The sequence below is a fragment of the Shewanella sp. VK101 genome (assembly GCF_056497865.1).
In genome coordinates this window covers 3041154-3156496 of record NZ_CM151402.1, presented here as the reverse complement: position 1 = coordinate 3156496, position 115343 = coordinate 3041154, and the positions used below count along the sequence as shown (strand labels likewise).

The 115343-nt window shown below is 52.0% G+C and carries 84 protein-coding genes and 1 other RNA gene (2 of these 85 cut by a window edge); 61 read left to right on the top strand and 24 right to left on the bottom strand.

The genetic code is table 11. The features are described from left to right. The 13 genes from ACSHSR_RS14045 to ACSHSR_RS13985 form a co-directional block, all read left to right on the top strand. Nucleotides 1–3899 carry the 3' portion of a DNA methyltransferase family protein gene (locus ACSHSR_RS14045; protein ID WP_317058442.1) on the top strand. 1057 nt of this gene lie to the left of the window's left edge, so only the last 3899 of its 4956 coding nucleotides appear in the window; its start codon lies beyond the left edge, outside the window; the stop codon is at nt 3897–3899. 90 nt (nt 3900–3989) lie between these two features. Further along, nucleotides 3990–7052: a helicase domain-containing protein gene (locus ACSHSR_RS14040; RefSeq protein ID WP_317058441.1), complete on the top strand. Its 3063-nt coding sequence runs from the start codon at nt 3990–3992 to the stop codon at nt 7050–7052. Beyond that, nucleotides 7052–13411, top strand: a complete 6360-nt coding sequence (locus tag ACSHSR_RS14035) for a DEAD/DEAH box helicase (RefSeq protein ID WP_317058440.1) — start codon at nt 7052–7054, stop codon at nt 13409–13411. Before ACSHSR_RS14040 ends, ACSHSR_RS14035 begins: the two co-directional genes overlap by 1 nt. Beyond that, the gene (locus tag ACSHSR_RS14030) at nt 13408–15540 is read left to right on the top strand and encodes a 3'-5' exonuclease (RefSeq protein ID WP_317058439.1); all 2133 of its coding nucleotides are present in this window, start codon (nt 13408–13410) and stop codon (nt 15538–15540) included. The genes ACSHSR_RS14035 and ACSHSR_RS14030 overlap by 4 nt, the downstream gene beginning before the upstream one ends. An 803-nt stretch (nt 15541–16343) precedes the next feature. Next, nucleotides 16344–16862: an Hcp family type VI secretion system effector gene (locus ACSHSR_RS14025; RefSeq protein ID WP_039035438.1), complete on the top strand. Its 519-nt coding sequence runs from the start codon at nt 16344–16346 to the stop codon at nt 16860–16862. A gap of 156 nt (nt 16863–17018) precedes the next feature. Next, a complete protein-coding gene (tssI, locus tag ACSHSR_RS14020; RefSeq protein WP_317058438.1) occupies nt 17019–19079 on the top strand; it encodes a type VI secretion system tip protein TssI/VgrG in 2061 nt (686 codons plus the stop codon). Nucleotides 19080–19091: 12 nt separating this feature from the next. Beyond that, entirely contained in the window at nt 19092–20462 is a 1371-nt protein-coding gene (locus tag ACSHSR_RS14015; protein WP_044734146.1) for a Tle-like phospholipase domain-containing protein, read from the top strand. Between the two features lie 88 nt (nt 20463–20550). Further along, entirely contained in the window at nt 20551–21258 is a 708-nt protein-coding gene (locus ACSHSR_RS14010; protein ID WP_317058436.1) for an ankyrin repeat domain-containing protein, read from the top strand. A gap of 265 nt (nt 21259–21523) precedes the next feature. Then, entirely contained in the window at nt 21524–22201 is a 678-nt protein-coding gene (locus ACSHSR_RS14005; RefSeq protein ID WP_479630851.1) for a hypothetical protein, read from the top strand. Between the two features lie 15 nt (nt 22202–22216). Then, nucleotides 22217–23137, top strand: a complete 921-nt coding sequence (locus ACSHSR_RS14000; protein ID WP_317058434.1) for a DUF4123 domain-containing protein — start codon at nt 22217–22219, stop codon at nt 23135–23137. Continuing rightward, nucleotides 23134–28092: an RHS repeat-associated core domain-containing protein gene (locus tag ACSHSR_RS13995; protein WP_317058433.1), complete on the top strand. Its 4959-nt coding sequence runs from the start codon at nt 23134–23136 to the stop codon at nt 28090–28092. Before ACSHSR_RS14000 ends, ACSHSR_RS13995 begins: the two co-directional genes overlap by 4 nt. An 8-nt stretch (nt 28093–28100) precedes the next feature. Then, nucleotides 28101–28793, top strand: coding sequence for a leucine-rich repeat domain-containing protein (locus ACSHSR_RS13990; RefSeq protein WP_096141383.1), 693 nt, complete (start codon nt 28101–28103; stop codon nt 28791–28793). A gap of 269 nt (nt 28794–29062) precedes the next feature. After that, nucleotides 29063–29560 (top strand): Imm26 family immunity protein, encoded by a 498-nt coding sequence (locus ACSHSR_RS13985; protein ID WP_317058432.1) that lies wholly within the window; start codon nt 29063–29065, stop codon nt 29558–29560. 88 nt (nt 29561–29648) lie between these two features. On the opposite strand, the gene ACSHSR_RS13980 is transcribed toward ACSHSR_RS13985, so the two are convergent. From ACSHSR_RS13980 to smpB, 3 genes are all read right to left on the bottom strand, one after another. Further along, entirely contained in the window at nt 29649–30872 is a 1224-nt protein-coding gene (locus ACSHSR_RS13980) for an integrase domain-containing protein (protein ID WP_096141382.1), read from the bottom strand. A gap of 202 nt (nt 30873–31074) precedes the next feature. Next, nucleotides 31075–31429, bottom strand: a transfer-messenger RNA (tmRNA) gene (gene ssrA, locus ACSHSR_RS13975). A 115-nt stretch (nt 31430–31544) separates the two neighbouring features. Beyond that, nucleotides 31545–32030, bottom strand: coding sequence for an SsrA-binding protein SmpB (gene smpB, locus ACSHSR_RS13970; RefSeq protein WP_025009743.1), 486 nt, complete (start codon nt 32028–32030; stop codon nt 31545–31547). 208 nt (nt 32031–32238) lie between these two features. Between smpB and ACSHSR_RS13965 the strand changes: the two genes are divergently transcribed. Together ACSHSR_RS13965 and ACSHSR_RS13960 are read left to right on the top strand one after the other, a co-directional pair. Beyond that, a complete protein-coding gene (locus ACSHSR_RS13965; protein WP_479631526.1) occupies nt 32239–32676 on the top strand; it encodes an SRPBCC family protein in 438 nt (145 codons plus the stop codon). After that, the gene (locus ACSHSR_RS13960; RefSeq protein ID WP_479630850.1) at nt 32666–33001 is read left to right on the top strand and encodes an RnfH family protein; all 336 of its coding nucleotides are present in this window, start codon (nt 32666–32668) and stop codon (nt 32999–33001) included. Before ACSHSR_RS13965 ends, ACSHSR_RS13960 begins: the two co-directional genes overlap by 11 nt. 83 nt (nt 33002–33084) lie before the next feature. Here the strand turns inward: ACSHSR_RS13960 and ACSHSR_RS13955 are convergent, their stop codons facing one another. Then, nucleotides 33085–33582 carry an outer membrane protein assembly factor BamE gene (locus ACSHSR_RS13955; RefSeq protein WP_101052923.1) on the bottom strand — a complete coding sequence of 166 codons (498 nt, stop codon included), beginning with the start codon at nt 33580–33582 and terminating at the stop codon, nt 33085–33087. 487 nt (nt 33583–34069) lie between these two features. Between ACSHSR_RS13955 and ACSHSR_RS13950 the strand changes: the two genes are divergently transcribed. Then, complete coding sequence (locus ACSHSR_RS13950) at nt 34070–35839, top strand: monovalent cation:proton antiporter-2 (CPA2) family protein (RefSeq protein WP_479630849.1); 1770 nt, start codon at nt 34070–34072, stop codon at nt 35837–35839. A gap of 49 nt (nt 35840–35888) precedes the next feature. On the opposite strand, the gene ACSHSR_RS13945 is transcribed toward ACSHSR_RS13950, so the two are convergent. Continuing rightward, on the bottom strand, nt 35889–38315 hold the full coding sequence (locus tag ACSHSR_RS13945) for a TonB-dependent receptor (protein ID WP_479630848.1): 2427 nt from the start codon (nt 38313–38315) through the stop codon (nt 35889–35891). Between the two features lie 731 nt (nt 38316–39046). Between ACSHSR_RS13945 and aceB the strand changes: the two genes are divergently transcribed. The 3 genes from aceB (at nt 39047) to ACSHSR_RS13930 (ending at nt 43735) form a co-directional block, all read left to right on the top strand. Next, complete coding sequence (gene aceB / locus ACSHSR_RS13940; RefSeq protein ID WP_208134280.1) at nt 39047–40657, top strand: malate synthase A; 1611 nt, start codon at nt 39047–39049, stop codon at nt 40655–40657. 73 nt (nt 40658–40730) lie between these two features. Next, on the top strand, nt 40731–42053 hold the full coding sequence (gene aceA, locus ACSHSR_RS13935) for an isocitrate lyase (RefSeq protein WP_028779181.1): 1323 nt from the start codon (nt 40731–40733) through the stop codon (nt 42051–42053). A gap of 293 nt (nt 42054–42346) precedes the next feature. After that, nucleotides 42347–43735, top strand: coding sequence for an HDOD domain-containing protein (locus ACSHSR_RS13930; protein ID WP_479631525.1), 1389 nt, complete (start codon nt 42347–42349; stop codon nt 43733–43735). Here ACSHSR_RS13930 and ACSHSR_RS13925 read toward each other — a convergent pair. From ACSHSR_RS13925 to ACSHSR_RS13910, 4 genes are all read right to left on the bottom strand, one after another. Next, a complete protein-coding gene (locus ACSHSR_RS13925; RefSeq protein ID WP_044734157.1) occupies nt 43715–44260 on the bottom strand; it encodes a nuclear transport factor 2 family protein in 546 nt (181 codons plus the stop codon). The genes ACSHSR_RS13930 and ACSHSR_RS13925 overlap by 21 nt on opposite strands. 116 nt (nt 44261–44376) lie before the next feature. Next, nucleotides 44377–45201 carry a M90 family metallopeptidase gene (locus ACSHSR_RS13920; RefSeq protein WP_025009748.1) on the bottom strand — a complete coding sequence of 275 codons (825 nt, stop codon included), beginning with the start codon at nt 45199–45201 and terminating at the stop codon, nt 44377–44379. Between the two features lie 179 nt (nt 45202–45380). Next, a complete protein-coding gene (locus tag ACSHSR_RS13915; RefSeq protein ID WP_208124448.1) occupies nt 45381–45785 on the bottom strand; it encodes a CopG family transcriptional regulator in 405 nt (134 codons plus the stop codon). After that, the gene (locus ACSHSR_RS13910; protein ID WP_208221540.1) at nt 45745–46488 is read right to left on the bottom strand and encodes an AAA family ATPase; all 744 of its coding nucleotides are present in this window, start codon (nt 46486–46488) and stop codon (nt 45745–45747) included. The genes ACSHSR_RS13915 and ACSHSR_RS13910 overlap by 41 nt, the downstream gene beginning before the upstream one ends. 668 nt (nt 46489–47156) lie before the next feature. Here ACSHSR_RS13910 and ACSHSR_RS13905 point away from each other — a divergent pair. Beyond that, nucleotides 47157–47636: a GNAT family N-acetyltransferase gene (locus tag ACSHSR_RS13905; protein WP_181382299.1), complete on the top strand. Its 480-nt coding sequence runs from the start codon at nt 47157–47159 to the stop codon at nt 47634–47636. 9 nt (nt 47637–47645) lie between these two features. Here the strand turns inward: ACSHSR_RS13905 and ACSHSR_RS13900 are convergent, their stop codons facing one another. From ACSHSR_RS13900 to ACSHSR_RS13890, 3 genes are all read right to left on the bottom strand, one after another. Then, entirely contained in the window at nt 47646–48713 is a 1068-nt protein-coding gene (locus ACSHSR_RS13900; RefSeq protein WP_144166421.1) for a saccharopine dehydrogenase family protein, read from the bottom strand. An 82-nt stretch (nt 48714–48795) separates the two neighbouring features. Next, a complete protein-coding gene (locus ACSHSR_RS13895) occupies nt 48796–49755 on the bottom strand; it encodes an NAD-dependent epimerase/dehydratase family protein (protein WP_144166420.1) in 960 nt (319 codons plus the stop codon). 277 nt (nt 49756–50032) lie between these two features. Continuing rightward, entirely contained in the window at nt 50033–50464 is a 432-nt protein-coding gene (locus ACSHSR_RS13890; protein ID WP_144166419.1) for a MerR family transcriptional regulator, read from the bottom strand. A 118-nt stretch (nt 50465–50582) separates the two neighbouring features. Here ACSHSR_RS13890 and ACSHSR_RS13885 point away from each other — a divergent pair, with 118 nt between their 5' ends. The 4 genes from ACSHSR_RS13885 (at nt 50583) to ACSHSR_RS13870 (ending at nt 52355) form a co-directional block, all read left to right on the top strand. Continuing rightward, nucleotides 50583–50798 (top strand): DUF3820 family protein, encoded by a 216-nt coding sequence (locus ACSHSR_RS13885; protein WP_028779188.1) that lies wholly within the window; start codon nt 50583–50585, stop codon nt 50796–50798. Between the two features lie 93 nt (nt 50799–50891). Next, complete coding sequence (locus ACSHSR_RS13880; protein ID WP_025009756.1) at nt 50892–51191, top strand: hypothetical protein; 300 nt, start codon at nt 50892–50894, stop codon at nt 51189–51191. A gap of 107 nt (nt 51192–51298) precedes the next feature. Beyond that, nucleotides 51299–51838, top strand: coding sequence for a GNAT family N-acetyltransferase (locus ACSHSR_RS13875; RefSeq protein WP_231473479.1), 540 nt, complete (start codon nt 51299–51301; stop codon nt 51836–51838). A gap of 7 nt (nt 51839–51845) precedes the next feature. Further along, a complete protein-coding gene (locus ACSHSR_RS13870) occupies nt 51846–52355 on the top strand; it encodes a GNAT family N-acetyltransferase (protein WP_479630847.1) in 510 nt (169 codons plus the stop codon). Nucleotides 52356–52431: 76 nt separating this feature from the next. Here ACSHSR_RS13870 and ACSHSR_RS13865 read toward each other — a convergent pair whose 3' ends face one another. After that, nucleotides 52432–53124 carry a pirin family protein gene (locus ACSHSR_RS13865; protein ID WP_025887498.1) on the bottom strand — a complete coding sequence of 231 codons (693 nt, stop codon included), beginning with the start codon at nt 53122–53124 and terminating at the stop codon, nt 52432–52434. Between the two features lie 124 nt (nt 53125–53248). Continuing rightward, complete coding sequence (locus ACSHSR_RS13860) at nt 53249–53692, bottom strand: DoxX family protein (RefSeq protein ID WP_096141373.1); 444 nt, start codon at nt 53690–53692, stop codon at nt 53249–53251. A 138-nt stretch (nt 53693–53830) separates the two neighbouring features. Here ACSHSR_RS13860 and ACSHSR_RS13855 point away from each other — a divergent pair, with 138 nt between their 5' ends. Beyond that, nucleotides 53831–54724 carry a LysR family transcriptional regulator gene (locus ACSHSR_RS13855; protein ID WP_096141372.1) on the top strand — a complete coding sequence of 298 codons (894 nt, stop codon included), beginning with the start codon at nt 53831–53833 and terminating at the stop codon, nt 54722–54724. Between the two features lie 135 nt (nt 54725–54859). Here the strand turns inward: ACSHSR_RS13855 and ACSHSR_RS13850 are convergent, their stop codons facing one another. Both ACSHSR_RS13850 and ACSHSR_RS13845 read right to left on the bottom strand, forming a co-directional pair. Beyond that, nucleotides 54860–56605, bottom strand: coding sequence for a bifunctional metallophosphatase/5'-nucleotidase (locus tag ACSHSR_RS13850; RefSeq protein ID WP_479630846.1), 1746 nt, complete (start codon nt 56603–56605; stop codon nt 54860–54862). Nucleotides 56606–56775: 170 nt separating this feature from the next. Then, nucleotides 56776–57852: a CNNM domain-containing protein gene (locus ACSHSR_RS13845; protein WP_025887502.1), complete on the bottom strand. Its 1077-nt coding sequence runs from the start codon at nt 57850–57852 to the stop codon at nt 56776–56778. A gap of 203 nt (nt 57853–58055) precedes the next feature. On the opposite strand from ACSHSR_RS13845, the gene rlmN reads away from it, so the two are divergent. From rlmN to der, 8 genes are all read left to right on the top strand, one after another. Continuing rightward, nucleotides 58056–59177, top strand: a complete 1122-nt coding sequence (gene rlmN, locus ACSHSR_RS13840; protein ID WP_025009762.1) for a dual-specificity RNA methyltransferase RlmN — start codon at nt 58056–58058, stop codon at nt 59175–59177. Nucleotides 59178–59209: 32 nt separating this feature from the next. Continuing rightward, the gene (gene pilW, locus ACSHSR_RS13835) at nt 59210–59995 is read left to right on the top strand and encodes a type IV pilus biogenesis/stability protein PilW (RefSeq protein WP_028779192.1); all 786 of its coding nucleotides are present in this window, start codon (nt 59210–59212) and stop codon (nt 59993–59995) included. After that, complete coding sequence (locus ACSHSR_RS13830; RefSeq protein WP_208157604.1) at nt 59995–60957, top strand: RodZ domain-containing protein; 963 nt, start codon at nt 59995–59997, stop codon at nt 60955–60957. The genes pilW and ACSHSR_RS13830 overlap by 1 nt, the downstream gene beginning before the upstream one ends. 63 nt (nt 60958–61020) lie before the next feature. After that, entirely contained in the window at nt 61021–62133 is a 1113-nt protein-coding gene (ispG, locus tag ACSHSR_RS13825; protein WP_025009764.1) for a flavodoxin-dependent (E)-4-hydroxy-3-methylbut-2-enyl-diphosphate synthase, read from the top strand. Between the two features lie 118 nt (nt 62134–62251). Beyond that, a complete protein-coding gene (hisS, locus tag ACSHSR_RS13820) occupies nt 62252–63529 on the top strand; it encodes a histidine--tRNA ligase (protein WP_342206319.1) in 1278 nt (425 codons plus the stop codon). A gap of 18 nt (nt 63530–63547) precedes the next feature. After that, nucleotides 63548–64168, top strand: coding sequence for a YfgM family protein (locus ACSHSR_RS13815; RefSeq protein WP_342206318.1), 621 nt, complete (start codon nt 63548–63550; stop codon nt 64166–64168). A 9-nt stretch (nt 64169–64177) separates the two neighbouring features. Continuing rightward, nucleotides 64178–65365, top strand: a complete 1188-nt coding sequence (gene bamB, locus ACSHSR_RS13810) for an outer membrane protein assembly factor BamB (RefSeq protein ID WP_342203084.1) — start codon at nt 64178–64180, stop codon at nt 65363–65365. 79 nt (nt 65366–65444) lie between these two features. Beyond that, the gene (gene der, locus ACSHSR_RS13805) at nt 65445–66911 is read left to right on the top strand and encodes a ribosome biogenesis GTPase Der (RefSeq protein WP_025887505.1); all 1467 of its coding nucleotides are present in this window, start codon (nt 65445–65447) and stop codon (nt 66909–66911) included. Between the two features lie 186 nt (nt 66912–67097). Here the strand turns inward: der and xseA are convergent, their stop codons facing one another. After that, complete coding sequence (gene xseA, locus ACSHSR_RS13800) at nt 67098–68441, bottom strand: exodeoxyribonuclease VII large subunit (RefSeq protein ID WP_115390603.1); 1344 nt, start codon at nt 68439–68441, stop codon at nt 67098–67100. 118 nt (nt 68442–68559) lie between these two features. Between xseA and guaB the strand changes: the two genes are divergently transcribed. Together guaB and guaA are read left to right on the top strand one after the other, a co-directional pair. Beyond that, entirely contained in the window at nt 68560–70026 is a 1467-nt protein-coding gene (gene guaB / locus ACSHSR_RS13795; RefSeq protein WP_107352718.1) for an IMP dehydrogenase, read from the top strand. Between the two features lie 103 nt (nt 70027–70129). Beyond that, complete coding sequence (gene guaA / locus ACSHSR_RS13790; protein WP_028779200.1) at nt 70130–71707, top strand: glutamine-hydrolyzing GMP synthase; 1578 nt, start codon at nt 70130–70132, stop codon at nt 71705–71707. 406 nt (nt 71708–72113) lie between these two features. Here the strand turns inward: guaA and ACSHSR_RS13785 are convergent, their stop codons facing one another. Together ACSHSR_RS13785 and ACSHSR_RS13780 are read right to left on the bottom strand one after the other, a co-directional pair. Continuing rightward, on the bottom strand, nt 72114–74513 hold the full coding sequence (locus ACSHSR_RS13785; protein WP_208242003.1) for an amidohydrolase family protein: 2400 nt from the start codon (nt 74511–74513) through the stop codon (nt 72114–72116). A 24-nt stretch (nt 74514–74537) separates the two neighbouring features. Beyond that, a complete protein-coding gene (locus ACSHSR_RS13780; protein ID WP_208242004.1) occupies nt 74538–77282 on the bottom strand; it encodes a hypothetical protein in 2745 nt (914 codons plus the stop codon). Nucleotides 77283–78454: 1172 nt separating this feature from the next. Here ACSHSR_RS13780 and ACSHSR_RS13775 point away from each other — a divergent pair. From ACSHSR_RS13775 to ACSHSR_RS13760, 4 genes are all read left to right on the top strand, one after another. Beyond that, on the top strand, nt 78455–79336 hold the full coding sequence (locus ACSHSR_RS13775) for a LysR family transcriptional regulator (protein WP_045282452.1): 882 nt from the start codon (nt 78455–78457) through the stop codon (nt 79334–79336). Nucleotides 79337–79592: 256 nt separating this feature from the next. Further along, nucleotides 79593–80690, top strand: a complete 1098-nt coding sequence (locus ACSHSR_RS13770) for an alkene reductase (protein WP_335925654.1) — start codon at nt 79593–79595, stop codon at nt 80688–80690. Nucleotides 80691–80699: 9 nt separating this feature from the next. Beyond that, complete coding sequence (locus tag ACSHSR_RS13765; protein ID WP_479630845.1) at nt 80700–81788, top strand: alkene reductase; 1089 nt, start codon at nt 80700–80702, stop codon at nt 81786–81788. 105 nt (nt 81789–81893) lie between these two features. Further along, a complete protein-coding gene (locus tag ACSHSR_RS13760) occupies nt 81894–82316 on the top strand; it encodes a VOC family protein (RefSeq protein ID WP_045282449.1) in 423 nt (140 codons plus the stop codon). Nucleotides 82317–82415: 99 nt separating this feature from the next. Here ACSHSR_RS13760 and ACSHSR_RS13755 read toward each other — a convergent pair whose 3' ends face one another. Beyond that, the gene (locus ACSHSR_RS13755) at nt 82416–83303 is read right to left on the bottom strand and encodes a LysR family transcriptional regulator (RefSeq protein WP_479630844.1); all 888 of its coding nucleotides are present in this window, start codon (nt 83301–83303) and stop codon (nt 82416–82418) included. A gap of 250 nt (nt 83304–83553) precedes the next feature. Here ACSHSR_RS13755 and ACSHSR_RS13750 point away from each other — a divergent pair, with 250 nt between their 5' ends. After that, on the top strand, nt 83554–84810 hold the full coding sequence (locus ACSHSR_RS13750) for an adenylosuccinate synthetase (RefSeq protein WP_479630843.1): 1257 nt from the start codon (nt 83554–83556) through the stop codon (nt 84808–84810). A gap of 186 nt (nt 84811–84996) precedes the next feature. Further along, a complete protein-coding gene (locus ACSHSR_RS13745; RefSeq protein ID WP_208149255.1) occupies nt 84997–85194 on the top strand; it encodes a hypothetical protein in 198 nt (65 codons plus the stop codon). 86 nt (nt 85195–85280) lie between these two features. On the opposite strand, the gene ACSHSR_RS13740 is transcribed toward ACSHSR_RS13745, so the two are convergent. Together ACSHSR_RS13740 and ACSHSR_RS13735 are read right to left on the bottom strand one after the other, a co-directional pair. Next, nucleotides 85281–88355, bottom strand: coding sequence for a MexW/MexI family multidrug efflux RND transporter permease subunit (locus ACSHSR_RS13740; protein ID WP_144158513.1), 3075 nt, complete (start codon nt 88353–88355; stop codon nt 85281–85283). Further along, nucleotides 88352–89545 (bottom strand): efflux RND transporter periplasmic adaptor subunit, encoded by a 1194-nt coding sequence (locus ACSHSR_RS13735; protein ID WP_345869766.1) that lies wholly within the window; start codon nt 89543–89545, stop codon nt 88352–88354. Before ACSHSR_RS13735 ends, ACSHSR_RS13740 begins: the two co-directional genes overlap by 4 nt. Nucleotides 89546–89664: 119 nt before the next feature. Here ACSHSR_RS13735 and soxR point away from each other — a divergent pair, with 119 nt between their 5' ends. Beyond that, on the top strand, nt 89665–90150 hold the full coding sequence (soxR, locus tag ACSHSR_RS13730) for a redox-sensitive transcriptional activator SoxR (RefSeq protein ID WP_146507864.1): 486 nt from the start codon (nt 89665–89667) through the stop codon (nt 90148–90150). A 108-nt stretch (nt 90151–90258) separates the two neighbouring features. Beyond that, nucleotides 90259–90771 (top strand): tRNA adenosine(34) deaminase TadA, encoded by a 513-nt coding sequence (gene tadA, locus ACSHSR_RS13725; protein ID WP_096141360.1) that lies wholly within the window; start codon nt 90259–90261, stop codon nt 90769–90771. Between the two features lie 244 nt (nt 90772–91015). On the opposite strand, the gene mltF is transcribed toward tadA, so the two are convergent. Continuing rightward, nucleotides 91016–92467: a membrane-bound lytic murein transglycosylase MltF gene (gene mltF, locus ACSHSR_RS13720; RefSeq protein WP_208184585.1), complete on the bottom strand. Its 1452-nt coding sequence runs from the start codon at nt 92465–92467 to the stop codon at nt 91016–91018. Between the two features lie 291 nt (nt 92468–92758). Here mltF and purL point away from each other — a divergent pair, with 291 nt between their 5' ends. The 10 genes from purL to yidZ all read left to right on the top strand — a co-directional run bounded on the left by purL (nt 92759) and on the right by yidZ (nt 106144). Further along, complete coding sequence (purL, locus tag ACSHSR_RS13715; protein ID WP_208184629.1) at nt 92759–96640, top strand: phosphoribosylformylglycinamidine synthase; 3882 nt, start codon at nt 92759–92761, stop codon at nt 96638–96640. A gap of 1177 nt (nt 96641–97817) precedes the next feature. Beyond that, complete coding sequence (locus tag ACSHSR_RS13710) at nt 97818–99392, top strand: cytochrome ubiquinol oxidase subunit I (protein ID WP_025886552.1); 1575 nt, start codon at nt 97818–97820, stop codon at nt 99390–99392. Nucleotides 99393–99408: 16 nt separating this feature from the next. Then, entirely contained in the window at nt 99409–100548 is a 1140-nt protein-coding gene (cydB, locus tag ACSHSR_RS13705; RefSeq protein ID WP_028779211.1) for a cytochrome d ubiquinol oxidase subunit II, read from the top strand. Between the two features lie 12 nt (nt 100549–100560). Next, the gene (gene cydX / locus ACSHSR_RS13700) at nt 100561–100674 is read left to right on the top strand and encodes a cytochrome bd-I oxidase subunit CydX (protein ID WP_025009779.1); all 114 of its coding nucleotides are present in this window, start codon (nt 100561–100563) and stop codon (nt 100672–100674) included. 119 nt (nt 100675–100793) lie between these two features. After that, nucleotides 100794–102131, top strand: coding sequence for an IS4 family transposase (locus ACSHSR_RS13695; protein WP_186264650.1), 1338 nt, complete (start codon nt 100794–100796; stop codon nt 102129–102131). 44 nt (nt 102132–102175) lie between these two features. Continuing rightward, nucleotides 102176–102760 (top strand): nucleotidyltransferase family protein, encoded by a 585-nt coding sequence (locus tag ACSHSR_RS13690; protein WP_208135600.1) that lies wholly within the window; start codon nt 102176–102178, stop codon nt 102758–102760. Nucleotides 102761–103177: 417 nt separating this feature from the next. Beyond that, entirely contained in the window at nt 103178–103825 is a 648-nt protein-coding gene (gene ompW / locus ACSHSR_RS13685; protein ID WP_479630842.1) for an outer membrane protein OmpW, read from the top strand. 152 nt (nt 103826–103977) lie between these two features. Then, complete coding sequence (locus ACSHSR_RS13680) at nt 103978–105210, top strand: MdtL family multidrug efflux MFS transporter (RefSeq protein ID WP_479630841.1); 1233 nt, start codon at nt 103978–103980, stop codon at nt 105208–105210. Beyond that, nucleotides 105179–105403 carry a LysR family transcriptional regulator gene (locus ACSHSR_RS13675; protein WP_479630840.1) on the top strand — a complete coding sequence of 75 codons (225 nt, stop codon included), beginning with the start codon at nt 105179–105181 and terminating at the stop codon, nt 105401–105403. The genes ACSHSR_RS13680 and ACSHSR_RS13675 overlap by 32 nt, the downstream gene beginning before the upstream one ends. A 6-nt stretch (nt 105404–105409) precedes the next feature. Next, a complete protein-coding gene (yidZ, locus tag ACSHSR_RS13670; protein WP_479631524.1) occupies nt 105410–106144 on the top strand; it encodes an HTH-type transcriptional regulator YidZ in 735 nt (244 codons plus the stop codon). A gap of 4 nt (nt 106145–106148) precedes the next feature. Here yidZ and ACSHSR_RS13665 read toward each other — a convergent pair whose 3' ends face one another. Beyond that, the gene (locus ACSHSR_RS13665) at nt 106149–106901 is read right to left on the bottom strand and encodes an SDR family NAD(P)-dependent oxidoreductase (RefSeq protein WP_345861300.1); all 753 of its coding nucleotides are present in this window, start codon (nt 106899–106901) and stop codon (nt 106149–106151) included. 117 nt (nt 106902–107018) lie between these two features. Here ACSHSR_RS13665 and ACSHSR_RS13660 point away from each other — a divergent pair, with 117 nt between their 5' ends. The 8 genes from ACSHSR_RS13660 to mmsB form a co-directional block, all read left to right on the top strand. Beyond that, nucleotides 107019–107432, top strand: a complete 414-nt coding sequence (locus ACSHSR_RS13660) for a YbaY family lipoprotein (RefSeq protein WP_025886564.1) — start codon at nt 107019–107021, stop codon at nt 107430–107432. Between the two features lie 53 nt (nt 107433–107485). Next, complete coding sequence (gene metA / locus ACSHSR_RS13655) at nt 107486–108430, top strand: homoserine O-acetyltransferase MetA (RefSeq protein ID WP_025009783.1); 945 nt, start codon at nt 107486–107488, stop codon at nt 108428–108430. Between the two features lie 376 nt (nt 108431–108806). Beyond that, the gene (locus ACSHSR_RS13650; RefSeq protein WP_101053026.1) at nt 108807–109988 is read left to right on the top strand and encodes a thiolase family protein; all 1182 of its coding nucleotides are present in this window, start codon (nt 108807–108809) and stop codon (nt 109986–109988) included. 125 nt (nt 109989–110113) lie between these two features. Next, entirely contained in the window at nt 110114–111607 is a 1494-nt protein-coding gene (locus tag ACSHSR_RS13645; protein WP_115390593.1) for a CoA-acylating methylmalonate-semialdehyde dehydrogenase, read from the top strand. A gap of 123 nt (nt 111608–111730) precedes the next feature. Beyond that, entirely contained in the window at nt 111731–112888 is a 1158-nt protein-coding gene (locus ACSHSR_RS13640; protein ID WP_025009787.1) for an acyl-CoA dehydrogenase family protein, read from the top strand. A 37-nt stretch (nt 112889–112925) separates the two neighbouring features. Continuing rightward, complete coding sequence (locus ACSHSR_RS13635; RefSeq protein ID WP_096141350.1) at nt 112926–113699, top strand: enoyl-CoA hydratase; 774 nt, start codon at nt 112926–112928, stop codon at nt 113697–113699. 13 nt (nt 113700–113712) lie between these two features. Beyond that, entirely contained in the window at nt 113713–114825 is a 1113-nt protein-coding gene (locus tag ACSHSR_RS13630) for an enoyl-CoA hydratase/isomerase family protein (protein WP_107111006.1), read from the top strand. Between the two features lie 41 nt (nt 114826–114866). Next, nucleotides 114867–115343: the 5' portion of a 3-hydroxyisobutyrate dehydrogenase gene (gene mmsB, locus ACSHSR_RS13625; protein WP_479630839.1), read on the top strand. It continues 423 nt past the right edge of the window; the window shows 477 of its 900 coding nt (coding positions 1–477); it begins with the start codon at nt 114867–114869; the stop codon falls past the right edge of the window.

The window sequence follows — 115343 nt, the reverse complement described above, 5'->3', positions numbered from 1 at the left end:
ACAGCCTCGAAACCCTGCGCGATCTGGAGATGGTCTCCTTAAGCTCAGAAGAAGATCGCAACGGCCGCTACCTGCACGACAGCCTTGAGATGCTATTCAAGCTGGTGCGCGAAGGCTACAGCGGCGGCGTTCAGCGTCAGGGTGATTTGGGCGTGGCGGCGGGAGAGGAGCACCAAGGGCTTCTCAGCATCAACGATCATCAGTTCCGCGTACCAAAGCTCGAAAGTCATCTGTTCGCGGCAGATAAAACCCGTCATCTCAATCGCGTGGTGTTTCGTAACGAAACGCTGCAACAAGTCATTCAGGCCATGTCCCTCAGCCGTCCCGGCAAAGGGCGTTTCAGTCGTCGTGGTCGTATTTCCTACCGTCAGCTCGGCATCAACCAGCTGGGGGCGGTGTACGAGGCGCTGCTTTCCTATCGCGGCTTCTTTGCCAGCGAAGATCTGTATGAGGTGAAAAAAGCGGACAGCGACTTCAATGAGCTGGATACCGGTTATTTCGTCAGCGCCGACGACATTGGCAAGTATCGGGAAGACGAAAAAGTCTACAACCCAGGTGGTAGTCTGCGCATCCATCGCAAGGGCAGCTTTATCTACCGCATGGCTGGTCGAGACCGGGAAAAATCCGCGTCTTACTACACACCGGAGGTGCTGACCCGCTCCCTGGTGAAATATGCCCTGAAGGAGCTGTTTAAAGAGCAGATCGAGCCCATTGCCGACCCCCATGCCAAGGCCGATGCGATTTTAAACCTCACCGTCTGCGAGCCTGCCATGGGCAGCGCGGCCTTCTTGAACGAAGCCATAAATCAACTGGCGGAGGCGTATCTGCACCATAAGCAAGCCGCCGAGGGCAAGCGTATTGCGCAGGACCGCTATACCAGCGAGTTGCAGCGGGTAAAAATGTATATCGCCGACCACAATGTCTATGGGGTTGACTTAAACCCGGTAGCGGTGGAACTGGCCGAGGTATCGCTCTGGCTTAACGCCATCAGTGGCGATGCCTTTGTGCCCTGGTTTGGATACCAGCTCTATAACGGCAACTCGCTGATTGGCGCCCGCCGTCAGGTATTTAATGCAAGCGAACTGAGCTTTAAAAAGGCCAAGGACCCAAGCTGGTTAAACAGCGAGCCGCGTGAGCTGCCCATGGCCAAAGCCCGTGAGGCCAGGCAAATTTTCCACTTCCTGCTGCCCGATCCCGACATGGCCAATTACAGCGATAAAACCGTTAAGGCCCGCTATCCTGAGGCGTTTAAACAGCTCAGTGAATGGCGCAAAGCCTTTGCCGCCAGCTTTAAGCCGGATGAAATTATCGCCCTGCAGCGCATCAGCGCCAAGGTCGAGGCATTGTGGCAAACCTACCGCCAACAGCTAAAAGCTGAACGCGCCAAAACCGCCGACAGCTATGCGGTGTGGCCGGCCCCCAGCGCCGTAAGCATCCATGAAAGTTTAAGCAGCAAGGATGCCACCCTAAACAATCGCCACAATGACAGCAGCAGTTACCAAAAACTGCGTTGGGTGATGGACTACTGGTGTGCCCTGTGGTTCTGGCCCCTCGACAAGGTCGAAGAGCTGCCGGACCGCGGCGACTGGCTGTTTGACCTGGAAACCCTGCTCGATGGTGTGGTGCAAACCCAAACCACCGCAGAGTTTGAGCTGGCCCCTGGGGGGCAGCTGGGGCTGCTGGAGCCCGCCGCCGGCGAGCAGATATCCCTCTTCAGCCAAACCGGCGTGCTGCAGCGCAACAAACTCTTTGCTGCCTTGCCGCGCCTGGCGGTAGTGGATGAGATTGTCCGCGCTCAGCGCTTCTTCCACTGGGATCTGGAGTTCAGCGATATTTTTGCCGAGCGCGGTGGCTTTGATCTGATGCTCGGTAACCCGCCCTGGCTTAAGGTGGAGTGGCAAGAGGCTGGGGTGCTCGGGGATTTTGAGCCTGAATTCGTACTGCGTAAATTATCTGCGACCAAGCTGACAAGTCTGCGGGAGGATGCCTTCGAGCAGTATCCTGCGCTGGAGACCGCCTGGCGCATTGAATATGAGAGCTGTGAAGGCACCCAGAATTTCCTCAATGCGCTGCAGAATTATCCGGTGCTGAAGGGGACTCAGACCAATCTCTATAAGTGCTTCCTGCCACAGGCCTGGCGCTTGGGGGCGGAACAAGGCGTCTCAGGCTTTTTGCATCCTGAAGGAATCTACGATGACCCCAAGGGCGGAACAATGAGGGCTTCGGTTTACCCACGTTTGCGGGCGCACTTTCAATTCCAGAACGAGCTGAGCTTGTTTGCTGAAGTTGATCATCATGCCAAATTCAGTAGTAACATCTATTGCGTGCAACCTAGAGATATCCAATTTGACAATATTTCAAACCTGTATGCTCCCCAGACTATTGATGCTTGTTTTAATCACAATGGTGCTGAAGATGTCCCGGGTATAAAAGATGAACAGGAAGTTGATGGCAAAATAAAAGTCACTTGGAACACTGCGGGGCACCGTAGTCGTTTGGTATCTATTGGTAGTAAAGAGCTCAAACTGTTTGCACGGCTGTACGATGCGGAGGGCACCCCTGCTAATCAGGCCAGATTACCCGCTTTGCATGCGGACCAATTGGTTGCAGTGTTAGAGAAATTCGCTGACCAGCCTAGGCGTTTAGGTGATATACAGGGAGAGTATTTATCCCTGGAAATGTGGCATGAAACCAATCAGCAAACAGATGGGACAGTTGAACGCCAAACCAAATTCCCAGAGAACACTGCACAGTGGATCCTCTCAGGCCCACACTTTTTTGTTGGAACACCATTTTATAAAACCCCCCGTGCCAACTGTACCTTAAATAGCGATTATGACTGCCTCGATCTGCTCACCCTGCCGGACGACTACCTGCCGCGCACCAACTATATTCCGGCCTGTGATGCAGAGGAGTATGCCCGCCGTACTCCTCGGGTGACCTGGACCGAGCCGGGAGAAGAGCAGCCCAAAAAGGTAACGGAGTATTACCGGTTGATTATAAGAGCAATGCTTTCTCAATCTGGCGAGAGAACCCTGATTGCTGCGATTGCGCCACCAGAAAGCGCACATGTGAATGGAGCTCGCACTTATACGTATTCTTCATTGGATCTATTGCTTGAACATGCCAGTCAAGTGATATCTGTGCCATATGACTTCATGTGCAAGTCAACCGGCAAAGCAAATCTGCATCAGATGCTGGATGATTTCTCTCTTGCATCTTTCTCCTACGAACAAAAGCAGTATGCATTTGTGCGACTGCTCGCTCTCAATTGCGTGATTGACAAGTATTCCGACCTTTGGGAAACAACATTTGATGGTGACTTTACTCATCAACGCTGGAGCCGCGATCTACCGCAGTTGCCACAAAGCTTTTTCTCCAAACTCACACCCCATTGGCAGCGCGACTGTGCCCTGCGCACCGACTATAGCCGCCGTCAGGCGCTGGTGGAAATTGATGTTCTTGTGGCCCAGGCCCTGGGGCTGACGCTGGAGGAGCTGCTTACCATCTACCGGGTGCAGTTCCCGGTGATGCGCCAGTACGAGGCCGATACCTGGTATGACCAAGTGGGCCGCATCATCTTTACCCCCAGCAAGGGGCTGGTCGGCGTTGGCCTGCCGCGCACCGCCCGTAAAGCAGACCTTAAGGCCGGTATTGTTTATGAGGTCGATAGCCCAGAGTGGACGGGGGCTGATTCAGGCAAAGCGGGCTCGGATCTCGCCATCGGTTGGGACGATATCAAGCATCTGACCCAGGGCACTGTCAGCGTCACTTTCGATGATGACACCCGCCCCGATGGAGCGATGCGCCGCACCATCACCTGGAAAGCGCCCTTTATTAAGCCCGACCGTGAGGATGATTACCGCGTCGCCTGGGCGTTTTTTGCCAATCAGGGGTGACGCAATCAAGTGGCAATAAGACATCGATAAGAAAACTGAAACTGGGGCACAAAGCCGGCAGCGGCTTTGGCAATCTTGCAGGATAAAAAGATGCATCAATACCGATTACCCGAAGAACTGGACAACGTGAGTCAACAGCAAGCCGATTCGACCCGTGATACGGTGGAGCAGGAACTCGACGCGCTGGACACTGTGATAAATGAAGCCGAGCAGAAACGGCGTGGTGATTTTTATACGGACGCCTATCAGCGTCAGCGCGGTTATGACGAGTTGTACCGCCACGGTTTTGGTAAAACCGTGGTTATTGATACCGAGTTGGAGGGGCGGCTTAGTTTTCGCGTCTCCCAGGCAACCAGCGACTACGCCAGTACTCGACTGGGTTTTGCGACCCCTAACTCGCCCCTTGGCAAGCTGTGTCGGATTGCCAAGTTGGGCATGAGCCACGAAAGTCCAAAATGGGGCAGCTATACAATCGTCGAGATCCGCAATTTTGCGCGTTATAGTGGCAAAGACGCTGCCGAGCATATCCGCAATTTTCGGGTAATGGAGTCTCAGGCGCTTTCCCTTGGCAAAAAGGACAGTGGCTTTAATGCTATCGTCAGCAACCTGCGTGCAGCCTTGGGACGTTGGTTTGCTGATAGCAAGTTGGTACAGATTCAGCCTTCTTCTGTTGAGGCGTTACCTGTGGGTGACGCTCCACTTAGCCAAGGTCCCTCCCCTGTGGATATGGAGTTTGAATTTGATTTTGACGAGCCGGTAATACTCGATGAGGCAGAAGCGCAGCCGGACAATCAGTATGATATCTTTGGCCGCAGTGAGCAGGTGCAGGATGATTACTATGGCCTCAGCACTTACTTCTTTTTGAATCCGACCGATGAGCAGCTTGAGATCATGACCAACAGTGCCGGCGCGGGGCCGATGTTGGTAGAAGGGGTGGCGGGCTCGGGTAAAACCTGTGCAGCCCTTGGCCGTGCCAAGACTCTGTGCGATCTGGCGCGCTCGACCGATGACGAGCAGTTCAACAGTGACTTTTTAGCCGAGAGCAGTATTGGCTTTGTACGCACCGGTGAGCTGGTGCAATACCTGCGCGCATCCTGCCTCGAGCTAGATATTGGCCAGTTCCCGGTTGAGGAATATGCCAGCTTGGTCTATGAGCTGAGCCAATCACGTAATCTTTTAGTTGAGTTACGCAAGGCGCCCAATTTAGCGGTCGATGATGCGGTTGTATTGGATGATGCTGAGCAAGAGCCTATCAATGACATGGGGGATAGTGCTGATAGTACGGCAGTGGTTAACGGGAAATCCCAGACCCGATTTCATCACCTCGGACGACAGCCTGATTATGACTTTAGGGATGAAACCTCAATGGCATGGCTTCGTCACGTTAGCGCTGTGATTGGCTGGCGTATCGCCGATGATTTACAGCAACAGCTGGTGGCGCTCAGCCTGCCAGAAAATATCCAAAGCGATAAATTTATTGCAAAAAACGGTAATGCTGACACCTTGCTTGCTTTGGTGAAGGAGCGATTATCCACTTACTATCAGCCAATTTTGGCGCAGTTACGGGAGCAAACAACCGCTCCTTTTGCGCTTGATCGGGTGATCAGTAAAATCTATCAGGCCCATCGGCAGCTAGAGCGTGAATTGTTTGATAGAAGAGCTAAATGGGTAAATCCTAGTGTTGAACAGTGGCGTACCATCCGTGATGATAAGGCTGCAGTGGCATTACTACGAAGCCACGGTGTTATTTTCGTGGAATATAAGCGACATCTCAGTAAGGCCGGACTGACAGGTATCCTTGTTGAAGTTAAGGAAGATCTGCTAAATCTTATCCATCAAGGGGTAAGTATTTTTGCTGCCGATGAGATAGTGCCTTTACCACTGACAGATATTGAACAGCTATGGTCAAGCTTACAGCAAGAGGGGCCGCGGTTTATTGGCGAATTTGCTGATGGACTCAAGGTGTCGATAATATTTGCCAAGGATTTTGATGACCTCAATATGCGCATCATCAATAAAACCCTATTGGCAAAATTGGATAAACGGATATTCAATATCACCGAAGCCAGCCCATTTTGTCGGCAGATTTTAGCTGGGCAAAAATCAACTTCCTTAGAGAAAGTCTTAAAAAATCAGTTGCAACGTATTTACCGTAAATGGCAGTTTGCTGAGCTTTATCGAGATGCCATGTTGCAGCCTTATCATACAGATAAACCTAAAGCTGACACTGTAAAGCAGCGTTTATCGCAGTGGCAGGATATTGCCGACCGTTTAAAGGATAGGTTATTGGCTGAGCATGACAAAGATTTGCTGCTTTCGCTGGCGCATATCATGACGCGAGACCTTCCTTCTGATGCCCCTGTTCCCGCGCACATGGCGGTGTCCAGCTATAACCGCTCGGTGTTTATTGATGAGGTGCAGGACTTTACTGAGCAGCAGATTTTCTTAATGGCTGAGCAGGCTGATCCTAAATATCACGCAGTGACCTTGGTGGGGGATATGCACCAGCAACTTGGTCGCGGTAATGTGCGCGATATTGAGGCTTGTTTTCCGTATCGACCATTGAGTCGTTATCTGCTCAAGGAGAATAAACGTCAAGAACGTGCACCGCAGTTGGCCGCCACTGCCATGCTGTTCCGTGCGCTGGTGCAACAAGACTCGCGTTTAGTCGATGCAGAAAATATAGCGAAGTGGCAGCGGGACAGTGCGCAGGGTGATAGTCGCCAGTTTTATGATGTACGTTTCGATGGCGTGGATGAGTTGCTGTTGGACGTGATTGAGCGCCAGCCCCATGGCCGAACCATTGCCGTAGTTTGCCCGGAAAAATCCATGGCAATTTCGCTGGAGGCTCGTTTGCGTGGGCCATTGGCCAGTCGAACCAGTCGAAGCTCGCATGTTGCAGACCGCATCGACTTGGCGAAGAAATACATGGTGCATTTTTCATGTGCTGAGCATGTTAAGGGCCTTGAGTTCGATACCTTAATCTATGCGGGCCTGGAGCATGTTGATTGGGATGATGCCCACCAGTTGAACAAGATTTATGTGACCTTGTCACGTCCTCGTAAACAGTTGGTGATGTTTGGCGATAGCGCCGGTTTGCCTGCTGTTGTACGCGATTGCCTGCTGCCTGCAACTGATATGGAGAGCTACTAATGTTACCTTCGGTTGTGAGTCGGCAGGTAGCCGACAGTGTGGCTGCCTTTTTGCGCGCCGCCTTCCCGATGAACTGCCCACTGTTTAGTGAACCTGCCGGCAGTGTACATAGCCAGGATGGCCATCAAACACTGGAGAAGTTTCTGGCGCAGCCGGAAGCACTATTAAAGGGGCCTTACCTCTCGGCCTTGCTGCCATTTAGGCAAAGCACACTGGCATTGGATTTTTTTGCGCATCTGACATTGTCATTTCCTCCCCATGCGCATCAGGCGCGTGCGTTTGAGCGATTGGGCGCAGCCGAACCTTTGCCAACGCTGGTGGCCACCGGCACAGGCTCGGGCAAGACCGAGTGCTTTATGTATCCGCTGCTGAATTACTGTGCGGGTACGCCAGGGGCGGGCGTGAAGGCCATCATCATTTACCCGATGAATGCGCTGGCCACCGATCAGGCCAGCCGATTTGCCAAAGCAATCTCCGCCGATCCTCAACTGCAGGGCAGGGTGACCGTCGGTTTGTTTGTTGGCGATAGCGAGGAGTATCCGAGCAAGCGCATGCTGGCCGATAAAGTGATTACCTGCAAGCACACGCTGCGGGAGAATCCGCCCGATATTCTGCTGACCAACTACAAGATGCTGGACTATTTGCTGATGCGTCCGGTTGACCAGGCGTTGTGGCGTTATAACACTCCCGGTATGTTGCGGTATCTGGTGGTGGATGAACTGCATACTTTCGATGGTGCGCAGGGATCGGATTTGGCCTGTTTGGTGCGCCGCTTGAAGCATCATATCGGGGTGGATAGCAGTCGCTTTGCCTGTGTGGGAACCTCTGCCACCGTGGGTGACGAACTTGGGCAGCTGCTTGAATATGCGACTGCGATTTTCGATCAGCAATTTGATGACAGTGCAGTTATCCGGGAAGACCGTTACCGCGCCAGTGAGTTCTTAGACGGCTATGAGCTTAGCCATACGCACTTCCCTCAAGTTGATAAGGCATCCCAACTGTTGCCGCAAAACTATGGTAGTCCGGTGGATTATCTGAACGCTCAAATTCCGCTTTGGTTCCCCGAGAGTGACTTGGTGCTGCCTGTGGATTTGGAAAGTGACCATGGCCGTCATATGCGGATTGCGTTAGGCGAGTTACTCCGTGGCCACAGTATGCTGCATGTGTTACTCAATGACTTACAGCAAGGTATCCTCTCAGAGCAGCAGTGCTGTGACACCCTCCAAGTGATGCTGGCAGTCACTGCCGAGCATGCAAAGTATGTGTTGCAAAGTTTTGTGGCCTTGATTGCTCAGGCTCGCCTGTCGGTTTCTGAATCTGAAGCAGATAAACAAAAGCGTTTGGCTGAAGGTAAGCCCAGACCAGTTAGGCCCTTTGTACAATTGCGCTCACAGCTTTGGTTGCGGGAGTTACGGCGTCTGGTCGCCAGTGTGCAATCCGAACCCATTTTAAAATATGCCGATGACTTGGTTATTGATGAACGAACCCACCATCTTCCTGTAGTGCATTGCCGTGATTGCCATGCAACCGGTTGGGCCAGTATTCGTCATGGTCAAAGTGCCAAGTTAGAAACCGAGTTGGACGATATCTATCGTCAGTTCTTCGACCATGGCCGCTCTGTTGTGCTGGCATTTCCGGATAGGAGCGATAAGCCTGCCAGTGGCCAGCATCAGAAGCTCTGTACCGGGTGTTTGACCCTGAACCGGCAGACTAATGCGCAGTGCAATCACTGTGGTCATGATGAGCTGCTGCCGGTGTTAATTCCGGATATGCTCAAAGAGCGCAAGGATGAGCTGGAGTTCGCCAACGAATGTCCTTTCTGCCACAGCAAGGAGGGCATTTCGATCCTTGGGTCTCGTGCTGCCAGCCTGTCTGCTGTGATGATCCACCAGCTATATGGCAGCCGTTTCAACGAGCATAAGAAACTCATCACCTTCTCGGATTCGGTGCAGGATGCGGCTCACAGAGCCAGCTTTTTCACCGCTCGCACCTGGCCTTTGATGGTGCGTGGACAAATTGGCAGCTTGTTACCAACAGATGGCGTTATTTCGTTAGATGCTTTTGCCAGGAGGGTTTGCGAGCAGACACGAGCCGACGCCAAGGATGATGCTCACTTCGCTGCCAACTTTATTGCTCCGAATATGTTGTGGCTCAATGATTATCAGGAGCTAAAACAACAAGGTCAGTTGCCTGAAAAGTCAGATCTGCCCGAACTGGTCGGCTTGCGGTTGGATTGGGAGGTTTATAGCGAATTTACCTTGCGTGCCGGTATTGGCCGTACACTGGAAGTGACCGGGTTTGCGAGCGCTGGCATCGATATCGAACGATTTAACCCGGCAATTGCGGCTCTCCATCAGCATTTGAACGAAGAATTCGGTGAGCTGATGAGAGGAGTGAGTGCGGAGCAAGTCGCCCATCTGGCTTTAGGGGTTGTTTGGCGTATGCGTCAAGCCGGCGCAGTGATGCACCCAGCCTTCGAGAGTTACCGCCGTGATGGTAAAACCTTCTTAATGACTCAGAAGGAACGAACATCACGTTATATGCCGTCGATCGGCCCCCGTACCCGAAAGCCCTCCTACGTTACGTTTGAGAAGATCAATGGTTTCCAGCGCTTAATCGGCGCCAAATCCAATCCAAGTTGGTATCAGCATTGGATTAACCGCACACTTAATAATGGCGATAACGTCTTTATCAGCAGTGTGCATGAGAATCTGTTGCAGTCTTTGCTGAAGGCCCTGCTGCGTGCCGGGATTCTTGTCAGCTTTGAGACCTCGGGCAGAGAGGCATGGGGACTTGCCCCTTCCGCATTGGTGGTGAGTCGTGATGTGGTTCGACTGAACTGCTCCTGCTGCCGGGAAGTTATTCATGCGCCTGCTGATCAGGCATGGCAGTGGAAAGATGCGCCTTGTATGTCGCTGCGTTGTGAAGGCCATTATCAACAAGTGGATAACCATTCCAGCTGGCAGTGGGACAATCTGGATGTGGCTCGTGTCGTAGGCGCCGAACATACAGGCCTGTTAACCCGGGAGACAAGAGAGGCAACCGAGCAGTCATTCTACAAGGGCCACCAGCCGTGGCATATCAACCTGCTTTCTGCTACGCCCACTCTGGAGATGGGTATTGATGTGGGCGACCTGTCAACGGTATTGCTTTGCTCTGTACCGCCGGCGCAAGCGAATTACCTGCAGCGCATTGGTCGTGCCGGGCGTAAAGATGGCAATGCGCTGAACATTACGGTTGCAGAGGGTAATCCGCACGATCAGTTCTTTTACCAAGAACCGCTGGAAATGATGCAAGGACAGGTGCAGGCCCCGGGGGTATTCCTCAATGCGGTAGCCATCCTTGAGCGTCAGCTGGCGGCATTTTGTATGGATAATTGGGTGAAAACCGGTGTCCCAGCTTCTGCCATCAGCAAGAATGTCAAACAGATGCTGGATGAAGTGGAGTCTGACCGGAAATCAGGCTTCCCTTACAACTTTTTACGCTATGTAGAAGATCATCGGGTTGAATTACAGAACCGCTTCTCTTCAATTTTCCCCGATATTGCCTCGGATACTCTCCAGCATTTGCAGCAGTATCTTATTGGTGAGTCCAGTACGCGTTCTTTGGTGCAGCGAGTGGACAGTGCCTTGAATCTGTTGCTTGAGGATCGCAAGTCACTGCGGGCACGAATTGACAAGTTAAAACGCAGTATTGAGAAGCTTGAAAGTTCTCCTCGTGATCAGAATTTTGATAAAGACATGGGGGAACTGGCCTCTGAGCGACAGGCATTGATGGCTCTGGTCAATCAAATCAACAACAAACAGACGTTGAACTTCTTCACTGACGAGGGGCTCCTGCCCAATTATGCCTTCCCTGAAGCCGGGATTACGCTGCGTTCTGTGTTGTGGCGACGCAAGGACAATGAGGGGAGTGAGGTCAAAGAATACCAGAACACCACCTTCGAATATGAACGTCCTGCTTCAACTGCACTCGCTGAGTTGGCACCTCTCAATAACTTTTATGCGGGAGGGCATAAGGTCGAAATTGAACAGATCGACCTGAAATTATCTGAACCTGAGAACTGGCGGATCTGTTGTCATTGCAATTACAGCGAGAATATCGATCAGACCGGCGATCCGCATAAATATTGTCCCAAATGCGGCTCCCCAGGATGGGTTGATGCCGGGCAAAAAACAACCTTGCTGAAATTACGCCAGGTTTACGCCAGGGCGAATGCGCGTGACAGTTTGATTGGCGATGAGAGTGATAGCCGTGAACTAACTTTTTTCCAGCGACAACTTCTGGTGAGTTATGAGCCGGAAGACGTTGCTGCTGCTTATGCTATCGATGAAGGTGAAGTGCCGTTTGGTTTTGAGTTTTTGAGCAAAGTTACGCTGAGAGATATCAACTTCGGTAAACAGATCGACGATGCAACAGAGTTCCTTATCGCGGGTGATAAAAAGCGTCGCACCGGATTTAGGGTCTGTTTGGGCTGCGGCATGGTGCAACGTCCCCGAGACCATGAGGCGCGACATGACTTGAGTTGTAAGTATCGAGCTGAACCGGAAGCAGCAAAGTTCGAGGATTATCTTTACTTATATCGTCAGTTAGAGTCTGAGGCGCTGCGGATTCTGCTACCAGTATCCAGTTACAGCTCAGATCGTATCGTGGAGGCATCTTTAGGTGCTGCGATTCAACTGGGGCTCAAACACTACTTCAAAGGCAACGTGGACCACTTGAAAGGGGTGGTCTATCGTGAGCCAGAAAATGAAGGTGAATCTTGGCGCCAGTATCTGGTTATTTATGATACTGTTCCCGGTGGCACGGGCTCCTTGAAGGAGCTGATGCGCACGCCGGACAATTTGTTGCATCTTTTGAAACTTGCCCATACCGCATTGCAGGAGTGTAGTTGCAACCATGACATCAGTAAGGATGGTTGTTATCGTTGCGTTTATGCATATCGCGACCGGGGGAGAATGAAGCAGGTCTCCCGCAATCAAGCCAGGCAAATATTGGCAAAGATTCTAGACAACAGTGACAAGCTCCATTCGGTGCAAACCATCAATAACATCCCGCTTGATGTCATGATGGGCTCAGAACTGGAAAAGCGCTTTATCACTCGATTGCAGGAAGACAAAACACTGATCGTGACTCGCAGTTATGCACATCCTGGAGCTGGCTGGGTGATCAATACTCGCGGGGAGCCTTCTATCGTTTGGCATCTAAGAGCGCAGATTGATCTGGGACCCAAAGACGGGGTAGGTATTCCAAGCCGTCCTGATTTTGTTCTTTACCCTGTACCACAATCCTCTGCAGTGAAACCAGTCGCAATTTTTCTCGATGGTTTTGTATTCCATAAAGAGACAGTTGATGAAGATGTACAGAAGCGACAAGCCATCAAAGACAGTCTCAATTATCGTGTTTGGACCATTACTTGGCGCGATTTGAATGAAGCTGGCTGTAAGCATATCCAGGATGTGCTTGGGTTAGGGCACAATCCTGACATGAAGCAGCCTAAGTTTTATTCTCTTTTCCATGACATGACCTTTGCCACTTTGGAAGGGGCTGTTCGTGAACGAAACAGCTTTGACTTATTGCTCGACTATATAGCTGAGCCTGTTGTGAAGGACATGCAATGGCAAAAGTTGGCAGCGGCCCATGCCTGGGTATGGCTCAATGCTATAAAGTCTCAAGACGCCGGCATTCGCCAAAAGTTCGCATACGAAATGCATGAAAACGCTCCTCATCATAGGCAGTCACAGCTTTTGCCTGATGAACCATTTGTATTTGGTGGTTTACTGGATAGCTGCGAGTCCTCACAGCGGTTTATTGAGCTCGCTTCTGTACTGGCGCAGCGTTTTATCAATCCTTCAACTTCTGCGGCAATGATGAGAGCCGCTTTGCAATTGCATGTGAGCTTTGATGATCGCTACACCAAGGATGAGGGGTATGAACGAGGGCTTAACGGTTTCTGGCGACTGGTGAATTTGCTGCAGTTTTTGCCCGGGATGTCATTCAGCAGTCGTAAGGCAGTGCACAGCCCTCAAGTGCAAGTGGTTGTTGAGCCGGCAGTGCAAGAGGTTGAAATTCAAGATAGTGGCAACTGGAGTGAAGCCATCGAGTTAGGCTTGCTAACGGCTCAAGAGGTTAGCCTGTTGCAAACATTAACTTGGCCTATGCCAATCATGGGTTATCCGTTACAAAACGAATTCGGTGAGATAGTTGCTGAGGCAGATATCGCATGGCCTGAAAATAAAACAGCACTCATCTTTGAAGATCAGGCTTCTGCTGCACCCTTTATTAACAGTGGTTGGACGGTCGTTGTCGGCCAGATCAGCAAGGAAACAATACGGTCTTTATCTGGAGGTAAGGCATGACAGTTCAGTCGCCCAAAGTAGCACTCTCTGACGGCTTTCTTGGTGCTTTTGCTCGGCTCCCCAAAGCACAACAAAAAAAAGTGCAGGAGTTCATTTCGAAATTTAGACAGGACCCCACAAGTAATGGTCTGAATTACGAAAAGATCCACGATGCCCGCAGTCAAAATGTACATTCAGTTCGAATTGATCAGACCTATCGCGGTATCGTGCTAAAGCCTGAACAGGGTTCAATTTACATGATGATGTGGGTCGATAAGCATGACGAGGCCTATGATTGGGCTCGTCGCCATGACTGTTCGATCCACCCTCTCACTGGGGCAATTCAAGTAGTTGACACCAGCTATATTAAGGCTGTGCCAGAAGTCTTGGAGGTGCCAGCGGCTGAGATTCAAAAACCAAAGCTATTATCTGCCTATACAGCTGAACAGATATTGGCATTGGGGGTTCCACCTGTATTCATCAAACAAGTCATGGCTTTGACCGATATTGCTGATTTCCAGTCGTTAGAGCAAGTTATGCCCGCGGAGGCGTGGGAGCCTCTGCATTGGCTAATAGAAGGGTTTGATTATCAGGAAGTGTTAGAAGAATTTAATGACCATCCTGACTCCCCGGTCGATACTACGGACTTTTCTGAGGCTATCTCACGAAGCAAGCGTCGATTCTATGTTGTTGAAAATGAACAAGAGTTGATTCAGATGCTCAATGCGCCATTGGAGAAATGGCGCGTATTTTTGCACCCTAGCCAGCGTAAGCTGGTGGAGTCTCCTGCAGCGGGACCTGTTCGAGTGCTTGGTGGCGCTGGAACGGGGAAGACCGTGGTTGCTATGCATCGCGCTCGTTGGTTGGCACAACGCCTGGTGGATCAACCGGGCAAAAAAGTTCTGTTTACAACGTTCACTCGCAATTTAGCTGCGGATATCCGAAATAACTTGCAGCGTCTTTGCACTAGGGAGGAGATGGCTCGTATTGAGGTAGTCAATATTGATGCCTGGATCACTGATCAGCTTAAACGGCATGGCTACGACTTTAAGGTCGTGTATGACAATGACGAGGGGCGTCGCAGATGCTGGCAATATGCCATGCAGCAGGCTCCTGCAGAGTTAGGTTTACCAGAAGGTTTCTATGCCGAAGAATGGCTGCGAGTTGTTCAGCCTAACTCGGTTTATACCCGGGATGAGTATCTGAAGGTGAGTCGTTTAGGTCGCGGTACCGCCTTATCTCGAATTCAACGTGCCAAGATATGGCCTGTTTTCGAAGAGTTTCGCTCCCAGATGGACCGCGCCAAACTTCGAGAAATGGCTGATGCCACCCACGAGGCTCGCGTACTGTTTAAGGAGAAGCAACTGCAGTTGCCCTACAGCAGCATCGTAGTAGATGAGGCCCAGGATATTGGCTCTCCCGCTTTTACACTGATCCGCAGCTTGGTGCCTGAATCACCGAATGACCTGTTTATTGTTGGAGATGGTCATCAACGAATTTACCGTAACAAGGTTGTGCTCGGGCACTGCGGTATTAATGTTCGTGGTCGTCGCAGTAAGAAGTTGAAAATAAATTATCGCACTACAGAGGAAACCCGGAAGTTTGCAGTTGCACTGCTGTCTGGGGTCCAAGTTGATGATCTCGATGGTGAGCAAGATGCCGGTAATGATTACTTATCTCTGCTACATGGTGATAAGCCCACAATTACCCATGCCGCTGATTTCAAGTCAGAGGCATTAACGATAGTAAACCAGATTAAGGCCCTTTTGGCTGATGGAATTCGCTCGCAGGATATTTGCCTCACTGCTCGTACTAAGCACATCTACGAGCGTTATGCATCAGCATTGAACGAAGGCGGAATCCCTACTTTTATTCTGGGTCATGACAGTGCGGATAGTGGTCTAAAAGAAGGTGTCCGTGTTGCAACCATGCACCGGATTAAGGGGCTTGAGTTTCAATACGTGTTCCTGGCAAGTATAAATGACGGGGTAGTCCCTGAGCCGAAAGCTGTAAATTCAGAGGATCCTGTAGAGCAACGCGATGCAATCTTCAACGAGAGGGCGTTACTGCATGTAGCAGCAACCCGTGCAATTAAAGGACTATTCATCAGTTCCTCTGGAAAGCCCAGTCAATTATTAGTTGTATGGTGACTGTAACCTGAGAGTTACCTCTGTTGTTTTGATTGAAGATCCGATATCTTTATCAAAACGAGTAACTCTCATCTTTTCAAGATGATGAGTGAGATCAAATTGTGCCTAAGTGTAATAACTTACCGATTCATAATGCTCAACGCTTGCTCAACTGACAAGACATGCCTGCCTAACCCTACAGTAGAGATTTCATCTGAACTAGTCGTTCTAGAGGGCCAAGTAATTTCCTGTTTTGCCACTAAGGACTAATCTGGTTTTGTCAGTTCGAAATCAACTTCGAGGAAAGATATACTTTTTCGTAATATTGTAATAGATCATCCAGCGCTTTATCGGCCATGTCTCGTACGTCTTTCCAGTTTGAGGTTTGGATTAAACTTTGCTGGCTTCTCAATTGATAAGTAGAACCATGTTGGTATGGGTCACACGCATGTAATGATGGTGAGGTTACTTGCGATGACCTTCGATACAGAATGCCTTGAGATTTGATGGATAGGTCAAGGTCGTTAGTGCTATTTGATATGATTGTGATTGCCCATAATACCCAACGTTCGAGTTAGCGTTTATGGTGACGCAGCAAAGTTTCATTTACAGTCGCTGCGCCCTATCAAAAATCTGGATGCTTACCGGGCAAAAAATTGCCCGCTGAGCAAAAAATTGCCCGGAACTGGGCAAGAAATTGCCCAGCATGAAAAGGCATTTTATGTATTCATTGTAAATCAGGGTGTTATGTTTTGGCATGAGAGTTGCTCTTCATCAAACAGGTTTATCCAAAACCTCTTTGAATTTTTAAAAAGGAATTTATCATGCCAACACCATGTTATATCTCTATCGAAGGCCAAACTCAGGGCAACCTCACTGCCGGCGCCTTTACTGCGGAATCCGTCGGTGACATCTTTGTGGAAGGTCATGAAGACGAGATGCTGGTTCAGGAGTTCAATCACATTGTGACTGTGCCAACCGATCCTCAGTCTGGTATGCCTTCCGGTCAGCGTGTGCACAAGCCGTTCAAGTTCACCGTCGCGCTGAACAAAGCCGTTCCCTTGATGTACAACTCACTCTCTTCCGGTGAGAAACTGACCAAGGTTGAGCTCAAGTGGTACCGCACTTCTATCGAAGGTAAGCAAGAGCACTTCTTCACGACCAAGCTGGAAGGCGCCACCATCATTGATATCAACTGTCATATGCCTCACTGTCAGGATCCCAACAAAGCCGACTTTACTCAGTTGGTTGAAGTGTCCATGGCCTATCGCAAGATAGACTGGGATCACGTCAGCGCCGGTACCTCTGGTGCCGACGATTGGCGTAAGCCCATCGAAGCATAATTCAGTCAACGACTGATTTGCTTGAATGTATGCGGGCGTTTGCCCGCATACATTCTGCTATCTGATACAAGGTTTTTCCAAGTAGCGTCTCAATGGCAATAAAAGAGTGATTCTATCGGATTAGAGTCAGGACGAACTCGAACAAGGATACCGGCTATGTTTTATCTTGGCAGTGGTTTGCGGTTTCATTTCAAGGCAGAAGCGGAGGCGGACGATAGTTTCAACCTGCTGTCGTTTGATTTTGATGAGCAGTTGTCCTCGCCCTTCATGGGAGAGTTGATATTACTGAGCCGCAGGGATGATATTACTGCCGAGCAGATAGTCGATAAGAATGGCGTCTTGAGTATTTGGCAGGACGGTGTTCGAGTCAGGAGTTTTCACGGCATAGTCAGCCGCTTTGCCAAGGAAGACTCAGGCCATAAACATACCCAATACAGGCTGACCATGGAACCTGCCATGGCGCGGCTGCGGCTGCGACAAAACAGCCGTATCTTTCAGGAAAAGTCCCTCAAACAGATTTTCAGCACCCTGCTTGATGAAATGGGTATCAGTGATTATGCCTTCAGTTGGGATGCACGCTACGAGTCGGAAAAGCGCGAATACTGTGTTCAGTATCGGGAGTCGGACTTTGACTTTATCACCCGTCTTGCGGCTGAGGCCGGGGTGTTCTGGTATTTCGAATTCAGTGAAGACAAACATACGCTGATTTTCTGTGATGCCACCAGCAAGCTGCCAGCGGCCAAACAACTATTCCCCTATAACGCCTTGAGCGGCGGCGACAGCGAAGTGCCTTTTGTCCGCAGCTTCAGTTACGCCAAGCAACTGGCGAGTGCCAAGGCCGAACTCAAGGATTACAGCTTCAAAAAGCCCGCTTATAGCTTTTTACAAACAGAAACCGCCAAGCGGTTGGCATTCCATCAAGCGGCAGCAGGGGATAAATACGAGCATTTTGATTACCCCGGACGCTACAAGGATGATGCTCAGGGGGGATTATTTACACCGGCCAGATTGCAAGCCTTGCGCAACGACACTGAAACGGCCGTAGGGCAATCAAGTATTGTGACGGCCAGTGCCGGAGTGAAAATGAACCTTGCCGAGCATCCGGATACCGCGTTCAACCGTGATTGGCTGCTGGTGGCTGTGAAACATCATGGCGTACAGGGCGCTGCGGCAGAGGAAACCAACAACACTACCCCGACCCAATATCAAAACGGTTTTCATGCGATAGAGGGTAACCTTCCCTGGTTGGCTATGCCCAAGACCAAACCTTTGGTCACGGGTCCTCATATGGCTACCGTGGTAGGGCCTAAAAATGAAGAGATCTTCTGTGATAAATATGGCCGGGTTAAAGTGCAGTTCCCTTGGGATAGATATGGCCAGGCAAATGAGCAGAGCAGCTGTTGGATTCGTGTTAGCCAGGGTTGGGCCGGTGGCCAGTATGGCTTTATGGCCATCCCGCGGATTGGTCATGAAGTGATAGTCTCTTTTCTTGAAGGCGATCCGGATCAACCTATCATTACCGGCCGCACTTATCATGCTGCCAATCCAACCCCGTACCTGCTGCCTAACCACAAGACCCGAACACTGTTCAAAACTCAAACCCATAAAGGTGAAGGTTTTAATGAACTGAGGTTTGAGGATGAGGCCAGCCGGGAGCAGATCTATCTCCATGCCCAAAAAGACATGGATAGCGTCATCAATAACATCAAGCGAACTGAAATTGGCTTGGATGAGCATATCACCATAGGTCAGGATCAGTTCCAACTGGTGAAAAACAACCGCCATACCCAGGTTGCGCAGGACGATATTGCCAAGACAGACAGAGATCATCAGTTGTTGGTCGGGCGGAACTTCATTCACAAGATAATCGGTGCGATGAAGCGCTATATAGGGGGAGGGCTTATCACTCGCATTGATGGGGGCAACCAAACCAATATCGCGGCTTCTGATGAACGGATTATTGGTGCAGATCTGCTGATTAAGGTTGGTAATGCCAGTTCTCAGAAAGCAAAAACCATTGTGCTGGATGCAGGTCAGGAATTGACCATCAAGGGGCCGGGTGGCTTTATCAAGTTGGACTCAGGTGGCGTCACTATTTCCGGAAATAAAGTCAAAATCAATGAAGGTGGATCGCCTGGCACCGCAACGGAGCCGAAAGCTGTCGATCCGGAAGCGCCCGCTGAGCCAACCAAGCCCGATCTGGCTGATAGGCGTTAAGGGAGAAACTGTATGCCAAAAGCAGCCCGAATTGGCGATAGCTGTGCAGGACATGGATGCTTTCCCGCTACACCGATAACGGCTGGAAGCGGTGATGTCAGCATCAATGGTATCCCTGCGGCCAGAAAGGGAGATTCGGTCCTGTTTCACGCCTGTCCGTGTCCCAAAATGCCACATGGCATTCATGGTCGTAGTATCTCTGCCGGCTCTGCGAATGTGTCCATCAATGGTAAAGCGGCTGCCAGGTACGGTGATGCTGTCGGGTGTGGAGGTTCGGTAGCCGCAGGATCCGGTGACGTCTTAATTGGTGATACGCCATACCAGTCGACAGAGCATCCCTGTGGTGAGGCTGCGGCAAAAGACAATGCACCCTTCATCAAGTTGCTGCCTTTAGCCGCATTGCCTGTGATGCAATGGGCTGATGCCGGCGAGATGGTGTCTTTTCTGAATGACCCGGTCAACAGTGTTGCTGAGCGCAAGGCGCGATATGAAGCCCGTAAAGCATTGAGCCAAAGTCATGCGGGCTCGGCATCGGCGGCCAAAAAGGCTGCGTCGGAAAGATTGGCTTTCAACAACGACAATATACTGCGAGCAGAAGCTGCCCAGTATGTGTATCGTGTCGATGAATTCAAGCGGGGACACATCAGCGAACTACCTGAGCCGCCTTTGGGGCTGGAAGCTGTGGATACCAGCAAAATTCCGGGATTGAAGGATGCCGTATTCTCGGACAAAGAGACCGGTTTCGGCGCCGGGCTATTCAAATCAGCCATCAACGACGAAACCATGTTGACGTTCAGGGGAACCAATAACGGCGTGACTGGTGGTAAAGATTGGCCAACCAACCTGAAACAGGGCTCCGGAGGGGAGACTAAACAATATAATCAGGCCATGTATCTGGCCGATATGGTGGATGACTCACTGGATGATTTTACGATTGTTGGCCATTCACTGGGCGGCGGTTTAGCAGCCAGCGCGGTTGGCGTGACAGGTCGAAACGGGTATACCTTTAACGCAGCCGGGTTGCATCCCAAAACCATGGAGCGAAGAGGTGGTCTGCCTATTGCTGAAATCGATAAGCTTATCCAAACCCAGGCGGTCAATGGCGAAGTATTGACCGGGGTACAGAAGTGGCGTGGAGTGTTATTGCCTGGGCTTCTGGGGGGAATAGGGAGCCTGTTTGGTCCAGTTGGTACAGGTCTTGGACTGTTGGCCAGCGGTATCTTGATGGCTCGGGATACGCTTCCAAGTGCGCCGGGAGAAATGCATAAACTGGAGAGTATTGCCGGTGGGAACCCTGTGGCAAGGCATGGAATGGACCAGGTTATTGCCGGTATTGAAGCTCAAAAACGTGAAGATATTACAACCTTGACTCAAGCAGCCTGAAGAGGATTGCCAGATGAAAAGATGTGTTACCTGGTTAGGCGTGGTTTTAACCTGTGTACTGAGTGCCTGTGGTGTAGGAGGAAAACAGATGGATGCTGAGCAGTTTTTTAAGCCGGAAATGGTGACGGTACTTCAGCATATTCAGCAAGGCCATGAAAAAGAGGCCAGAGCGGCGTTAACTGATGGACAAGACCTCAATATTCATGGTGACGAAGATATTACCCCTCTGCTATGGCTTATTTTACAGCAGGATAAAGCGGCGGTGGCTTTGGCACTCAAACTTGGGGCTGACGCTAACTTTAAGCGAGCGAATGGTGACAATGCGATTACGGCTGTAGCCGGGAATGAGGATACTGATTGGCTGAAAATGTTACTTGAGGCCGGTGGGGATCCCAACAGTGTGGATCGTAATCAAGAGCCCGCCTTGTTTCAGGCCGTAGGAGAAGGCAATAAGGAGGCTGTTGAGATCCTGCTGGATCACGATGCAGATGTGAATGCTGTCGATGGGCCTGGAAGTAACGCCTTGCAATACGCTGCTGCCATCAACGACTTTGAAATGGTGTACTTCCTGTTGCAGCATGGAGCCGACTTTACCCACCGTAACGATACCGGTGCGGATTTAGCCTGGAATATACATAAAAAGCTGTCCCGTGGGCTGGTATCGTCATCTTCGGACAACTACGAGTGGTTGATGAAATCCAAACAGTTTATTGAAGAGAAGGGGGTTAGCTTTCCACCGCTTTCACCGAAAGAAGTTCGGGCAATATGGGCTAAGGAAGGCAAACCAGGTTACTGATCGCTGTTGGAACCAAGGATGTTGTTGAATGTCAGGGAATGCACAACCCATGCTTATGCACCAGATCATCAGTGGCAGGCAAAGCCATTATTGCTATGCCTTGATAGAGCCATTTGATATCGCCGGGTTTGACGAGCAATGGTCAGTTCTCAGTACCGCGCCGGGAGCACTGTGGCGCAGCCTTCCCATTGCGTCGCTGGCCTCGGCACCGGGGTTGCAGCCTTTGTTGTTACGGCTCCGTGATGGTAGCCCCTGTGAGACCCTGATGCTCTGGTTGCTGCAACAACCAGGGGCTGTTCAGCGGTGCATCTTGTTCACCACCTGGTTTGATTGGCAACAAGTCATTGCTTTTTGGTTGCAGCGAACTGAGGCTCTTTATCCTCAGGGCATAGTCGCTCCATTTAACAGTTTTTCGGCCCCCATACTGTCATTGCTGTGGCAAACCCTGGGCGATGAACAGCAACGGAGTTTTGTCGCTGGTTTGGAAGGCCTATATTTGCCTGAAGGCGCAGCTTGGAGACTGTTGGCAATCGGAAACCAAGTGGCTGAACCCGCTTTTGAGCAAATACAACTCAGTGAACAACAATATGAGCTTTTGACGCGCGAGAGTCGGCGTGAACTGCAAAGTCAGCAACTGTTTTTAAGGCTACAGCCTTATCACAGGAGAGAATTTTCGCCGGCGGATGTCAGAGCCGTCTATTTCGATACCTTGCAACGGGTACAACAGCAGTTTGCTGATGCAGATGCCAGGAGTTGTGAAATCATGGCACAGCGCAGGTTCGTCTGGGGGAAAGATTACTTTATCCATCCGGTGTTTTTGGCCTTGTGTACGGATGGTGATTATCGAAAGGCGCTGAGACGTTTTCAGCAAAAAGTATGCAATGATGCGGCGCTCGGTCGCGATATGGATTTTCATGATTGGTTGCCTCCATTGGAGCAATAGCCAGAGGACAGGGATGTGGTAGCAATAGCAGCATTAGAGCAACAACAACTCGATGAACAGCAATGGCGGCAGCTATTGGTCAATGGCTCGGTGTTTTTGCTGGCAGATCCAACACTCAATGAAGCGGTGAGAGGTATAGCCGAATCACAGCTTCCTGAAACTCCCGAGTTCAACCGGCTCTATTGGGGGGAACTGGGCAGGCTGCACGCATCATTGTCCCCGTGTCTTATCCGGGCTCATGGTAGTAATTGGGCCGAGTTGCAGCAAAAAATATGTAGCCAGCCCGGTTGGGGAGTGGCCTGGGTGCTGGAAGGCGATATGCAGGCCTACACGCCACTTCAGCAACTGCAACTATTGGTACATCACTTGCGCAGTTGGACCTGGATAGCAGACGGTGATGACACCCAGTTATTACGCATTGCCGACTGGAAGGTAGCGGAAACCTTGCTGAGTGCCAGTTCGGTTGAAGAAGCCGTTGACTTTTTGGGTCCGGCGGCGGCCTTGGTGACGATTAACGCCGATGGGATCACGCGCTGGCAACCCAAACAGCGTTCACAGTGGCAGTTAGCGCAGCAAAGCACACCCAGAGTGTTGACTGACCCCCAGTATCAGGCGCTGCGTCAGATGGCTGAAGCCATCACTTATCGTGACTATATGACGCACCTGCAACAACATCATCCCGTGACCAGACAATGGTCCACAGACGACTGCCTCAGTTTTATCTCAAAGCATGTTAATCAGGCCCAGCAGCACGGATTCAGTGGCAAACAGCAGCAGATAAAGTTTCTCACGCTCGCGTGTCTGTTTGGCGATGATTTTTGTCAGTTGCCCTGGGCGAAATCTATCCTCGATGCTCCCAGACAAGGCGCCGAAGACAGGATGTACAAGCTATTTCGCGCAGCAGAGGCCGAATTGGATAAGGAAGTCGCATCATGAGTCAGAATCGCAAGGCAGAGTTGATCTCCAGTGAAGTTGCCGCAGAGCAGAACTTCACCACAGATAATATCTTGCGCGGCAGTTGCGTCGAGTGCGGTTGCACGGCACTGATATTTTATCACTACGATGATGGTCAACCTGTGCCCGAAGCCCCTTTCATACTGACTGACAGTAATAACAAAAAGCTTGAAGGCAAGACAGACAGGAAAGGGCTCTGCCTGATTGAAGAAATGCCCTGTGGCGCTTTCGAACTGCTGCTTGATGAAGGGAGCGATGAGTTTCGCCCCAAAGAAACCGAAGAGAATAACCCGGTTTTACAGGTTAAGCCCGAATATGCTGCCATTGCCGGAGAGTATTTCACTCTGTTCACGCTGCTGCGAAACAAAGGCTTCATTGAATATGACGCCGATGACAGCAGTGAGCGTCATATTGATATTGATGACACCAGTCTGTTTTTGAATGTACCGGATGAATATGAACCCGCCTACGAGCGCTTCTGGGAATTAAACGATCGGATTAATCGTGGCTCGATGGGATTGCGCGAGGCCATTTATAAAATTCATGTCAGTCTTCCCGCCGAAGTGGTCAGCAAGGCCGGGGACAACAGCGCTATTTTATTGTTCTGTGAAATTGCGCTGGGCTTCATCCCCGTAGTCGGTCAGGCGATGGATATCTACGACCTCGGTGAATGGGGCTGGCAGACATACACTCAGGCAGCGCTAAGAAGCGATCCCATGCACTGGGCCATTGGTGGTCTGGTACTGGTTGGGTTTGTTCCCGGTGTTGGTGATGCTCTGAAAAAGTCCGGTAAAGCCATTATTGAAGCACTGGCCAAAAACAGTCCGGAAGCGATCCAAGCCGGCATCAAGATGTTGCGTGGTTTATCCAACGGAAACCTGGTGAAGTTTCTCAATAGCTTTGCTGACAAAATCAAAGATGCCGGTGCCAAGGCATTGGAACTGCTGCAACAGATTATCGACGGACTCAAGCTGGCCTTGGTCAATGGCGGCCATTGGATCCTCAGGTTGATGAAAGAGGCATTTGGTTCGCTTATCGACATCATGGTATCCATGGCCGGCAAGCTCAAAGAGATGCTGGACTGGGTCTGCAACAAGGTAAAAGAATTTATTGGCAAGGTGGTTACCCGCCTGACCGGAACTCCCAGACCTAAAAAGACCGAGCATCCTGAAGTGGATTTGAATGCCGGGAAAGACGCTCAAATCCGGGATATGAGTGGGCCCACGGCTGAAGTGGATGCCAGTAACCAGGCATTGCCAGGCGCCAAGGGTAAATGCACCAATGGTTGCCCCATCGATATGGCTACCGGCCATGTGGTTGACTGGCGCACAGATTTCAGTTTGCCGGGAATATTGGCGCTAGGGCTTAAGCGTTTCTATCACTCAGGACCTGATGTCGAACCCGGTATGTTGGGAAGACGCTGGCGCGCGGATTGGGATATGAGCCTGGTGTTAAGTGGTGATCAGGCCACTTTTACTGACGGTGAGTATAACCAGGCGCTGTTTGTCATCCCTGAAGAAGGCGCCGCTCATCGGGCGGCTCATATGCCACAGTGGCGGTTATGCCGCATCGACGGGCTGTTGGTGATGCGCCATTTAAGCGGCATTGACTACACCTTCAATCATGCTTTGGGCAACAAGCTGATGCTGACAGCCATCAGCGATCAGAGCGGTAACCGCCATCATTTTGTTTATGACCGCGGCCAACTGAAAGGGATTTTGCTCAGTGACGGTCGGCGTATCAAGGTGAAGGGTAGCCGGCGACGTATTGAACGCCTTGAGTTGCAGACAGCCGATGGCAAGGCGCTGAAAACCTTGGTGGCCTATGAGTACAACGACAAAGGATATCTGACATCATGCCGGGCCGATCCGGGCCACAGCTTTGACTACCAATACTCAGATGAGGGCTGGTTGCTGCGCTGGCAGGACATGAGCTGCACTTGGGTTGAACATGACTATGACAGTCAGGGGCGGGCTATCCGCTCCAGAGGCGCTGACAAGCGCTTTTGTGATGCGTTGCATTACGATGATGATAACCGGATTGTCTATTACCGTAGTCCGCTGGATGGTATCAAAATCTATCACAGGGATGAGCGCAACAATATTATTCGTGTTGTGTTGCCCAATGGCGATACCACCTACAACGAATGGCAGGACAACCAACTGGTATCCCAACGCAATCAGTTGGGAGAGCAACAGGCGTTCAAGCGGGACGAATGGGGGCAACTTACCGAGCTGACCCAGGCGGACGGCAGTCAGCTTAAGTGGCAGTATGATGAAGCCGGCAGGTTGCTTAGCTTCACCAATGAATTGGGTGCCAGTTGGCAGCATGAGTACGATAGCCGCGGCAATCTGCTGTCGGTGCTTGACCCCTTGGGCCACAGCCGTTACTGGCAGTACAACTCCAAGGGGCAAATGGCCTGGGCGATCGATGCTGATGGCGAACAGACCGGCTTTGGTTATGACAAGGTGTCAGGCCTGCCCTGCGAAGTCATTTTGCCCGGCGTTGAACCGCTAAAACTGGAATACGACAATCTGGGGCGGATAAGCCGGGTGCTTCAAGGGATCCAGAGCCACAAGTACACTTATTTGGGGCAAAGTGCCCTGGTCACTGGGGTAGTGGACAGCCAAGGCAAACGCCAGCACTTCGAATATGATACCGAAGGCAATCTGGTCAAAGCGACTGATGCCAATGGCAACAGCCAGCAATATCGTTACGGTGCGTTTGACCTGTTGCAAGCCAGTATCGATCCTTTAGGCCATGAACTGCAGCTGTTCTATAACGGAGAATGCCAGTTTGCCGGTATTGCCAACAGCAAAGGTGAGCAGTGGCGATATCACTACAATTCCAGCGGTCAGATTGTTGAAGAGCGTCACCTTGATGGTCGTCGTAACCGCTTCGATTACGATAAGGCCGGCCGGGTAATATGCAAAACCCAGGCTGATGGCAGCAGCATTCATTTCTTCTACGATATCTGTGGCCGTTTGCTGCAAAAGCAAACCCGTAACTCGCAGCAAATGGTGATGAACAATAGCCATTTTGAATACGACGGAGCCGGTCAACTGCTTAAAGGCCGCAATGCCGTGTCTGAGCTGGCGTTTAGCTATGATGCGCTTGGCAGGCTAATTGCTGAAACGCAAAATGGCCAATCGATTGAGTATCAATACACTGCAGCGGGTCGTCCAATTCGTGCCAATGGCTTATTGCTTGAGCAACAGCAGACATGGCAACACGGCCGTTTGGCTACGATTGCCGCTTCTGGGTTTGAGCCGCTGACACTGGCATACGACCGTTATGGCCGGGAAACCAGTCGCAGTAACCAGGCTGGATTCTGCCTGAAACAGGAGTACACCCCGGAGGGACTGCTCAAACGTCAGCACCTGGATGCCTGGAGCCTACAGGGGACAGAGCAGCAACTACCTGGCCGCTTTGGTGGCATTGCCCGCAGTTATGAATATGACGCTCTGAGCCGGATCACCGCCATCGAAGACGGTCACTGGGGCCGCAGTGAATTTACCCAAAATGCCCTTGGGCAAATCGTGGCAGAAAAACGCACCAGCGCCTGGCATGCGCGCAGTGAGCGGCGCCAATTCAGCTATGACTCCGAACTCCAACTGACGGCCATAGCCTCTTGGGCTGAGGACGGGCAGAACAAAGACCAGTTTAGCAACAGTTCCCCGAATAGCACTTCAAATAGCCGGATTATCGACTTCGCCAAAAAGCGCCAGGAAAAGGCACTGGAATATCAGCAAGCCGGGCGGGTAGTGCGTCAGGGAGACAATGTTTTCCGCTACGATGCCAATGGCCGTATGGTCGAGAAAACCCTGAAACGTGATGGTTTCAGGGCTCAGACTCGCTTCTATCATTGGGATGAAGAAGACCGCCTCATTCGTGTCAGTCTGCCCAATGGGGATATTTGGCATTATGAATACGATGTCTTTGGCCGCCGCTGTCGTAAATACCGGCAGCAACCAGCAACGCAGCCAACATCAGCGCAATCACTCACTCAACAAATCAGCCAAGGCGATATCCGCTATCAGTGGTTGGGTGATCAACTCAGCCAGCAGCAAAGTTATTATGCCGATGGCAGTGTGGCAACTACCCAGTGGCTATATGAGCCCGGCAGTTTCAGGCCGTTGGCACAGATAAGGCAACTGGATACACCCAATGACCCCGGCAGGCCTGAATTGCATTATGCGGTGACTGACTTAGTGGGCAATGTTAGGGAACTGTGCGATCCACAAGGACAAATACACTGGCGTGGCGAACAGGGCTTATGGCAGGACTTCCATCAATGGCGGCTCAGCGGAACCCCGAAAAAGTATCTTGAACAAGCCGCCAATGAGCCTCTACACTGTGACCTGCGCTATCAGGGACAGATTTATGATCGGGAAACCGGGCTCTATTACAACCGGCACAGATATTACGATCCGGAGATTTGCCAATACCTGAGTCCGGATCCGATAGGGTTGGCAGGGGGCACGCGGCCGCAGGCCTATGTGCACAACCCGCTCGAATGGGTGGATCCGCTAGGGTTAGCGCAATGTCCATCTGTTGGGACTAAGTCAGAAACAAAGATCAACTCAGGTAAAGACGCGCCTTCTGATGGTGGGATATATAGGTTTACTGATACAAACGGTAATGTATACACTGGATCTACAAATAACTACAGTACACGTATGAATCAACATATCGCGGATGGTAGGTTGGCTCCAGGCTCCAAGGTAGAATTTACTCCGATTGATGCGCCAGGAAGAAGCGAAAACGGCGCTAGACGCGTAAGACGTTTTTATGAGCAACAGGGTATCGGTTTCGATAGTGATGGTATTCCGCTACCGAATAAATCATCAGGGTTTAGAGCTGTTTCTCCTGAAAAATGGAAAAAATATACCGGGAGTGATGGACTACCAGATTTCAACAATCCCTATTTTAGTTAAGTGATATTATGGATATTTCATCTTTTAAGCAATATATAAAGTTAGCACCAGAAAGTGTATCAGAGTGGCAGAGGTGGGAGAATTCATTACCTACCGTCGACTCCATATTGCCAATATTGGACTATGTTTATAACTCTGAATGGCTGCAAGATGATTGGAAAGCTATAAGGGCATTCATTCGCAAAGGTTATTTAGAACAAAATGAAGAATCTGAATTGGTTAGCGGGGTTAAACATGTTAACATATTCAATTCTAGAGTGAAAAACATAAAAGCAGATGCTGCAATTTCATTAAACTGCTCCATTGTTCGTTCATTAGAGTCAATAAGTTTGTGCTCAGATTCAACAGAATCATTAAGTATATCCCATGCGAGTAAACTCTCTGAAATTATCGGGAACACTCAGGGTTTAAGTTACGTCTCTTTAAATAAATGCCCAAAGTTAGATTTTGGCTCTATCATTTCAACGCTCGACAGTGTAAGAGTTTTAGATCTCAGTGGTAACCCACAATTATCTAGTATTGAGGCGTTGCATAGAAATGAAAATGTTTTTGCATTGTATCTAATTGAAACTAGTGTGATGAAGGCTGAAAACACAGTAGAGGTCTTGTCTTCGATGCCAAACTTGAAAAAACTTTGGATTAAAGCAAACAAAAAGGAGTTAGAACTTTTGAGAGAAGTTCTGCCAGGGATAGTAAATTGAGCATGAAAAGACCAAATATTTAGTTTAAAAAGCGAAGAGATCTATTTGAGTGGCACTCTTAACCTGCAAAAAGGAGTAGAGTGCCAATAAAATACAAGCTTATTACTCACTAAGTTGGTCAGTTGGCATTAACCTTGGTTAAAGAGCTGAAGTAAATGTATAGCCGATACATCTTTGCTAAGACGGTTTAGTTTTTGCATTGATCTTTCCCAGAGTTTAAGGCCATGACTTTGATGGGTTTCTTTGATGTCGTTATAAAGAGATAAAAGATGATTTTAAATTCCGGTGATGTTTTCTCGATACCCTTGTTTTTGAATGATGTTAGTGCGATTAAGAATTTTTCACGTTTTGACTTTTCTAAGGAGGGAATGGAGTTTTATTTCGCTAGGATCATAGAAGACCGAGGCGGAAGTGGAATCCTGATGGAAGTATTTGATTTTTGCTCTAGATTGGATTCTCAAGTGGCAGATATTATTAGCCGACCTCGACTTTTTGATCCTGTTGCCTTAGCAGGGGAAGGTATAAAGAAAAAACGGTGGAGGTTTATTGGGACGACTGACTATGATAAAGAAAAAGATTCAAACTACAGTAAAATAAGTTTTTTGATGGGACCAAGAGAGAGTCGGTATCTATGGAAAGGTGGTCAAGAATACCCGCTCAAGGATACTGAATTGACGTCTGTCGAAGAGTATATCATTTGGCCTGCAGTCCAAATCGAGCGAAGAATAGTAAACGAATTGAATAGGAAAAGGGGCTTAGTACACTAAAATGTATTAGCTCAAAACTAAACTGACAACGGCACCCAAAAACCGGGTAACTGTCAGATCTAGTACATCTAATGAATTTATTGAAACATTATCGTGTTGATGCGACGGATAAATTTCCATCAGCAGCTGTCTCAATGTACTCACTCCACCAGTTCATCATGGGACGTCGCCGCTCCAGGAAGTCGGAGCGGTTATATGCCGCCCGTACTGAATTGGCATCGACATGTGATAACGCTGATTCGATGAGGTCAGATTCAAACCCTTCTTCATTGAGAATGGTGCTTGCTAAGGAGCGAAGACCATGGCTAACAAGTCTTCCACCATATCCCATACGTTTTAAGGCCATATTAGCTGTCTGCGTATTGCAGTGAGTTTTTGGATCTCTATCTGATGGAAATATAAATTCTCTGTGGCCACTTATTGGCTTGATGGCTTCGAGTATGCCGAGCATCTGTTGGGTAAGCGGAATAACGTGCACTCGACGCTTTTTCATTTTCTCTGCAGGTATTGTCCAAGTTAGCTTCTCCAAATCTAATTCATCCCAGCGTGCCGTGGCGGCTTCAGAGGGACGTGTCATAGTGTGTAACTGCCACTCTATAAGACAGCGTGTTACACGTTTAATGGAAGCTTGGGAAAGCGAGCGCATGAGTTCGGGGAGCTCTGATGGGGCTAGGGTAGCCATGTTCTCTTTTTTGGGCTTCTTAAATGCAGTATGAATTTTTACTAACGGATTCGCTACGATGTAACCGGAGTTGACACTATGGTTCATAATTTCATTTAGCCGCTGACTCAGGCGTTTAATGGTCTCTAAACTGCCTGAAGCTTCTATTGGTCGAAATAGCTTTATGACGTTTGGAGCAGTGATTTTAGTGAGTGGGGAGTTACCAAATTCAGGGAAAACATGTCTCTCTAATGAGCGCCAAGTTTTAGTGGCATGATCTTCTGTTACTTCGTGCTTTTTAATCTCTAACCATTCAGCTGCAACATTCCTCAGCGTGTACATAGTTTCTTGTTTGTTTTTGAGTGATTCTTGTTCGCGTTTTTCTTTTGGGTCTACACCTGTTGCTACTAGTTGTCGGTATTCCAAAACTAACTCGCGCGCTTTCGCTAGACAAATTTCAGGGTAGGGACCAATACCTATATTAACCCGCTTTTTGGTGATGGGATGATAATAGTTGAAGTTCCAAAGCTTAGAGCCGTTAGTTCTGACTCGTAGTTGTAACCCTCCACCATCAGATAAGACAATGTCCTTAGGGCCTGGCTTTTGATTCTTGATTTGGGTGTTGGTGAGACGAGTTGTGCTGGTGGCCATATTTACCCCCGATAGCCTCAAGTTGGATGATTTATAATCATGGTATTCCAAGAGTAAGTCAAATCACCTTGGAATACCGTTTGGGATACTAAAGCTGTGAGATTCAGTGAGACCATTTGATACGTTGTTGTACGCAAGCCGTTGATTTTTTTGTTTTTTAGGCAATAAAAAAGACGTCCGAAGACGTCTTTTTACTTTGAATTGGTGGAGGCGGCGGGACTTGAACCCGCGTCCGAAAAACCTACGCTCAAGGCGCTACATGCTTAGTCTCTCTTTTGTTTAACCGGTTGAACTCCGAAAGACAGGATTCCAAACGGTGAGCCTGGTACTGTTTCGCGGTTCACCCCCAGACAAGGTTCCCTCGCTAGCACTATGTAAGGTGACCATCAAATCCACTGCCCATGTGCGAGACCTGTGGTAGATGGCTAGCGGCCTTAAGCTGCTAGAGCGTAGTTATCGTCGTTTGCAACTATAACTGTGCGGCTTTTTACGAGGCCAACCGCCCCTCGGCATGCTCCCGGAGTTTCGCGAATCCCGTCGAATCCAGAATCGCCCCCGTGATGTGTTGATTGTAACCTCTTTGCCACCTGCTTACCAAGGCTTTAATTAGCAAAGGACAATCACTTGCTGGTTATCCGTACAATTGGTGTGCGAAATAACAACAAATATCAGTTACTTGCTCTTCATGACCCGGGCTTTTTCGATAGCCCAGTCACGTTGTTTAATATCGTCGCGCTTATCGTGGGCTTTCTTGCCCTTACCCAAGCCTATCTCAACCTTGACCCAGGCACCTTTGCGCCAGTACATGGAGATGGGCACTATGGCGTAACCCTGCCTTTCAACCAAGCCGGCCAGACGGTCCAGCTCACGGCGATTGAGCAGCAGTTTACGCATGCGGGTTGGGTCGCAGACCACATGAGTGGATGCCGCGCTGAGTGGGGTGATATTACAGTTGTGCAGGAAGGCTTCGCCATTTTTCAGCATGACAAAGCTTTCCGACAGATTCACCTTGCCGGCGCGGATGGATTTGACCTCCCATCCCATTAGGGACAGACCCGCTTCGAATTTTTCATCAAAGCGATATTCAAAGGTCGCACGCTTGTTCCGGGCAATGGTTGCCGGAGCGTTTGCGGATTTTTTTGCATTCTTCTTAGCCATAGGCTGGCTATTATACGCAGCAGCAGCCAATTTGGAATTGGCCTGGAAGAATATTTTGAGTTGTGGGCAGTAGCTTAGGGTTTTGTTGCTGGCTTTTTGAGCGCTTACAGAGGCAGGACTCATTGCGATGGAACAAAGGATGCGTTTTTTGACCGGCATGCTAAAATCCGGGTCTGTTTTTGAGTCAGCCAAGAGTATCAACCAACGGATGCCACAGATTTCCCGCAGTGTTCTGGTGCGTTACAGTGCGAAGCAGATGTACCAGCTAGTCAATGATGTTGAGTCTTATAAAGAGTTTCTCCCTGGTTGCGTTGGCGGCAAGGTGTTGGAGTTTGATGGTAAAACCATGCTGGCGTCGGTAGATATCAGTAAGGCTGGGATCAGCAAGACCTTTACCACACGTAATCAGGTGGTGGAGGGGAGGAGTATTGAGCTGCAACTGGAGAATGGTCCTTTCAAGCATTTGACCGGTCATTGGTATTTTACCGAATTGGCCGAAGATGCATGTAAGGTGGAGTTTGAGTTGAATTTTGAGTTCTCCAGCGCTTTGGTGGGTATGGCATTCGGCAAGGTATTCAAAGAGCTGGTTACCTCTATGGTTACGGCTTTTACTCAAAGGGCGAAGGAAGTATACAGTGACAAGTGAACAGGAAAAATTCAGTGTCGATGTCATTTATGCTTTACCGACACAACAGAAGGTGATCAGTGTTTCCGTGACGCCGGGTACCAGTTTTATCGAGGCTGTACGTCAGAGTAACATCCAGGCTTTTTTCCCTGAGATTGACTTGGAAACGGTGAAACTCGGAACCTTCAGTCGTCAGGTCAAACATGATGACGAAGTTGAACCCGGGCAGAGAATTGAAATCTATCGTCCTTTGATTGCCGACCCCAAAGAGGTTCGCCGTAAGCGTGCCGAGAAGGCTGCGGAAGAAGGGCGGATAAATAAAGTAACCGGCGCCAAAATAAGCTGAGTTACTTTGCTGAACCCAAGATCTTAAAAAAGCGCCTGTTGGCGCTTTTTTAAGATCTTGGGTTCAAGCTTAGGCCTAAGCCGTTACTTACGGTCCTGTTCGTGCTTGTTCATCTTGGTTGGATCCTGCTCTTCAACCAAAGGTTTTTCATCGCCGCGCTGCTGAGGGATCTGCGGCGTTAGCTCAGGGCTGTTGGCCATTGGCAGGCTACTTTGTTCCAGCGGGGTATTGAATTCATTGCTTAGTTCGTAATCCCCAGTGACCTTGGTCAATTGATCGCCGCTAAAGTGCAGGATCAGTTCTTTGTGGGTAATGCTGGCATCACGACCACTCTTGTAATGGTATACATAGTACCAGGTATCATCCTTGAAGCTGTCCCGCAGTACAGGACGCCCAAGCACAAATTCCACCTGTTCCTTGGTCATGTCGATGCGCAGCTTTTCCACTTGCTGAGGCTCCATATAGTTGCCCTGTGGAATATCAGGCTTGTACACCAGCCAGTCAAAGACACTGCAGGCACTGAGTGAGAGGGTGAGCGCACTGACGCTCAGCAGGGTAAGACTTTGCTTTTTAATTGACATTGAATGTGCTACTTCATGAAAAACTGTCGGCCATAATACCCAAGCCCAGCCCGTGCTGACAAGGGCTATTGACTTGGCGCTTGAGGCTTCGACAACATAAAAGTGACTTGGTTCGTCTCTCTGTTGCCAAATTGTTGTCTTGGTTCAAATTAACTCCCGGCAAATAGAATAAGTTAGCGGGGGCGGCGGCTGATTTTAGTCGTTTCAGTTAAATGGGTTCCAGTTAGACTGCCAAGAAATTTGAAATCGTTTTGCCGGCTTGCAATAAGCCTGCTGCATCATTGAAAACCATTTGTATTTAAAAGACTTATTTTTAAATAGGTTCAAAATTTCGGTTATCAAGGCCTATAAAGCTGGCTATACTGAAACTCCCGTGATAGGCCCGAGTCAAACTTGCTTTGGGCCATTTAGATCATCCATGCCTTTTATCCCTGTATATAAGTGTGGCAAACAACAGCCTTCTATTGCTATTTGTTAAGGAGTCTCGATGGAACAGGCCGGCATTTTTACCTCTGTGCTCATGTTTTTGCTCGCTGCCGTGGTGTTGGTTCCACTTGGCAAGCGCTTTGGTATAGGCCCCATACTTTCTTACCTCGCCGCCGGAGTATTGCTTGGACCGGGCGGTGTTGCTGTGGTTTCCGAGCCGGCTGCTGTGCTTCATTTTGCCGAGCTTGGGGTGATCCTCATGCTGTTTGTCATGGGGCTGGAGTTGACCCCAGGCAAACTCTGGGAACTTCGCAGTGCCATATTTGGCCTAGGCAGTGGTCAGTTACTGCTGTCCTGGGCAGCGGTCAGCGCTTTGGCATTCGGTGTCGGGCTTTCCATTGAAGCCGCTATCATTGTCGGTGCAGCTCTGTCCCTGTCTTCTACAGCATTTGCGGTGCAATTAATGAATGAGCAGCGACTGCTCACTACACCAGTGGGGCGTGATGCCTTTGGGGTATTGCTGATGCAGGATCTGGCGGTGATCCCCATGATGCTGCTGATTGCTTATCTGTCGCCAAGCGGCGCCGACCCGGCTCATCATGCCGTACCCTGGTATTGGACCTGTGTAGCTTTATTGGGATTTTTGCTGGTGGGTAAATATCTGCTTCCCAAAGTATTGCAGTTGGTGGCGGCCAGTGGGGTGCGCGAAGTGCTGACGGCGTTTTCGCTATTGCTTGTGATGGGCAGTGCGGCGTTAATGGCCTGGCTCGGGCTGTCGGCCGGTATGGGGGCGTTTTTGGCCGGTATCATGCTGGCCAACTCGGGTTATCGCCATCAGCTTGAAACCGATATTGAACCTTTCAAGGGTTTGCTGTTGGGGCTGTTTTTCATGGCCGTAGGCATGACCATGGATCTTGGCTTACTACTGAAGGAGCCTTTGGCGTTGTTGGGGATCCTCTTTGGCATGTTGGCGGTCAAGACTTTGGTGCTGATGTTGCTTGGAAAGCTTAGGCACCATACCTGGCGCAGTGCCATGGTGCTGGGTTTGATCCTGGCAGAAGGCGGTGAATTTGCTTTTGTCCTGCTTTCCCAGGCGCAGCTGTCGGGGATCTTGTCTGAAAAAATCAGCCAGATGTTAGTGTTGGCTATAGGTTTGTCGATGGCGATAACCCCTTATCTGCTTAAGTTGTTCAAGCAACTCGGTAAACCGGCCGAAACCAGCCGTCTGCCGGATGTGATAGAAGCGGCTGACAGTGAAGTGGTGATCGCCGGTTTTGGTCGCATGGGGCAGATAACCGGCCGTATTTTGGCATCCTCCGGGATCCCGTTTGTGGCGCTGGATAAAGACGCCCGCCACGTGGATGTGGTGCGCCAGTTTGGTGGTGAGGTGTACTTTGGTGATGCCAAGCGACTCGATATGCTGTTTTCGGCCGGTTTGCCCAAGGCGCGGGTGATCCTGGTGGCGGTTAATAATGTGGAAGACTCACTGCAGATAGTGACTCAGGTGAAGACTCACTTCCCCCATGTGGCCGTAGTCGCCAGGGCTCGTGACCGTAACCATGCCTATCGTTTGATGAGCCTGGGGGTGACTTCGGTATTTCGGGAAACCTTTGGTTCGGCGCTCAGTGCCAGTGAGAGTGTGCTGCATACGCTGGGTCTGAGTCAGGTACAGGCCAATGAGCGAGTGAAGATATTTGCCGAGCATGACAAGGCGCAGGTTGAGGCCGGGGCCAAACATAAGGACGATCTCAAGGCGCTTATTCGTTTGTCCAACAAGGGCAGGGCGGAGCTGGAGTCTTTGATGCGGGCGGATAAAGACAAGGGCCTGTAAGGGTTCTGCCCTGAGACAAAAAGCGCGCCAATCGGCGCGCTTTTGTGGTTTAGAAGCGGTAGCTGACACTCAACTTGGCGTTGCGTTCGGCCCCCGGCATGCCGCCAAGGAACATCGCCTTGTCGTAGTAGCGGGTGTTGAACAGGTTATTGAGGTTCAGCTGCACACTCCAGTCATCGGCCTTGTAGGCAATGGCCGAATCCCAAACTGTGTAGGCGGGCACTTTGCCATCCGGGATCCCGAAGGAATCCGAGTTGGTGCTGCGCTCGTCGACATAACGAACCCCAAAGCTGACGGACAAGGGTTGCGGCAGCGCCTGCCACTGATGGTTGTAAGTGACCCAGGCACTGGCACTGACCTGAGGAACCCCTTTCTGGCGGCTGTTGTAGCTGCTGGAGTTGGGGTCATTCTTGTTGCGTGCATCCTGATACAGACCATTGAGGTTTATCAACCATTCTTCATTGAGGTGAGCGTTGAGATCCAGCTCGGCACCTGTGGTCTTGTCCTTGCCATCGTAAAAGAACTCGGGCACTGAGATGTTGTAGTCAGGTGCACCTTCTTTGTCATTGTATTCCGGGTTACCGTAGCGCAGGTTAGTGCGCTCGCTCTGGAACAGGACCAAGGAGCCGAGCAGCTGATCATCAAAGCCCTTGAAGCGCATACCGAGATCATAGCTCAGGGATTCAGAATCCTTCCTGTCCGCCGCGCCGCCGCTCTCTGCACCCGTTACGGCACCGAGCACGCTGTAGGCCGTGCGTCCTTTGGCATGATTGACGAAGAAGGACAGATTATCCGTCGGCATATAAGTTAACCCCAGGTTGTAGGTAATGCCGTGATCTTTGGTGTCCTGCTCCGGGGTCGGATCTTTTTTAGGAGTGCCCAGATGACTGTACTTCTGCTCAATCTCATTGAACGCTACACCCACCCTGGCAGTAAAGGTTTCACTCAGGTAACCCACATACTGCATGCCCAGACCCCAGGCGCGGACTTGTTTGTTGTAGTTGTCCTTGAGATCCGGGTTGTAGTCCTCAAAGGCTTTGTCACCCCAGTTGGGATTGCGGATATCCAGAATATAAGGCAGTTCACCGCCGCCATCTTTGTCGTACAGTGCCCAGCTCTTGTAGGCGATATCTCTGTCTTCCAGATTGGCATTCAGCAACAGCTCACTGTCTATGCCTGCCAGGCTGAAGTTGTAGCGCATATCGGCAAAGTACTGCCAGGATTTCTCGTGGGCATCTACCTTGCGGTATTCCTGTCTTCTGGCGGCATAAGGATACAGGACATCATCAATCACCAGTGGCGCACGGGGATCGGCATTGATCACGTCTACGGATTTGACCTTGCGTTTCCAGTAAACATAGTTATATGCGCCAGTCTGGCGGATGAACCCGGACTGGTAGTCTCTATACTGCAACTGCTGATTGAGCTGCAGATTGTCACTGAGGGCGATGTTGTGGTTCAGCTTGAAGCGCCACTCTTCGCCTTCATTGGGCCTGCTGATGGGAGAAGCCAGGCTGGTATCGCCTATGTCGAAGGGTTCGATTCCATCGCTCGCCACCAGGGAGTCAGCCAGTTGTTGCCGCTGCGCCTCGGTCAGTTGAATGCCGGCGCCATTGGGGTCGTTAACCAAATCTTGCCAGCTGACTTGTGCGCCGCTCAGGCCACCGGTAGAGGCAGCGTTGTAGATACGTATCGGGTGGCCTACAGAGTCTACTTGCACAGAGTCTTTAATCCAAGCGGCCGACAGCACCAGATCTTGAGAGTTTGAAGGCAGAATTTTCAACGAGGTATAGACTTCATCTCTGTCGCTGCCGATATCACGATAGCCATCGCTACGGGCATGTTTGGCCACCAGGCGATAGGCCAGGGTGTCGCTCAAGCCTCCGGTTGAGTCGAGCCCCAGGCTGTAACTGTTCCAGGAGCCCACTTCGGCGCTGACTTCTGTGCTGTCCTGAAATTGAGGTTTCTTTTCAATAAGGTTGATGATCCCGCCGGCGCTGCCCATACCATAGAGCCCGGTCGCCGGGCCTTTGAGCACCTCAACCGCTTCCACATTGGTCATGGAGCGAGTGGGATTAAAAGTGTTGCCGAGTCCTGCGCCGCCGTACATGCCGTCATAAGTGTAGTTGGCGTCCAGGCCACGGATCACCAGGTTATCACCTATCCCGTAGTTGTTGCCGGCTTGGGTAACACCACTGATGTTACGCACCAGATCCTGCAGAGAGTCGGCCCCCTGGGCGGCAAACAGCTCTTTATCTATCACCACCAAAGCCGCCGGGGTTTCCATCAGCGACATATCTGATTTTGTCGCCAGCCCTGAATTCATTACCACCTTGTTTTGTTTGCCATAAACGGTAATGCGTTCCACATCCTGTGATACCTGTTGTGACTGAGTCGCTTCGTTTGCCTGTGCGGCCTGTGCCATGGTCAGCGACAGGCAAGCCGTCACCGCCAGAGATATTGCGGATTGCTGCATTTGAGATCATCCCCCTCTAAAGTAGGGTGCGAATGATAATGGTTTTTATTTGTCTTGCAACAAAAGTTTCAAACTGTGTCAACCGAATGGATATTTTTTGACTAAGTCACTTGGATCCTGTTTCGGGAGCAAAATAGGCAAGTTTTTGAAAAAAATTTAAAAAAAATCGTTTTTTTATTGCTGCTGACCAAAGAGTCGGCCTGTGTTGATCACTATACGCAAGTCGTGAAAAACGGATCTCGATCACATTTAATTCTAACCTTTACGTAAAGGTTATAATTAAACGCTCGTTTAATACTCATCACAGTTGCATTATTGTTAACTATTTATTTTTGTTGGTTATTTGAAGTTGACCCTGACGAGAGTTCGAAACGGATATTCGCGGATTAGACCTAAGTTTTAATGATATTTTGTGGAAATTAATTCTTCCTTCTTGTTATTTAGTTACGTAATAAATTACTTTGGCGTTTGTGTGGTCAAGTTGTCTGACATTTTTCTGTAACCTGCAGCATGAGTCTTTGTGGTTTAATGTTTTTTATTGTAAAAACAATCAGTTGCGCCTTGGTTTTTGGCTTGGTCATACCAATTTTGAGTCAAGTTAAAGCCTAGTTTTTGACGATTTTTTCGACATGCCGACTGTTGCAAATACAAATGTTTATCGATAGGTTTTAGTACGAAACGAACATTTGCAGGGTTTGGCAGCCTTATCTGCCTTCCAGGGAGACAGCAGCATGATAGCAGAGACAGTCGCACAGCAAGGGCTCAGTATTAAGGGGGCCGAAATACCACAGCAGCAGAGCCTTTTTACTGAAGGTGCGCTCAACTTCCTCGAGGCTCTGTGTCGGGAGTTTGCTCCGGAAGTGACCAGCTTGCTGGAAAAGCGTGAGCAACGTCAGCAGCGGATAGACGGCGGCGAGTTGCCGGACTTTTTACCGCAAACCCGAGCCATTCGAGATGGTGATTGGCAAATTCGCGGTATACCGGCGGATCTTAAAGATAGACGGGTCGAGATCACCGGGCCTGTGGATCGCAAGATGATCATCAATGCGCTCAACGCCAATGTAAAAGTTTTTATGGCCGACTTCGAAGATTCGCTGGCACCCAGCTGGCAAAAGGTGGTCGAGGGCCAAATCAACCTGCGTGACGCCGTCCGCGGTGAAATTGATTTCACCGCGCCGGAAACCGGCAAACACTATCAATTGCAGGCTAACCCCGCGGTATTGATTGCCAGGGTGCGGGGGCTGCACCTGCCGGAGGCGCATGTCGAATTCAACGGTAAGCCTATTCCCGGCTGCTTATTCGACTTTGCTTTGTACTTTTATCATAACTATCGCCAACTGCTTGCCAAGGGCAGTGGACCTTACTTCTATATTCCCAAGCTCGAGAGCCATCTTGAGGCGCGCTGGTGGGCCAAGGTGTTTGCCTTCGCCGAAGAGCGTTTCTGCCTGCAGAGCGGTGCCATTAAGTGCACCTGTCTGATTGAAACTCTGCCGGCCGTGTTTGAGATGGAGGAGATCCTCTATGAGCTGCGCTCCAACATAGTGGCGCTCAATTGTGGCCGTTGGGATTACATTTTCAGCTATATCAAAACCTTGAAGAAGCATCCCGATCGTATTTTGCCGGACCGCCAGCAAGTGACCATGGATAAGCCGTTTCTCAGCGCCTATTCACGCCTGCTGATCAAAACCTGCCACAAGCGCGGCGCTCTGGCGATGGGCGGCATGGCGGCCTTTATTCCTGCCAAGGATCCGCAAACCAATGCCCAGGTGCTGGAGCGGGTTCGCAAGGACAAAGAGCTTGAGGCCCGAAACGGCCATGACGGTACCTGGGTGGCACACCCTGGCCTGGCTGATACCGCCATGGGGATTTTCAACGAATATATAGGTGAAGAGCACGCCAACCAGCTGCATATCACCCGCGACGTGGACGCACCCATCCTGGCGGCCGAGCTGCTCAAACCCTGTGATGGTGAGCGCACCGAAGAGGGGATGCGACTCAATATTCGTATTGCGCTGCAGTACATAGAAGCCTGGATTGGCGGCAATGGTTGTGTACCCATCTATGGCTTGATGGAAGACGCAGCCACAGCGGAAATCAGCCGCGCCTCTATCTGGCAATGGATCCAGCACGGGCAAAAGCTTTCCAACGGCAAGCCGGTGACCAAGGCACTGTTCAGCGCCATGTTGAAAGAAGAGTTGGCCAATGTACGTGAAGAGCTCGGCAGCGAGCGTTTCGATAACGGCCAATTCAAGCAGGCGGCAAGCTTATTGGAAGAGATCACCACAGCCGATGAGCTGGTGACCTTCCTGACCTTGCCGGGCTACGAGCTGCTTACCCGATAACCCCATAACCATTAACGGCTGCTGCCCGCGGGGGCTGGGTGGCTGCCAAATTACCCTACGAAGGAGAGTCAAAATGACCAAGGCAACACAGAATTCACGTCAGGCGCAGATAGAAGCTTTGAAAAAGGATTGGGCTGAAAATCCACGTTGGCAGGGCGTTCGCCGTCCATTTACCGCAGAAGAAGTTGTGGCATTGCGCGGTTCAGTGGTTCCTGAAAACACTATCGCCAAGCGCGGTGCAGCCAAGTTGTGGGAGCTGGTTAATGGCGGCGCGAAGAAGGGCTATGTTAACTCTCTCGGCGCTTTGACCGGCGGTCAGGCCGTGCAGCAGGCCAAGGCGGGTATCGAGGCCATCTACCTTTCAGGCTGGCAGGTGGCGGCCGATGCCAACCTGGCGGGCACCATGTATCCGGATCAGTCACTCTATCCGGCCAACTCTGTGCCTGCCGTGGTGGGACGGATCAATAACTCTTTCCGCCGCGCCGATCAGATCCAGTGGAATCAGGGCAAAAACCCGGAAGATGAGGGTTATGTCGATTACTTCCTGCCGATTGTGGCCGATGCTGAAGCCGGATTCGGTGGCGTGCTGAACGCCTATGAGTTGATGAAGTCCATGATAGATGCCGGCGCCGCCGGGGTGCACTTCGAAGATCAACTGGCCTCGGTGAAAAAGTGTGGTCACATGGGCGGCAAGGTTTTGGTGCCGACTCAGGAAGCGGTACAGAAGCTGGTGGCGGCCCGTCTGGCAGCCGACGTATCCGGAGTGGATACTCTGGTGATTGCCCGTACCGATGCCAACGCCGCTGATCTGTTGACCTCAGACTGCGACCCCTATGATCGCGACTTCATCACCGGAGAGCGTACCCAGGAAGGTTTCTACCGGGTGAAGGCAGGTTTGGATCAAGCCATTTCCCGCGGGCTTGCCTACGCACCTTATGCCGACCTTATCTGGTGTGAAACTGCCAAGCCGGATCTGGAAGAGGCGCGCCGCTTTGCCGAAGCCATCCATGCCCAGTATCCGGATCAACTGTTGGCCTACAACTGTTCACCTTCGTTCAACTGGAAGAAGAACCTGGATGACGCCACTATTGCCAAGTTCCAGCAGGAGCTTGCCAACATGGGCTACAAGTACCAGTTCATCACTTTGGCCGGTATTCACAACATGTGGTACAACATGTTCGATCTCGCCTACGACTATGCCCGCGGCGAAGGCATGAAGCACTATGTTGAGAAGGTTCAGGAAGCCGAATTCGCTGCCGCGCAGAAGGGATACACTTTTGTGGCGCATCAGCAGGAAGTGGGTACAGGTTACTTTGATCAGGTGACCAATGTTATCCAGGGCGGCCAGTCCTCTGTCACGGCTCTGAGTGGTTCGACCGAAGAAGAGCAGTTTTAATCCCCTGTGTTGGCGTCCTCGGGCGCCACTTCCCCGGAAATGAACCTACGCCATTTTCGGGGGTAATTTGTGACTTCCCAGTCATTTGAGCCTTGTTGCTTGTGTTTTGGCGACTCATTGAGTCGCCTTTTTTTGTTGTAATTGTGTTATTTCTTTGAAGTTTGTGCTTTATTCATAACAAGAGTTCCATTCTCAAGCCCACCGCTGGGCCAATACCTGAAAGAGTTGAGTCGTATTTGAAATCAGCCAACAAGGGGGTGGATTACTGGACCCGCAGGATCAGTGATCAGGAAATGCCCGCACTTTGCTCAACAATAAGGACATTGGAAAAACTCGCCAAGGACGATGTGTCCTCCATGGCGATTCTGGGGCGCAGCATAATGCACGACAATGCGCTCACTTCCCGTATTTTGCGGGTGGCCAACAGCGCCATCTATAACAAGGGGATAAGCCCTGTTACAACGGTCAGCCGCGCTGCCGTGGTACTGGGGTTCGACACCATCCGCAATATCTGCATTACCGCCAAACTCCTCTCCAGTTTGCTGGAAAGCAAAAATCTGGCGCCCTCGGTTTATCAAAGGTTGCTTAAGCTGATGGCTCAGGCGTTTCAGGCCGCCATGTTGGCCAAGATGATGCTCGATGGCTACGATGAGGAGTTGCAGGAAGAGGCGTTTATTGCCGCGCTGCTCTATCACTTGGGTGAGAGTGCCTTTTGGAGCACGGGAGCCGAACTGGCCGAGGAGCTGGATTCTGCCCTCAGCGCCGAAAGTGATGCCGTAAACAGGCTCAATCTGGTGCGTGAGGCGCTCGGGGCTTCATTCAATCAGCTCAGCCAGGGGCTGGCCCGCAGTTGGGGCCTGGGTGAACTCTTGTGCAAGTCGCTCAGCAATCCCGATGAACGCACGCCGGAAATTCGCAGTATTTTTCTGGCCAATAAACTCAGCGAAGCGCTGGCCGGCGCCGCACTCAAACCCGAGGAGCTGGAGCGGCGCCTTAAACAAGCCGCCGATATGCTCAAGCTGGATACAGATGAGTTTCGTGGCCGGGTCCTTCGCTGCTCCAACGCTACCGCCAAGTTGGCCGAAGCCTATGGTGCCAAGGTGCTTATCGAGTATCTGCCGGACACAGATCAGTTGCTGCCCCAGGAGAGGGTAGCTGAGGTTGTAGTGCGCGAGGCAAATCTTGCGTTCCAGCTGAAAAAACTCAGAGAGCTGACCGGCTATGCGGTCGAGAAGACTGATTTTAATAAGGTCGTGACCACGGCATTGGAGGGGATACTCGAGGGTATTGGTCTTGACCGCTGCGCCGTGCTCTTGCTGTCACCGAGTAGGCGTATGTTGCAACCGAGAATCGCGCTGGGGGACGGCGCCGAGGAGATGAAAAACGACTTTATTCTCGAGCTGGAAGGCCGCGGCACCTTGCTGAGGGATTGTATTGAAAATCAGAAACTGGCCTGGCAGGGCGAGGGGGCCGACAAAGCCGTATTAGGAGAACAGCTGGCGAGAAAAGTCCCCGCCAGTGGTTTTATGCTGGCACCGCTGAAAGTGGACAATAAGGTAATAGGCGTCTATTACGCCGACAAGGCCAGTTCGGGCCGGGACATTCATCCTGAAGATTTTGACAGCTTTGGCCACTTCGTGCAGTTGGCCAACATCTGTTTCTCAGTTGCCTTCAGGCACTGATTTCTGCTTTTTGCGATACAGCTTTATCTGATCGGTAATTCTGGGCGCCAGGGCGTTGGGAATGGGGAAACTCAGGCTGTATTGCAGTATTTGCCAGCCTTGTTCGGTTTTGACAAGCGTGCCTGTGCCCCGTCCAAGCCCATAGGACTGGCTGTCCAGTAGTTCATCGAACACTATCACATCGCCGTGTTGTACCAGGCGGCGCGAGGAACTTTGGTAAGTCCAGCCCTTGGTGGCACGGGCATACTGCTCAAATTCAACCATATTCCAGTATTCACTGGCATCTGTACCGATAAACCCCGCATCGGGGCTGAAGAGGCTAAAGTAGCTGTCCCAGTCGGCATTGGCAGCACTTTGGTGCAGCTTATCCAATACCGAAGCGGCCTGAGCTTGGCTATCATCGAGCTGGCCACTTTGCTCCTGGCCGTTTTGATTGCCGGCTTCCAGGCTATTTGCCAAGGCTGAATGGCCGTAAATCGGTAGTAGCAGCGCTGTAGTCAGCAACAGAGGCTTAAGGTGCAACATAATGTTTCCTCTTATAAATTTTTATTGTTGGCCCCAGCTTACCCCAATTATGCACAAGATGTGAGCCAAATGGGTTTTCTGTTTGCAGGCATGCCGTTATGCAGTTGAAAGCTGGCCTAGTGCCAACTCAGGGGATCGAGACGATAGAAGCGGCTCAGCTCCTGGTAGAGTGCCGGATAATCGGCTCTCATCTGCTGCGGCTGTTCGAAGAACACCTCGCTTATTACGGCAAAGAACTCGGCCGGATTGGTGGCGCCGTAGTAACTGAATAGGCTGGGCTCACCACTGGCGGCCTGAGCCTGCAGTTTGGCAAACTCTCGGCCAAGCACCTGCGACCACACAGGGTAGGCGTTGAACTCGCCGAGTCTGGGAGCGCCATTGGCATCGCCTGCTTCCTGATCCAGTTGATGGGCGAATTCATGGATCACGACATTCCGGCCGTCTGCCGGATCGGCGGCGTCATCCAGGGTATTTTGCCAGGAAAGGACGACCTTTCCCTGACCCCAGGATTCTCCCGCCAATAACCTTTGGCTGTGCCATTCCAGGCCATTGGCATCCCGCTGCTGCTGGCGAACAATAAAGGCCGATGGGTACACCAGAATTTGTCTCAGGTTAGGGTAATAGTCGGTTTGGCGATTGAGTAACAAGAGACAGGCCTGCGCGGCTATGGTCAGACGGATTTCATCATCTATCTCCAACCCGTCGCAACCGACAAACTGCTTTTCCGCCAGAAACACCTGGATGTGTTTCTTGAGTTGCAGCTGCAAGTCACTGGGCAGGGAACGGAAATAGGGCATACGTTTTTTCAAAATAGTGCGCCATTCCTTGGGGAAAGGCTTGGCGCGTATCTTGTCTCTGCGTCTGCGATCCCGCCAGGATTGGCTGAGGATCCAACCTATGGCGCTGGCGCCGGCGGCAAGGGTGATCAGAATGGCCAGCATGATCCGGCTCCATGGCTAAAGAGTCTAATCAGATCTGTGGGGGCTCAGTGGGAATAACTCAAGCTCGGCGCATGAAAAACAAGCAAAAAAAAGCTGACAGCAAAGAGGTTGAAACCTGTTATTGGCTGTCAGCAAAGGGTGGGAGTGTCAAACAGTCCACACATTTCAAGGGAAAGGAATCAGTCCGGCATAAACTTCTGCTCCAACTCGCGGCGCTCTTGCGGTGTCAGGCTGTGATGATGCTTGATAAGCAAACGTATCAAGCGTGACTTGGCAATATCACAGTCGCTGGCCATTTCGGCCAGGTGGCTGATGGCCGCTTCACTCAGGGTGAAAGTTGCCTTGCGAAAAGGTTCGTGGCGGCGTTTGGGTATCAGCTTTTGCTGAGTGGCTTCCTGCTTGGCGGAAGTTGTATTGGAATACCGCTGCTCAACCGGCATAGTTGCCGCCGATTGCTGTGTTTGCCCCATGGCGTAATAGATGGCACCGTCGATAAACTCATCCAGGGATTGCATGGCCAACATACGCTTACGGGCATCGACCTCAGATGGCGTAACGTTTTTCTTCAGATCGGCCAGTCCCATACTGAGTCCTCATGCTGTTGAGTTGGTTGGTCATCAGGCGGCTGCGGATCTCAGTGGCATTCTGTGCCTGCAGCATTTCGCAGGCGATGGCACGGATCTCGGCGGCGGCCTTGCCCTTCGGCTCAAATTCAATTACCGAGCGGCCGGACTCTTCGCTGTCATCATAGATGTTACGGCTGTAGGTAATGGCGTCCAGCACATTGATATCGTAGGTTTTGCAGACTTCCTTGGCCTCTAGAATACGGCTGGCCTGATTGGGCAGGTTAGGGCACTGGGTGATGACAAAAGAGGCGCGCATCTTGGGGTTTATCATCATGCAGGTAGCGACTATGTCGTCCATATGGCTGACGGTTTTAAGATCGCGGCGCTTGGGCCTGAGGGGCATGAGCACATGGGAGGCCACTGACATGGTGGCACGCAGCGCCAGGTTGTCCTGGCCGCCGCAATCGACTATCACATAATCGTAGTGTTGCTCCAGGCTCAACAGATCGTTGCGGATTTTGCCATAGAGTTGAACACAGTTGATCCCGGCTAGCTTGCCGTCGTTGTTGCGGGCCTGGATCCAATCAGAGGTGGTTCGCTGAGGGTCGCAATCCACCATGATCACCGATGCGCCACATTCCACCGTGAGAAAAACGGCAATGTTTTGTGCCAGGCAGCTCTTGCCGCTGCCCCCCTTTTCACCGCCAACGAGTATGATCATTGTCTTGCCCTCTGAAAGCCTGTTATTAAGTTATTTGCTCTTTCCCTAATGGCTTACAACTTTCCTTGGTTCGGGAGTGTTCCCAACCTGATGTTTGCCGTGTCGCTGCTTTTCTGCACTCCGAAAAGTTGTTGCTGACGGAGGTGAACAGTGAACGGTAAAACAAATGTAAAAGCTAAATTGTTCTTGGTCAACTTAATGATTTTTATTGGTTTTTATTGTTTTTGCCGCGTCATGTTTTTGGCGTTGTCCCTTGGGTTGCCGTAATAATGGCAGTGTTGCCGGTGAGGGGAGGTGACGTAGGAAATTATCAATAAAATTATGCTGTTAAAAAATGTTTCCGCGTCATTTATTTGTTAAATCTGCATTGCCACAGGGTAGGTTTCAGCAGAGCTTCTTTTATGACGCAGTAGATACCGTTTGTAGGAATAAAAAATATTTTTATTAGACCTAAAAAGTATAAATAAATGTGATCTTTGTCGATTGGTCCATTAATCAGACTCTTGGTGTGCCTTTAAGTCGTTTGGGGTGCCGGCTTTTTTCTGCTCTATCTTGTCACCCAGGTTGTTGCAACTGTCATCTGCTTGCCACAGTACTCTGCCATGTTGGTGTATTGGCAGGGGATACCCAGGCGTTTCGACCATCAGTATTTATGCAAGGAGGCATTTATGGGCCATGTACTCAACCAGACCAGTCGCTTTGAAGTGATGGAGTATTGTCTGGCAACCCACGAACTCTTGTTGCTCCGGGACAGGGCAGGACTGCCGGTGCATGGACTGGATGACAGTTGTTTGCCTGCCAAGCCGCTGCTGTCATTATGTATCAGGGAAAGGTCCGGCGGGGAAAACCTGCAGGAGGGACAACTGGTGGCCTTGGCTTTGGTGCGCAGCGGCTCAGCAGCTGAACCCAGTCAGGAACAGGAGCACTATCGGTTGCAGGACTTTCTGGTGTTGCCCGAATTTCGCCATCTTGGACTCGGCAGCTTTTTGTTGGAGACGGTTATTGAGCGATTATCGCTTTTGGGAGCGCCTAAGCGGCAACTGATGCTGGAGGTGCTTCCGGGAGACGAAGTCCTGGCGCAGCGCCTGGGGTTTAAGCCAGGCGGCCACAGTGTGCCGGGAAATCTTTGGCTGAGAAGCGTAGGTTGAATTGAAAGCCTAAATCAGCTGCAGCTCACCCGAGTGCGGTAATCGAGTTATCAAGTCGGCGCCCATGAGTTGTGATGGCGTATAACTGCCGCCATCATGATTATGCTGCAGCAGATAATCCACAACCGCCAGCGAGCCAAAAACCGTCAGACTATAACCATTGGCGGTTTTTATCCGCGCTGTGCGCCGCTCCCCTTGCGCATTACTGACTTCACCCCAGACAAAGGTCGGCAACTTTGCCCTTGCTGCTCCATCGGGCCCTGTCACCGTCTTGCCTATATGTGCCTTGAGCAGTTTCTGCAGCCAGCGGAATTTCAACAAGGATCTGATGTAGTTGGCCCGTTTGGTGTTGGCTATCATTTTGGCCGAGCCTGGGATAAAGACCTCTATGTTGGGGATCCCTGTGGTGTAGAAAGCGGTTGCCACATCGCCCCAGGGAATTGTCATGGCCGGTTTCTCACCATCGCCGAAATCTATGTTTCTCACCTCATAGGCAAGCGGCACAGAGATGATTTTCCCCTGTTTACGTACCTTGCCGCCCTGGGCCAGGCCTTCAACCGAGGTTTTGGCTGTGCCGGGAGATAAGCCCGAGCGAGAGTCAAAACCGAGTGATAAGTGGTTGGCATCGGGCAAGGCACTTTTCAGGGTTGCGGCGAGACAGTCTGTGGGGATCACGTCGAAACCGACACCCGGACAGATAACAATCCCGGTGTCTTGGGCTTGCTGCTTGAGTGATTGCGCCAGCTCGAACACCGCAATTTCCCCTGTAATATCCAAGTAGTGCACCTTGGCAGCCAAGCAGGCTTGCATCATGGGCCCAGCCGTTGCCGAAAAAGGCCCGGCGCAGTTGAGTACCAAGCTCATGTCACCTATATGGCGTGGGATATCATCCAAGTCGAACACAGCTGACTCGAGCCGCAACTCCTTGGCCAGTGCCCGGGTCTTTTCACGGTTGCGCCCGGCGAGTACTGGGCGCAATCCTCGATGTGCGGCTTCCCGGGCGATAAGTTCACCCGTGTAACCGTAGGCACCGTAAATCATCCAGTTTCCCTGCTTGTTTGAACCTGTGTCTGTCATGGTTCTGCTCCAAAAAGATTTTGTAATCAGTTGCTTGTGTCTGGCCATGAGGCAAGGCATTCGGTTGCTGCTTGAGTGACCGCTAAGGATTGGCCGCCCGGTGGCTTTGCTCCTGGAAAACTCGCTCCTGGAATATCTCACGCAATCCCTGTTCGTAGCCGGTGATTTGAAAGTCCGGGAAGCATGCCTTGAATTTATCGGACACAAAGAGATTATCCACCTTATAACGCGGCAAGAGTTCGGCGGTATCTTTGAGCTTTTGGTTGAACTTGGCGCCCAGCCACAGCTGCCAGCTTTTGAGCACTTTATACTTGGCCGGAGTGCCGAAAACCTTTGCCGCCAGAAAGATGAACTCCCGGTAGGTCAAACGGTTATCGTCGCAGGGAAGATGCCAGGTTTGGCCATAGGCATCCGGGGTATTACCCAGCAGCGCCATCGCCCGGCTGGCATCCGGGGTGTAGATGAGGCTGCGCTTAACCTTGTCATTCAGCAGCACCTTGGCACTTTTGGCCACTATCAGTCTGTCTATTACGGTGGTATTGGTAAAGCTCTGGGTTTTACCCGGGCCATAAAATTCAGGCGCGCGGCAGATCATGGCTGTTACCTTTCCCTGTTGCATCGCATCCAGCAGCATCTGGGTGATTTGGCCTCTGACTAACCCCTTGGGACCGTTGGGCACAAAAGGTGTATCTTCACTTTGAGGCACTGAGGTTTGCGGGTACATATAAGTGTTATCGAAATACACCAACTTGGCGCCTTGGGCACTGCAGGCGTTGATAACATTCCGCATCATGTCAGGCCATTGCTCAAGCCAAATCTGGGTATCCAGAGGTAACCCCGCGGTAAAATAGACAATTTCTGAACCTGCTACCGCCTTCAGTGTTTGCTCAGGATCTCGGAGATCGGCTTGAAATAGCTCATCACTGTCATTGACCTTTTGTGGTCTGCGGCTGACCAAGCGTATGGTGTCGGTGAAGTCGCGTTTGAGACTCAAGGCCAGCTCTCTGCCTATCTGCCCATTGGCACCCAGTATTGTTTGCATGACTCAGCTTACCTTTTGTTGTGAGGTTAAGGATAGTGCGAACAAGTCGTGGTCTATTGGGCTCTGGCCCCTGATCCAGAGCAGGGCTTTTAGCGTCAGTTTAGCCGGGACTTGCTCTTACCCTGACTATCCTAAGGTTAAAGTTAAGTTTAAGGTCAAGAGGGAGTCTTTATGATTAACCTGGCTGCCCTGAAAGCCGCTGGCTGCTGGAATCGGCGCGTGGTTTGGCCGCAAGGCTCTGCTGTGTCTGCTGGATATAGCCTGGAGAATGGGAAAATCACTTTTTGTCACTGCTGCGGGGCAATATCTGCCAACCCAACTGGGACATGACTCTTTTGGCATTGCTGCTGCAGTCCAGGTCATCGGGCTTGGCTTCTATTTCGGCCAGAACCTGCAAGAGTTTGGCCTTGCTGGCGGCCACTTTGCGTTCAATCTCCTCCAGATCGGCTATCTTCCTGTGCAGAGAGCCAAGCAGTTGCTGGTGGTCCCATTGACCGAGTTCGCTCGGCAGCAGAGCCTTGAGCTCATCCAGGCTGAAACCGGCTTGTTGGCCTGTGGCTATCATATCCAGAAGTATCACGGTCTCGGGAGGATAGCTGCGATAACCATTGGCTTTACGGTTGACGGTTTTCAGTAGCCCAATACGTTCATAGAAGCGGATCCGCGAGGGAGCCAGGCCGGTTTTCTGTGCCAGTTCACCAATTTTCATCTTTGTTCGTCCAAAATTGATTAATCCTGCTTTCATGAGCCGCGCAGATTGGCAGGCTTTCCACTCAAGTTTACTTTTCCGGAGTATACTGGCAACTTTAGCCTGAAACGGAGAGAAGATGCAGCCGGAACAGCAGTTGTTGGAAGCTATCAATCAGACCATGCCCTTTGGCAAGTACGCCGGACGCAAGTTATTGGAGCTTCCCGAGCCTTATCTGGTGTGGTTTCACTCCAAGGGGTTCCCCGAGGGCAAACTTGGGCAGCAATTGGCGCTTATCTATGAGGTGAAGCTCAATGGTCTTGAGTCTATGCTGCGGCCCTTGCTACGTCCGTGAAGCTGTCAAAAGTGTGAACCCTATTAGCGATTTATGAAATAACACATGTTTTAATGGCGCAGTATTTCCAACGACAACAGGAAGCAACAGACAATGGCAAAATTGGCAAAGATCTTGGCGACCGCGGCTTTGGCTCTGGGTATCTCTTCAGCCTGGGCGCAAGGTGCGGTACATGAAGGCACAGTGGTCGACACCATGAACAGTGGCGGTTATACCTATGTGCAGATTAAAGAAGCCGATAAGACATTCTGGGCGGCAGGCCCTCAGGTAGCGGTGGCCAAGGGTGATAAGGTGCAGGTTACCGAGCAGATGTGGATGACCAACTTCACCAGCAAGACCCTCAACCGGACTTTTGACAAGCTGATGTTTGTTGGTGAAATCGATAAGAAGTGATTTCATCCACTCTCTGTTAAAGTCGCGACTCTGTTCGCGGCTTTTTTATTTGCGCTTAAGGGCTTTGCCTGAGCACAAATGTCGGGCAAAATGCCTGCAATTCAACTGTGTTGGTACCAATTCTCATGTTGCGGGTAGAGGTTTACTCTCATTCTCGTCACAGGCACTTGGGGGAGCAGATAGCCAATCTCTACCACAGTGCCGTTACTGCCATAGATGATGCCCGCTATAGCGCGGCTCAGCGTCTGGCTTGGTCGGCGGCGCCGCGCTCGGGGCGATACTGGCAGCTAAGGCTCAAACGGGCTCAGGCCTGGGTGATGCTCAAGGGCAGCGAGCAAAGTCCTCAATGTGTCGGCTTTGTGTTGCTGGAGACCACCTTCCGTGAGCGAGGTTACATCGCCTGCCTTTATGTGGCGCCCGATAGCCAGCGTCAGGGTGTTGCCTCATCCTTGCTTGAAGCCGCAAAGAAGTGGGCACTCACCCAAGGCTATCATCACCTGACAACAGATGCTTCGGCACTGTCCAAACCTGTGTTTGAACGCGCCGGGTTTCGTTTGCATCACAAAAGCTACCAGGAAAAATCCGGCCAAATGTTCGGCAGCTACTTTATGAAGCTGATACTGCCGCCTTTGGAGCACAAGAGCTAAGCCGCCTATGATTTCACAAACGCCCATTCAAGCCGAGCACGGCTTTATTGTTCGCCAAGGTCGCCCCGAGGACAGCGCGGCCATCGCCGAGCTGTTTCATCTGGTGGTAAACGCCAGCACAGAGCATTACAGCCAGGCGCAATGCCAGGCCTGGTCACCTGCACAGCGCAGCGAAGATGAGTGGCGGAATCGTTTGCAGGGGACGGCGCTCTGGGTTGCCGAAGATGGTCGCAATTTGCTCGGATTTATTAACCTAAAGCCTTTGAATGCGCCGGGTGAAGCCGAGATAGACTGCCTTTTTACTCACCCCAATGCCCAGCGCCGGGGGATTGCCGCCGAGCTCTACCGGCAGCTATTGAGATACGCCGTCGATTCCGAGGTGCAGTGTTTGAGGGTAGAGGCTTCTTTATATGCCAAAGCGTTTTTCGGCAAGCAGGGCTTTACAACCTTGAAGCGCAATCAGCATCAACGCCACGGGGAAGTGCTGACCAATTTCAGTATGCTGCTGCAGTTATAACCCAAGCCGCCCTGGAAAATCACCCAAATGAAGTTCCAAGGGCGGCCTATGGACAAACGCCAAGAAATGCTGCTTGTTATGGCAAATCAAACACCAGGGCGACGGCACTCTTGTTGCCGGCCTTGATGGCAAACTCCTCAAGTTCGTTGATGTGAATGCCATCGCCACTTTGCAGGGTTTCACCTGCCAATTGCAGCTCTCCTTCCACCACTTGAGCATAAAAGTTGCGTCCCTTTGCCAGCTTGAAGCTCGTCTGCTCGGCAGCGGTCAGCTCCAGGCGGTAGACGCTGGCGTCCTGTTTGATGGACAGGGTGCCATCGCGGCCATCGGGAGTGACGACCGGGGTCAGGGCCGAACTCTGGGCAAAGGCTTTTTGCTGATAACCCGGGGTGCCACCCTGGCTGCTAGGTTGGATCCAGATCTGCAGGAAATGCAGTGGTTCAGTTGCCGAGGCATTGTACTCACTGTGATAGATCCCCGTGCCGGCAGACATAAGTTGGAACTCACCGGCCGGCAGGGTTTTCACGTGACCAAAGCTGTCTTTATGGGCTATGGTGCCGGAAATCACATAGCTGATGATCTCCATATCCTTGTGGCCGTGGGTATCAAAGCCGGCGCTTGGCGCGACTCTGTCATCATTGATGACCCTCAGGGCAGAGACCCCCATAAATCTTGGATCATAATAGTTGCCGAATGAAAAACTGTGTTGGCTCTTGAGCCAGCCGAAGTCGGCCCGGCCGCGTTCGTCGGCATGACGTACATAAATCATAATTCAGTTCTCCTGCTGGGAAGGTGCAGACAAGTCTTTTGTGTGCTCTTCACGGACTTACAGGCCAGGATGCAAGGCCTGTAAGCAGTGAATGGCTTAAAGCAAGATGTGTGCTTTGCAAGAATTAATGTGTCTTGCGGGCAATCATGCTGTCGATGGACATTTTACCGGCGCCGGAAATCGCCAGGGATACAGTGGCGGCCAGCAATGCCAGACCAAACTCGTAACCGTTGTTGGACATAAACAAGCCGTTGTCCAGGTGCACTGTGACTATCGCCATCAACATGGTGAATGCCAACACCGCGGAAGTGGGGCGAATCAACAGACCTATGATAAGCAGCAGACCACCGAAAAATTCACTGGAGCCGGCCATCAGTGCCATCAAATATCCGGGAGTCAGGCCGATAGAGGCCATCCATTGTCCTGTGCCTTCCAGGCCGTAACCGCCGAACCAGCCAAAGAGCTTCTGGGCGCCGTGAGCCATAAAAGTGATACCTATAGGCAGGCGCAGCGCCAGAGGAGCGAAACCGGCATCGGTGCGGAGCAGTTTAATAATCAGGTCTTTCATCATGGTGTCCTCAATGAATTTGAATAGGGTGGATAGGCTTTCCTGTCCAGTTGCTGTGCAGTTTATCCTTGACCTTTGTGGCTGAAAATCGGAACATTTTGATATTGAATTTCAAAAAAATTGAACATAGGTTTTATCATGCACTCTGTCATTAGCCTGGATGCGCTTAAAGTATTGGATGCTATAGATAAAAAAGGTAGTTTTTCGGCAGCGGCCGAGGCGCTTTTCAAGGTGCCATCTGCCTTGACCTATCAGGTTCAAAAGCTGGAGAGCGAGCTGGGAAGCAGATTATTTGAACGTAAGGGCACTCGGGCTCAACTTACCGAAGTGGGGCGTTTGGTGTTGACCCAGGGGCGGGAGATCCTGGCGGCCACCGCCCGGCTTGAGGATGCCGTGAGGCAATTGGAAACCGGCTGGGAGGCGCAACTGACACTGGCGCTGGATACCGTCTTGCCACAGGCGCCGCTGCTTTCATTAATTAAGGAATTCACCGAGCTGGGTAAACAGCTCACCGTCAGCGTGACCCATGAGGCTCTTGGCGGCGGCTGGGATGCGCTTTATTCCAACCGCGCCGATATCGCCATCGGCGTCACGGGTGAATTGCCAAGAGGTCAGTATGAACTGCAAAAGCTTGGTGAGCTGGAGTTTGTGTTTGTTGTGGCGCCTGAGCATCCCTTGGCACAATTTGACACTGAGATAGCCTCTGAAGCCTTGTTGCAATTTCCATCCATCATAGTGGCTGATACCTCGCGTTCCTTGAGTCAGCGCTCCAGTGGGGTGTTTGACAGTCGCCAGCTTATCCGGGTGTCGTCGATGGAAGCCAAGATCACCGCACAGAAGATGGGAATAGGGGTGGGCTTTCTGCCTGTGCATTTGATCCGGGAGGCCTTGGCCAAAGGTGAGTTGGTGCAGCGTGAAGTGGCCTTGCCCAGGCCTTCTCTGCCCATCTATATGGCCTGGCGAAAAGGGGAGATGGGAAAGGCGCTTGGCTGGTTTGCCGAGCGCCTGCAAGGCAGTGACTTTGGTTTATAGAGCAGTTTATAACGTGGTTTATGAAGCGGTTTATAAAATGGCTTATAACCTGGATTTAGCATGCAGGCTGATGACCTTGAATGGTTGCTTTGTCAGCAAAAGGGGCGAGGCAAAACTGCTCTGAATACTACCGGCTTATTCGCCGGCAGCTTCGGCCCTGTGGCTGGTATAGTGCACATGGGGCAATAGCAATTCATCCAGTTTGGGGGCCTTTTTCAGGAAGTTAATGAAGGCGCCCGGCAATGTCAGCGACGGCATCGACTCCTGCCAGCGGGCTTGCAGTAGGGGTTCATAGCCCTCTTTCCCGGCCGTGGTGTAACAGGTGGAAACCCCGATATAGTGCTGCTCCGGCGCCAGTGCTTGCCACAGACCATTGGCCCGCAACAGCTCCAGCCGCAATAGCCTTTCTCCCTGATCTTTGCGGCCATCATAGAAATATCTCAGCCCATAGGTATAGGGGAAACTACCGGCGCCGGTGCCACGCACGCCGTTGTTGGTGGCGGCGTTGATGGCCGACTCCAGTGCCTGGTAGAGGTGTTCACCGGCAATTTCATATTTAACCAGCGGCAATTCAAACGGTAACAGGCGCCCGAGCACGTCGGCTTTGGTCAGCTGCCCCTGGGGCACAGATTGACGCACGCCGCCGGCGTTATGCAGCGCAAAGTCCACTCTTTGGTCTTTGGCTCTGGACTCCAGAAACATGCTGCGGCTGACCCAGGGCGCAATTTCACTGCCGTGGGGCAGGGTGCGGCTTGGCAGACGGGTATGCACCAGGGCCTTGGGTACCAGAGCCAGCACCTGATTTTCCATGCTGCTGATCGCCGGGCGGAACTCGTTGGCAATCACTTGCTCCATGGCTTCATCGTTATCATCCCAGTGAATCCCTGGGTGTTGTTCCAATATCGCCTTGGCGGCTTGATAGTCGGCTTCGGTGGCAGCCTGTGGGCCGCTCAGCAGAAACTGACTGTCCAGCATAAAGATGTTACTGCCTTCGAGCCGGGTCACCCGGCCTGCATCATCGAACTGAATGTCGGCGAGCCCCAGGGTTTCGGCATGTTTGCCGGCATGGAGGATAGGCACGCCGTTGACGCTTTCACCATAGGGCAGGCATGGCAGGCCAAAACCGCGGAAATCACCCATCAGGGTATGGGTGTGGCCGCCGACTATCAGGCTGATCCCTGGGATGGTTTCGGCCAGTAACCTGTCTTGCTCCAACCCTAAGTGACTCAGCACTATGATATGCACTATGCCTTTGGCCCTGAGGGCTTCAACAGTCTTCCTGGTAGTGGCAAAGGCATCGGCAAACTCGGTATCGGGATCCGGCCTGGCGATGGCTTTCATTTGATCCAGAGTAATACCGACTATGGCCAGTTGCTTGTCGTGGAAAGGCTTTATCAGGCTGCGGCCGATGCCTGAGGCGGTATCCAGATCATAGAGGTTGGCCAACCCTCGAAGACGCCCGGGCTTATCTTCAGCTTCGCCGCTGAGATCCATATTGGCCGCCAGCACAGGGAAGCCGACCTCTTTGATAAAGCCGGCCAGCAGAGCGTTGCCATCGTCAATATCATGGTTGCCTATGACCATGGCATCGGGTGCCAACATCTTCAGCAGTTTGGCGTTGGCCCGGCCTTTGAACTGGCTGTAATACAAGGTGCCCTGGAAACAATCACCGCCGTGGAGCAGGATAAAAGGCTGGTTTTGTGCTTGGGGAGCGTCTCTTGCGGCCTTGACCTGAGCCGAGATCCGCGCGTAGCCACCACTGTGGCTGTGAAGATCAAACTCGCGTCCCTGAGAGTCAATCTTGAACTGAACCCGGCTGGGATCCAAGTGTGAGTGGGTATCGTTGAGATGGGCAAGTCTTAAAACATAATCTGTGTGCATATCATCCTCATTCTGCGAGCGGGGATTGTACACCTCCAGAGGCGGATGAAAAAGGGGGAGCTCAAGCTCCCCCAAAATGATGACTGTATTGATGGGTGGGTCGTTAGCCTGTCAAACTATCTCCCACTTGGATGACACCTGTATTAAAGCACTGAATTAATATTCTGAAATCAGAGCCCTTGGGAGTCAGTGACCGGCTCTCTGTCATCCGAGAGTCGGATCCCCTTATCTTTCATGCGGCGTTTCCAAAGTCGCCTTGCCAGTTGCTGCATGTCGGTGGCCGGGTCATTGATATCGACAATCTCCAGCCCCAGCAAGGATTCGATTATGTCTTCCAGCGTCACCAGCCCCTGACCGCTGCCGTACTCGTCCACCACCATGGCTATCTGAGCGTTGCGTTTGATCATCAGCTCAAACAGCGGCAGGATGCGGGCGGTTTCCGGCACTATCACCAAATTGCGCTTGAGGTTCCCAAGGGGCGCATCGGGATTATCCCGCTCACTCAGCAGCACATCGGTACGGTTCACATAGCCTATGATGTCGTCGTGATCCTTGTCGAAAATAGGCACCCGGGTGAAAGGCTTATTGATATGCTGGCTGACAAACTCATGTTGAGTCAGGGCGGCCGGCAGAGTGAACATCACGGTTCTTGGAGTCATGATGGCGGTAACCGGCATCTCCTTGACGCTCAACATCTGAGTCAGAATTTTGCTTTCCTGTTCATCCAGCTCACCGGATTCATGGCCTATCTTGGCCATGGCGCTCATTTCCTGACGGATATACTGGCCAGAGTCACCTTTGCCGAGCAAACGGGTAACCTTATTGGACATCCAGATAAGCGGCAGGGTGATGCGTTCCATCCACACCAGAGCCACAGACACACTGGGGGCCATGGCCCGCCAGTAGTTGGCACCTATGGTTTTGGGAATGATTTCGGAAAAGAACAGAATGAGGAAGGTCAGTACCCCGGAGAATACCCCCAACATCTCATCGCCAAACACTTTGGCAGCCTGGGCACCGGCCACGGCCGCACCTACGGTATGGGCTATGGTGTTGAGTGTCAAAATAGCGACCAGGGGAGATTCGACATTGTCTTTCTGTTTTTGAAGACGTTCGGCAGCATCCGGGTTGGACTGGCGCAGCGACGCAATATAGCTGGGAGTCACCGAAAGCAGCACGGCTTCAAACACACTACAGAGAAAAGAGACGCCGATGGCGACCAATACAATAACGATAAGCGTTAGCATAAGGGGGGAATTATCACTCCGATGCAAAGGCCAATATTAGCCCAGCGCTATTCTATCATAGAGCTTGTGAGCTGAAGCTTAATTTTCTGCTCGGTAGAGCGAAAGTCGGGTATTAAGGGGATCCGCTGAATTACTGGCTATAGTGGCGGCCTATCTGTATAATTCGCCGCCCTGCTGCAGGTTTTGGTGTTGAGGTAAGTCAAATGAGTGAAAAAAAGATCAATCTTTTGGATCTTGATCGTAAGGCAATGCGTGAGCTTTTCGTCGAGTTGGGCGATAAGCCGTTTCGTGCCGAACAGCTGATGAAGTGGTTGTATCACTTCGGGATCAGTGACTTTGACCAGATGACCAACATCAACAAGCACCTGCGGGCCAAGCTGAAAGAGCGCTGTGAAGTGGTGGCACCGGAGATCTCCAGCTATCAGAAATCGGCCGATGGCACCATCAAGTTTGCCATCAATGTCGGCGAAGGTCAGGAAGTGGAAACCGTCTATATTCCTGAAGATGATAGGGCGACTCTGTGTATTTCATCTCAGGTGGGGTGTGCGCTGGAATGTACTTTCTGCTCCACTGCGCAGCAGGGCTTTAACCGTAACCTGACAGTATCTGAAATTATCGGCCAGATCTGGCGGGTATCCCATTTCCTCGGCTTCCAGAAGGAAACCGGTGAGCGCCCGGTCACCAATGTGGTGATGATGGGCATGGGTGAACCCTTGCTGAACCTGGCCAACGTGATCCCGGCGATGGATATCATGCTGGATGACTTTGGTTTTGCCCTGTCCAAACGGCGGGTAACGGTTTCCACATCCGGCGTAGTACCGGCGCTGGATAAACTGGGCGACGCCCTCGATGTGGCGCTGGCGGTTAGTATCCATGCCCCCAATGACGAGCTGCGTAACGAGCTGGTGCCTATCAACAAGAAGTATCCGCTCAACGAATTCCTGGCCGCTATTCGTCGTTATATCGCCAAGTCCAACGCCAACCGCGGCCGGGTCACGCTGGAATATGTGATGCTGGATCATATCAACGACAGCACAGAGCAAGCCCATGAGCTGGCCAAGTTGATGAAGGATACCCCTTGCAAGGTCAACCTTATCCCGTTCAATCCTTATCCTGGCTCTCCTTACGGGCGTTCTTCCAATTCCCGTATTGACAGGTTTGCCAAAGTGCTTATGGAATACGGCCTTACCGTGATAGTGCGTAAGACCCGCGGCGATGATATCGATGCCGCCTGTGGCCAGTTGGCCGGGGATATACGTGACAGAACCAAGCGTCTGGCGAAAAAACGCATGCAAGCCAATCAAATTTCGGTCACAATGGATTAACTCTTTGTTTGTCCAGATTTATAGGTTTGCCAATGAAGCACGGATTGCCAGGTTTAGCGCTCGCGTTACTGCTCGGGGCCACGTTGCCCGGATGTGTGACCGAGCGAACTTATGCCGGCACGGACATTCCGGTCTCGGAACGCCAGTTTGATAAAATTGCCGCCGCCAAGGAACGGACGCAGTTAGGCCTGACCTATCTGCAAAAGGGTAACTCCCAACAAGCCAAATTTAATCTCGACAAGGCCATGGAATACGCCCCTCATCTTGAGGAAGTGCATATTGCCATGGCCTATTACTATCAAACCGTGGGTGAAGCGGTGAAGGCTGAGCAAGCCTATGAAGCCGCCATAGATACCCGCAATGCCAGCGGCGACTCGATGAACAACTTTGGGGTATTTCTCTGCCAGCAGAAGAAATATGCCAAGGCAGAGAAGATGTTCCTGAAGGCAATCGACAACCCCAGATATACCCGCACTGCCTCCAGCTATGAAAACCTGGGTATTTGCAGCCGGGATGCCGGGGAAATAGAAAAAGCGCGACACTATTTTGAGATGGCGCTAAAGTATGAGCCCAGAAGACAGGTCTCATTACTGGAACTGACAGAATTGGAGCTTGACGCCCACAACTACGCCGCGGCCAGAGTGCAGTTGGAACGCCTTCATAGGGTGATTCCCGAAACAGCGGAGAGTTTGGCGTTGGGCATTAGCATTGAGCAAGGGTTAAATGATGACGCGGCCGCCAAGCGTTACGGAATACTGCTGCAGGCCAAATTTCCAGCGTCTCCCCAGGCCAAACAATACCGGGCAAGTATGCACTGATGACAGAGTTGAACAACCAAGTCAACAAGGATGAAGACGAGAGCCAAAAGGTTCCCGGGCAAGAGGATACGCTCGGGTCATTACTGAAAAGCGCACGGGAACAAAAAGGTATCACTATAGAAGATGCGGCTACCAGGCTGCATTTGCGTCCCTGTATTGTGGCCGATATTGAAGCCGATTGTTTCAGCAATATCGATTCCTCCACCTATGTCCGCGGCTACGTGAAGAACTACGCCCGCATATTGGATGTAGACAAAGAAGCCATTAATGCGTGTTTGGCGCGGCAGGTCCCCAAGGTGACTGAACCTGCGATGCAGAGCTTTTCGCGCAAGACCAGCCGTCAGGCTACCGACAGCCGTTTGATGCTGGTGACTTACCTAATCGGTTTTCTGCTGCTGGCTCTGCTGGTGGTGTGGTGGCTGCAAAAGCCCTCTGTGGTTTCCGATGTCGACTTCTCCAAACCGACGGCAGAAGAGGTGCAGCAGGCCAGAGAGTTTGAATCACGTCAGGCACAAATGGAACAACAGGATGCATCGCAGCAGCCCGTTGATGTACTGCCGGATAATGAGCCGGGCGCCGCTGCGGCATCAAACCCAGCCTTGGAAAACGAGAGTGATACTGAGAGCGCTGAAATAGAGACAGACAGTGCCGAGAACAACACCAGTGGTGCTATCGCCGGCGTCGAGGCGGCAGAGCTGGAGCCGGTAACTGACCCGGCGCAGGCTTCGGTCGGAATTGAGCTTAACGGTGACTGCTGGATCAAACTCACAGATGCCAACGGCAAGACTCTGATAGATGGTCTGAGATCGCCAGGGCAAAGCATCAATGTACAGGGTAAAGCGCCTTTTAAACTGGTCTTGGGTGCGCCGCAGACAGTTAGCCTGACATTTAATGGCCAGGCAGTGAGCCTTGCCGATTTCCCCAACGGTCGGGTAGCCAGACTGACCCTGCCACAGGCATAATAGCATCAAGCAGGATAATTGAAGTGGCGCCCACAGGGCGCCGAGTCAACAGAGCAGAATACGATGTACAGTGAAAATCCCATAAAACGCCGTCCTTCCACCCGCATCTATGTTGGCAATGTGCCCATTGGTGATGGCGCTCCCATCGCAGTGCAGTCGATGACCAATACCCGCACTACAGACATAGAAGCCACAGTGGCGCAAATTCGGGCGCTGGAAACCGTAGGCGCCGATATCGTGCGGGTGTCTGTGCCTACCATGGATGCCGCCGAAGCGTTCAAGCTTATCAAACAGCAGGTCAAGGTGCCGCTGGTGGCCGATATCCATTTCGACTACCGCATCGCCCTTAAAGTGGCGGAATATGGCGCCGACTGTCTGCGTATTAATCCAGGCAACATAGGCAATGAAGAACGCATTCGCGCCGTGGTTGAGTCTGCCCGTGATAAAAATATCCCCATCCGTATCGGGGTAAACGGCGGTAGTCTCGAAAAAGACTTGATGGACAAATACAAAGAGCCCACCCCGGAAGCCTTGCTGGAATCGGCAATGCGCCATGTGGACATTCTCGATAGGCTCAACTTCGACCAGTTCAAGGTTTCGGTGAAGGCATCGGACGTGTTCCTGGCGGTGGAGTCCTACCGTTTGCTGGCGAAACAGATTAAGCAGCCGCTGCACCTTGGGATCACCGAAGCCGGTGGTGCCCGTGCAGGCGCCGTTAAATCGGCAGTGGGCCTGGGTATGCTGCTTGCAGAAGGCATAGGCGATACCTTGAGAATATCGCTGGCAGCCGATCCTGTAGAGGAGATCAAAGTCGGTTTCGATATCCTCAAGTCGCTGCGCATTCGCTCCCGCGGGATTAACTTTATCGCCTGTCCATCCTGCTCAAGGCAGGAGTTTGATGTGATAGGCACGGTTAACGCCCTGGAGCAGCGCCTGGAAGATGTGACCACAGCCATGGATGTCTCCATCATAGGCTGTGTGGTCAACGGCCCCGGCGAAGCCCTGGTGTCCCATATTGGCCTCACCGGCGGTAACCGCAAGAGCGGGTACTATGACGAAGGTGAGCGTCAGAAAGAGCGCTTCGACAACGACAATCTGGTCGATGCCCTCGAAGCCAAAATTCGCGCCAAGGCGCAAATGATGGAAAACCGTATTTCAGTCAAAGAAGCCGAATAATCCCTGATGACGTGAATGTGAACTGGCCAGCGCTGGCCAGTTTTACGTTTGCCGGTGAAGCGCCTATAATGGCTGGCATTTTTGAATTTTTAGCCCCAGAGCAAAACGAGTCGAGATAGTGGCAAAACAGATCCAAGCGATTCGCGGAATGAATGACATTCTGCCAACCCAAAGCCCCGTATGGCAAAAAGTTGAGGCGGTATTGCGCGCCTCTGTTGCCTCTTTCGGTTACAGTGAAATCCGCACACCTATCGTTGAGAACACAGACCTGTTCAAGCGTTCGATAGGGGAAGTGACAGATATTGTTGAGAAGGAGATGTACACCTTCGCCGATCGCAACGGTGACAGCCTCACCCTGCGCCCGGAAGGCACCGCCTCGACAGTTCGTGCCGGTAACGAACATGGCCTGCTGTACAACCAGGAACAACGTCTGTGGTATATGGGCCCCATGTTCCGCCACGAGCGGCCACAGAAAGGGCGCTATCGTCAGTTCCATCAGTTTGGGGTTGAAGTTTATGGCATCAAGAGCGCCGATATTGACGCCGAAGTGTTGATGTTGTCCGCCTCTTTGTGGCAGAAGCTTGAATTGACCGAACACGTTTCCCTCGAACTGAACACTCTGGGTGACAGCGACGAGCGCGCTGCTTATCGTGAGGCGCTGGTCGCCTTCCTCGAGCAGCATAAAGACAAGCTGGACGAAGACAGCCAGCGGCGCATGTACAGCAACCCACTGCGGGTGCTGGACTCGAAAGATCAGCAGGTTCAGGCCTTGCTGGCCGATGCTCCGGCGCTGATGGACTACCTGGGTGAAGACTCAAAGGCACATTTTGCCCGCTTGTGTGAACTCCTGGAGGCCGTTGGCATCCAATACAGGGTTAACCCACGCCTGGTACGCGGATTGGATTACTACAACCGCACCGTATTTGAGTGGGTCACCGACAGCCTGGGCGCTCAGGGCACAGTACTGGCCGGTGGTCGTTACGATGGCCTTGTGAGCCAGCTTGGCGGTAAAGAAACGCCGGCAGTGGGCTTTGCCATGGGACTGGAGCGGATTGTTCTGCTGCTGGAAACCCTGGAGCTGAACGCCGATGTTGCTGCCGAAGTGGATGTCTACGTGACCGCCATGGGCGATGACTGCGTAATCGAGGCGATGAAAATTGCCCAGGAACTGCGCGAGAAGCTGCCCAAGCTCAAGGTGATGAGTCACTGCGGTGGTGGCAACTTCAAGAAACAGATGAAAAGAGCCGATAAGAGCGGCGCGGGTTTTGCGCTGATTATCGGTGAGACCGAACTGGCCAATAACAAGGTGGCGGTGAAACCGCTGCGGGGTGATGGGGCTCAGCAGGATGTTGAACGCCAGGCCCTGGCCGACTATTTGGCAGAACTGATTAAATAATTTAGAGGGGAAGTGCGGGTGGAAATCTACAGCACAGAAGAACAACAAGTCGAAGCGATCAAGCAGTTCTGGAAAGACTATGGCACTTCGATAGTCGCAGGTGTCGTAATAGGTCTGGGTGGCCTCTATGGCTGGAACTACTACTCCGATGTCAAAGTGGAACGTGCCGAAGCCGCCTCTCAGGCTTTTAATCAGGCCTTGATGCAAAGCGGTGATGAAGCCGCGGTGATGGCTGCCGCTGCCGAATTTGACAAGCAGCACGCCCAAGCCGGTTACTCGGCGCTGATGCAACTGATTGTTGCCAAAAGCGCAGTTGAGTCAGGCGACCTGCCCAAGGCCGAAGCCGCACTCAAAACCGTGATTGCCGCCAAGCCGGGCGATGCCATGACTGCGGTTGCCACCTTGCGTTTGGCACGTATTCAGGCTGAGCAGGGCCAGGTTGCTACCGCTTTGACCACGCTCGAACAGGTTAAGAACAGCGCATTTTCTACCCAAAGAGATGAATTTAAAGGCGATCTGCTGCTGCGTCAGGGCGAAACCGACAAGGCCAGACTGGCCTATCAGGAAGCCGTTAAAAATGGTGGCGTGACGACCAGTCCGGCGCTGCAGATGAAACTCGATAACCTGAATCAGGCATAAGGAAGGCCAATGAAGTCGTGGTGTAAAACCCTTTTTGCCTGTGGCATGGCCATAGGCGCACTGACAGGTTGTGCTTCCAGCGATGTGGAAGAAGAACCTGTGAGCCCGCTGCTGGAGATCAATGCCAGCGTATTCCCACAGGTCAGCTGGAGCGCTTCGGTTGGCAGTGGTGTTGGCGATTATTACTCCCGTCTGCGTCCCGCAGTGCGTTACGGCAAAATCTTTGTTGCCGACCGTTACGGTGAAGTAACCGCCTTTGACGAGACCAGCGGCGAGAAGGTCTGGAGCACAGACTTCAGCGAGGCGTTCCGTGATGGCGCCCTGAAAAAGAACAAGGGTGCCCGCTTGGCATCCGGCGTAACGGCGGCCCGTAACAAGGTGTTTGTCGGTGGTGAAAGTGGCCTGCTGGCCGCGCTTGATGCCGAAACCGGTGAAGTGCTCTGGCATGCGGTAGCCGACGGCGAGCTGTTGTCCTTGCCCACAGTGGCCGAAGACATGGTGGTGGTTAATAGCAGCTCAGGCTCGCTAGATGCCTTCAATGTCGACACAGGTGAAAAGCTTTGGAGTTATGAAGCGTCCCTGCCGAACCTGACTCTGCGCGGTACCAGCTCTCCGGCTTATGCCCAGGGCGGTTTCTTTGTCGGTACGGCCGATGGCAAGGTCACTGTTGTTATCAAGAACAATGGTCAACCCGCTTGGGAACAACCGATTTATACCCCTAAAGGTGGCAACGAGTTCAGCCGTATGGCCGATGTCGATATGACGCCGCTGTTGCTGGGTGACAACCTGTATGCGGTGAGCTACAACGGTAACCTGGTCAGCATGGAAATGCGCAGCGGCCGTATTGTCTGGTCGCGTAAGTACTCCAGTTTCCACGAGCTGGACACTGCGGGCTTGAGTCTGTATTTGGTGGACGATCACAGCCGTGTATACTCAGTGGACAGACGTAACGGTCTTGAGCTGTGGAGCAACTCGGATTTGACCAATAGGGATCTGACTGCTCCGGCCGTGTTCCAGGACTATGTAGTGGTAGGTGACTTTGAAGGTTATCTGCACTTTATCGATCGCAGCAACGGCCAAATTGTGGGTCGGGTGCAGGTCGACAGCTCGGGCCTGTTCAGTCAACCTCTGGTGGTTGACGACAAAATCTATCTGCAGACCCGGGATGGCAAAATTGCCACAGTAACTCTGCCCTGATCCCAGGCTTTGATACTGCCAAGCCCCTGGGAGTGCGTTCCGGGGGCTTTTTATTGAGAAGTTTTAAAGAGGCAAAAAGATGATTCCTGTAGTGGCCCTGGTAGGGCGACCCAATGTCGGTAAGTCGACCCTGTTCAATCGTCTGACCCGCACCCGTGATGCACTGGTGGCGGATTACCCAGGCTTGACGCGGGATCGTAAATACGGTCGTGCCTATCTGTCAGGTTACGAATTCATCCTGGTGGATACCGGCGGTATTGACGGCACCGAAGAAGGCATAGAAACCAAGATGGCCGAGCAATCGCTGGCGGCTATCGAAGAAGCGGATGTAGTGCTGTTTTTGACAGATGCCCGCGCCGGTTTGACCGCGGCCGATCAGGCTATAGCCCAACATCTTCGCAGCCGGCAAAAGACCACTTTCGTGGTGGCCAACAAGATTGACGGTATCGATGCCGACTCCGCCTGCGCCGAATTCTGGGCCCTGGGGCTGGGTGAGGTGTATCAGATGGCGGCGGCTCACGGCCGCGGCGTTACCAATATGATTGAGTATGCGCTGGCTCCTTTTGCCGAGGCGATGGGGATTAACCCGGATGCGCCCGAGGAAGAGAAGGTCGACGAGCGTCAATACACAGAAGAGGAAGCCGAAGCAGAACAGGCCAGACTGCAGGACTTGCCTATCAAACTGGCGATTATCGGCAAGCCCAACGTGGGTAAATCGACCCTGACCAACCGCATCCTCGGTGAGGAGCGGGTGGTGGTTTATGATGAGCCGGGCACCACCCGCGACTCCATTTATATTCCAATGCAGCGTGAAGGCCGCGAGTACGTCATCATAGACACAGCCGGGGTGCGTCGCCGCGCCAAGGTACATGAAGTCGTTGAAAAGTTCTCGGTGATTAAAACCCTGAAAGCGGTTGAAGACGCCAACGTGGTGCTCTTGGTTATCGATGCCCGTGAAGGTATCGCCGAGCAGGACCTTGGCTTGCTGGGCTTTGCCCTCAACGCCGGCCGCGCGCTGGTGATTGCGGTCAACAAGTGGGACGGCATAGACAATGACGTCAAGGAAAGGGTCAAGAGTGAGCTGGACCGTCGTCTGGGCTTTATCGACTTTGCCCGCATCCACTTTATCTCGGCGCTGCATGGCACAGGCGTGGGTCATCTGTATGAGTCCATCGAAGAAGCTTACGACAGTGCTACCAGACGGGTGTCCACTTCGCTGCTGACCAAGATCATGCAGATGGCGCAGGACGATCATCAGCCACCTCTGGTCAATGGTCGCCGGGTCAAGCTCAAGTATGCCCACGCCGGTGGTTACAACCCGCCTATCGTGGTGGTACACGGCAACCAGGTATCCAAGCTGCCGGATTCCTACAAGCGCTATATGATGAACTACTACCGCCGCTCGCTGAAGGTTGTGGGTACGCCCATCCAGCTGCGCTTCCAGGAAGGGGCCAACCCCTTTGAAGGTAAAGGGGAGAAACTGACCCTGAGCCAGGAAAGACGCCGCAAGCGGATGATGGCGCACATCAAGAACAAGAAAGCCTGATAGGGTTTTCGCAAAACAAAGCCGGGTTTAACCCGGCTTTGTTGTTTCTGATGACCAATATTGCACTTTAATTCAGTGAGTTGTGTTTAATAAAGGGCCTGTGAACTGGAATAACATCTGTCAACGACTCATAGGTATTTTCAATTCGGTTCCCTTCTCCAGCGAAGAGCATTTATCTGATTGATGCTATTCCTCAATAATGGCTTCAATTCTTGAGAGCAGCGCACCCTGTTTCAATTGGGTGTGCATCTGCTCGCCGACCACGGCGTCCTGGCTGTTTTCCAGGACTTTACCGGCTTCGTTCTTGCTGATGCTGTAACCTCTGGACAGGGTCGACAGCGGGCTGACGCTCTCCAGCGAATGGGCGCTGGCACCCAGGCGTGCCTTAGCCTCTTTCAGTTTATCGGCCATGGCGTCCTGCAACTGTTGACCGAGATAATTCAACCTGCTGGCTTCCAGGCTCAGCTTGTGGGCCGGGCTCTGGGCTTCGAGGCGGCTCTTGAGCTGCAGCTGTCTGTGCTCCAGCCGGTGCAGACGATTGTTGATGGCGGCCGTCATTCTCAGTTGCTGCTCATCAAACTGCTGTACCAACTGCTCCAGCCGCCGCTTGGGATCCTGGCGCTGCAACTTGTGATCCAGCAGTGACAGCTTTTGGCGCTTGGCCAAGTGCCAGTGTTGCCAGCCCTGGCGCAGCCTGGCCATGGCCGTGGTCAGCTTTTGCCGCTTGTTGTCAACATCCTGGGATACCAGCTCGGCGGCGGCCGATGGGGTAGGGGCACGCAGATCGGCGACATAGTCACTGATACAGGTGTCCACTTCATGGCCCACCGCCGAAATCACCGGCAGGGCACTGTTGTAGATGGCGTGAGCCAGATTTTCATCGTTGAAACACCACATATCTTCCAGGCTGCCACCGCCGCGGGTCAGCAGTAACAGATCCACTTCCAGCCTCTGGTTGGCCAGCGTGAGCGCCTCAATAAGCTGGTTGGCGGCAGTACCGCCCTGAACCTGTGAGGGGTAGATCACCACTTCGATGGAGGGATCGCGGCGTTTCAGCACATGCAGTACATCGCGAATGGCGGCGCCTGTGGGGGAGGTGATCACCCCAATGCGCTGGATATTGGCAGGCAGTGGCCGCTTGGTGTCGGCGGCAAACAGGCCTTCGGCCGCGAGCTTCAGCTTCAACGCTTCATACTGCTGCGCCAGCAGGCCATCACCGGCAGGCAGCATGGTTTCGATAAGCAGTTGATAATCGCCCCTTGGCTCATACACACTCAGGGCTGCCCGCACCAGCACTTGCTGGCCGTTGGTCGGGCGAAAGGTCACATTCTGGTTGCGGCCACGGAACATGGCGCAGCGAATTTGTGAGTGGTTGTCCTTGAGCGTCAGATACCAATGGCCCGAGCTTGGGCTGGCAAAGTTGGAAATTTCACCATTGAGCCAAATTCTGCCGAGGTTTCCCTCCAACAAGGCGCGAACTTCGGCATTGAGGCGGGAGACGGTATATACCTGTTTTTTGGGCTCTGGCATGGAATTTGCGTTCAAATTGGAATTTTTCTCTATTTTCCCATTTACCACCCCGGGGTTGCAAGGTATAATGCCGCCGCAATATTTCACCTTCAAATCTGACCCCCGGGGAGATGTTGCAATGCTACGATTAATTAAAGAAGCGCTTACCTTTGACGATGTGCTGCTGGTTCCAGCCCACTCGACCGTTCTCCCTAATACCGCCAATCTCAAGACCCGTCTGACCGACAAAATCGAACTGAATATCCCCCTGGTGTCCGCTGCAATGGACACAGTGACCGAAGCCCGTCTGGCAATTGCCATGGCGCAGGAAGGCGGCATGGGCTTTATTCATAAGAATATGAGTATTGAACAGCAGGCCGAAGAAGTTCGTAAAGTGAAGATCTATGAAGCAGGTGTGGTTCAACAGCCTGTGACAGTGAAGCCTTCCACGACACTGGCCGAGCTTAAGGTATTAACTGCAAAGAACGGATTTGCCGGCTATCCGGTAATCAATGACGCCAACGAATTGGTGGGTATTATCACCGGCCGTGACGTGCGCTTCGTGACCGATACCAACCGCCTGGTTTCTGAAATCATGACCCCGAAAGAGCGTTTGGTGACAGTACCTGAAGGCACCAAGCTGGATGAAGTACAAAAGCTGATGCACTCCAACCGCATTGAAAAAGTGCTGGTTGTGAATGATGAATTCCAGCTCAAGGGCCTGATCACTGTTAAAGACTTCGAGAAAGCCGAGCGTAAGCCCAATGCCTGTAAAGATGAGCTGGGTCGTCTGCGTGTTGGTGCCGCTGTTGGTGCCGGTCCAGGTAACGAAGAGCGTGTTGATGCGCTGGTAAAAGCCGGTGTCGATGTACTCTTGATTGACTCTTCCCACGGCCATTCTGAAGGGGTACTGCAGCGTATTCGCGATACCCGTGCCAAGTATCCTGATCTGCAAATCGTTGGCGGCAATGTGGCGACCGCCGAAGGTGCCCTGGCGCTGGTAGAAGCCGGTGTGAACGCCGTTAAAGTCGGTATTGGCCCTGGCTCCATCTGTACTACCCGTATCGTTACTGGTGTGGGTGTACCGCAAATCACTGCGGTTTCCGATGCTGCTGCTGCCGTTAAGCATCTGGGTATCCCTGTGATTGCCGATGGCGGTATCCGCTTCTCGGGCGATCTGGCCAAGGCGCTGGCCGCCGGTGCATCTTGTATCATGGCAGGTTCCATGTTTGCCGGTACCGACGAGTCTCCAGGTGAAACTGAACTCTACAAGGGCCGTGCCTATAAGTCTTACCGCGGTATGGGCTCACTGGGCGCCATGTCTCAGGGCTCTTCCGATCGCTACTTCCAGAGCGACAACGCTGCCGACAAACTGGTACCTGAAGGTATCGAAGGCCGTGTTCCCTACAAAGGCAAAATCAAAGAGATTATCCATCAGTACATGGGCGGTCTGCGCTCCTGTATGGGCCTGACAGGCTGCGCCACCATTCAGGAATTGGGTGAAAAGGCCCAGTTCGTCAAGGTGACTTCTGCCGGTATGGGCGAATCCCACGTTCACGATGTGACTATCTCCAAAGAAGCGCCGAACTACCGTTCAGGCGTTTAACAAATTCGGGGCGGCATGAGTGTCGCCCTTGGTTTATAAGCAGATAAAAACTGTGCCTGTTACGGCAGGCACTGCAATCAAACTAAAGAGATAAAGGTTATCAATGAGCAATATTCATGAGCACAAGATACTGATCCTTGATTTCGGATCCCAGTATACCCAGCTGATTGCCCGTCGTATCCGCGAAATTGGCGTCTACTGTGAACTCTGGGCCTGGGATGTCAGTGAAGAGCAGATCCGCGAGTTTGCCCCTCAGGGCATTATTCTGGCAGGTGGTCCCGAGAGTGTCACCGCCGACAATTCTCCCCGTGCCCCTGAGTATGTGTTTAACGCAGGCGTGCCTGTACTGGGTATCTGCTACGGCATGCAAACCATGAGTGAGCAGCTGGGCGGCAAAGTTATCCAGGGCATAGGCGAGGGCGAGTTCGGTTACGCGCAAATCGAACTGCTGGCCGAATCTGCACTGTTCAAAAACATCGAAGATGCCGTTAACGAAGCCGGTCGTCCATTGCTGGATGTATGGATGAGCCACGGTGACAAAGTCTCGGCCATCCCTGAAGGTTTTGTCGCGGTTGCCAAGACCGAAACCTGCCCGTTCGCCGCCATGGCCAATGAAGCCAAAGGTTTCTACGGCGTGCAGTTCCACCCTGAAGTGACCCATACCCGTCAGGGCAAGCGCATGCTGGAGCATTTCGCGCTGGAAATCTGTGGCTGTGAAGCCAAGTGGAAACCCGCTTCCATCATCGAAGATGCCGTTGAGCGCCTGAAAAAGCAGATAGGTGACGACGAAGTGATCCTGGCGCTTTCCGGTGGGGTTGACTCCTCTGTTACCGCCATGTTGCTGCACCGCGCCATCGGCGACAGACTCACCTGTGTGTTTGTCGACAACGGCCTGCTGCGTCTGAACGAAGGCGAGCAAGTGATGGAGATGTTCGGCGATCACTTTGGTCTCAATATCATCAAGGTTGAAGCCGAAGACAGATTCCTCAATGCCCTCAAAGGCGAAAACGACCCTGAAGCCAAGCGCAAGATCATCGGCCGGGTATTTGTGGAAATCTTCGACGAAGAAGCCGGTAAGTGCGTTAACGCCAAGTGGCTGGCCCAGGGCACCATCTACCCCGATGTCATCGAGTCTGCCGGCAGCGCCACTGGCAAGGCCCATGTGATCAAGTCACACCATAACGTCGGCGGCCTGCCGGAAGATATGGAGCTGGGTCTGGTTGAGCCGCTGCGTGAACTGTTCAAAGACGAAGTACGCAAGATTGGCCTGGAGCTGGGTCTGCCTTACGACATGCTCTATCGCCACCCATTCCCTGGCCCTGGCCTGGGCGTACGGGTGCTCGGCGAAGTCAAGAAAGAGTACTGCGATCTGCTGCGCCGCGCCGATGCCATCTTCATCGAAGAGTTGCGCAAAGCCGAACTGTACGACCGTGTCAGCCAGGCCTTTACTGTGTTCCTGCCGGTTCGCAGCGTAGGTGTAATGGGCGATGGCCGCAAGTACGACTGGGTTGTGTCTCTGCGCGCCGTGGAAACCATCGACTTTATGACTGCCCATTGGGCTCACCTGCCGTACGACTTCCTCGGCCGGGTATCCAACCGCATCATCAATGAAATCGACGGTATCTCCCGCGTGGTGTATGACATCTCAGGCAAGCCACCGGCAACGATTGAGTGGGAATAATTGTTAGGCCGGAAACGTCTGGCACTAACAGGAACTAAAGCATACTTAAGTCCGCGTAATTGCGGACTTTTTTGTGTTGTAGCATTCTTGGTCACTTATAGTTAATTTAACTGATTAGTAATACTTTAATATGAGTGAACCTCTTAAGACTCGAATCAAAAGCAAAATAGTAATCCAAGAAAAAATAAGTTCAGCTTTTCGACTGTTAACAACTGAGGAAAAAGCCGAGCTCAGACGTGATATGAAAGAGTCCTCTGCTTGGGTCAAAGCTGAACTAAAACGTCGACTAGTAGCAAAAACTTAGTCTGACAGACACCAATGAAAAACGGGTAACTGGTCAGATCAAGTCTGAACTAGTACAGCTTAGCTGGTCTTGATCAAGTACAGAATCCTCAACGTATTTGCGCTACCTGACATCGTGAAAGCGATAAATCCGCCCATTCTCGTTCACCTCCGCCACCTTTCTCAAAGCCTCCGCTGACGACAAACCGAACTTTCGGGTTAACACTACGAACAGATGATAGAACTCGGATTTTAAATCTGCTGCGAAAATCCCCGGATCATCAGAACCCAGACAAATAGACATAGGAACATCACCTTCAATCGCCTCACCCTGCAAGCCCATCCAGCGAAAAATATGATGCTCGCTGACATCTCGATACTGACTGATACGGGTGTTGCTGGTCGGAGGACACTCAATCGCAATGTTTCGGTCTGCCATTTTTGCCATCACCACCTGTTGCAACGAAATTAACGCCTCATCCGGCAAATATTCCAGCGCAACTTCAACGTATTCTGCACGCTGTAGTCGCACTTTGTCATTTGTCAGCCATTGCTTATACAGCTTCAGTGGCCTTTTCATTCCCGTCTTTTTAGCCAACTCTTTAGCGTACTCGTACTCTTCCAACCAGAGAGATTCGGGCTTTAATGGGCCATCCAATTCACCCAGTAGGCCTTCCGATTCCGCCAACACACCTCGCAATTTAAACACCTCTTCGAGGGTGGTAATCGAGATATCTTCTTCCAGCGAAAACACCTCATGGGCTAAACGAACCGCTTCAATCGCTGCATCACTTGCGTAGCGCAGCAGCTCCGGATGATTTCTAAGTTCCCGCCAGACAAACACCAGATCCAGCAATCGCGTTTCTTTGGTCATGGACAAAGACAATGGCAAAGAGCGTTTCCAGATGTTAGGCGTGATGCCAATGGCTGTGCAGTGCCCAAGACGATCGCCATTTCGCAACGGCAGAAACCTTAAGGCATCGTCAATGGAGCGAATACCACTGATCAGATGAGGAAAGTCCTCACCAACATGATAGGTAAAATGAGCAATACCTGATTTGGCTAGCACCCGAAACAAGGGTCCAAACAACTCCGGTGGCGCGTGCATTTCATTAGCTGCGGCATCCACTCCTCGAATCCAGCGTGTCAAGCGTGGCTCATTACTCAGGATGTCCATCAGTATAGCAGCCTGATTCTTCAAGTCCTTGAACAGCAACGCGTAGGGGTAGACTTCATCCTTTTTGGGCTTTCTCTTTATAAAGTGTGGCACCAACGCCAGCTCGGCACACATACTGCTAGACTTTACCTGCTCAAGATTATCTAACACTTGAGTGATATTATTAGGTTGGGGGTGCACCCAATCTTCGGTAATATGATCGTTAAGGTAATCCCAGTACCCACGCACAACGCTGAAGAGCAGTTTTTGCATTTTGCTAGGGTCGCTCTTCGGGGCAAAACGTCCTTCCAAATAACGCACCTGAGAACACACTCCAGCACCATGTGCATTTTTGAAACGAGACAAATAAGATTTCTCAGTTTCTTCTCTCAGCTCCGTCATGGTGTATTTCTGGAACTGATCAAAACCGAAAAAATCGTCTCGCTGAACCAGCAGGGTCAGATACTGATTCTGAATCAGCAGGTAAATCCATAGCAGTCGTTCCAATCCTTCGGGCGCACCATACCGCCATTTTTCCAACAACCCGGTTAGCCAGCAAAATTCCGACTCCTGACTGTATTTATCGTCCGTTGGCCAAACCGTTGCAAACCCGTACTCCTTGTCCTCATGCAGAATTGTGCTGTCCGCCAACTGCTGCGGATGCTGCAATGACGCCATCCACTCGGGCAACTCCCCCCCCTGAACTACCCGACAAAGAATTTCGCGAATATTGCGGGCGATCTGCAAACGATCCCTGAAGATGCCCGGCGTCAGGGAGGGGTCAATCTGGGCACAGAGTTGTTTCATCTCTTGAAAGACCCAGCCCTTCTCGAAATCGCTGACGGTCACTTCAGGGTGCTTGAGCGCATCCAGCCAACACTCTTCCGCACTGGTACTGCCATTCAGATGTTGGTGAGTTTCGTGCAGGCGTTCACGGGTAATGTAGTCCTCAACCGTCGGGTGATAAGGGTACAAAGGCCAGCGAAAACTATATTCCTGACTAGCAGGCCCAGGATTAAATACCTGATGACACGCCATAACCGGCAGGCACGATACTCGGCTCATCAGTGTTTGCCACTCCGAGAACAAAGCAAGATCGGTTTTGGGGCCACCTTTCTCGTTTTTAACAAATTTTTTAGCGATCAAGCGTAAAGCGGCAATCGGGCCGAGTTTCATGTTTCGCTGTTTGAGTTCCTGTAGCAAGGATGACCATGCCGATTTGGCGACATGATCAGGCAAACTACGCGTTTGTTCATATTGAGTAAGGAACACAGATGACTCCACCTTGTCATCAAGTGATACCTCATCTAACGAGACGGTACTCAGCCGATACAACAATTCTGTTGAATTAAGAAGAAACCGTTCCATATCCAATCCTTAAAGCTGCTAGCATTATTTATCTACACCATGATCTGACGAAGATGTTGTATCTTGCCTTTCCGATTTTGAATCATATGGCCCAGCAGCAATACTTGTGATATGTAAGTTCCTACATCCCAGACCTGAAAATGAGGAATCAGTGGTTTCCAACTTATCGAAATCCACATTCTTAATGAATTCTTCGCCAATAATCTTACCAAAACTCTCAAGAAGGGATTTTTCTTGCAGGAGGAGTGTTTTATCGGCCGAATTAATCCCCCCAAAAGGAAAAAGAAACGGATGTATTAACGGGCATTTTATAATGAGAGAAAAAATCGGATGAGTTTTTGTCAACTTATCCCAAGCCCCCATTGAACCCAGTTTGGTCGCAAATTGACCAACTGATGTAACAGGATTTTGCTTAAACGTAACGGAAATGCTAGACAATGAGTTCTCATCAACTCGATGATAAGCATCTTCTTCGACCAGTACCGCATGAAGGAATGCCAATACATTAAATCGCATAATTTTTGCAGCATTGGTATGTGATGCATATTTTCCTAGGTGTGCACCCTCATCATCACCAAGTAACGCTTTATGCTTTTCAGATATGGAGGACAAATTAAAAAACAACCGAGTCCATATTTTACCTATCAGTATAGAGGAAGGCTTTATGTTGGTTGACTCTTGACGAACAAGGCGATTCCAATCAAGAAGTGCCTTCATTGCATCACCAATTTCTGTTTCCCCAACAACGTCCAGATCTTCCACCTCCTCGACTGTGCCTTTATCCATATGTTTAGACCATATAGGTGCAACACAAGTGGGCTTCGCGAAGACCTTCTGTAAAGCCTTATAAAATACCTCCACGCCCATCTTTTTATCAGGGGAAGCGCTATCCTCCACCTGGATTCGGGTATCAATATCCGCTAGATCAGCAATGGCACCAATTAGGTTAAAAACAGACAGAAAGTCCGATGGGACTGGCGTCAATGCGGAGCTAAGAGAGGCAGCAACAGCAAGCTTCGCCAATCCACTTTCTGAATTTATATTTAATGCTTTGTACACTCCTTTCTTACCACGATTTTTCTTATTTACTTGTATCATCCCAAGATATACACCTGCTGACTGGGTTGGCAACCCATCATCAGAGATAACGGCACAACTTCTATTTGCCCAATTAGTAACGCTTTCGCTACGACCAATTGACATATATGATTTAAACTCAGTATCTATATTAGGTCGAGTTTTCTCAACATCCCCTCCAAGTCGCCTCTTCACATGCTCAAAGAGACTGATGCTGCCGCATCCAACCAGCATAAGCTGAAGTATTCGTGAAAGCCCACCCTCACACAAAGCACTCACTTGAGAGGATAAATAAACAGAGCAGTTCCGAAGAGCTTCAGAACTTGATTGAGGTCGAAGATAAAATCCGGTATTAACCTCTTGATCCTGACGTGAATATCTAAATACATCATCACACAAAGAATCCATACCAATCCGATGCTGCTCATAATTCAAGCCCACCCTATAAATACTGCTAAGCATTGCACCATATAACGAATCCCTTAGCAGTTTGCTTTCAGATATATCAGAAGCTTGTAAACGGGAGTAATAATCCTGCATCACCTGCACTAACAATCTAATCGGCTGCTTCAAAAGCTCATCAACATACATATCAAGATCGGAGCCAATCCGTATGTTCAGACCATTCGAAACAATATTTTCCAAAGCACTCCTAATCGTATCAACCTTTTCGTTACCCGTGTCTTTACTGTATAATACGCTAATGTTTTCGCAGTCTTGATCTCGCCCTTTATCTCCCACCAATTGCAGCATTGTTTTGAGCTGTATGCGTTTCTGAACCGGGAATAGTTTCAGCAAATACTGTTGTTCAAGGTGCTCCACCATATAGCCCCGTTCGGCTAAGCGGGCGCTTTCTTTTTCCTGATCGAGTAAAGTTTTACTGTAATTTTCGTATTGCTTACCGCGAATCAACTGGGAATAAAGGCGTAAGTCACCTGTCGCGACAACCACCAATTTCTGGCTATTAAAGAATTTTCTAATGGATTCAAGTACATCCCACCCCGTATCAAACTGAGTATCGATATCATCAAACGAGATCAGAATGGCCTTGCAGTCGAGAATTTTACACGCACATTCAACCAGTTGATCAAAGATTACTGACAAATCCTGGCCACCGATGGAGTAATCCAGCTGGGCATCCAGCTTCAAAGCGTCACTGAAATATTCCGGCTTGTATTCCTTGTCGGTCAATAGGTGTAAACCGCGTTTCAGCTGCTCAAGGTGGCTCTGCCATTGTTCTTTTTGTTTTTTATGGTCATTCGACGACCAGCATCCTTTTAACTTGTCGGACACCATTTTGTTCAGACGGGCGGTCACAGTGACGAGAATAGGTTCATGACGCGGCAGTTTGGTGGGGTCAATGGTCGGCAGACACTTAATACTGGTGGTGGCATCACCTTTATCACTGTCCAGGGATTTAACCACGCTGTTGATAAACGTGGTTTTACCAGCACCACGAGTTCCATCCACGAAAAATACATTACGGCCAGACTCATCAATAACTCGTGTTACCTCAGTAGACTTATCAGCGTCAGGCGGGGTAACCGAATTTCGAATGCTCTCAACCAACTGATCACGCAACGTTTTCTGGATCAGATCACCGTCTTTGGTGCTTCCAGGAAGATTGGAGGCGAACAAGTCGATGATGATGTCGTTTTTCTTTTGCTTTTTAGTCTGCGTGCTATCAGTCATATCGGTATCGATCCAGTCATTTTATTTTTTGGCCAGCCCGTTCATCAGAACTGGCGCTTTAAATTTACACAGTATTGATTGATGAAATGCTAAATGTTCTACATCTCAGTCAGTTCGTGGGATGGAGGCCTCGCCACGTCCCAACTTATACAGCTACTTGGAGTGCGGGTAAAACTGACCACCTCATCCACTCCCCCAGCCTTTCTTTATTGCTCATTCGATCTGTTCGCTGATCCATTGATGCACTTCAGTGAATGCCTGTTCGATAAAGGCATTGGCATTTTAGACCTGATGGCTTTTGACGCCCGTTTTCTGCCAGCTTCAACCTTCGCTCTCGGGTGCATCCTGCTAGAGGATTCAATCGATAACTAAAACTTCACTGCGCCCATCCTCGCGACTGAGCGGTTCGTTATGTCGAGTAGGCAAAACCACACGGAGCGTGGGAACGAGAGTAATGTATAACATTCTGTATAACGAAACTGCCTGTTTATCTGAATAACGAGATGTCTCATTATCTCGATTTACCAGTCACATATATTGAATGAACAATATCACTAACAGACTGAGTAATCTATGATTTTTCTGGGTTTGGTTTGATAACTGAGACTATCCTGTCGGGATAATAGGAGTCGTTCCTGTCATCTTCGATTTAACGGGACAATGGACTTGAGGAAATGACTTTGTGGCAATAATGATGTTAGGCACGACACCATTTGCTCGGTGTTATCGTTGAAGGACTTGATTGACGCTCACTGAATTTAACATCATGTTTGATCTTACAAACCTTACTTTATTGAACTGTGGCTGTTATCTAGGCAGTGTCTGGAAGATGCACACTCCGATTGGTCAACGGCATTACCAGCCCAAATCGCTCAGAGCTATCGTGGGCTTCGTCTGCCACAGTTGACGGTCTAGTCTAGGCTGGACCTTAGTGGTGTACGACATCTCAGGCAAGCCACCGGCAACGATTGAGTGGGAATGAGCCCTCTCGGGATAGTGATTTAAAAAGGCGCTTCGGCGCCTTTTTTGCTGTCTATGGGCGCGATACTCAAGGAGGAATCCGGCGTTTGCGAGCATTATGCGTAGAAATCAGTTTGTCAAAAATAAGTGTTTCAGCCGGTGATATTTGCTATAAATGCAAAAAATGTTGGCGATGTATTTAGGTAAGAGTGATGAAAACACGCTCCGATGACTTGGCAATACTGCTGGCGGTTGTAGACAATGGTGGCTTTTCTCCGGCAGCTGAGCTTTTGGATATCCAGGTCTCGCGGGTTTCAAGGGCGGTGAGTAAGGTTGAGAGTCAGCTTGGGGTTTCAATACTCAATCGTACTACGCGCCGCATAGAATTAACTGAAGAGGGACGGCAGTTTGTTGATACAGTTCGTCTTGGCTTGTCGCAAATTCAGCAAGCAGAAGAAGAGATTATCACCAGAGGGACATTACCCAAGGGACGTTTACGCGTCGATGCCGCAAGTCCATTTGTGTTTCACCAACTGGTGCCGCTTATCCAGCCCTTTATGCAAGCCTTTCCGGATATTGAATTGGAACTGACATCCAACGAGGGATTTGTTGATCTGTTGGAAAAGAAAACAGATCTAGCGATTCGGATAGGTTCTTTAAGCGATTCGACTCTGCACGCACGGCCGCTCGGTAAGAGTTTGCTCTATGTTGTCGCTTCGCCTGAGTACCTCGCAAGACGCGGATTTATCAATAAAAGCAGTGAGCTTATTCATCACGATTTGTTGGGTTTTTCCAGCCCTAAAACCCTTAACGATTGGCCGCTCAAAGGGATTGGTCGTATCACCCCAACAATAACATCGAGTAACGGTGAAACGGTGAGGCAACTGGCATTACAGGGCAATGGTATCGCTTGCTTATCTGGATTTATGGTGAAGAAAGATATCAGTGAGGGGCGTTTAATCCCTTTATTGGAAAGGGAAAAAATCACCAATATAGGACGAGAGCAGATTAATGCCGTTTATTATAAATCCTCCAATGTTGCCAAGCGAATCTCTGCTTTTATTGACTTTATTCAGCCTAAATTGACGCTATGACTCGACTTTGGGCAAGCTCTCTTTGCGGTTTGCGTCGGCGGTAATTTAGTCCTCCTTTAACGTTATTTGTACCTTCCCCAACGTTATTTGTACCTTCATGGTTCAAGGGAGTCGAATGCTTTTCCTTATCTGGAATTGGGCTTTTATGTTACTTGGCAATTTTTGCGTATATGGCAAAAATGATTTGTCTTTATTGCTCTCAATGCCTCTCTTTGGGTTTGTTACTATGCCGGCCATCACATGAGAGGGCTTTTCCATGACACAATCACTTTTTCAATCGATCAAACTGGGTGAGCTACTGCTCAACAACCGAGTTGTCATGCCACCTATGACGCGCTCAAGAGCCAGTCAACCAGGCGATGTGGCCAACGAGATGATGGCAACCTATTATGCGCAGCGTGCCGGTGCGGGCTTGATTGTCTCAGAGGGTACACAGATTTCCGCCATGGCCAAAGGTTATGCGTGGACGCCGGGGATCTACACTCCCGAGCAGATTGTCGGTTGGCGCAGAGTGACTGAGGCTGTACATGCCAAAGGCGGTGCGATTTTTGCGCAGTTGTGGCATGTGGGGAGAGTGACTCATCCGGACAATATTGGTGGTTTGCAGCCTATCTCGTCATCAGACATTAAGGCTGAGAACGTGAAAGTGTTCGTCGATAATGGCAGCGACAAGCCCGGTTTTGTCGATGTGGTTCAGCCCAGGGCAATGACAAAGGCCGATATAGAGCAAGTTATCGCTGATTATCGTCAAGCAGCGCTTAATGCTATTGAAGCCGGTTTTGATGGTATTGAATTACATGCCGCCAATGGCTACTTGATTAACCAGTTTATTGATTCCGAAGCAAACAATCGTGGTGATGAGTACGGTGGCAGCCTTGAAAACCGTCTTCGTTTTCTTGATGAAGTGGTTACGGCATTGGTTGACGCCATTGGGGCACATCGCGTCGGGGTGCGTCTGGCACCGCTGACCACACTCAACGGCACCGTGGATGCAAAGCCTATTGAAACCTATACCGCTGCTGCAGCACTACTCAATCGACATCGTATTGTTTATTTGCATATTGCCGAAGTGGACTGGGACGATGCACCCGATACACCGCTTTCGTTCAAGCAAGCGCTCCGTGAAGCCTATCAAGGAGTGTTGATTTATGCCGGACGCTATAACTTGGAGAAGGCAGAGCAAGCCATTAACGCTGGCCTGGCCGATATGGTAGGTTTTGGTCGGCCTTTTGTTGCCAATCCAGATCTGCCGGAGCGTTTACGACAGGGCTATCCCTTGGCTGAACATGATCCCAATACCCTATTTGGGGGCGGTGAAGCAGGGCTCATTGATTATCCAAGTTATCAGGCATAAGGGGGTAGCATGTTAACAGCATTCCATGGTCAAGTATTAAAGACCTACAATCGCATCGTCATGGCTCCCATGACACGTTCACGTACTTCTCAACCGGGAGACATTCCCAATGAGATGATGGCTGAGTATTATCGGCAACGCGCCAGTGCCGGGCTCATTATTACAGAGGGAGCACCGGTTTCAGCCATCGCGAGAGGCTATTCGATGACCCCCGGGATTTATACCCCTGAGCAGATCCAAGGCTGGAAAAAAGTCACTCAAGCTGTCCATCAGCAAGGGGGAAAAATCTTTGTTCAACTTTGGCATGTGGGGCGTCGCAGCCATGCCAATATCGCCGGCTCGCAACCTTTGGCGCCATCGGCGATTAGCATTCCAGATCAGGTGTTTGGCCCGTTGGCTGAAGGCGGCTTTGGTATGGTGGTAACACAACAGCCAAAAGCGATGACAACAGCAGAGATTAAAGCCACTACCGCAGATTTTGTGCAAGCAGCCCAAAATGCAATGGAGGCGGGGTTTGATGGCGTTGAAGTGCACGCCGCACATGGTTATCTGTTCGACACTTTCTTAAGGCTGGAAAGTAATCAACGACAAGATCAATATGGCGGCAATCAAGAGAATCGGATGCGTTTCTTGCTGGAAACGCTACAGGCACTCTGTGAGGCGATTGGCGCAGGCAAGGTCTCTGTACGTTTGTCCCCTTATGTTAACGAAGGCTTTGCCGGCGAGGACCCGGAAATCGTGCCCTTGACGTTGGCCTTGCTGGAAAAGTTGCAGCCGATGAATCTTGCATATGTGCACTTTTCGGAGAATATCTCCCGTTACTCGGTAGTACCCGAGGCATTTCGTCGCCAGGTTCGCAGTGTATATAGCAATCCTATTATGGTGGCGGGCAAGCTGACCAAGCAAACAGCGCAAAGCTTACTCGACAAACAGTATGCCGACTTTGTTGCCTTTGGTACGCCTTTTGTGACCAATCCGGACTTGGTTGCCCGTTATACCCATGACTGGCCATTGGCTGAGTTCGATGCAGATGCAAGGCTAACTTTATATGGTGGTGGTGAACAAGGTTATATCGATTACCCAACTTATGAGGTATAAGCCGACAGGGTTCATTGGTTCCCCTGCTGCAGGAATACTGGAGGGATAAAATCTAGGGTTACATCATGTCCAAGTCAGTTCAGCATATAAGGTAAGAATAAGAAGATGAAACAGAACATTGTCCATATTGCACTGGTAGTAAAAGACTACGATGAAGCAATCGATTTTTATACTAATAAGCTTCAATTTGAGCTTATTGAAGACACTTACCAACCAGAGCAAGATAAGCGCTGGGTTGTGGTTGCGCCGCCCAATTCCCACGGAGTGGCTTTGTTGTTGGCAAGGGCTTCAAAACCTGAGCAATTAGACTTCATTGGTAATCAAGCGGGAGGTCGTGTATTCCTTTTCTTGAATACCGATGACTTCTGGCGAGACTACGAGCGTATGAAATCAGTAGGTATCGAGTTTGTACGTGACCCCCAAGAGCAGGATTACGGTACGGTAGCGGTATTTAAAGATTTGTATGGCAACCTTTGGGATTTACTTCAGTTGAATCCTGAGCATCCAATGGCGAAAAGGCAAGCATAACAAATGGTTATGGCGTCAATGGTTATTTTTTCATCTGACGCCGGCTTGTTAAATTTTCCTGTAGCCGGAAGTCGTTGAATGCCTGTTACCTTCACACAGTTAACCCACACTCGGCGATTGCAATATCTCTTCATCCACCCAATGGAGCAGTTTCTTGATGGCTTTGGATAGCACCTGGTTCTGACGCACTATGTACCCCAGGCTGGCGGAAGGGAAGCTGGGCAGTGGGGTAATGCTGGACTGCAAATTGAGTTTCGGGTGCAGGGCGAAGTCCGGCACTATGGCGATGCCGAAGCCGGCTTCGGCCCAGTCGATTTGGGCATCCACGCTGCCCACTTCCATGATGCGGTATTCCGGCAGTTTGAGCTCAGGCAGTGCCGGGTCAATCAGATCCCGGGTGCGGGTGTCGTGCCCCAGCAGTATCAAGGTCGGTGCTTCCTGCGGGGTGGGGACTTTTCCTCTCTGCCAGGCCTTGAGATCATTGCCCAAGGCGTACCATTTCACTTGTTTCAGCTCGGTAAAATGCAGCGGCTGACTCTCTTTTTGCGCCATCACAAAGCCGAGATCTGCCTTGGCACTTTTTACCAGGTCTGCCGCCTGTGAGGAGGTGGTATTCAGCAGAGTCAGGTCGATGCCGGGGAATTCGGTTTTGAACGACTGAAACGGGCCTATCAGCAGCCATCTGGAAATAATATCACTGGCGGCTATGGTCATGGTGCCCTGGCACAGATCATTGATGGCGTTGAGATCGGCCTGGCAACTTTGCAACTCCATCAGGGTATTGTGCGCACTCCTTAGCAAACGCTCACCGGCTTGGGTCAGCCGAAATGGATTACGCTCAATCAGCTTTACTCGGGTGGTTTGCTCCAACTGTTTGATATGCAAGCTGACATTGGGTTGAGTCATATGCAGCTCATTGGCTGCCTTGCCGAAGTGTTCCAGGCGGGCCAGAGTGACAAAGGTTTTAAGCCAGTGGAGTTCGAGCATAACAGCCTCTTTACGAGTTTTTTAGCGGTACTTTTGCTGCTTTAGGGCAGGTGCCTTATGGTTGGCGGCTTGGTCATGGCCCTAATCATGGCCTTAGTCATGGCCTTGGTCACGACAATTGCCCGCTATCTTCGATTCCGATGCAAAATATCCCGATATGGATTTCTTATCAAGCCAATAATGATTATTAATTTTTCTTATTTATGCCGTGGTCATAGGATAGACAGGTTTTTGTTTAGGAGAACTGGAAATGTCGTCTATCGTTGTAGTTGGTGCAAACTGGGGTGATGAAGGTAAAGGCCGTATCGTGGACTATCTGGCAGATAGCGCAGCGGCGAGTATACGTTTTCAGGGCGGCAACAATGCCGGCCACACAGTTGTGAATGACTTTGGTACATTCAAACTGCATCAACTGCCTAGCGGCGTATTCAATCCTGGTTGTTTGGCGGTATTGGGTCCCGGCATGGTGATAAGCCCGGCGCCACTTTCCAAAGAGATTGCCGAGGTAAAAGCTGCCGGCGTCAATGTCAATCTGTGCATTTCCGACCGGGCGACTCTGTGCCTGCCAATCCACGCCATTGAAGATACTCTGGAAGAGGAGCGTCTCGGTGACGGCGCTTACGGTTCTACCCGCCAGGGCATTGCCCCGGCTTACGGTGACCGGGTAATGAAAAAAGGCATTCTGGTGGGTTGGTTGAAGCAGCCTGAAGTACTGCGTGAACGTATCCAGTTTATGCTGGACTGGAAACTGCCGCAGCTCAAGGCGCTGTACCCCTCCTTTGAATTTTCGCAAACCGCAGAAGAGATGACTGCTTGGTTGCTGGAAGTGTCCGCCCCTTGGCGTGATGCCATCTGCAACGTGAGCGAGCCACTGAAAGCGCTGCAGGCAAAAGATGAAAACCTGCTGTTTGAAGCCCAGTTGGGCGCGGGTCGTGACCTGGTTTACGGTGAATACCCTTGGACCACGTCTTCCAACGTGACCGCAGCTTATGCCGGTCTCGGCAGTGGTTTACCGGCACTGCGCCCCGAGCGGGTGATTGCCGTAGCCAAGTCCTTCAGCTCATCAGTGGGAACCGGCACCTTGATCACCGCCATGGAAGAGCAGGACAGCTTCCGCGAAGCCGCCAATGAGTATGGCGCGGTAACCGGGCGTCCCCGTGATATGGGCTATTTCGATGCCGTGGCCACCCGTAATGGTGTCGAGCTGCAGGCAGCTACCGAAGTGGCGCTGACCAAGCTGGATTGTTTGAGTGGGATGCAGGATCTGAAAATCTGCATCGATTATCAGGGCGATCACAGCGAAAACCCGATTTGGCCACAAACCTCAGCCTTGGCGCCGGTTTATGAGCAGATGGAAGGCTGGAGCGAAGACATCACGGCTTGCCGCACCTTTGAGAGCCTGCCTCTGGCGGCGCAAAAGTACGTGCAGCGGGTTGAAGAGCTGATGGGCGTACCGGTAAAAATGATCTCTGTCGGCCCTGAGCGGGCGCAGATGATCCTGCGCTAACAGCCTCTTGTGTGCCATGCCGCAGCCTTAGCTTGTTAAAGAGAGCGGAATAAAGAGAACTGATTGAGGGCCCCATTCACTTTTACCGAGTGAATGGGGCCCTTTGGTTTTATTGGCTTGCAAGATAAACTCTTGGAGACATGATGCTAATTTGTTGGCCTGCTTTAGAAAAAGGAATAATGAACAATGAGCAAACAGCAGGAAATGGCAAAACCAAACTCAATATCTCAGCGAGATGAGCCGCAGGTTCGGCGGCTCACGGATGAGGAGATAGCCGAGCTCAGGCGGGATATGGCCGAATCGGCCGCCTGGATGCGAGCCGAATTGAAACGGCGCAGGGAAGCCAAAGATAAAGCGGACCAGCCTCAGGAAGCACAAGACTAAGTAATCGTCATGTCGCTTAAGGAGCGCAGCGAATAATAAACTGCCCGCAATCGCGGGCAGTTTGGTCTTTCTATAGCGAGCCCGAGTTACTGGCTCTGCAATACCGGCGCCAACTGCTGCTGTCTTTCATCTATGCGGGTATGGTCCCGTGCCAGCAGGGTGTAGATGGTCGGCAATATAAACAGGGTAAACAGCGTGCCTATCAACATGCCGGAAACGATCACCAGGCCCAGACCGAAACGACTGGCGGCACCGGCGCCGCTGGCAAACAGCATGGGGATAAGCCCAAATACCATGGCTGCCGTGGTCATCAGCACCGGCCGCAGGCGGATCCTGGCGGCTTCCAGTATCGCCTGTTGACGGCTCAACTGTTTTTGCTGTTGCAGCTCGTTGGCAAACTCCACCATTAAAATGCCGTGTTTGCTGATAAGGCCTATCAGAGTGACCAACCCTATCTGGGTGTAGATATTGAGAGTGGTCAACCCCAACGCCAGTGGCAACAGGGCGCCGCAGATGGACAAAGGCACAGTGATCAGAATGATAAGCGGGTCAATCAGGCTTTCATACTGCGCCGCCAGCACCAGATAGATGATCAGCAGCGCAGCGATAAAGGCAAAGGCCAAACTATTGCCTTCGTGCACATACTGGCGCGAGTCAGACTGCCAGTCATGGCTGTAGTCGGCGGGCAGTGCTGCAAGCTGCTGCTCGAGGAAGGCCACAGCTTGCCCCATGCTGACTCCCGGCGCCGGAATCGCCTGTAAGGTGGCGGCATTTTGCTGGCCGAACTGACTCAGACGGTTTGGCTCGACTCCGCGCTCGAGTGTGACCAGGCCGGAGAGGGGCACCAGAGTGCCATCAGTGCTGCGTACATACTGTTTGCCAAGCTCTTCGGCCGAGAGGCGTTGTTCCCTCAGGCTTTGGGGGATTACATCATAGGCGCGGCCATCCATGGCGAAGCGATTGACATAGTTCTCGCCCACTAGCAACGCCAACGACTCGGCAATATCCTGCATCCTCACCCCTAAGCTGTTGGCCTTGGCCCTGTCGACACTGAGTTGCACCACTGGGTTGTTGTAATCCAGATCGCTGTCCACCACGACAAACAAACCGCTCTGGCGCGCCGCCTGCTTGATTTGCTCCATGGTTTGATAAAGCTCGGGGTAAGCGCCGGGGGAGCGCAATACCATCTGCACCGGCAGCCCGCCGGTGGAACCGGGCAGGGGCGCCAACTGGAAGGCAAAGATACTGCTGCCCGGGATAGTGCCCGCCAGTTGCTGCAGCTCGGCCTGAATAGCACTGGCGTCGCGGCTGCGTTCACTCCAGTCACTGAGATTGATACCGCCGAAACTGGCCGCCGGGCCGTCGGTGCCATTGATTATCCAGGTACCCTGGGTTTCCGGGATCCGGGTAAATATTTGATCCAACTGCCGGTTGAAGTGCTCGGCATACTCGAGATTGGCATGTTGCGGCGCCTTGATGGCGGTTAATACGCCGGCCTGATCTTCCGTGGGGGCCAATTCCCGCTGCGGCTGCAAATAGAGCCATGGAAGAGCAAGCATCACCAGCAGGGCGAAGCCCAAGCTGAGGGTTCTGTGGGCGAGTGACCATTTCAGCAAACGGCCATAGCTATCGCCCAAGCGCTCGAAAAAATGCTCGGCGGCGCGGGCCAGTCGGCCTTCGCTCTGCTTTGGTTGCAGCAACATTGAGCTCATTACCGGCGATAAGGTCAGCGCAACTATGCCTGAGACAAGTACAGCACCGGCCAGGGTCATGGCAAACTCACGAAACAGGCTGCCGGTGAGGCCGTCCATCAAGCCTATGGGGGCATAAACTGCCGCCAGAGTAATGGTCATGGCTATCACAGGGCCGGCCACTTCGCGGGCGCCTATCAGGGCAGCTGCCACTGGGTGTTTCCCCTCTTCGATATGGCGGTGGACGTTTTCTACCACCACAATGGCGTCATCCACCACCAGGCCTATGGCCAGCACCATGGCCAAGAGAGTGAGCAGGTTAATGCTGAAACCAAAGGCCAGCATCAGTGCAGCGGCGCCGAGCATGGATAGGGGAATGGTGGCTATGGGGATCAGCACAGAGCGCAGCGACCCGAGACACAAGAGGATCACCAGCACAACTATCAACAGTGCTTCGAGCAAGGTGCGCAGCACTTCATCTATGGATGCCTGAATAAAGCGGGCGTTTTCATAGGCAAGTTCCACCCGAACACCCGGTGGCAAGGTTTTGCGGATCTCCGGCAACTGCTTGCGAATGCCATCCACTATGATCAGAGGGTTGCCCTTGGGGGTGGCAAATAGCCCCAGATGCACAGCTGCCTGACCATCCATGGAGGCGCTGCTTTCTTTGGAAGCGGCGCCCAGCTCCACAGTGCCGACATCACCGAGGCGCACCAAGTCCCGCCCATCGTTTTTCAATACCAGATCGCGAAAGGCTGCGACATCAGTGATATCGGTATTCACCTTGATATTGGCGACAACAAACTGGCCCTTGACCACACCGGGAGCGGCCTGAAAGTTGTTACGTCGCAGCGCATCGGCCACATCGGCGGCCGTCAGGCCTCGTCCGGCAAGCTTGTCGCTGTCGAGCCACAGGCGCACCGCCAGTTGTTGACCGCCAAACTGCTGGACCTTGGCCACACCGGTAATGCTGGCAAATCTGGGCTCGACCACCCGCGACAGATAGTCGGTCAGGGCCGGAATGCTCAGGCTGTCACTGGCAAAACCGACATAAGCCACGGCGGTGGATTCACCCGAGGAGCGCTCGATAACAGGATCGAAGGCATCCTTGGGCAATTTGTAGCGCACGGCACTGACCTTGGCCATCACTTCGGTCAGAGCCTGGGTGGAGTCACTGTTGAGTGTCATCCTGAGTTGAATTTGACTGCGGCCCTGGGTGGAGGATGAGGAGATAAAATCGACGCCCTCCACTGATGACAGCGCCTGAGTCAGCACCTGGGTCACAAAGCCCTGCATCAGCTCGGCCGAGGCGCCGGGATATTGGGTTGTCACACTGATAGTGGCGTTTTCCAGCTGCGGATATTGGCGCACCGGCAACTTGCCAACGGAGAACAGCCCCAGCAATAGGATAAGACTGCTGACCACCAGTGCCAGCACCGGACGCTCGACAAAACGGTCGGTAAATCTCATTGTGATTGCCCCTTGCTCTGATAAAGCAGCGCTGCGGTGAGGCTGTCCTGGCCCGTGCTGCTGACCTGGACGCCATCACTCAGCCTGAGTTGACCGGAGGTGACCACCAGTTGATCAAGCGACAGGCCGGAGATGACCTCGACCCAGCCATTCTGACGTTGGCCGGTTTTAACTGCCACTTTGTGGGCCGTGAGGCTTTGTTCTCCGGCATCGACCCGAAACACGGTTTCGCCCCAGGTGTTATAAGTGATGGCGCTTTCGGGGATCATCAGCGCCTGGCGTCTTGACTTTTCCAACGCCACCCGGGCAAACATGCCGGCTCTCAGCTTGGCAGCGCCATTCTCCTGGCTTGGATAGCTGGCCGCCTTTTCGGCAGGCTTGTCGTCGACTTGCTCTTTATCATCAGGCTCGCCATCAATAGGTTTTGGCAGCAATATTGCCTGCAGTTGCAACATTCGTGAGCTGCCGACAATCGGCTCTATGGCGCTCAGTCTGGCGGGCCAGCTTTCATTGGGGCGTAAGTCTGTCCTGAGTTGCAATGTCTGCCCAAGCTCAAGTTTATCGGCCTGGGCTTCGCTGATGGCAAAGTTGATTTTGAGCTGGCTGTCATCCACCAATTGGGCGATGGTTTCACCGGCACCAAGGTATTGGCCCAAGTGAATTTTGCGGATCCCCAAGGTACCGGAGAAGGGGGCCTTGATGGCCTTTTGGGCTATCAGAGCCTGGGTTCGGGCGACAGCGGCGCGGGCCATATCGCGTTCGGCCAGGGCATTGTCCAGTGCTTCCCTGGAGGCCAGATTATCGGCGGCCAGGCTAACGAGACGCCGATAGGCACTCTCGGCTGCCAGTAACTGCGCCTCTTGCTGCAACAGTTCGGCTTGCTCCACCGCATCATTGAGCTGCACCAAGAGTTCACCGGCTTTAACCTGTTGCCCCGAGTCGAAGTGCAGCGCCGTTACCCGGCCGGATGTCTCGGCAGCGACGGCGATTTGGGCCGCGGCTTCCAGTTCGCCGACGGCGTCGAGTTGCTGTGGCAGGCTGATTTGTTGCACGCTGGCCAATGACACAGCCACAGGGCCATAACCATGGCCGCCACTGTCAGCCTCATCATCGGCTTTCAGGCCGTATGTAAGACCCAGGCCGAGAAGCAGCGAAAGGCCAAGCATCAGAGATAGGGAGTTGTTGATCATGATAGCGACAAGTTTCCTGTGTTTTTTGTCGTTTATGTAAAGGGGCCATCCTTGGCGGGGGTTGATTTATTCCTTCGGCGGCACTATAAAACCTCAAGTTAACTTGAGGTCAATAGTCGATGAACACAAAATTTACTGCCGAACCTGAAAATGATGACGAAGGGGCATCCCGCGGTGCTCTGACCATAGGCCAGGTCGCCAAACGCAGTGGGGTACCGGTGTCCACTATTCACTTTTATGAGTCCAAAGGGCTTATCAGCAGCCAGCGCAGCAGTGGCAACCAGCGGCGCTTTCCCTCGACTGTGCTTAGGTTGATTGCCATCATCAAGGTGGCGCAGCGCACCGGAGTGCCGCTGGAGGAGATAAAGCAGGCACTGGCCAAATACGGCACCAACGCCAAGTTGACGGCGGCGCAGTGGCGGACAATTTCCGCCGAGTTAAGGGTCTCGCTGGATGAGAGGATCAAGAAGCTGACCCGGCTGCGGGACGAGTTGGACAGCTGCATAGGCTGTGGTTGTTTATCGCTGGCCGAATGTCCACTCAGAAACCCAGATGATGTGCTGGGGCAGGAAGGCGCGGGCCCGAGGATCCTGGAGCGGCCTTGAGTCTATGCCGCATGCAGGCGCCGAAAGAGTCGATATCCGCTGGTATCGGATTTGGTACTGGTATTCATGCCAGTTATACTGGCGCCGCATTGAGAACGGATGGATAGAATGACAGAGAATCGCGACTTACATTGGATGCAGTTGGCCATGGAGATGGCGCAAAAGGCTGAGGCCCTCGGGGAAGTGCCGGTAGGGGCCGTGCTGGTCAAAGATGACAAGCTTATTGCCTTTGGCTGGAACCAGCCTATTGCCGCCAACGACCCCTGTGCCCACGCGGAAATTCTCTGCCTCAGGCAGGCGGGCAGTCAACTGGAAAACTACCGTCTGCTGGATACTACCCTCTATGTGACGCTGGAGCCTTGCGCCATGTGCGCCGGTGCCATGGTGCATGCCAGGGTGGGGAGACTGGTGTACGGGGCTGCGGATCCCAAGACAGGCGCGGCCGGTTCAGTGCTGGATCTGGTGCGTCATCCCCTGTTCAATCACAAGTTGGCGGTCAGTGCCGGGGTGATGGAACAGGAGTGCAGCGAACAGTTGAGCGCCTTTTTCAGGCGACGCAGACAGGAGCAGAAGACATTGAAGCAGGCAAGGAAGCTTAATCCGCCTGCTGCAGAAAACTGAAGAAGAGTTTGTGACGGTTGAGAATGCGTTTGTGACGGGTTTTAACCAGGCTGCGGCGACGGGCCATTGCATTGTTAATGGTCTTTCTTTTCATAAGCTTACCTTAGTTTATTCAGATGTCTTTGTTAGTTTTTTGGCATCAATGACAAGCTAACAGCTTATTTAAGCTTGCGCCAGCCCCAAATGGCGGGCAGCGCATCAAAGCAAGACTGTTTGGCGCGAAAATGAGTCGTGTGCGGGGTTTTCAGTTGGGCTGGGCACCGCTGAGTTCGGTTTCTTCCCCGGCCTGGGATTCCGCTTCTCTTTGTGCAGCCTCTTCCTGAGCCTGCTCCCTGGCCAGGGCTTCCAGTTTGGCCTGATTGTCTATCCACACCAGAGTGTCGTAGTAACGGCGAATGCTGTCGACATAATGCACCGCCTCGTTGCCTCTGGCATAGCCATAGCGGGTATGTTGGTAGTATTTGCGCTTTTGCAGCAAGGGTAATACCTGCTTGAGATCTTTCCAGGCACTGGGATTAAGGCCTCTGGCCTGTGCCAACTTACGGGCATCCTCCACATGGCCATAGCCTATGTTGTAAGAGGCGAGGGCAAACCACATCCGCTCCTCCTCCGGAATAGACTCAGGCAGGCGCACCAAAATGTCGCTCAGATAGCGGGCACCGCCACGGATGCTCTGCTCGGGATCGAGGCGATTCTCCACTCCCAACTGTTTGGCGGTTGCCAGGGTCAGCATCATCATGCCGCGCACGCCGGTCGGTGAGCGGGCCCTGGGGTTCCAGTGCGACTCCTGATAACTGGTGGCGGCCAGCTTGCGCCAGTCGAGTTCACCGGCATAGGTTTCAAACAGATGGCGGTACTTGGGCAGCTTGCTGTCGACCGCGCGGATAAAAGCGCGGGTGTCAACATAGTCGAAACGTTTGACATGGCCGAAGTACTTTTCCACCAAGTGTTCCAGCGTGCCGTCTCTTTGTTCCTGGTGCCAGAAACGCAGCAGTTGGCTCATCAGTTGATCGCTTCCCCGGGGTGGCAACAGCCAGACCACAGCCTGTTGCTGCTCCAGCACCTGGCCGGATCTCAGCTCAGGCATAAAACGGCGATTGATATTGATGCTGGTGGAATCTGAAATGGTGTAGCTGAGTTCGCCGCTGGCTATCATGCTCAGTAGCTCTTCATTATCCTTATCTGCGACCTGTTGCCACTCAAGGTTGGGATTATCTGCCTTGAGTCGGTTCAGGGTTTCCACAAACGACGAGTCGGCTATCACAGTAACAGGTGCATCCAGGGCGTTGAGATCTTTGGGGACAGGGGTGCCGGCGCGGTAGACCATCACCTGATTGACCCGATAAAGCGGTGGCCCGAGACGAAACTGTTGTCTGCGGCTACGGGTATCCGACAGCCCGGCGGCAATCAAATCTATCTCGTTTTGTTTCAGCGCCTGGTAGAGCTCATTGATATTGCCATAGGGCTTCATCTCCAGCGGCTTGCCGAGAAAGTCGGCGAAACGCGCCGCCATCTCATAATCAAACCCGGCACTGCCCTGGGTGGAAGAAACATAGATTTGTGGGCCATAGAGGGTGCCAACCCTGAGTTCCTTGGCCTCATTCACCGCAGGGATTACCTGAGTTTCATCCACGACAGCTTGCCGGCAGCCTGCCAGCAAGATTATCAGGGTGAGAGTCGCGGTGAATCGTTTCATTATCTATCGGTAAAAGCCCTTAGCCTGTGGTTTGCCGCTGAGATAGGGGTTATTCCTTTTGTTTGATTAATTTACAAATAAATTCAATGAATTGCGTCTTGGTTGCAGGCCTGGTATCCCCATGATTGAACCATGGGGGCAGGCACCGGAGGGTATATTACCCCATAGGATTACTTTATATCACAGGAAACACTGTTTTAAGCAAAGTCTGAGGTGATTTGTAGGGCGCATTTACCTATAATAGCGCCACCTCTGACCCTGTAATTATAAATAATAAGGTGATAAGACGTGATGGAGATCATCCGCGGAGCCCCCGCACTCTCGGCATTCAGAGTGCAAAAGCTGATGCAGGCCTGTGAAGCCGCCCAGCTTCCGGTAAAGCAAATCTATGCCGAATATGTTCATTTGGCTTATCTGAGCGAAGCGCTCAACCCCGATGACCAAGTGCAGTTGAGTAAGATTCTAACCTACGGTCCGGCCATCGAATCCCACGAGCCCCAAGGCACTCTCCTTTTTGTTACTCCCCGTCCCGGTACTATTTCTCCCTGGTCTTCCAAAGCCACCGACATTGCCCAAAACTGCGGCCTCAAGCAGGTAAAACGTTTGGAACGCGGTCTGGCTTACTATGTGGAATCCGACGCTCTGAGCAGCGAACAGTTCAAGAGCCTCAAGGCGCTGCTGCACGACCGCATGATGGAAGTGGTACTGGACAGCTTTGAAGCGGCCGATGTGCTGTTTGCCCGCACTGAGCCCAAGCCTTTTGTCAGCGTCAACATTCTCGGCGAAGGCCGCCGGGCGCTGGAAATCGCCAACCGCGAAATGGGCCTGGCGTTGGCCGATGATGAAATCGACTACCTGGTCACCAATTTCCTGCGCCTTGAGCGCAACCCCAACGATATTGAACTTATGATGTTCGCTCAGGCGAACTCAGAGCACTGTCGTCACAAGATCTTCAACGCCGATTGGACCATTGACGGCGAAGTGCAGCCCAAGTCGCTGTTCAAGATGATCAAGAATACCTATGAGAAGACCCCGGACTATGTGTTGTCGGCCTATAAAGACAACGCCGCGGTAATGACAGGTTTTGAAGCCGGGCGTTTCTTCCCCGACAGTGACGGTGTTTATCGCTATCACGCAGAGCCGATGCATATTCTGATGAAGGTGGAGACCCACAACCACCCGACCGCCATCAGTCCCTATCCTGGTGCAGCCACCGGCTCGGGCGGTGAAATCCGTGACGAAGGCGCTACCGGCCGCGGCTCCAAGCCCAAGGCGGGTTTGACCGGCTTCAGCGTATCCAACCTCAAGATCCCGGGCTTTGTGCAGCCTTGGGAAGGCGACTACGGCAAGCCGGACCGGATTGTGACTGCCTTTGACATCATGATTGATGGTCCTCTGGGCGGCGCCGCTTTCAACAACGAATTCGGTCGTCCGGCCCTGCTGGGATACTTCCGCACCTACGAGCAGCAGGTTTGCAGCCACAATGGTGTCGAGGTGCGCGGTTATCACAAGCCTATTATGCTGGCTGGTGGCCTTGGCAACATTCGCGAAGAGCACGTACAGAAAGGGGAGATCTCCTTAGGCGCCAAGCTGATTGTACTGGGTGGCCCGGCGATGAACATTGGCCTTGGCGGCGGCGCGGCTTCCTCCATGGCGTCCGGCCAGTCCAGTGAAGATCTGGACTTTGCCTCGGTGCAGCGGGAAAACCCGGAAATGGAACGCCGCTGTCAGGAGGTTATCGACCGCTGCTGGCAGATGGGCGATGCCAACCCCATCCAGTTTATTCACGATGTGGGCGCCGGTGGTTTGTCCAACGCCTTCCCTGAGCTGGTAAGCGATGCCGGTCGCGGCGGTAAGTTTGAGCTGCGTAACGTGCCTTCCGATGAGCCAGGCATGAGCCCGCTGGAGATCTGGTGTAACGAATCCCAGGAGCGTTATGTGTTGTCTGTGGCAGCCGAAAACCTGGATACCTTCGCCGCCATTTGTGAGCGCGAGCGCGCGCCATTTGCTGTGGTGGGCGAGGCGGTTGCCGAGCAGCACCTGAGCCTGAGCGACGAGCACTTTGACAACAAGCCTATCGACTTGCCGCTGGAAGTCTTGCTGGGCAAACCACCGAAGATGAGCCGTGATGTAGTGAGTCAAAAGGCGCAGTCTGCGGCGCTGGATGAAGCCTCCATCGATCTCGCACAAGCCGTTAAGCGGGTGCTGACTCTGCCAACCGTTGCCGACAAGAGCTTCTTGATCACCATAGGCGATCGCACGGTAACCGGATTGGTGAACCGCGATCAGATGGTCGGCCCCTGGCAGGTACCTGTGGCGGATTGCGCCGTTACCGCCGCCTCGTTCGACAGCTATGTGGGCGAAGCCATGTCCATGGGCGAGCGCACTCCGCTGGCCTTGCTGGATTTTGGCGCCTCGGCGCGGATGGCCGTGGCCGAATCCTTGCTGAACATGGCCGGTGCCGATATCGGCTCACTGAAGCGCATTAAGCTATCGGCCAACTGGATGTCTGCAGCCGGTCACCCGGGTGAAGATGCCGGCCTCTATGAGGCGGTCAAGGCAGTGGGCGAAGAGCTGTGTCCCGAGCTTGAACTGACCATTCCCGTGGGCAAAGACTCAATGTCGATGAAGACCGCCTGGGAAGACAAGGGTGAGCAGAAGGCGGTTACCGCACCTATGTCGCTGATCATCTCTGCCTTCGGTGCGGTGCGCGACATTCGCAATACCGTGACCCCTGAGCTGCGTACCGACAAGGGCGAAACCCTACTGCTGCTGGCCGATCTGGCCAAGGGCAAGACTCGTCTGGGCGGTTCCTGCCTGGCGCAGGTGTTCGGTGAGCTGGGCGATATCGCGCCGGATCTGGATCAGGCAGCGGTATTGAAAGGTTTCTTCGAGGTGACTCAGCAGTTGGTGGCCGAGCGAAGTTTGCTGGCTTACCACGACAAGAGTGACGGCGGTCTGTTCACCACCTTGGTGGAAATGGCCTTCGCCGGTCACACTGGCCTGAAGGTGGATATTTCTGCGCTGGCCGGCAGCGCCCTGGCGCGCCTGTTCAACGAAGAGTTGGGCGCCGTGCTGCAGGTGAGCAAAGACCAAGCCGCCGAGATTATCAAGGCTTACACTGATGCCGGTGTGGATTGTCATCCGATAGCAGAGCTGAGCGACGATGGCCGCATCCGTATCCAGGATCAAGGTGCTGAAATTTATAGTGCTTCACGTACCGAGCTGCGTAAGCTCTGGTCTGAAACCACCTACAGAATGCAGGCGCTCAGGGACAACCCTGAGTGTGCCCGTGAAGAGTTTGACCTCAAGCTGGATGAAACCGATCCAGGCCTCACGGTTAACTTGAGCTTTGATCCGGCAGAAGACGTTGCCGCGCCTTATATCCTCAAGGGCGCTGCACCCAAGATGGCGATTTTGCGGGAGCAAGGGGTCAACTCGCATATCGAGATGGCAGCCGCCTTCGAGCGTGCCGGTTTTGAAAGCCGTGATGTGCATATGTCGGATATCCTCAGTGGCCGTATCAGCCTGGAAGAGTTCCAGGGACTGGTGGCCTGTGGTGGCTTCTCTTACGGTGATGTATTGGGCGCCGGTGAAGGTTGGGCCAAGTCCATCCTGTTCAACAGCCGTGCCCGTGAGGACTTCAGCCGCTTCTTCGAGCGTGCCGACAGCTTTGCTCTGGGTGTTTGTAACGGTTGCCAGATGCTCTCCAACCTCAAGGAGATCATTCCGGGTACCGAGCATTGGCCGCACTTTGTCCGTAACCGCTCTGAACGCTTTGAAGCGCGTTTTAGCCTGGTGGAAGTGCAGCAAAGTCCATCGCTGTTCTTCAGCGGTATGGCCGGCTCCAGAATGCCGATTGCCGTTTCCCACGGGGAAGGGCGTGCCGAGTTTGCTTCAGCTGCCGCCATGGCAGCAGCCGAGCAGAGCGGCACTGTGGCGCTGCGTTATGTCAATGGTAAAGGTGAGGTGGCCAGCTTGTATCCACAGAACCCCAACGGCTCGCCCAACGGCTTGTCCGGGATCTGTAGCCTGGATGGCAAAGTCACCATCATGATGCCTCACCCTGAGCGGGTGTTCCGCACAGTCGCCAACTCCTGGCATCCGGAAAACTGGGGTGAAGACAGCCCTTGGATGAGAATGTTCCGTAACGCCAGAGTGAAGTTGGGATAAGGTTAAAAATCATCCCATAAAGGGTAAAAAAAGGCGGGTATTTATAACCCGCCTTTTTTATTTAACTTTTGCCCTACAGTAAAAACTTTAAATCATCAATAGCTTGCACTTTGTTCAGTATATTCTTATGTATTGAAGTGTCAAAATGCAGGCTTTACAGCGCTTAACAGGCTAAAGCCGGACTAAGGCTGGAATCACTCTTTAATGGCTGCAGAGACGAAAAAGCCCCATAGGAATACCTATGGGGCCGTTTTGCGCTAACAAAACTTCAAGACAAGCAGTTGCTCAGCTGTGATTAGTAAACCAGTTGAGACTTGTAAAGTTCAACAAAAACAGGCTTGTAGCAGTTAACCAGACGTTCAAAAAACTTTTTCATAGCGATATCTCCACACAAAGTTCAGTCAATGTGCGCGGAGGAAGGTCTGCAGATATTGATGTCGGCCGACCCGAGCGTCTCCTTAACACAGGCTACATATTAGTCAACCCTGGCGGCTTTATCAAACGAGAAATAATATGATATGAGATTAGAAAAATTAATCTGAATTTTTGGTGATTTTTATGTTTGGTTAATTGGTGTTTATTTATTTCATCATAATCAAATGGTTAAAAAATAATGAGATCAAAATCACACGATTTGAGTTAGCATATTTAACCTTGAGAATTGTTAAAAAGTTTATTTTGGCTAGTTTATACGTGTTTTTTCATAAAGCATCCAAAATGATGGATTATTTATAGTTGGTGCAAATGCTCTAACAGGATTTTGCCACAAAGTCAATACTCATCCTTGGTGGCTGTGTGCCCCTCCGCAAAACCCAGCTAAAGCCCGGAGTTTGATTGATTTGCGTCAAATTCAAGTGGTATAAAATCAGGGCAAATCTTAGCTGAACTAATAACGCAAGTGCCTGATATTAAATAATTTGCAAATATTGGAACACTGGCAAATGCTGATGCTGATCGCATAAATCTGCAAAAGCGTGATTCGCCTCTCGTTAAGGCCGCCAAAAACCGATTTTTAAGCTTTTGGTGAGTTAAAGCGCAGCAACGCGAATCATTTGGGTGGTTTATCCGGGTTTCCGGGTAGATAAGAAATTAATGAACTAAGCTATCCAACTCACCACCTGTTGTCTTTGATGGGGATCTGAAGACAACGGGCGGAGCACCATGTAAGGAGTCACAAATGATAGTTGAAGAAGTCGTTGAGCTATCGCGCATACAATTCGCGCTGACAGCCATGTATCACTTCTTGTTTGTTCCTTTGACTTTGGGTTTGGCCTTCCTGCTGGCAATCATGGAATCACTCTATGTGATGACAGATAAGCAGATCTACAAGGACATGACTAAATTCTGGGGCAAACTTTTCGGTATTAACTTTGCCCTGGGGGTTACCACAGGTCTGGCAATGGAGTTCCAGTTCGGTACCAACTGGTCCTACTACTCACACTATGTGGGTGACATTTTCGGTGCTCCTCTTGCGATTGAGGGCTTGATGGCCTTCTTCCTGGAATCCACTTTCGTGGGTATGTTCTTCTTCGGTTGGGACAGATTCTCCAAGCGTCAACACTTGGCTGTGACCTGGTTGGTTGCATTGGGAAGTAATTTGTCTGCGCTGTGGATCCTGGTCGCCAACGGCTGGATGCAAAACCCTGTGGGTAGCGTGTTCAACTATGAAACCATGCGTATGGAAATGACCAGCTTCGCGGAAGTGGTATTTAACCCAGTCGCTCAGGTTAAATTTGTTCACACTGTCGCTTCCGGTTATGTAGCCGGTGCCATGTTTGTTCTGGCTATCAGTTCTTACTACATCCTCAAGAAGCGTGACCTGCCATTTGCCCGCCGCTCTTTCGCCATTGCGGCGAGTTTTGGTATGGCCTCTATCCTGTCTGTTATCGTACTGGGTGACGAATCCGGTTATAAAGTTGGTGAAGCTCAGCGGGTGAAACTGGCAGCGATTGAAGCTGAATGGCACACAGAGCCTGCTCCGGCAGCCTTTACTGCGATAGGTTTCCCTAACCAGGAAACCATGCATACCGACTATGCCATCAAGATCCCATATGCCATGGGTATCATAGCTACTCGTTCTATCGATGAAGAAGTTACAGGTATCAAGGATCTGATCGCCGAGCACGAAGTTCGCATCCGCAACGGTATGAAGGCTTATGCCCTGCTTGAGCAGTTGCGTGCCGCCAAGGCTGACCCTGCTATTGAGGAAGATCCTGCGGTTCGCGCGGCTTTCGAAGAGCAGAAAGTTGACCTGGGTTACGGTCTGTTGCTGAAGCGCTACACAGATAAAGTGGTCGATGCCACCGAAGAGCAGATTAAGGCGGCCGCCAGGGATTCTATTCCAAGCGTAGCACCGCTGTTCTGGAGCTTCCGTATCATGGTGGGCCTTGGTTTCGTCATGCTGGTAGTGTTTGCAGCTGCCTTCTGGCAGAGCACACGTCATCAGATTGAAGAGAAGAAGTGGGTACTCAAAGCTGCGCTCTACAGCTTGCCTCTGCCTTGGATCGCCATCGAGTGTGGTTGGTTTGTGGCCGAGTATGGTCGTCAGCCATGGACTATCTCCGAGATTCTCCCGACCTTTGTGTCTGCTTCCAGCCTGACGGCGGCCGATCTCTGGTTCAGTATCATCAGCATTACTCTGTTCTACACAGTGCTGCTGGTTATCGAGCTCTTCCTGATGTTCAAGTTTGCGCGCCTGGGTCCAAGCAGTCTCAAGACCGGCCGTTATCACTTTGAAAAACTAGAAGCCTGAGCAGAGGGATTTCATTATGTTTGATTATGAAATATTAAGATTTATCTGGTGGTTGTTAGTTGGCGTCTTGCTCATAGGCTTCGCTATTACTGATGGCTTTGACATGGGGGTAGGTGCCTTACTGCCAATCTTGGGTAAGGACGATACCGAGCGCCGGGTGATGATTAACACGGTTGCTCCTCACTGGGATGGTAACCAGGTGTGGTTGATCACCGGTGCCGGTGCCCTGTTCGCCGCTTGGCCTACTGTATATGCCGTTTCTTTTTCCGGCTTTTACGTGGCCATGATCATAGTGTTGCTGGCGCTGTACCTGCGTCCCGTAGGTTTCGACTATCGCTCCAAGATAGAAGATCCACGCTGGCGCAAGAGCTGGGACTGGGCATTGTTTGTCGCAGGTTTTGTTCCTCCGCTGATCATAGGTGTTGCCTTCGGTAACCTGCTGCAAGGCGTGCCTTTCAGCTTCGACGAGTACCTGCGTGCCCACTATGATGGTGGCCTGTTCGGTCTGCTCAATGGCTTTGGCCTGTTGGCCGGTCTGGTCAGTGCCTGTATGTTCATGATGCAGGGTGCTTGCTGGTTGCAGATGAAGACCGAAGGTGAGCTGCGCAATCGCGCCGCTGCAGCTTCACAGTTGACTGCACTGCTGCTGATTGTACTGTTCGGTGCAGCCGGTGTGTGGCTGGCTACCGGTATTGATGGCTATGTGGTGACTTCGGCTCTGGATACTAACGCCGTATCTGACCCAACCATGAAGACAGTTGAAGTTGTTTCCGGTGCTTGGATGGCCAACTACGACAAGTACCCAGTAACCATGCTGTTCCCTGCTTTGGGCCTGTTGGCGCCTGCCTTGGTGCTGCTGACCAGCCGTATGGGGCGTAGCGGTTTCGCCTTCCTGTTCAGCTCACTGGCCATTGCCGGTATCATCCTGACCTGTGGCGCGGCTATGTTCCCATTCGTGATGCCTTCATCACAGGAGCCTAACGTCAGTCTGACCATGTGGGATGCTACCGCCAGCCAGATGACTCTGACTGTGATGACTTGGGTTGCGATCATCTTTGTACCAACAGTGCTGAGTTACACCTGCTGGACTTACTACAAGATGTATGGCCGTCTGAACCGTCAGCACATTGAAAACAACAGCACATCACTTTACTAAGGAGCCTGAATTATGTGGTATTTCACTTGGATACTCGGCATTTTATTGGCTTGTTCCTTCGGTATCATCAATGCTCTCTGGTTGGAAAATACAGAGAACATGGATAGAGACACTGAAGAGAAGTGATAGCTTGAGTTAGAATCGAAAGCCTCCGCCTGCGGGCAACGTAGATCAGATAAGGATCGGTTGACCGATCCTCCTGATGAGAGACAATCGGAAACCTGTTTGTAGGTTTCCGATTTTTTATGTCTATTCAAAACTGCTTTGCCGACTTTCTTGAAGAGAGTCCTGTTGATGTCGCTCAGCTAACCACCTTCTCCGAGCATATTCCTGACGAGTGGATTGCTAAAGCGGTAACACTTTCCGATAAAGCGACGATTCGTCGACGTCGCTTACCGAGTGATATGGTTCTTTGGCTTATTGTTGGAATGGCGTTTTTCCGCAACGAACCGATTGCCGAAGTCGCACGGCGAATGAATGTCTGTGCCGAGGGGTTAGCCGATGAGGAGCTGTTAGCAAAAAGTGCTTTAACGCAAGCAAGGCAACGCCTTGGCAAAGCAGCCCCAGAATGGTTATTTAGGCAATGCAGCCACAGGTGGGGGTTAGAGCGTTACCCTGAGGATACTTGGCAAGGTTTGCAAGTCTTTGCTGTGGATGGCGCGCTTTTTCGAACCGCTGACACACCGGAGCTAAGAGACCATTTTGGGTCAGGGAATACATCCAGTGACAGACAGACGCCTCATCCAGTATTAAGGGTGGTGACCATGATGAATGTTCGCTCTCATGTCATTGTCGATGCCGCTATAAGCCCTTATCGTCGAGGCGAAATTCCTCTTGCTATGCCCTTTATTGACGCCTTACCGGATAACTCCGTGACCTTATTGGATAAGGGGTTTTATGGAGCAGACTTACTCCTTTCTCTCCAAAATAGTGGTGCTAACAGACATTGGTTGTTACCGGCGAAGAAGGGGGTGAAATACACCCTTCTGGACGATGAAGAGAGTGACGACATGCGAGTCGAAATGAAAGTCTCTCCACAAGCACGCAAGAAAAATCCTAACCTACCTGAAACATGGCAAGTGAGAGCCGTGACTTATCAGGTACAAGGTAAGCAAAAAACCGTATTTACGTCTCTTCCCAGAGAGCAGTACGATGCGGAATCAGTCGCGGCGCTTTACCACGAGCGATGGGAAATTGAATTAGGGTATCGAGACATAAAAAGTTCGATGCAACACAATGCGTTAGTGCTGAGGAGTAAGACTGTCGAACTTGTCTATCAAGAGTTATGGGGGCTGCTGCTTGGTTATAACTTGGTGAGACGAGAAGCGAGTCAGGCGGCAGTAGAGCATGGTCGAATGCCCAATGAAATCAGCTTTAAGTACGCTTGTCAGTTCATCGCAAGTCAGCTCAAAGTCATGAGCAAAGCGGTGTCACCAGGTAATACGCCGAAGCGTCTAAACAGTCTGCGAGGAGACTTGTCCATCCTTTTTATAGACAAACGCCCTAAGCCAAATCGGCCTAGGGCGGTAAAAATATCAAAGACCCGATATCCTGTTAATCACAAGGCAGCTCCGCTTAAGTGAACTACGTTGCCGCCTGCGGGGGCTTTTGTCTTTTTAAGGGGGCTATGGTGGCAAATGATGAGTTAGAGCCGAGAGGGCCGCAGCAGGTCAGTGAAAGTGAGGCGGCTGAGCTGATTGAAAACTGGCTCATGCAGGACAGGATGCGAATGCAGGTACTTGAGTGTGTTGCAAACCTTGGGCCTATTGATGCCTGGGTCGCCGCAGGATTTGTCCGTAATCTGGTGTGGGACAAGTTGCACGGCAGTGTATCCAGGCTCAGCGACATAGATGTGCTCTACTTTGAGCCAAACGACAGCTCGGAAGTCACCGACAGGGCCTATGAGGCCAAGTTGGCCACAGCACTCGACTTACCATGGTCGGTAAAGAACCAGGCCAGAATGCACCTTAAAAACCACCATAAACCCTATACTTCAGTGATTGATGCCATGAGTTACTGGCCAGAGCAGCAAACGGCCCTGGCTGTCAGGTTGAGGGCAGGGGAGCTGCAACTGCTCAATCTGTTCCCGCTTGGCCCATTACTGGCGCTGGAACTCAGTCCTAATCCCAAGAGCACTCCCGGCGTATTCGAGAGTCGGCTCAAGGCCAAGAATTGGTTGGCAAACTATCCGTTGCTCAAGAGGCTTTACTGAGTACTTTCTCAAGCATTCTCTGACACATTTATCTTGCCGATTGCAGTTATTTGGCATCCTCTGCTTCCTTTTCTCTCCAGTTAAAAACACCATTCTGTAAGTGCTGGTCAGCATATCTTACTGTGACTGATTGTTAATTTTTGGTTGTGAGTGGCTCAAGCGTTATTGCTCGAAAAATGTACTTTTCTTTCACTTTGGGGTTAATGGAGTTTTGAACTGGCTCACTTATTTTAAAGGTGCAATATCAATAAATCTTTATTTTGTGTGATCTGTTTCGCGCTTGTTGTATCTAAATCTGGGTACCTCTTAAAACGCTTGATGCAGATCAAAAATGTGAAGAGTTAAATCTGGCAGTGTGGCCTCAGTTGTTATGGATGTAATAAAAAACAAAGCGCTGTGTTGTCGCTACGGAGTGAGATGATGAAAAAAAATATCGTATCAGGATTGATTGCCGCCGCCCTTTTTTCTACTGTTGCTGCCCCTGCACTGGCCCACAAGGCCGGTGACTTTATTGTTCGTGCCGGTGCCGTTGTGGTAGCCCCGGACGAGTCCAGCCCGGTTGTGGCCGATATCGCCTCTTTTGGCGTGGACAATAACACCCAGTTGGGTCTGAACTTCGGCTATATGCTGACAGATAACTTTGGTATCGAACTGCTGGCTGCGACCCCGTTCAGCCATGACGTATCTCTGGGTGCTCTCGGCAAGATTGCCGAAACCAAGCACCTGCCGCCTACCTTGGTGGCCCAGTACTACTTCGGTAATGCCGAGTCCAAGCTGCGTCCTTACGTGGGTGTCGGGGTTAACTACACCAACTTCTTCGACAATGACTTCACCGATGAAGCTAAAGGTCTGGGTCTGGATAACCTGAGTTTGAGCAACTCTTGGGGCTGGGCCGCACAAGTGGGTCTGGATTATAAGATCAACGATAACTGGCTGGTAAATGCTTCAGTGTGGTACGCCAAGATCAGCACAGACGTGAAATTCACTATGGGCGGTGCCGAGCAGGTTGTCGATACTGACATAGATCCTTGGGTCTATATGATCAGTGTCGGTTACACCTTCTGATCTCCCCCAAACCCAGCTCCCAACCCAAAGCTCCCAACTATTGAGAAGGCGCCTCTGGCGCCTTTTTTGTCATTGGCGTCAGCTGTATGTTTTTCCTCTGAGGAAAATACTCTTGTCTTGATGGCAACTCGCTGGCATCAGTCCGGGCATTTATGCTGACAAGCAAATTCCTGCTCTATCAACTGATCATGCGTTATTACCTTATCTGTGCCTTTGCCTTGGTTTTACTCTATCCATTGGGGATCGATCTCTACTTGGTTGGCTTGCCCGAGATAGCCCGCACCCTGAACGCCGATGAGGCCCAATTGCACAACGCCTTTTCCTGTTATCTGACGGGCATGGCTCTGGCCATGTTGCTCGGTGGGCATCTTGCCGATAGGCTCGGGCGCAAGCCGGTAGCCCTTTGCGGAGCGTTGATTTTTGTGCTCTCGTCGATTTGGGCCGCCACTACTCTATCAATCACGGCGTTTTTGTTTGCCAGGGCCGGACAGGGTATAGGTGCCGGGGCGGCCTATCTGGTGACCTTTGCCATTCTGCGGGATGTGCTTGATGACCAAAGACGAGCCAAAGTCTTGTCGATGATAAATGGAATTACCTGCATAGTGCCGGTTTTAGCGCCTGTGCTGGGGCATCTGGTTTTGCTGTATTTTCCCTGGCCGGCGCTGTTTGTATTGATGGCTTTGTTGGCTGCTGCGGCGCTGTTTTTGTGTTTGGGTTTGCAGGAGTCGCTTCCGGTCAAGACGGCGGGAGAATTGATAGCCGGTGAATCCTTGCTCTGTGTGACTTTCGTCAGTCGCTTATTGATCAGTTGTCTGGCCGTGACGGCGATACTCACCTTCGTCAATACTTCGCCCATGCTGTTGATGGAGCAGTTAGGGCTCGACAGTGGTGGCTACGCCTCGGCCATGGGTGGTTTGGCACTGGTAAGCATGGTTATGGCCTTTATTTCTCCCTGGCTAATAGATTCGATTGGCCAACAACGCATGTTGCAACTGTCGCAACTGGCTTTTGCCTTGGCGGCTACTGTACTGCTGTTGGCTGCGTCTCTGGCCGCAGAGCTTTGGCTATATTTGCTGGGCATTGGCTTTGTTTGCGCCGGCTTTTCTGTGGGGTTCGGGGTCACTATGAGCCAGGCTCTGGCCCCCTTTGCTCAGCGCTCGGCTCTGGCAAGTTCCATATTGGGGATCTGCCAGATAAGTTGGTCTGGAGCCTTCATTGCGATAAGTGCCTGGTTTGGACTGACGGCGAGCACCATGTTGATACTGAGCTTGCTGATCGCCGCTTTGGGCAGCATCATACTCCTGTATTTTACCTCGCGCGCTCCAATTAAGACCAATAGCCAATGGAAGCAAGATGAACAGAGCCTTACATCGCCTCGATCTTAACCTCTTGGTCACGCTGCAGATCCTCCTCAGTGAGCGTAGTGTTACCAGAGCGGCCAAACGCCTGTCGGTAACACCTTCTGCCGTGAGTAAATCTTTGACCAAGTTACGTCATTGGTTTGATGACCCTCTATTGGTTCGTTCTCCCCAAGGCCTGCTGCCGACGCCATTGGCGTTGGCATTGGCCGAAGAGTAGGCCGAGCTGTTTCAGTTGGCCAGCAGCATAGTGGCCAAACGCAATGGTGAAGTCCCCAAAGGGGTAGAGTTTCAGCTGATGTTGGAGTCACCATTCTACCTCGAATTGTTGCCTGAACTTCCAGGGTTGATTGATGCCCATTTCCCTGATTCCGTGGTGCGGATCCGCAATTGGGACTATGACTCCCTGGACGCCATTATTTCCGGCAAGGCTGACTTGGGGCTATCTGGGCGTGAGAGTCATCCCGGCTCGCGGGAGACGCTGGCACTCTTGCCTGCGGCCGTGGATTATGAGGTCTTGTTCAGCGACGAGCCCTTGGTATATCTGCGGAAAGATCATCCCGCACTGCAACAAGTCTGGAGCCTGGAGACATTCCTTGAGTATCGGCAAATCAATATCGAGTGGGAAAAATGTGAGGGCTGGGCTCTGGATAGCCTGCTGGCTGAAAAAGGTCTGAAGCGGGATATCGCGTTGTCGGTTTCCCTGTTTGAGCAATCTTTATGGCTGGCATCACAGCCCGGGTCGCAGCTGTTAACCACGGCTCCAGGCTATTGCCGGACCTATGCGGCCAGGACATGCCCTGAGTTGGTGACCCGGCCATTGCCAATGGTTGCGGAAGATAGGGAAAAGCTCACCATTCTCTTTACCCTGATGTGGCACAAACGCAACAGCCACAATCCCAAGTTGCGCTGGCTTAAGGAAACTATTCGCCGGCAAGTGGAACAGCGGCTGTCGCTTTGAAAGGTTACTCCGCTTTCCCCTTGCGTTTCTTCACCTTCCAATGGCGGGTGTTATAGATAAACTCGGGCAGCAGTTTGGTGAGCCAGGCAACAGTCGCCCAGCGTTTGGTGACATAGACCCGGCGCTTGCCTTTTTGCAGGGCGCGGATGATTTGTCCGGCAATCACATCTACGGGGGATAGCCATAGCCTGCTCTGCTGCAGCGCTGCCTTATCCAGCAAACCCAACTGAATATCCGTGATAGTGATCGGTAGTTTGAGCCTTTGGGCATGCATGGACAGCCCCTCGAGATAGTTCATCCCAAAGGCTTTGGAGGCATGAAAGGCTACGCTGGGACCACCGCGAAGACCGGCAATGGAGTTGATGGCCGCAAGCTGACCATAACCTTGCTCGCGAAACAGCCGGAAAGCTGTGTTGCATACGGCGGCAAAGCCACGGACATTGACACTGATGATCTCATCTTCCAACTGCCAAGGCAGATCCGGATGATAGGAGTTGAGTCCGGTATTGACCAACACCAGATGTGCGCCACCCAACTGTTGCCAAATCTGTTCCAGCTCGGCTATCAAGGTTTGCGGTTTATCTATGTCCAGGCCAAACACCTGAGCCTCGGTTGCCAGGGTGGCGGCAAACTCTTTCAATGAGTCGGGATCCTGTGCCAGCAATGCCAGTTTAGTGCCTTCATCGGCCAGGCGGCGGGCTATTTCACGGCTGAGGAGTGAGCTGGCGCCCACAATAATCGCAGTTGCTTGTGTCATAAGGATATTTGAACTCAAAAATGGAGTCCTATGATAGGATTATCCTCTCAGGTTCTCAATGATTAAACTTGGATGTATAGACATCTAGAAGTCTTTGTGTATGATTAGGAGCTAGCAATGAAAATGACAGGCAACTGGCTGCGACTGCCAATGATGGCGGCTGTAGCAGGAATGATGGCACTCACAGGTTGTGCGACCCCGAATGCCACAGTCGAAATTGATGGCGATGTCTGGTACCGCGAACGTATTGCCCTGCCACCGGAAGCTGTGCTGACGGTTCAGGTTCAGGACGTTTCCAAGGCGGATGCTCCGGCAGAAGTGCTGGCGGTTATTCAGCGCGACAGCGTGACCAGCCCAACGCCTTTTAAGTTTATTCTTGCCCGGGATCAGTTCCAGAGTGGCCACAGCTACAGTGTCAGTGCCAGGATCACCCTCAAGGATGACTTACTCTTTATCAATACCCAGGCTTATCTTGTCGATATCGACAAGGCTGAGCCGGTATCAGTCATGGTGCAAAAGGTAGGGCGCTAACAGGTATACCAAGCCAAGCGCCTTGCCCTGGATAGTTCAGGAGAGGCGCTTTTATGCCCGTAAGAATACCCGATAACCTGCCAGCCGCCGGCGTTCTTGAGTCGGAGAATATCTTCGTTATGTCCGAGAGCCGGGCGGCGATGCAGGATATACGGCCGATGAAGGTGTTGATCCTCAATCTGATGCCCAACAAGATTGAGACAGAAACCCAGTTGCTGCGGCTGTTGGGCAATACTCCGTTGCAGGTGGATATCGACCTGCTGAGGATCCACGACAAAGAGTCGAAACATACACCGACCGATCATCTCAATACCTTTTACCGTGACTTTGAAGATGTGCGCCATCGCAACTATGACGGCCTGATCATCACAGGCGCCCCCCTGGGACAGCTGGATTTCGAGGAGGTCACTTACTGGGATCATATCCGCGAGATTATCGATTGGTCACAGGAGCATGTTACCTCGGTACTGTTTCTCTGCTGGGCGGCCCACGCCGGTTTTTATCACCTGTATCAACTCGAGCGTAAGATCCTTGCTGAAAAATGCTCAGGGGTTTATCAGCACAGGCGTATTCGCGCCCACGTGCCCTTACTGCGCGGCTTTGATGATGAGTTTTATGCTCCGCACTCCCGCTATGCCCAAATGGATGTGGACGAGCTTAAGGCGCATCCCGAACTGACAGTGCTGGCCGAGTCAGACCAAGCCGGTGCCTATCTGGTGATCAGTAAGGACAATCGCAACCTGTTTGTGATGGGGCATCCAGAGTATCGCAAGTCGACCCTTAAAGATGAGTACCAAAGAGATCTGGCGGCCGGGTTGGCGCCCAAGATCCCGCAAAACTACTTCCGCAACGATGACCCAGAGGCTGAAGCTATTGCCCGTTGGTATAGTCACGGTAGTCTGTTGGTGAGCAACTGGCTCAACTATTATGTCTACCAGTTGACCCCTTATGACTTATCGGATCTCAGTGCTATTACGCCCTGGGAACAGAGTGGCTGAGCCCGTAACGCCAAATGTTTTGTTGGCGGGAGTCGCAGTCTTGTGATTCCTGTCGCCTAAGTCCTAAAGAGCTTAGCTCATATTAAGCCAGATGGCGTCAGCCTCTACTGCCTATGCTTCCTCAAACTGATACTTCCTTCCCTAACCTTTTCTAAGCCGTAGTGTTTTGGCTTTATTTCAGGGCACAAGCTGTCATCCTGCTGTAAATCCTCCCTGACAAAAATATCTATAAACAGAGCCTGTATTAGACTAATTAGTACTTGCCTTACGTTCGCGTAAACGTCAAAGTGACAGCAACAGAGTGCAAATTTGCTGCACCTAACACCGCCGGCCTACTGTTGGGCCGGTGTTTGGGTGCCCAACAAGGGAGTCAACAATGAGTCGTCCTCAGGATATTGTTATCGTCGCCGCCAAACGAACCGCCATGGGCGGTTTTCAGGGCTGTCTTTCCACTGTGCCTTCTCCTCAGCTGGCGGCTTCCAGCATCAAGGCCTTGATGGAAACTACAGGAGTGAAGGGCGAACAGGTCGATGAAGTGCTGATGGGATGTGTATTGCCGGCTGGCCTCGGTCAGGCCCCTGCCAGACAGGCGGTTTTGGGGGCAGGTTTGCCCCAGTCTGTTGGCGCAACCACAGTCAACAAGGTGTGCGGCTCAGGGATGAAAACCGTGATGCTGGCGCACGATCTTATCAAGGCCGGCAGTGCCAATATCGTGATTGCCGGTGGTATGGAGAGCATGAGTCAGGCGCCGTATCTGCTGGATAAGGCTCGCGGCGGCATGCGTATGGGCCACGGTAAGGTGCTGGATCATATGTTCCTCGATGGGCTGGAAGATGCCTACACAGGTGGCGCCATGGGAACCTTCGCCCAGAAAACTGCCGACGATTTTGGCCTGACCCGTGAAGCCATGGACGCCTTTGCCCTGAGCTCACTGGAAAAAGCCAATGCAGCCATCACCTCAGGTGCCTTCAAGGAGGAGATAGTCCCGGTAACCGTAAGCAGCCGCCGCGGCGATACTCTGATTGATACCGATGAGCAGCCCGGCAATGCCCGCCCTGACAAGATCCCGGCGCTACGGCCCGCTTTTGCCAAAGACGGCACCATTACCGCCGCCAACTCCAGTTCGATTTCCGACGGTGCCGCCAGTTTGATGCTGATGAGCCGTGAGCAGGCCGAAAACCTGGGGCTGGCAGTGATGGCCACTATCAAGGGCCATGCTACCCATTCCCAAGAGCCGGCCATGTTTACCACGGCGCCCGTGGGCGCCATGCAAAAACTCTTGGCACAGACCGGCTGGAGCAAGGATGAGGTCGACCTTTTCGAAATCAACGAAGCCTTCGCCATGGTGACCATGTTGGCCATCAGTGAGTTGGGGCTGGATGCCGCCAAGGTCAACGTCAATGGCGGTGCCTGTGCGCTCGGTCATCCGATAGGTTGCTCCGGCGCCCGTCTGCTGGTGACTCTCATTCATGCGCTCAAGGCCCGAGGCCTCAAACGTGGCATGGCATCGCTGTGCATAGGTGGCGGTGAAGCCACTGCCATGGCGATTGAGATCTGATATCCAGTCGGCCGCGGCAGCGGCCGGCAACAAATTGAAGCAATCAACAAGACAGGAAACGGCGTCATCAAAAAGCAGCCACAAGAGCTGTTGCCGCGCCGTTCTACTACCTACAAGGAATTCTTATGAGCACACAAGTCAAGCACTACATAGATGGCGAATTCGTCAACGGTTCCGGCAGCAAGCAGATCAATGTTACCAATCCGGCCAACAATGAAACCATCGCCTTTATCAACTGTGCGACCCAGCCGGAAGTTGAGCGCGCCATCGCCAGCGCCAAGGAAGCCTTCAAGAGCTGGAAGGAAGTGGCCGTTTCCGAACGCGCTCGGGTGATGCTGCGCTATCAACACCTTTTGAAAGAACACCATGACGAGCTGGCCACCATTTTGGCCCAGGAAACGGGTAAAACCTTTGAAGATGCCAAGGGTGATGTCTGGCGCGGTATTGAAGTGGCCGAGCATGCCTGCAACATCGCCTCCTTGCTGATGGGTGAAACGGTTGAGAACGTGGCCCGCAGCATAGATACCTACTCCTACACTCAGCCGCTGGGTGTCTGCGCCGGGATTACGCCATTCAACTTCCCGGCGATGATCCCGCTGTGGATGTTCCCGCTGGCTATCGCCTGCGGCAACACCTTCGTTCTCAAGCCGTCCGAGCAGGACCCAATGACGCCTCAGCGTCTGGTGGAGCTGTTCGAACAGGCCGGTGCTCCCAAGGGCGTGCTGCAGCTGGTTCACGGTGACAAAACGGCGGTTGATGTACTGCTGTCTCATCCGGATATCAAGGCGATTTCCTTTGTGGGTTCTGTGGGCGTGGGTCAGTACATCTACAAGACAGGCACTGACAACCTCAAGCGGGTGCAGGCCTTTGCCGGTGCCAAGAACCACTGCGTGATCATGCCTGATGCCAACAAGCAGCAAGTGATCAATAACCTGGTGGGCGCCTCGGTTGGTGCCGCCGGTCAACGCTGTATGGCGCTGTCGGTCGCTGTGTTTGTCGGTGCCGCCAAAGAGTGGATCCCTGAGCTGAAAGAAGCCCTGTCCAAGGTGCGTCCCGGTCTTTGGGATGACAAGGAAGCCGGTTACGGCCCACTCATCAGCCCGGCCGCCAAAGAGCGGGTGCTCAAGCTTATCGCCGAGGGCAAGGCTGAAGGCGCCGAGTGTCTGCTCGATGGTTCCGACTGCACTGTACCCGGTTATGAGTCTGGCAACTGGGTTGGCCCGACCATGTTCGACAAGGTAACCACGGACATGAGCATCTACAAGGAAGAGATCTTCGGCCCTGTGCTCTGCTGTATGGAAGCCGAGTCGCTGGAAGATGCCATTGAGCTGGTTAACGCCAGCCCTTACGGCAACGGCACCTCTATCTTTACCGCCAGCGGCGCTACGGCGCGTAAGTATCAGCATGAAATTGAAGTGGGTCAGGTGGGTATCAACGTGCCTATTCCTGTGCCGCTGCCATTTTTCTCTTTCACGGGTTGGAAGGGCAGCTTCTACGGCGATCAGCACGCCTACGGCAAGCAGGCGGTGCGTTTCTACACAGAGACCAAGACCATCACCAGCCGTTGGTTCGAGTCTGATATCGCCTCTGGTCCCAACATGACTATCGCCCTCAAGTAACAGTGTGAGTCCAAGGGCACCGGCAATAGCCGGTGCCCCTTTTTAATCGCAACAGTAAATAACAAGAGATCCGGCATCACCGGATCACCGCAAGACGCAGAGATCTGCGCACAGGAGTCAAGCATGGATTTCAATCTCAACGAAGATCAGCGCCAATTCGCCGAGCTGGCCCGTCAGTTTGCCGCCGATGAACTGGCCCCATTTGCCGCCAAATGGGATGAGGAGCATCACTTTCCCAAAGACGTGATCCAAAGAGCCGGGGAGCTGGGATTCTGCTCACTCTATTCTCCAGAGTCGGAAGGTGGCATGGGCCTGTCGCGTCTGGATGCCTCGATTATTTTTGAAGAGCTGGCCAAGGGCTGTACTGCCACCACAGCCATGCTGACCATTCACAACATGGCCACCTGGATGGTGACGACCTGGGGCCAGCAAAGTCTGCGGGCCGAGTGGTCTGAAGCGCTGACCACAGGCAGCAAGCTGGCTTCTTACTGCCTGACCGAGCCAGGTTCAGGCAGTGACGCCGCTTCACTTGCCACCCGCGCCGAGCGCGACGGCGATGAGTATGTGATTAACGGCTCCAAGATGTTTATCTCGGGCGCCGGCGCCACCGAGCTTTTAGTGGTGATGTGCCGCACCGGTGAGGCCGGCCCCAAGGGAATTTCGGCCATTGCCATCCCGGCTGACGCCAAGGGTGTTATCTACGGCAAGGCCGAGGACAAGATGGGCTGGAACGCCCAGCCAACCAGACTCATTACTTTTGAAAACGTGCGGGTGCCGGTCAATCATCTGTTGGGTGAGGAAGGCCAGGGCTTTACCTTCGCCATGAAGGGCCTGGATGGCGGCCGCATCAATATCGCCACCTGCTCTGTGGGTACCGCTCAGGCTGCACTTGAGCGCGCCACTGAATATATGCATGAGCGCAAGCAGTTCGGCAAACCACTGGCCGCCTTCCAGGCGCTGCAGTTCAAGCTGGCCGACATGGCCACAGAACTGGTCGCCGCGCGGCAGATGGTGCGTCTGGCGGCATTTAAGCTGGACAGCGGCGATCCCGAAGCCACGGCTTATTGCGCCATGGCCAAGCGTTTTGCCACAGATATAGGGTTTGCCGTGTGTGACAGCGCGCTGCAAATTCACGGTGGTTACGGCTACATCCGCGAATACCCACTGGAGCGACATTTCCGTGATGTACGGGTACACCAGATCCTGGAAGGAACCAATGAGATTATGCGCCTTATCATCGCCCGCCGCCTGCTGGATGAGCATGCCGGCGAGATCCTCTAAGGCCAAACCCATTTAACCGAATTGCAAGGAGTCATTCATGTCTTTTTTGATTGAGCATATCGAAGGCCACACGGCTGTTCTGACCATCAACAATCCACCGGCCAACACCTGGACGGCCGAGAGCCTCAATGAACTGCGCCTCAAGGTGGAAGAGCTCAACAATGATCCCGATATCTATGCCTTGGTACTGACAGGGGAAGGGGAGAAATTCTTCTCTGCCGGCGCCGATCTCAAGCTGTTTGCCGATGGTGATAAAGGCAATGCCGCCACCATGGCACGCTATTTTGGCGAAGCATTTGAAACCTTGAGCGCCTTTCGCGGTGTGTCTATTGCCGCCATCAACGGCTATGCCATGGGCGGCGGTTTGGAAGTGGCACTGGCCTGTGATATCCGTATCGCCGAAGAGCAGGCGCAGCTGGCATTACCCGAGGCCACAGTCGGCCTGTTGCCTTGCGCCGGCGGCACCCAGAATCTGACCGCTCTGGTCGGTGAGGGCTGGGCCAAGCGGATGATCCTGTGCGGTGAGCGAATCGATGCCGCCAAGGCCCGTGAGATTGGCCTGGTAGAAGAGGTAGTTGGTAAGGGCGAGGCTCTGAGTGCCGCCATTGCGCTGGCGACCAAGGCCGCTAAGCAGAGCCCATCGAGCGTGACCGTTTGCAAACAGTTGATCCAGGCCGGACGTAATATGCCAAGAGCTCAGGCGCTGCCGCTGGAGCGTGAGCTGTTTGTGGCTCTGTTTGACACCCAAGATCAGAAAGAAGGGGTCAATGCCTTCCTGGAGAAGCGCGCAGCCAACTGGAAAAACGCATAAGGAGGGCGCTGATATGAGTCATGAAGTGGTATTTCAGACCCTGGGAACCGCCAGCGGCAAGTTGATTGGTGTGGCGACACTCAATGTGGAAAAAGCACTCAATGCACTGAATCTCAACATGGTGCGTTTGCTGGCCAAGCAGTTGGCTGCCTGGAAACAGGATGAGCAGATTGCCTGCGTGATCCTTGACGGCAGCGGCGATAAAGCCTTCTGCGCCGGTGGAGATGTGCGGGCGCTGTATCAGGCGCAGCAGGCCAATCCCGGCAGTTACACCCAGGAAGCCCGGGTGTTTTTCGAAGAGGAGTATCGACTCGACTTTCAGCTGCACACCTTCGGCAAGCCGGTATTGGTTTGGGGCGATGGCATAGTGATGGGTGGTGGTCTGGGGCTGATGATAGGTGCCAGCCACAGGGTGTTGACCGAGCGCTCGCGCATCGCCATGCCCGAGGTCACCATAGGCCTTTACCCGGATGTCGGCGGCAGCTATTTTCTTGGCCGCATGCCGGGCAAGACTGGGCTGTTTCTCGGCCTGACCGCCTACAATATGAATGCGGCCGATGCCCGTTATACCGGCATTGGCAATCATTTTCTGGCCTCAACGGATAAAGAGCGCATGCTCGATGCCATGGCGACGGTTAATTGGGGCAATAACACCAGTCTCAACCAGCAGAAGCTGCATGATCTGCTTAATGAACTGGAAACCCAGAGTGAAGAGCGTCCCGGCAGCAGCCGCTTGAAGGGCCATCAGGCTCAGATAGATGAGCTGATGACCGGAGATATGGCCGAAATTCTCGCCAAGATGCAGGCCCTGGAAACCCAAGAGAGCTGGTTGCAGCGCGCCCGTGACACCATGCTGAGCGGCAGCCCGCTTAGCTGGGCGCTGGCCTACGAGCAGTCAAGGCTTGGGACTGACATGAGCCTGGCGGATTGTTTCCGCTTCGAGCTGGGTCTCAGCCTCAACTGCTGCGCCATAGGTGATTTTTGTGAGGGTGTCAGGGCGCTGCTTATCGACAAGGACCGTAATCCCAACTGGCGTTACGGCAAGGGCAAGATAGCACCGCAAGAAGCGGTATCTGCCTTGCTCGAGTCGCCATTTGAACATGAACACCCATTGGCCGATTTGTAACAGATGTCGGCAAACAAGATTCCAACAGGGAGAGCAAACAGATGACAACAGTGGCTTTTATTGGTTTGGGCAACATGGGTGGGCCGATGGCGGTCAACCTGATCAAGGCCGGGATGGCTGTTCGGGTATTCGATCTGGTGCCGGCGGCGATGCAGAGCCTGGCAGAGCAGGGGGCTATAACGGCCCAGAGCGCCTGTGGCGCAGCGGCGGGTGCCGATGTGGTGGTAACCATGTTGCCGGCCGGCAAGCATGTTCGTAGCCTGTACCTCGGCGGCGAGCAGCAGCAAGGGCTGCTGGATGTTGTGGCAGAGGGGACCTTACTTATCGATTCATCTACCATAGATGCCGACAGCGCCCGCACTGTGGCGGCTGCATCGGCCGCCAAAGGGCTTGAGTTTGTTGATGCGCCGGTTTCCGGTGGCACCGCCGGGGCCGCGGCCGGTACGCTGACCTTTATCTGCGGCGGCAGCGACGCAGGTTTTGCCAAGGCCAAACCCGTTCTCGAGTGCATGGGCGCC

What these genes read in the sequence shown, in the direction of transcription:
- aceA (WP_028779181.1), top strand. Translation starts at nt 40,731, where the DNA reads ATGACCAAGGCAACACAGAATTCACGTCAGGCGCAGATAGAAGCTTTG.
- ACSHSR_RS13760 (WP_045282449.1), top strand. Translation starts at nt 81,894, where the DNA reads ATGAAACAGAACATTGTCCATATTGCACTGGTAGTAAAAGACTACGAT.
- der (WP_025887505.1), top strand. Translation starts at nt 65,445, where the DNA reads ATGATTCCTGTAGTGGCCCTGGTAGGGCGACCCAATGTCGGTAAGTCG.
- ACSHSR_RS13830 (WP_208157604.1), top strand. Translation starts at nt 59,995, where the DNA reads ATGACAGAGTTGAACAACCAAGTCAACAAGGATGAAGACGAGAGCCAA.
- ACSHSR_RS13775 (WP_045282452.1), top strand. Translation starts at nt 78,455, where the DNA reads ATGAAAACACGCTCCGATGACTTGGCAATACTGCTGGCGGTTGTAGAC.
- ACSHSR_RS13890 (WP_144166419.1), bottom strand. Translation starts at nt 50,464, where the DNA reads ATGAAAATTGGTGAACTGGCACAGAAAACCGGCCTGGCTCCCTCGCGG.
- ACSHSR_RS13900 (WP_144166421.1), bottom strand. Translation starts at nt 48,713, where the DNA reads ATGACAGACACAGGTTCAAACAAGCAGGGAAACTGGATGATTTACGGT.
- aceB (WP_208134280.1), top strand. Translation starts at nt 39,047, where the DNA reads ATGATAGCAGAGACAGTCGCACAGCAAGGGCTCAGTATTAAGGGGGCC.
- ACSHSR_RS14025 (WP_039035438.1), top strand. Translation starts at nt 16,344, where the DNA reads ATGCCAACACCATGTTATATCTCTATCGAAGGCCAAACTCAGGGCAAC.
- ACSHSR_RS13750 (WP_479630843.1), top strand. Translation starts at nt 83,554, where the DNA reads ATGTCGTCTATCGTTGTAGTTGGTGCAAACTGGGGTGATGAAGGTAAA.
- ACSHSR_RS13990 (WP_096141383.1), top strand. Translation starts at nt 28,101, where the DNA reads ATGGATATTTCATCTTTTAAGCAATATATAAAGTTAGCACCAGAAAGT.
- ACSHSR_RS14035 (WP_317058440.1), top strand. Translation starts at nt 7,052, where the DNA reads ATGTTACCTTCGGTTGTGAGTCGGCAGGTAGCCGACAGTGTGGCTGCC.
- tadA (WP_096141360.1), top strand. Translation starts at nt 90,259, where the DNA reads ATGACAGAGAATCGCGACTTACATTGGATGCAGTTGGCCATGGAGATG.
- guaB (WP_107352718.1), top strand. Translation starts at nt 68,560, where the DNA reads ATGCTACGATTAATTAAAGAAGCGCTTACCTTTGACGATGTGCTGCTG.
- ACSHSR_RS13755 (WP_479630844.1), bottom strand. Translation starts at nt 83,303, where the DNA reads ATGCTCGAACTCCACTGGCTTAAAACCTTTGTCACTCTGGCCCGCCTG.
- ACSHSR_RS13675 (WP_479630840.1), top strand. Translation starts at nt 105,179, where the DNA reads ATGAACAGAGCCTTACATCGCCTCGATCTTAACCTCTTGGTCACGCTG.
- ACSHSR_RS13925 (WP_044734157.1), bottom strand. Translation starts at nt 44,260, where the DNA reads ATGTTGCACCTTAAGCCTCTGTTGCTGACTACAGCGCTGCTACTACCG.
- ACSHSR_RS14030 (WP_317058439.1), top strand. Translation starts at nt 13,408, where the DNA reads ATGACAGTTCAGTCGCCCAAAGTAGCACTCTCTGACGGCTTTCTTGGT.
- ACSHSR_RS13920 (WP_025009748.1), bottom strand. Translation starts at nt 45,201, where the DNA reads ATGCTGGCCATTCTGATCACCCTTGCCGCCGGCGCCAGCGCCATAGGT.
- cydB (WP_028779211.1), top strand. Translation starts at nt 99,409, where the DNA reads ATGTTTGATTATGAAATATTAAGATTTATCTGGTGGTTGTTAGTTGGC.
- mltF (WP_208184585.1), bottom strand. Translation starts at nt 92,467, where the DNA reads ATGAAACGATTCACCGCGACTCTCACCCTGATAATCTTGCTGGCAGGC.
- ACSHSR_RS13845 (WP_025887502.1), bottom strand. Translation starts at nt 57,852, where the DNA reads ATGCTAACGCTTATCGTTATTGTATTGGTCGCCATCGGCGTCTCTTTT.
- ACSHSR_RS13860 (WP_096141373.1), bottom strand. Translation starts at nt 53,692, where the DNA reads ATGAAAGACCTGATTATTAAACTGCTCCGCACCGATGCCGGTTTCGCT.
- ACSHSR_RS13880 (WP_025009756.1), top strand. Translation starts at nt 50,892, where the DNA reads ATGGCAAAATTGGCAAAGATCTTGGCGACCGCGGCTTTGGCTCTGGGT.
- pilW (WP_028779192.1), top strand. Translation starts at nt 59,210, where the DNA reads ATGAAGCACGGATTGCCAGGTTTAGCGCTCGCGTTACTGCTCGGGGCC.
- ACSHSR_RS13905 (WP_181382299.1), top strand. Translation starts at nt 47,157, where the DNA reads ATGGGCCATGTACTCAACCAGACCAGTCGCTTTGAAGTGATGGAGTAT.
- bamB (WP_342203084.1), top strand. Translation starts at nt 64,178, where the DNA reads ATGAAGTCGTGGTGTAAAACCCTTTTTGCCTGTGGCATGGCCATAGGC.
- metA (WP_025009783.1), top strand. Translation starts at nt 107,486, where the DNA reads ATGCCCGTAAGAATACCCGATAACCTGCCAGCCGCCGGCGTTCTTGAG.
- ACSHSR_RS13770 (WP_335925654.1), top strand. Translation starts at nt 79,593, where the DNA reads ATGACACAATCACTTTTTCAATCGATCAAACTGGGTGAGCTACTGCTC.
- ACSHSR_RS13885 (WP_028779188.1), top strand. Translation starts at nt 50,583, where the DNA reads ATGCAGCCGGAACAGCAGTTGTTGGAAGCTATCAATCAGACCATGCCC.
- ispG (WP_025009764.1), top strand. Translation starts at nt 61,021, where the DNA reads ATGTACAGTGAAAATCCCATAAAACGCCGTCCTTCCACCCGCATCTAT.
- guaA (WP_028779200.1), top strand. Translation starts at nt 70,130, where the DNA reads ATGAGCAATATTCATGAGCACAAGATACTGATCCTTGATTTCGGATCC.
- ACSHSR_RS13850 (WP_479630846.1), bottom strand. Translation starts at nt 56,605, where the DNA reads ATGCACACAGATTATGTTTTAAGACTTGCCCATCTCAACGATACCCAC.
- ACSHSR_RS13915 (WP_208124448.1), bottom strand. Translation starts at nt 45,785, where the DNA reads ATGGGACTGGCCGATCTGAAGAAAAACGTTACGCCATCTGAGGTCGAT.
- ACSHSR_RS14010 (WP_317058436.1), top strand. Translation starts at nt 20,551, where the DNA reads ATGGATGCTGAGCAGTTTTTTAAGCCGGAAATGGTGACGGTACTTCAG.
- smpB (WP_025009743.1), bottom strand. Translation starts at nt 32,030, where the DNA reads ATGGCTAAGAAGAATGCAAAAAAATCCGCAAACGCTCCGGCAACCATT.
- ACSHSR_RS13710 (WP_025886552.1), top strand. Translation starts at nt 97,818, where the DNA reads ATGATAGTTGAAGAAGTCGTTGAGCTATCGCGCATACAATTCGCGCTG.
- ACSHSR_RS14040 (WP_317058441.1), top strand. Translation starts at nt 3,990, where the DNA reads ATGCATCAATACCGATTACCCGAAGAACTGGACAACGTGAGTCAACAG.
- ACSHSR_RS13765 (WP_479630845.1), top strand. Translation starts at nt 80,700, where the DNA reads ATGTTAACAGCATTCCATGGTCAAGTATTAAAGACCTACAATCGCATC.
- purL (WP_208184629.1), top strand. Translation starts at nt 92,759, where the DNA reads ATGGAGATCATCCGCGGAGCCCCCGCACTCTCGGCATTCAGAGTGCAA.
- ACSHSR_RS13680 (WP_479630841.1), top strand. Translation starts at nt 103,978, where the DNA reads ATGCTGACAAGCAAATTCCTGCTCTATCAACTGATCATGCGTTATTAC.
- ACSHSR_RS13985 (WP_317058432.1), top strand. Translation starts at nt 29,063, where the DNA reads ATGATTTTAAATTCCGGTGATGTTTTCTCGATACCCTTGTTTTTGAAT.
- ACSHSR_RS13640 (WP_025009787.1), top strand. Translation starts at nt 111,731, where the DNA reads ATGGATTTCAATCTCAACGAAGATCAGCGCCAATTCGCCGAGCTGGCC.
- ACSHSR_RS13930 (WP_479631525.1), top strand. Translation starts at nt 42,347, where the DNA reads ATGCCCGCACTTTGCTCAACAATAAGGACATTGGAAAAACTCGCCAAG.
- cydX (WP_025009779.1), top strand. Translation starts at nt 100,561, where the DNA reads ATGTGGTATTTCACTTGGATACTCGGCATTTTATTGGCTTGTTCCTTC.
- ACSHSR_RS13785 (WP_208242003.1), bottom strand. Translation starts at nt 74,513, where the DNA reads ATGGAACGGTTTCTTCTTAATTCAACAGAATTGTTGTATCGGCTGAGT.
- ACSHSR_RS13965 (WP_479631526.1), top strand. Translation starts at nt 32,239, where the DNA reads ATGCCACAGATTTCCCGCAGTGTTCTGGTGCGTTACAGTGCGAAGCAG.
- soxR (WP_146507864.1), top strand. Translation starts at nt 89,665, where the DNA reads ATGAACACAAAATTTACTGCCGAACCTGAAAATGATGACGAAGGGGCA.
- ACSHSR_RS13855 (WP_096141372.1), top strand. Translation starts at nt 53,831, where the DNA reads ATGCACTCTGTCATTAGCCTGGATGCGCTTAAAGTATTGGATGCTATA.
- ACSHSR_RS13950 (WP_479630849.1), top strand. Translation starts at nt 34,070, where the DNA reads ATGGAACAGGCCGGCATTTTTACCTCTGTGCTCATGTTTTTGCTCGCT.
- tssI (WP_317058438.1), top strand. Translation starts at nt 17,019, where the DNA reads ATGTTTTATCTTGGCAGTGGTTTGCGGTTTCATTTCAAGGCAGAAGCG.
- ACSHSR_RS13695 (WP_186264650.1), top strand. Translation starts at nt 100,794, where the DNA reads ATGTCTATTCAAAACTGCTTTGCCGACTTTCTTGAAGAGAGTCCTGTT.
- ACSHSR_RS13870 (WP_479630847.1), top strand. Translation starts at nt 51,846, where the DNA reads ATGATTTCACAAACGCCCATTCAAGCCGAGCACGGCTTTATTGTTCGC.
- ACSHSR_RS13945 (WP_479630848.1), bottom strand. Translation starts at nt 38,315, where the DNA reads ATGCAGCAATCCGCAATATCTCTGGCGGTGACGGCTTGCCTGTCGCTG.
- ACSHSR_RS13745 (WP_208149255.1), top strand. Translation starts at nt 84,997, where the DNA reads ATGAGCAAACAGCAGGAAATGGCAAAACCAAACTCAATATCTCAGCGA.
- ACSHSR_RS13665 (WP_345861300.1), bottom strand. Translation starts at nt 106,901, where the DNA reads ATGACACAAGCAACTGCGATTATTGTGGGCGCCAGCTCACTCCTCAGC.
- ACSHSR_RS13995 (WP_317058433.1), top strand. Translation starts at nt 23,134, where the DNA reads ATGAGTCAGAATCGCAAGGCAGAGTTGATCTCCAGTGAAGTTGCCGCA.
- ACSHSR_RS13735 (WP_345869766.1), bottom strand. Translation starts at nt 89,545, where the DNA reads ATGATCAACAACTCCCTATCTCTGATGCTTGGCCTTTCGCTGCTTCTC.
- ACSHSR_RS14015 (WP_044734146.1), top strand. Translation starts at nt 19,092, where the DNA reads ATGCCAAAAGCAGCCCGAATTGGCGATAGCTGTGCAGGACATGGATGC.
- ACSHSR_RS13635 (WP_096141350.1), top strand. Translation starts at nt 112,926, where the DNA reads ATGTCTTTTTTGATTGAGCATATCGAAGGCCACACGGCTGTTCTGACC.
- ACSHSR_RS13865 (WP_025887498.1), bottom strand. Translation starts at nt 53,124, where the DNA reads ATGATTTATGTACGTCATGCCGACGAACGCGGCCGGGCCGACTTCGGC.
- ACSHSR_RS13910 (WP_208221540.1), bottom strand. Translation starts at nt 46,488, where the DNA reads ATGATCATACTCGTTGGCGGTGAAAAGGGGGGCAGCGGCAAGAGCTGC.
- ACSHSR_RS13780 (WP_208242004.1), bottom strand. Translation starts at nt 77,282, where the DNA reads ATGACTGATAGCACGCAGACTAAAAAGCAAAAGAAAAACGACATCATC.
- ACSHSR_RS13955 (WP_101052923.1), bottom strand. Translation starts at nt 33,582, where the DNA reads ATGTCAATTAAAAAGCAAAGTCTTACCCTGCTGAGCGTCAGTGCGCTC.
- xseA (WP_115390603.1), bottom strand. Translation starts at nt 68,441, where the DNA reads ATGCCAGAGCCCAAAAAACAGGTATATACCGTCTCCCGCCTCAATGCC.
- ACSHSR_RS14005 (WP_479630851.1), top strand. Translation starts at nt 21,524, where the DNA reads ATGCTCTGGTTGCTGCAACAACCAGGGGCTGTTCAGCGGTGCATCTTG.
- ACSHSR_RS13895 (WP_144166420.1), bottom strand. Translation starts at nt 49,755, where the DNA reads ATGCAAACAATACTGGGTGCCAATGGGCAGATAGGCAGAGAGCTGGCC.
- ACSHSR_RS13645 (WP_115390593.1), top strand. Translation starts at nt 110,114, where the DNA reads ATGAGCACACAAGTCAAGCACTACATAGATGGCGAATTCGTCAACGGT.
- ACSHSR_RS13660 (WP_025886564.1), top strand. Translation starts at nt 107,019, where the DNA reads ATGAAAATGACAGGCAACTGGCTGCGACTGCCAATGATGGCGGCTGTA.
- ompW (WP_479630842.1), top strand. Translation starts at nt 103,178, where the DNA reads ATGATGAAAAAAAATATCGTATCAGGATTGATTGCCGCCGCCCTTTTT.
- ACSHSR_RS13630 (WP_107111006.1), top strand. Translation starts at nt 113,713, where the DNA reads ATGAGTCATGAAGTGGTATTTCAGACCCTGGGAACCGCCAGCGGCAAG.
- ACSHSR_RS13740 (WP_144158513.1), bottom strand. Translation starts at nt 88,355, where the DNA reads ATGAGATTTACCGACCGTTTTGTCGAGCGTCCGGTGCTGGCACTGGTG.
- ACSHSR_RS13980 (WP_096141382.1), bottom strand. Translation starts at nt 30,872, where the DNA reads ATGGCCACCAGCACAACTCGTCTCACCAACACCCAAATCAAGAATCAA.
- ACSHSR_RS13650 (WP_101053026.1), top strand. Translation starts at nt 108,807, where the DNA reads ATGAGTCGTCCTCAGGATATTGTTATCGTCGCCGCCAAACGAACCGCC.
- ACSHSR_RS13690 (WP_208135600.1), top strand. Translation starts at nt 102,176, where the DNA reads ATGGTGGCAAATGATGAGTTAGAGCCGAGAGGGCCGCAGCAGGTCAGT.
- rlmN (WP_025009762.1), top strand. Translation starts at nt 58,056, where the DNA reads ATGAGTGAAAAAAAGATCAATCTTTTGGATCTTGATCGTAAGGCAATG.